The sequence below is a fragment of the Photobacterium panuliri genome (assembly GCF_059920555.1).
Map to the genome: position 1 here is coordinate 1,609,023 of NZ_CP197192.1, position 115,343 is coordinate 1,724,365.

A 115,343-nucleotide genomic window follows, 5' to 3' on the forward strand; every position below is an offset into this window, starting at 1 on the left:
CCGCCCAGTGCGTTATTTCGACGGTGTGCCTAGCCCGTTGAAACATCCTGAGCTTACCGACATGGTTATCTACCGTGAAAACTCGGAAGACATCTATGCCGGGGTTGAATTCAAAGCCGGTACCGCAGAGGCGGACAAGGTGATCAAGTTCCTTTGCGAAGAAATGGGTGCTACCAAGATCCGATTCCCGCAGCAGTGCGGTATTGGCATTAAACCGGTATCCGAAGAAGGTACCAAGCGCTTGATCCGTGCGGCACTGCAATACACGATTGACAATGACCGTGATTCTTTGACCCTTGTCCACAAGGGCAACATCATGAAGTTCACCGAAGGGGCCTTCAAAGATTGGGGCTATGAAGTGGCTGCTGAATTCGGTGCCGAGTTGCTTGACGGTGGTCCGTGGATGACCCTGAAGAACCCGAATACCGGCAAGGAAATTGTCATCAAAGACAGCATTGCAGATGCATTCTTGCAGCAAATCCTGTTGCGTCCGGCCGAGTATGATGTGATTGCCACGATGAACCTTAACGGTGACTACATTTCCGATGCGTTGGCGGCACAGGTAGGCGGCATTGGTATCGCTCCCGGGGCCAATATCGGCGATGGCGTTGCTCTGTTCGAAGCGACCCACGGTACTGCGCCTAAGTACGCAGGGCAGGATAAAGTGAATCCTGGCTCATTGATTCTGTCTGCTGAAATGATGCTACGCCATCTCGGTTGGGTAGAAGCGGCTGATCTGATTATCAGCGCGATGGAAGCGGCTATTAGTAACAAGACGGTGACTTACGATTTCGAGCGTCAGATGGAAGGTGCGACACTGCGCAAATGTTCTGAGTTTGCCGATGATATGATTGAGCAAATGCAGTAAGTACAACGGGTAGCCTCGATGCAATAGCATTCAAAGCCTGGCGATTACGCCGGGCTTTTTCGTATCAGGAGGCTACGGGTGCATAGTCGGTGCAAAGAGGGGATGTAGTTGGTGCCAAGTATAGGGACTGTGCTCGTGTTGATAATGGCAATGCGATAGAGGAATGTAGCCGTCAGCAAGGTTCGAGAAAGAGCTATAAATCACACAGAGCTGTGAATATATTGTTAACTCTGTCGTTAGTGGTTGCGATATTTACCATATTCATAATTTATTCAAAGTGTGAATATGGTTACACAGATGGGGAGGTCGATGAGGGGCAAAGCGAGCAAGTGGCCCGCTTTGAGAGTTGCTGAGAATGGCGAGATAATCGCGTCACTCTCGTCAAGGTATGGAGAGGTTATTTAGCCATATCCCCTTCAAGAGGGACTATTTCCTTGGCATGGTAACCTTTAGGGCCTGATTCCACGGTATAGTTGACCTGCTGGCCAGCCTTCAGTGTTCGGTAACCATCCATCTGGATCGTCGAGTAGTGAGCAAAAATATCACCCTCTCCTGTTTCTGGGCAGATAAAACCGAATCCTTTGGCGTTATTGAACCATTTAACTGTACCTGTTGCCATGCTTACATCCTTCTTTGCATTCAAGTTCCATTTTGCATTTTCTTGCTATCTCTTTTTAACATGAGTTGCATACTAATGCTAATTTGATGCAGTGATTACCTACTACAGGTTACACTTTAGTAAAATTGCATAGACAGTCAAGTGCATATGTTAACATTTATATAGCATGATGAGCGGTTTGAACAAATATTGCGAAAAGCGAATATCTCGGTGTTTGGCTCTGCGTAGAATCATACGGTTGCTACCGAGGTGTTATCTTGGGTGACGTGTCATGGTTTGCATAATATCGCACCGGATCACGCCGTGGAGGCTGTTAATGTCGGCTTTGTCATAGTCATCTTTGATTTGCTGGAATACAATGTCTGCATTAGTCTGAATATAGAGATAAGGGAAGTGCGGGCCATTTTAGCTGGGACAAAATCAAAGTCTTAAGTTATTGAATTTGTTCTGGCTATCCTTATCGCACAGGTAGTTTAAGGTTATGAGTAAGCTATACGAATGGATCATTCCTGACTCAGATGTACTTGAGGAAGAGGCGACCCAGGTTAAACCACCATCGATGTACAAAGTAATTTTAAATAATGATGATTACACACCGATGGATTTTGTGATAGAAGTGTTACAGAAGTTCTTCTCCATGGATTTGGAGAAATCAACACAGTTGATGCTCACTGTGCATTACGAAGGGAAAGCGGTTTGCGGTACCTTCACTGCCGAGGTTGCAGAAACCAAGGTGGCTCAAGTGATGATGTACGCAAGAGAGCATGAACATCCGCTACTGTGTACGATGGAAAAGGCCTAGGCTTTTTTTCGGCACGCCATTTTGAGTGGTATTTAGGGGAGGTGCCTTATGCTAAACAAAGAACTTGAAGCTAGCTTGAACGCGGCGTTTGCGCGGGCAAGAGAAAAGCGCCATGAATTTATGACAGTGGAACACCTGTTGTTGGCGTTACTGGAGAATGCAGCAGCCCAAGAAGCACTGCTAGCATGTCGAGCTGATCTAGATAAGCTCCGCAAAGAACTTGATTCATTTATTGAACAGACAACTCCTTTGATCCCCGCTGATGACGAAAGCCGGGAAACACAACCCACACTCAGCTTTCAGCGTGTTCTGCAGCGTGCCGTGTTTCATGTTCAGTCGTCAGGCCGCAGCGAGGTCACTGGGGCCAACGTGCTGGTGGCGATTTTCAGCGAGCAAGAATCCCATGCGGCGTATTTGCTCAAGAAGAGCGATATCAGCCGCCTTGATGTGGTGAACTTCATTTCTCACGGAACGGTCAAAGATAGCGACAACGATGATCTTCATGGGCAGGATGTCGGCGGTGACGAGCCCCGTGCTGAGCATAACAATGAAGACAAGCTGGAGAACTTCGCGACCAACTTGAACCAATTAGCCCGTGCTGGCGGTGTTGACCCGTTGATTGGACGTGATAGTGAACTAGAACGTACGGTGCAGGTGTTGTGCCGCCGCCGTAAGAATAATCCGCTGCTGGTGGGTGAGGCTGGCGTCGGCAAAACAGCCATCGCCGAAGGGTTGGCATGGCGTATTGTTGAAGGACAGGTGCCGGACGTTATCAAAGATTGCGTGATCTACTCGCTGGATATCGGTTCGTTGCTTGCGGGCACTAAGTACCGTGGTGATTTTGAGAAGCGTTTCAAGGCTATTCTCAAGCAGCTGGAAAAAGAAGAGCATGCCATCCTGTTTATCGATGAGATCCACACCATCATCGGTGCGGGTGCCGCATCGGGCGGGCAGGTAGACGCTGCTAACTTGATTAAGCCGCTGTTGAGCAACGGTAAGCTGCGCTGCATGGGTTCGACGACCTATCAGGAATACAGCAACATTTTTGAGAAAGAGCGTGCCCTGTCTCGCCGTTTCCAGAAGATTGATATTGTTGAACCATCGCTTGATGACACAACAAAGATTTTGATGGGGCTGAAGCCGAAGTACGAAGCCCACCACGAAGTCCGTTTTACCAATAAAGCAATCCGTGCTGCGGTTGAGCTATCGGCAAAATACATTAATGAGCGCCACCTGCCGGATAAGGCTATTGATGTGATCGATGAAGCCGGTGCCCGCTGTCGCTTGGCGCCTGCTAGCCGACGTAAGAAAACGGTTAACGTTAGCGATATCGAGGCAATGATTGCCAAGATGGCACGTATTCCTGAGAAATCCGTTTCATCGAGTGATCGTGATGTATTGCAGAGCCTCGATGACAAACTCAAGATGCTGGTGTTTGGTCAGGATCCTGCCATTGATGTACTCACCGAAGCGATCAAGCTCAGCCGTGCTGGCCTGGGTGATGAGCATAAGCCTGTGGGTTCATTCCTGTTTGCGGGCCCTACAGGGGTTGGTAAGACAGAAGTTACTGTACAGCTGGCCCGTACTCTGGGTATCGAGCTGCTGCGCTTTGATATGTCCGAATACATGGAGCGACATACAGTTAGCCGTCTGATCGGCGCGCCTCCGGGCTATGTTGGTTACGATCAGGGTGGTTTGCTGACTGATGCCGTGATCAAGCATCCGCATTCCGTGGTACTGCTTGATGAGATCGAAAAAGCGCACCCAGATGTCTTCAACTTGCTGTTGCAGGTAATGGATAACGGTACGCTGACTGACAACAATGGTCGCAAGGCGGACTTCCGCAATGTGATTTTGGTGATGACCACCAACGCCGGTGTGGCTGAGACAGTACGTAAATCTATCGGTTTGATCCAGCAGGATCACAGCCATGATGCGATGTCTGAAATCAAGCGCGTGTTTACGCCGGAGTTTCGTAATCGTCTGGACAGTATTATTTGGTTCAACCACTTGGAGAAAGATGTTATTTCTTTGGTTGTCGACAAATTTATTGTCGAGCTTCAGGCTCAGCTTGATGCCCGCGGTGTGTCGATGGAAGTCTCGTCGGTTGCCCGTGAATGGTTGTCAAACAAAGGCTATGACAAAGCGATGGGCGCTCGCCCTATGGCTCGAGTCATCCAAGACAACCTGAAGAAACCATTGGCTAACGAACTGTTGTTCGGGGCATTGGTGAATGGTGGAGCGGTGCGTGTCGACCTAGTTGATGACAAGCTGGAGTTTCAGTTCAGTAGCGAACCAGAGCCAGCTCATTGATTTGAAAAACGATTGATGGGCATTTGCCAGCCGTAAGAAAAATAACCGCCGTATGGCGGTTATTTTTTTATCTGGGTAATACCAGAATGCACGGTGATTTTAGCTTTATCGCTGGCTAGCCAATAGGTGCAGCATGTCGGTGGCAATGGTGGCTGCGGCTAGAGCAGTAATATCGGCATGGTCATAGGCCGGTGCCACTTCGACAACATCCATACCGACAAGGTTGATACCTTGCAGGCCGCGGATGATTTTCAGTGCTTTGTCTGAAGTCAGTCCGCCGCATACCGGAGTGCCAGTACCGGGGGCAAATGCCGGGTCCAAGCAGTCGATATCAAAAGTGAGGTAGACCGGCATATCGCCGACACGCTGTTTGATTGCATCGACAATTTGCTCGGCAGACCAGTCGTTGGCCGTCGCCGCATCAACCACTTGGTAGCCCAGTGTGTCGCTGTGCTCGGTACGAATACCAATCTGGATAGAATGGTGCGGGTCGATCAGACCTTCGTTGGGGGCATGGTAGAACATGGTGCCGTGGTCGAATTGGCTGCCCATGTCGTAGGTATCGGTGTGGGCATCGAAATGGATCAGGGCCATTTTGCCGAATGTCTTGGCATGGGCGCGTAGCAGCGGCAGGGTGACGAAGTGGTCACCGCCGAACGTGAGCAGGGTTTTACCTTGCTCTAGCAGGGCTGAGGCATGTTGCTCCAGCCGTTCGCACATCTGTGCGGCATCGCCGCAGTCGAACACCAGATCACCGCAGTCGGCAATCTTGATTTTGTCCGCCAGCGCGAATGTCCACGGCCAGCGTTTGCCTTCCCATGCGAGGTTAGTCGAAACCTGACGGATAGCTCCCGGTCCCATGCGGCTGCCAGAACGTCCCGTCGTGGCCATATCGAAAGGTACGCCGGTAATGATGACGTCGGCATCGGACTCTAGCGGAGCAAAGTTCAGCGGCTGGCGTAGAAAACCAAATGCGTTGGCATACAGTGAATAGTCAGGGTAATTGGCAAGTGTTGCCATTGTGTACTCCAAAAATCATCAGTGCCGCCTGCCATTTCTCGGGCAGGCGGTGCTTAAAATTAGCGGTTGCCGTTAATATCTTCGAGATAAGTGTAGCCACTTAATCCTTCGGATAATTCGGCAAGGATGGCGTCGTGCTGCTCGGTAGGTAGGTGCTTGGCAACCATTTCCTGGTATTGTTTGAGGAAGGTGGCCGCATCCAGATGAACATAGCGCAGTACATCGCCAACGCTGTCTCCGCGTTTGATATGCTCGATATCGAAGCCGCCCTCAGGGTTGCTGCGAACTACCGCACTGTCGGTATCACCGAATAGGTTGTGCATATTGCCGAGGATTTCCTGATAAGCCCCGACGAGGAAAAAGCCCATACGGTAGGGTTCTTCATCGTTCCATGCCGGAACGGCCAATGTTTCTTCAATGCCTTGACCTTCAACATACTGTTCGATCGCACCGTCAGAATCACAGGTAATATCAAGGATAATAGCCCGGCTCTCCGGTGCCTTGTCGAGGTTGTTCAGTGGCAGAACAGGGAAAATCTGTTCGATTCCCCAAGCATCAGGCAATGACTGGAATAGCGAGAAGTTCACGAAGAACTTGTCGGCAAAACGGGCCTGTAGTTCATCGAGCAATGGTCGGTGAGCTCGGTTCTTGGCTGACAGCCGCTGTTTTAGTTCGTAGCACAGACGCAGACTGAGCTGTTCGGCCCAAGCTCGCTCAGCGAAGGTCAGCAGGCCCATCGAGAACTGGGCATGTACCTCAGCCAGATCACTTTGGGTGTCGTGGTAAATTTCAATCAGGGCTCGCTGCTCGCGCAGGGTGCTCAGTTCGAGCCATGAGCGCCACATGTTGTGAAGTAGCTGCGGTGCGGATTCTGGCGGCGCGACAGCGGGTTCCGGCTGGTAATGCTCAACGCCGATCACATCAGTGATTAACACTGCATGGTGGGCCGTGAGATTTCGGCCCGATTCAGAGATAATCCGCGGCATGGCCATACCGTATTCTTTACAGATATCACCGATGGTATAAACCACGTTATTAGCGTATTCTCGCAGGCTGTAGTTCATTGAGCAGCTGCTTTGGCTGCGGGTTCCTTCGTAATCCACGGCTAGGCCGCCACCCACATCCACCGTGGTGATCCCCGCACCCAATCGGCGCAGTTCGGCATAGACCCGGCCAGCTTCGCTGACGCCGTTGCGGACGTCTCGGATATTGGCAATCTGTGATCCTAGGTGGAAATGCAGCAATTGCAGGCAGTCCAACATCTTGTTGTCGCGCAGTTTATTGATCACAGTCAGCACTTGTGATGCTGACAGGCCGAATTTCGACTTTTCACCGCCACTGGCCTGCCATTTCCCCTTGCCTTGTGAGGCGAGGCGGGCACGGATCCCCAAACGCGGGCGCACGCCTAGCTCGGCAGCCTGCTCGATGATGGTGTCGAGCTCGGAAAGCTTCTCTAGGACGATATAGACTTCATGGCCGAGCTTTTCGCCGATCAGCGCCAGGCGGATGTATTCGCGGTCTTTGTAGCCGTTGCATACGATAACCGAGCTGGCCTGTTGTGCCATAGCCAATACGGCCATGAGTTCAGGTTTGCTGCCGGCTTCAAGGCCGAGCTGACGTTGCTGTTTGGCGTATTGGCTGGCGAGGATTTCACTGACGACGGCTTCCTGCTGGTTGACCTTGATCGGGAAAACAGCAAGGTATTCGCCGTCATAACCGTAATCGGCAATCGCATCGTTGAAGGTCGAGCATAGGCTGTCGACCCTGTGGTGCAGAATATCAGGGAAACGCACAAGGACAGGCAGCGAAGCTCCCTTTGCAATCAACTCGTCGGCGAGAGCAGACAGGGCAATATGATTAGCTGGTTGTTGCTTGTCTGGGCTGACTGTGACATCACCATGGTTGTCGATGTCGAAATAGCCCTGTCCCCAGTAAGGGGTGTTGTAGACATCGCGTGCATTGTCGATAGACCAATCACTCATTATTTCATCCTCTTAGTGAGTGGGTACTTGTTACAGAAAGCTGCGTAAGGCAATGCCTCAGCCTGAGCGGCTGTAAGTACCAGAGAAAATACAATGCGAGCTGGATAGGTGTTATCCAGCGTTGGCTGTGGTTAGGCGCTCGTTGCCGTCATTGGCATTTTTGTGGGCCGCCTTAACGACATCTTCCTTTTACGGCGTCCCTTATTAAGGGCCGGTACAAGGGTTTTGTCTTTGAGGGAGAGGGGAGCTGCGATGTCGCAAAGTGTTACCAGGCTAAGTTCTGCCTGGAGTTCATGGCTTGCGAGAGGTTTCATTGTCATTCCTAAACGGCCGTGCTGCAGTCAGATTTCACGGTATGACAGAGATAGGGGAGCGGTTTCCCCGTATACACCTCGGTTACCTACTTACTGGGTTTTTGGGTGCAGTGCGATTAGACAACCGAATAGGGGTTGAGGCAAATAAAATGATTTTTACGCCGCTAACAAAGAATCTTATCGTTAAGGGTAAATGATAGGCAAAATAAAACCCGGCCAAGAGCCGGGTTTTATTTGTATTCTGTAATCTTTTACAAGATTAGCGTGCGCGGAAGACGATGCGGCCTTTGGTTAGGTCATATGGAGTCAGTTCCACAGTTACCTTGTCACCAGTTAGAATACGGATGTAGTTTTTACGCATTTTGCCAGAGATGTGAGCAGTCACAACGTGACCGTTCTCTAGTTCAACGCGGAACATTGTGTTAGGTAGTGTATCAAGTACAGTACCTTGCATTTCAATTACGTCTTCTTTTGCCATTGAATCCTCTTAGGCTACCAGCCATTCATCTGATCGGGCTGGATAATGCCTCGAATCTGTGTAGTGTTAAGTTTAGGCCGCAATTTTACCCTCGCAATGGGGCTTTGTCAGCTATTGTGATGCATTAAATGTAATTTATCTCAATTCGTTGGGCGGACGGTGATAAATCACGCTGCCTAACTTGTGAATGTTATCCCCAGCGCTGGTCAATCAGCTTTTGGTGGGGGCTGAAGCGTACCTTATAACTCATGGCCGGGCATTGATCGATCTGGTAGCCCGGGTAGAGCCATTGACGTCCCGTTTGTTGGCCGTAGCTGATTTGGTAAAGCACACACAATGTGCCGAGTGACAGGCGGGACTCGGGCTCGAAAAAGGTGTAGACCGCACTTAGCGCATGCTCGAATACATCGGTTACGGCAATGGCGACCAGCGTGTCGTCTTGGTAGACATGGAGAAACAGGGTCGTCATCCAAGGGGCGGTGCAAAATTCGAAAAACTGCTGCTTGTTGGCTGGCGACATGCTGCCGTCGGCATGACGGTGGCGGATATAGCGGTCGTACAGAGAAAACCACTCAGGATCCAGTTCGGCCTTGAACTCCCACCTCAAACGGCGGACTTGGCTTAGCTGACGCTTCTGGCTTCGGCTCGGCACGAAATTCTGGCAGTCAATGCGCAATGGGGTACAGGCGTTGCATGATGGGCACATCGGCTTGTATACCGCATTGCCGCTGCGGCGATAGCCAGACGCAATGAGTACCGCATACCCTTCAGGGGTTAGCCACTGGTGATCGATAACGACCCCGAGCTGTTCAGTTTCGTTATCAAGGTAGTTACAGCTTGATTCTGGGGTCATCCCAACCCGCAGGGACATAGATAAATAGTTACTCATTCTATAGGTTCAACCAGTTGCTGAGGACCAAAGCACCCTTGCTTGAGTATGGCATCTCTGTGACCAGTTAGAAAATCGCGGAAAACCGGGCGCTCAATTTCGGCTGCCCCCAGCGAGGCAAGGTGGTCGTTCATTACTTGGCAGTCGATAAGCTGGCCGCCGTGGCAGTGGAAGTGGCGACAGAAAAACCATAGGGCAATTTTAGAGGCATTGTCGGCAATCGAGAACATGGACTCGCCGCAGAAGATATGTCCCATGCCAATGCCATAGAGCCCACCGACCAGTTTCTCGTTCTGCCATACCTCGACGGAGTGGCAATAGCCTAGGTCATGGAGTTGCTGGTAGGCTTGGATCATATCATTGGTGATCCAGGTTTGGTCTGGGCCACGGGTGCTGGCGCATAAGCTGATGACCTGATGGCAGGCGTGGTTTATGGTGACTCGGTAACCGGATTTTCGGAAAAATTTCTTCAGGCTCTTGCTGGGGCGAAATAAGCTCGGGATAAAGACTGCACGCGGTGCCGGGCTCCACCAAAGCAGGGGCTCACCATCGGTAAACCAAGGGAAGATCCCTTGCCGGTAGGCCGAGATCAATCGTTCAGGGCTGAGATCACCGCCAAAGGCCAGCAAGCCGTTGGGATCGGCCAATGCTGTATCTGGGGACGGAAAATCAGTGCTCAAGGGGTCGAGTTCGGGCAGGTAAATAGCCATAATATGTCGATTGTAGTTGATTTGAGAGAGGTCGCGATGGGGCTGATTATATACCGAAGCGGGCTCAATATGCAGGACTCGTTGAGACGAGTATCCTGACGTCACAGGGGGATAAGCAGGGTTACTATGTGGAAAAAATGGTTGTTGTTAATTTTACTCTTTCCGGTGCTGGCAACGGCTGGACCGTATAACCGCAACGAGGCCAGAACGGTGGATCGTGTGGTTTTCGGTGTGGTGGATAGTGTCCGTTATATGACTCACCAAGATGTGATCACTTCGCAACGAAATGGTTGGGAAACTTTGCTAGGCGCAGTGGTTGGCGGGCTGGTGGGCAATCAGTTTGGCGGTGGCTCGGGGCGAGAAGTGGCTACAGCGGTCGGTGCGGTTGCCGGTGCCGGTATTGCTCATGCGCGACAGCCGACCGAACAGGTGGTTAACTATCGTTTGGTCGAGTTGCTGATCAGGGCTGATGACGGCACATTGATTGATGTGATTCAGGATGTGGATTCGTCCATGGTGTTTCAGCGTGATGACAATGTCCGGATACTCTATTTCGCTGATGGGGTTAGGGTGGATAAAACCTACTAGCCACAAAAACAAAAAGGCGGCCTGTTAGCCGCCTTTTGCGTTTTTGTTATCCGTCGCGTGGATTATTCCACGGTCAGAATACGCATATTGTTGGTTGAACCAACGGTATCCATGATGTCGCCTTGGGTGATGATAACCAAATCACCAGTTTCCAAATAGCCAGCTTCTTTCAGAACAGCTACGGCATGCTTGGCCGCTTCTAGGCCTGCGTCGCTCTCGTGATCGAAGAATACCGGTGTCACGCCACGGAAAAGCGCCGCGCGGTTCAGGGTACGTTCGTTGCGAGACATGGCGAAGATAGGCAAGCCAGACGAGATGCGTGACATCATCTGCGGTGTGCGGCCTGATTCGGTCAATGCGATCATCGCCTTCACGCCTTCCATGTGGTTTGCTGCGTACATGGTTGACATCGCAATGGTTTCTTCCGCTGACTCGAAAGTGCGAGACAGGCGGTGGTTGGAAACATTGATGCTAGGCTCTTTTTCTGCGCCCATACATACGCTTGCCATTGCAGTGACGGTTTCAACCGGGTAGCTACCAGCTGCCGTTTCGGCAGATAGCATTACGGCATCAGTACCATCAAGTACGGCGTTGGCTACGTCCATAACCTCGGCGCGAGTCGGCATTGGGCTGGTGATCATCGACTCCATCATCTGGGTCGCGGTGATCACGGTGCGGTTCAAGCTACGGGCGCGGCGGATCAGTTTCTTCTGTACGCCGATTAGCTCTGGGTCACCAATTTCAACACCTAGGTCACCACGGGCAACCATAACGGCATCGGATGCCATGATGATGTCGTCCATCGCTTCGGTTGTTGCAACTGATTCTGCACGCTCAACCTTCGCGACCAGCTTCGCTTCAAGGCCAGCTTCAGTGGCTAGGCGACGCGCATACTTCATGTCTTCGCCGTTGCGAGGGAAAGATACCGCAAGGTAGTCAACGCCCATTTTCGCAGCGGTTAGGATATCTGCCTTGTCTTTGTCTGTCAGTGCAGCCGCTGATAGGCCGCCACCTTTTTTGTTGATCCCTTTGTTGTTAGACAGAGGGCCACCAACGGTAACTTCAGTGTGAACTTTGTTGCCTTCAACCGATACGACTTTAAGTTGTACGCGGCCATCATCTAGCAGCAGGATGTCGTCAGGAACAACATCTTTTGGCAGTTCTTTGTAATCAAGGCCAACAGCTTGCTGATTACCTTCGCCTTTTGGCAGATCACTGTCTAGGGTGAATTTGTCACCGATAGCCAGCTGAATTTTCGAGTCTTTGAAAGTGGATACACGGATCTTTGGGCCTTGCAGGTCACCAAGGATTGCAACGTGCTTTCCTAGTTTTGCGGCAATTTCACGTACGGTTTTGGTGCGCTGAATGTGATCTTCAGGGCTACCGTGGGAGAAGTTCATACGTACAACGTTGGCACCGGCGGCGATAATTTTCTCAAGGTTATTATCACGGTCAGTAGCTGGACCCAGTGTTGTTACGATTTTAGTACGTCTTAGCCTTTCAGACATTGGAAACTCCATTTGTATCTTTGAGAACCAACGAAACGTTTGCTTGCTAGCATCGGGTTTCATTGTTGTAAATGAAAGATTACTACATTCTATGGCAGCATGGCTGCTTTCGCATCAACAAAGTAGGGCTAGGTCACACCTCAGCATTCTAAGTGATGAAAAAAAACTCATTTTTTGTGGGACGATATGCGAGGCTTTTTGGGGAATTCGGTGACGAGAAAAAGCATGTGCCGGGACGATAAAAATTGCTTGTAGCCGGAAGGGGAATTACGGGTATACGGATAGTAAAAAGCACGGTTTAGAACCGTGCTTTGGACATAACAGTAAAGAGGGGCTTTTAGAACATCTCTTCTTTGCTAAAGCGCGAATCCTTTAGCGAATCTTTCACTCGCTTGAGGTTTTCGCGGAAACCAGCACCGCGGCGAAGGGTGAAACCAGTCGCCAGTACGTCGATGACGGTCATCTGCACGACGCGGCTCGCCATCGGCATGTAGATGTCGGTATCTTCTGGTACGTCAAGGCAGATTGATAGTGAACATTCACGATCAAGTGGTGATTCTTTGGCGGTGATCCCAATGACCGTCGCGCCGTTCTCTCGTGCCATGCGGGCAATATCGACTAGGCTCTTGGTTCGGCCGGTGTGGGAAATCACCACAACCACATCACCATCGGTACAGTTGATCACGCTCATGCGCTGCATCACGATATCGTCGAAGCAGACAATAGGGATATTGAAGCGGAAAAACTTGTTTTGGGCATCGTGTGCGACAGAGGCTGACGCCCCGAGTCCAAAGAATGAAATCTTCTTAGCTTGGGTAAGCAGATCGACCGCACGGTTGACCTGCATCGGGTCCAGGCTGTTCTTGGCAACGTCGAGACATGCCATAGTGGATTCGAAAATCTTCGAAGTATAGGCATCCGGCCCGTCGTCTTCCTCGACATTGCGGTTTACATATGGAGTGCCATTAGCCAGGCTCTGGGCAAGGTGCAATTTGAAATCAGGAAAGCCCTTGGTGTCCAGTCGACGACAGAAACGGTTTACGGTTGGCTCACTGACATCAGCCATTTTTGCCAGTGTTGCAATACTGGAATGGATAGCCGTTTGTGGTGAGGCAAGGATAACTTCAGCGACCTTGCGTTCGGACTTACTGAAGTTATCGAGATTCTTTTGAATTTTTTCTAGGGTATTCATGGCGGTTACCGCTCGTTACAGAATTTTGTTACTGGCTTACCATACAAACCAAGCCATGTGCTGAAACTATACTACTTTTCATGGAAGCACTCCTAGTAAATCCATGAATCTGGTACTGTCTTTTTATTATAGTTTGACAGGGATCGAACTTTGTCTTTCAGAACTGAAATTAATTTATATAAAAATTACCGAACTTGGGCGTTTTTTGAGCTTAATTTGTAGCTAAATTTCATCATGCTGGGAATTAATTTACAGAATGAAATAAATAGGAGCCACAAGAGTGAATAATGATACCGCTAAAACCAAAGTCAGCATTTGCGGCTGTGGGTGGTTAGGTTTGCCGTTGGCAGCGCATTTGGTCTCGCTGGGTTACGAAGTGTGGGGCAGTCGCCGTTCTCTTAACGACGCACAACCTCTTGAGGATAAAGGTATTCGTGCAATTGAGCTGACATTACCTGCAGGGCTGAGAGACAACGAGCAACTTGAGGCTTTTTTGGCAACGGATGTAATGGTGGTCAATATCCCACCCGGCAGGCACAGTGGTGCTGCAGCTCAGTTCCGATCAAATGTCGAAGAATTACTGAAGTCAGCCAAATTGGCGGGGTGTAAACGGGTAGTATTTGTCAGTACCACTGCGGTGTATGGAGCAGTTCAAGGACAGGTCACCGAGGCAGTTCTGCCGGAGCCTGAGACCGAGTCGGCGCAGGCTCATGCGTGGCTTGAGCAGTATCTGCAAGACAATTGGCAGGATGACGCTGTCGTTCTGCGCTTAGGTGGGCTGATTGGTCCAGGCCGTCATCCTGTTAGGTATCTGGCAGGCAGGAAGGGGATTGAAAGTGGTCATGCCAAGGTGAATTTGATCCATCTTGACGATTGCATCCAAGCCATTCGCCAAATCATAGGGCATTGGCCCGCTGAACATGTGTTGCATCTTGCTGCACCGTCACATCCCACACGGGTAGAGTATTACACCAAAATGGCTGAACTGGCTGCTCTTCCTTTTCCGGAATTTGTCACAGGAGAGGACAAGGTCGATGATTCAAAGTGGATTGATGCATCTGCAACCTGTCGTTTGCTAGGGCTGGATCTTCGCTATCCGGATTTGATGGCTGTGGAACCCGAGTTGGCAAACAGGGATGGAGAGTAAGTTGGTAAAAAAAATCCCGCTGAATGGTCAGCGGGACAACACATAAAACACAATTAGGAGTTTAGCAGCAGTGGCATTTTTAAATTAAAGAAGCATTCTTCCGATAAAGGCTTCTTTAATATCAATGTCACTATTTATGACCGGTGTAATCTTCAATGGTTCAAGAAATTTGAAGTTTTTTTTTGATTTACATCTGAGGTTCTTTTTTTTCAATTCGTTAGGTTTGTTTTTTGCTTAGCTGCTTGTTGCGGCGATAAAACTGTGGTGACAAAAAAAGCCCACTGAAAAGTCAGTGGGCAAAGCTCTATTTACACAATTAGGAGTTTAGCAGCAGTGGCATTCAAAGAATAAAGAGGTAATAAGGTATGTTTGGCGGCCAGCTAACAAAAAAGCATCTTTATTCTCAATGTCACTAGTTATGACTGCTTAGGATAGAAATGGTTCCGCTCGAGTAAAAATTTTTATGAATTTTTTTTCGCAGAGCCTAAATCCTCAAACAGGGAGGGATCACGCTTGCAGCTCATCCGTTCCCGGCTGGTTTGGACATGGCATAAAAAAACCCGCCTCCATATGGGACGGGCTTCGAAGAATATCTTCTAAGAAAAAGCAGTGGCATTACTTATGACCCGTAATTAATCCGTTTGTTCCCACTTTTTTAAAAAATTCTCAAAATATTTTTTTCTCGTGATACTGGATGAGGTGTCGTGCGACAGGAAGAGGATAGGGCATGTCGACATGCTCGAGGGGGATGCTGTAAATGCGTAAATCACAAAAGCTGTTTATTTTTCTTCTAATCAGGGGCTTATAGAGACTTTTGTATTTAACTCTTGTTAAAAATGTTATTGAGTTGTAATGTTTAAACAAGTGTTTAATACGGGTGAATGAATATGGCAGGGAAGGTCGAAACCAAAGTGCGCATTCTGGATGCGGCAGAGGTATTGTTTGCCGAGCATGGCTTCAAGGATACCTCTTTGCGAACCATTACCTCGAAGGCCAATGTGAACCTCGCGTCGGTCAACTACCACTATGGTGATAAGAAAGCGTTGGTGCGTGCTGTGCTCAGTCGTTACCTCGATGCATTTATGCCAAAGATGCAAGCGGAGCTCGATGCTCTGCTTACTCGCGATGAAATTACATTGGAGGAGGTCTTTGGTTGTATTAAGCAGCCGCTGCTTTCTTTGAACAACTACCGTCCTCAAGGGGCGACTATCTTCATGTCATTGATCGGACGCGGCTACACCGATGTACAAGGTCATCTCCGCTGGTTCATCATGACTCGTTACGAGGCGGTGTTGCACCGTTTTACTTCAGCGATTTGTCGCGCCAACCCCTCTTTGGATCCTGAAACTTTATTTTGGCGTCTACATTTCACCTTGGGTGCGGCCGTTTTCACTATGGCTTCGTCAACGGCATTGTGTGAAATAGCCGAGAATGACTTTGCCCGTCGAATTTGTACGCAAGATCTTATCGACCGCTTGATCCCGTATCTTGCGGCAGGCGTTTCTGCGCCCATTGATCATCCGTGGCTGAGGGTTCAAGCCATGGCCGGAGGCGGTAAATAACCGTTCCGTAGTCCGAAATCTGATTAGCAATACCCTGCAACAAAACAACAATAACGCATGAGACAAAAGGACATTAACCATGAGTACGTTAGCCAATATGAGAAAACGCTATCTCAGTGATCCCGCTTTCAAGATGTTCAAGAAAGTTCTGCCGCCGCTCTCTGAGACAGAGCGTGAGGCAATGGAAGCGGGGAGTGTGTGGTGGGATGGCGAGTTGTTTGGGGGAAACCCAAGCTGGAATACGTTGCTGACTTATCCCCAGCCGAAACTTAGCCGTGATGAGCAGGCATTTATCGACAATCAGTTGGCGACGTTGCTCGATATGCTTGATGATTACCAAATCGTTCAGGAAGACCGCGATTTACCGCCAGAAGTTTGGGAGTACTTGCGCAAAGAGCGTTTTTTCTCGCTGATTATTGGCAAGGAATACGGTGGATTGGATTTTTCAGCCCATGCTAATTCGACAATCGTCACGCGGATTGCGACTAAGAGTCTGAGTGCGGCGGTTTCGGTGATGGTGCCGAACTCTTTGGGTCCTGGTGAGTTGCTAAGCCATTATGGTACTCAGGAGCAAAAAGACTATTGGCTGCCGCGTTTGTCTCAGGGCAAGGATATTCCTTGTTTTGCCCTGACCGGCCCGGAGGCGGGATCGGATGCCGGTAGTATCCCTGATAAGGGGGTCGTCTGTTACGGTGAATTCGAAGGCAAGGAAGTGTTGGGGATCAGCCTGACGTGGAACAAGCGTTACATTACCTTAGCGCCTGTTGCGACAGTATTGGGCTTGGCCTTCAAGCTCCATGATCCGGACAGCTTGATCGGTGACAAAGAGGCACTCGGTATCACCTGTGCGTTAATTCCTGCTGATTATCCGGGGGTTGAAATTGGTGAGCGTCATGACCCGCTCAATCTTGCTTTTATGAACGGCCCGACTCGCGGTAAGAATGTGTTCATCCCGATGGAGTGGGTGATCGGCGGCCAGGATTATGTTGGCCGGGGTTGGCGGATGCTGGTTGAATGTTTATCGGCTGGTCGCGGGATTTCGTTGCCAGCACTGGGTACGGCAGTCGGCCATTTGACCGCAAGGACAACGGGGGCCTATGCCTACGTGCGTAAGCAATTTGGGATGCCGATTGGCAACTTTGAAGGCGTCGCCGAGTCGATGGGGCGGATCGGCGGGGTGACTTACATGCTGGAGGCCGCCCGTACCTTGACGACGACGTCGCTGGATCTTGAGGAAAAGCCGGGTATTGTGACGGCGATAGCCAAGTACCACATGACGGAGCTGGCCAGAACGATTTTGAATGATGCGATGGATGTTCATGCCGGTCGGGCTATTCAGCTCGGGCCAATGAATTATATCGGCCATCATTATTTCGGTATGCCTGTGGCTATTACTGTCGAGGGGGCCAACATCCTGACCCGTAACCTGATGATCTTTGGTCAGGGGGCGACTCGCTGTCATCCGTACGTATTGGCGGAGATGGAGGCGGCGGCCAATCCTGATGGCGAGGAAGGGGCGAAGCAGTTCGATGGCCTGTTATCTAAGCATATTGGGTTTGCGGTGGGTAACGTTGCCAAGTCCTTGCTCAATGCGTTTACCCGTTCTGCCTTCAATCGCAGCCCGGTAAGCGGCGAGACGGCGGTGTACTATAAGCAATTGTCCCGAATGAGCCGGGCATTGGCGGTTTCGTCTGATTTTGCCATGCTTAGTCTCGGTGGCGAGCTGAAGCGTCGTGAAATGGTGTCTGCGCGGTTAGGGGATGTGCTTAGCCATCTGTACCTCGCATCTGCAGTGCTCAAACGTTATGAGGACGAAGGCCGTCAGCAACAGGACTTGCCGTTTGTGCACTATGGTGTCCAGTATTGCCTGCACCGGTGCGGTATCGCATTTGACGAAGTGATGTCTAACTTCCCACGCCGAGGGATTGGTCCATTACTGCGCGGGTTATTATTTCCGTTGGGAATTCATTATCCGGCACCGAGTGACGATAATAAGATGGCGATCGCCAAATTGCTGATGACACCGGGTGCACATCGCGAGCGGTTGACCCATCTGTGCTATGTCGGGGAGAGGGCTGATGATCCCGTCGGTATCATGGAGCGAGCATTTGTTGCCCTGTACCAAGTTAAAGATATTGAACGGAAGATCACGAAGGCCGTCAAAGCCGGTGAGATCCCGCGCAAGTTTTCGTTAACAGAAAAATTACAAGCGGCCGTGAGTGCGGGGATCATCACAGAAGCTGACAGTAACAAGGTGCATAATGCTGAGCAATTAAGGCAGCAGGCGATTCAGGTTGATCACTTTGCTGCTTCGCATTTCAAAAAAGGTGGCCTGCAACCGGGGAAAGCTGCCTAGGGTCATTCCCGAAAAATAATCCTGGTGTCTCCCATGTGCCACGTGAAAACGTGGCACTTTTTTTATACAAAAAAACACCCAAACGTCGCCTAACACCTCCAACCACTGCCAATTTTAGCGTTTCCGGACATAAATTTAATGCGAACAAGCCATTTACCTTTTATCCTACTGTCAACTGTGTAAGGGAAGTTGAAAATGATCATCAAACCTAAAATTCGTGGATTTATCTGTACGACAACACACCCAGTGGGTTGTGAAGAGAATGTTCGTGAGCAAATTGCTTACACCAAGGCTCAAGGTCCAATTGCTAATGCACCAAAGCGTGTGTTGGTCGTTGGCTCATCAAGCGGCTACGGCTTGTCTTCGCGTATCGCGGCGGCATTCGGTGGTGGTGCGGCAACCATTGGTGTGTTCTTTGAAAAGCCAGGTACAGAGAGAAAGCCAGGTACTGCAGGTTGGTACAACTCTGCTGCCTTTGACAAGTTTGCAAAAGAAGAAGGCCTGTACGCGAAAAACTTCAATGGCGATGCGTTCTCGCATGAAGCCAAAGAGAAGGTCATTGAGCTGATTAAGCAAGACCTTGGTCAGATCGACATGGTGGTGTATTCATTGGCATCGCCTGTGCGTAAGCTGCCGGATACGGGTGAGGTGATCCGCTCTACCCTGAAGCCGATGGGTGAGACCTATACGGCAACAGCGGTTGATACCAACAAAGATGTCCTGATTGAAGCAAGCATCGAGCCGGCTACCGAGCAGGAAGTGCAAGATACTGTGACAGTGATGGGCGGTCAGGACTGGGAACTGTGGATCAATGCGCTGGCTGATGCAGGCGTTCTGGCTGACGGTTGCAAAACAGTTGCCTATAGCTACATCGGTACTGAAATCACATGGCCTATTTACTGGAATGGTGCACTTGGTAAGGCCAAGATGGATCTCGATCGTGCAGCTAAGGCGCTAGATGAGCGATTGGCCGCGACAGGTGGTAGTGCCAATGTTGCTGTACTCAAGAGCGTCGTTACCCAAGCAAGCTCTGCGATCCCGGTTATGCCGCTGTACATTGCGATGGTCTTCAAGAAAATGCGTGAAGAAGGCGTCCATGAAGGCTGTATGGAGCAGATTTACCGTATGTTTACCCAGCGCCTGTACAAGGCCGATGGTAGCGCTGCGGAAGTCGACAGCGAGAACCGCCTGCGTTTGGATGACTGGGAGTTGCGTGAAGATATCCAGAAGCACTGTCGTGAGCTATGGCCGAACGTGACCAACGAGAACCTGTTTGATGTTGCTGATTACCAGCAGTACAAAGACGAGTTCATGAAACTGTTCGGTTTCGGTATCGCTTCTATCGACTACGAAGCAGACGTAAACCCGGTTGCCGAGTTTGACGTTCAAGATATCTAATTAGCTCTAAGGCTAATAAATAAAAACCGCCGATTCCGGCGGTTTTTTTATGTCTGAATGTTGTGGTTAATGCTTCGGCAGGGTGATCACAAAGGCCGCCCCTTCGATACTGGCGTCCTCGACGTGAATGGTGCCGTTGTAGCTCATCACAATTTCATGGCAGACCGACAGGCCGATGCCCTGACCGGGGTTGAGCTGATCAGCGCGCACGCCACGCTGGAAAATAGCCTCCCGCATTGACTCGGGCACACCCGGGCCATCATCTTCGATGCGAATCACATAGTTGTTCCCTTGCTCAGTTGCATGGACGACGACCTGTTCGATACAGAAGCGGTAGGCATTTTCCAGCAGGTTGCCGAACAGTTCCATTAAATCGCTGCGGTTTACCGGAAGGGTTTGCGTGTCGCTAAAATCAAAGCGGAGTTTGACACTCTTTTCGCTGTATACCTTGGTGAGCAGGCGATCAAAGCTCTCCAGCAGGGGCTTGAGCTCGGTTTTGTCTTTCTGCAACCCTTGCTGGCCCATCATGGCCCGCTTGAGTTGGTACTGAACCAATTCGTCCATCTGGCTGATTTGTTCCATGATCCGCTGGTTGAGTTCATAGCGCGGGATCTCTGAATCATCAAGCAGGGCGTTGGTTGCTGCCAGCCGGGTTTTCAGGCTGTGGGCCAGATCATCCATCGCATGGCGGTAGCGGCCTTTTTGGGCATTGCTGATCTCGACCAGGCGGTTGAGTGCCAGCGTGACATCTTGCAATTCCATCGGATAGTTATCGTCGAGTTTGCTACGCCGGGCATCGGTCATTTCATCAAGCTGCGAAGCCAGTTTGCGCAGGGGCTGGAAGCTCCAGTGGAAGGCGGCAATCAAAAAAGCAATCGCAATAAGAACGAATAGGCCAAGGTAGAAGGTCGTACGCTGGTGGAGTTGGTTGAGCGATGAAACGTAAGAATCTCCCGAACGCAGCACAATTAGCTGGAAGGTGTTGCCGTTTTCACGCTCTTCCGACATGTTGTAGGCAATATAGCGTTCGCCGTTACTGGTTTCGACCAGTGTCGGAACAGGAATGCTGTCAGGCAGTTCGACGCAGACATTGCCGATGTTGGCTTCTTGTGCCTCGGCAGAAAGCCAGATTGTCTTGTCCGTTTTGTCACAGACCACCGACATATAGTCCGTATCGGAAGGGTCGATAGAATTAATCCATCGATCCATGTCTTTGATCAGGCCTGCTCGGTTGAGCTGGGCGACGACCATCGGCATCTGGGCGACCAGCTCGGAAGAGTAGGCTGCCATGTAGCTCTGCGAATAGAGTTGGTTGATCACCCCGGCAAGAGCCGAGGTGATCAGGACAATAATGGCTACCGAGGTGACCAATACACGTCGGCGCAGGCGGGGCTGGATAAGTGCTTTCATTACTGGGCTTGTAGCTCGAAGATGTAGCCCTGTCCTCGGATTGTCGAGATGGGGTTGTCTTGGCCGTTACTTGTGAATTTCTTGCGCAAGCGGCTGATCATCACTTCGATGGTGTTGGGATCCCCTTCTTGATCTTCGTATAGAACATCAAGCAGGCGCTGCTTGGAGACCACCTGGCGGCTATGGCGCATCAAGTATTCCAGTAGATCGTATTCAAAGGCCGTGAGTTCGAGTAGGTTTTCGCGGATAAAGACTTGTTTGGCGAGTAAATCGACCCGAATATTACCGGCTGTCATTTCCGGTTTGACGAAACCGGCACTGCGGCGCACCAGTGCACTGAGGCGTGCAACCATCTCTTCTTTCTGGAACGGTTTCACCAAATAGTCATCGGCGCCGGCTTCAAGGCCCGTTACTTTGTCCTGCCAGTTGGAACGAGCCGTGAGAATAAGGATTGGCAGACGTAGGCCTTTGTCTCGGATGTCTTTTATCAGGCTGATTCCGTCACGGTCAGGTAAGCCTATATCTACAATGGCGACATCGTTAGGGTAATCTTGTGCGAAGAACAGCCCTTCCTCGGCGGTGCCAGCGCACTGTACCTGATGGCCCATTTCGCCAAGCTGTGATTTGAGGTGATGGCTAAGAATAGGATCGTCTTCAACAATAAGAATGCGCATAGTTTTGATACCAATGTATTTTTCTTTCTTTCAATATACTGAACAGAAAGAAGACTGGCGAATGATAAAGGGGAAAATGTGCAATGAGTCAGCCTTTGGTTAATGGCATGCCCCAGTAAAATCCCAATACTATCAAGATGCCGTATTTTCGCAGAGACAAGCATCTCGAGGTAACTTGAGTATATGCAATAGGATAAATCAGGCGGTCTGAATATGTGCTGACTGAGCAGGAAAAGGCTTCCCCCGGCTTGCGGCCGGGGGAGGGGGGATCATTGGAGAATAACGTACAGCGTACCTGCAATGGTCAGCAGGACGTTGGCGATGGCATAGGTGCCAGCATAACCAAGGGCTGGGATAGTTGAGCGGGCATGCTCGTTGATCATATCCATAGCCGGGGCACAGGTTCGGGCACCGATAATGGCACCGAATAGCAGGGCGCGGTTCATATTCAGCACGTAGGCTCCGAACAGGTAAGCGAGAACGACAGGGATCACGCTCACCATCAGACTGACGGCAAAGACAGTCGGGCCTATGGTGCTCAGCGAGTTGAACATGTTCGAGCCCGCACTCAAGCCGATACCAACCATAAAGACCATCAGGCCAAGATCCTTGGTCATATTCAATGCACCCTGCGGTACGTAACCGAACGTTGGGTGGTTGGCGCGGAGGAAACCAAGGGTAATCCCCGCGACGAGCAAGCCTGCGGCACTACCTAGGCCGAAGGCTAGGTGACCGAATTTCATGGTGATGCTACCGACTAGCAGGCCGATGATAAAGAAGCAGCAGAATGCCAGCAAATCCGCAATTTGGCTGTGTACCGAGATGAAACCGATGCGCTCGGCAAGGCCATGCACCCGGCTCTTTTCACCGCTGACCTGAAGGATGTCCCCTTTGTTGAGCATAATGCTGTGGTCCATTGGCATTTCGATCTGAGCCCGGACAACACGGTTTAGGAAACAGCCGTATTCAGACAGGTTCAGCTCGGACAGACGTTTGCCAGCGATACTGTCGTTCTTGACCACGATTTCTTCTTCGATAATACGCAAATCAAGTAGATCGCGGTCGAATACCTCTTTACCGTTGCGGAAGCTAGGGTCCAAACGGGCATGGCTATCTGGGTAGCCGACAAGTGCAATCTCATCACCTTCTTGCAAAATGGCATCGCCATCAGGGTTGGCCAAGATACCGTTACGGCGGATTCGCTCAATGTAACAGCCTGTCTGGCGGTAGATGCCCAGTTCGCGTAGGTTACGGCCATCAATCCAGTTGATCAGCTCTGGCCCCACTCGGTAAGCACGGATAATCGGCAGGTATACTTTGCGCTGGGCACTTTCGCCGATACCGCGTTCACGGGCAATTTGCTGTGAGGATTCTGCCAGATTTTGCTTTTGAAGTTTCGGCATCAGCTTGGCCAGCATGATTACACTAACGAGGCCAATCAGGTAAGACATGGCGTAGCCGACACTCAGGCTGTCGATAATCGTGGCGATGGCCTGTGGTTCGGTGACATCTGTCAGGCCGCTTAGAAGGGCATCCTTGGCACCTACCAGTACTGGAGTTGCGGTTAGAGATCCGGCCATCAGTCCGGTTGCCAGCCCCAAGTCGAGGTTGAGGGATTGGCTCATAATCGCAGTAATGACCGTTGCCGAAACAACAACGACTAATGCCAACAGCAAATAGTGTTTGCCGTCGCGGAAAAAAATACCGAAGAAGTTAGGGCCTGCTTCAATGCCGACACAGAAAATAAACAGCATAAAGCCGATATTTAGTGCTTCTGCATCGAAGGTGAAGCCGGCATTGCCGAATAGCAGGGCGGTGATCAGGACTCCGATGGAGTTGCCGAGCTGCATGTTGGCAAAACGAATTTTACCGGCAAACAGGCCAACGGCTAAGACGACAAAAAGCAACAGAATATCATTCTGGTGGAGGAGGGCGGCGACGTCGATATTCACTACAAATTTTCCGCAGGAAAGGGTAAGAACTAGAGCAAGTAAGAATTGGGGCAAATTTTAGCTGATTTTGTGGAGAGAACCTACCGCAAAAAGTGCTTTTTTGAACGAAAAACAGATTAATTTATGCTGGTATTTCAGTTGGCCTATATTAAGAAAGGCTGACAAAGCAGCCTTTCTTGAAAATATGTAACTTATTTAAGAGATTACTGGAATAGACCCAGATTTTCTTTAGCGTAGGCTTCGAAGTCTGTGCAGCCGCCAATGTGCTCTTGATCGATAAAGATCTGAGGTACTGTCTCAACAGGCTTACCAACAGTCTGCTCAAGGTCAGCTTTGCTGATACCTTCAGCGTGGATATCCACATAACGGAAATTGAAATCTTCGCGCTCTTCTTTTAGCTTTTCTGCCAACTCTTTAGCACGGACACAGAATGGGCAACCAGGACGACCGAAAATAACTACAAACATGGATATCTCTCCTTATCTTTAATGCATTTACTATAACGCGCCATTACGCGATGACAAAGCGGGTTTTGCCTGTTGGTCTGATAGATAAAATCGATTGATAGCCTTAAGTAGGCATTTTGGGGCCCTATTTATACAAGGTGCAAGCTATCAGCATACAAGGTGTAAGTTCTCAGCATTCAGAAAAGGATGGCGTACGGGTTGTACTTGACTGCCTAGGTAGAGATGTTATCGCGGTGCTGGCTACTTAAAGAGGGAAGCATTAATGATAGGCGAATATTTGTGACAGTTCGCTAGTTATGAAACCAAGAATGGTATTCATTGGTGAAATCTTGCTCAGAATCAAAAACAGGAACAAGTAACTGGGCACACTCGTTAATAATTAAGGAATTTAGAGTTAGCGTGTAATGGAGTGCCTATGTTTCAGTTTATGACTGCATCGAGGATCATTTTCGGTGAAGGGGCGCTGGTCAATTCTCTTACCTCTCTTAACCAGTTTGGCTACAGTGTATTGCTGGTGACGGGAAGGGATAGCCAGCGCGCAGAGCCACTGATCCACTATTTTAAACAACAGGGAATGCGCTATCAGCAAGTGGCCGTGCATGGTGAACCGCTTATTGCCATGGTGGAGGAATTGGCTGCGATGGGGCGGAAATTTCGTCCCGACATGGTCCTAGCTATCGGCGGTGGTAGCGTGCTCGATACTGGCAAGGCGTTGGCTGCACTGATCCCCAATCAGGGAAGTGTGTATGACTATGTCGAAGTCGTTGGGCGCAATGTCCCACTTCAGGCCAAGCCTATCCCATTTATTGCCGTGCCGACAACCGCAGGGACAGGGGCGGAAGTCAGCAAGAATGCGGTGCTTCGTTCTGCTCAGGAAAATGTCAAAGTCAGCCTGCGCTCGCCGGATATGCTGCCGGACTTAGCCATTGTCGACCCAACGTTAACTTACGGCATGGATCCTGTGATGTCGGGCTGTTGCGGAATGGATGCTTTTACTCACCTGATGGAATCGTATGTCTGCGGTGATCCCAACCCTTTGACGGATATGGTTTGTGAGGAAGGGTTGCGTCGTTTGGCTGGGGCGATATTGCCCGCGTGCGAAGATGATGATCCCAGGGCGCGCGCCGACATGTCTTTCGCGGCGCTGTTGGGGGGAATGGCATTGGCCAACGCTAAGCTGGGGGCGGCCCACGGGCTTGCCTCGTCGCTGGGTGGCCGGCTGGATGCCCCTCATGGCCTGATTACCGCCCAGCTGGCCCCTTATGTTATGCAAGAGAATGTGCTGGCAGCCCGCGAGGCAGGACGGGGTGATGTATTAAATCGTTACCGTCAGTTGGCCTGCATACTCACCGGCCGGATGAATGCCGAGATTATAGACGGTGTGATGTGGACGAAACGGACCTTGAAGCGGTTGAATCTACCGTATGTGTCTGATTACGGCCTGTGCGAGGTATCATTTGATGCAGTTGCCGAAGATGCCCTGCTGTCGAATGCGATTAAAGGAAACCCGCTGCCTCTGAATAAATCCCGCCTGTTGAGTATCTTGCACCATATGTGCGATTGCCATGCAATTTCGACTGATTTGGATGCTTATCATGAGCAGCCCAGCCCGCAATAAATTCAGCAATAAACGAACAGAATAAGATCTTGAGCCCAATTTCGATTGGGCTCTTTTTTTATTAACACCGATGAGCTGTGTTAAAGTGACGCATCGAACTTTTTGAAAAATAATCAGTCAGATAGAATATGTTTTGCGGTTGGGGCCAATTAGGGCGACTGACTGTGGATAATTTGCGAGTTAGCGGCGGTTATCTATGCTGCCGAATTTTGAGAGTACACTATGACGAACACTGGGAAAGTAGTCAGCGTATTGTTGATGGCTGCTTTGCTTGGCGGTTGCAGTACACCTGAGGGAGGGAGCCTGAATACTTCAGGTGTCGATGCTGAAACTGCTGTAGGGCATACACAGGAAACCTACCGTTCTTGGCGCGACAAGGTTGTAAAAGCGGAACCATTGATGATTTACGCGCCCAACAAGTATGCCTCTATGATGGAGAGTTGGCAGCGTGCCGACGTGCTGTATAAGGATATGGTGGCCACGCCGGCCACGGCCCAAAAAAGTTACTCGCTATTTTCATCAGGGACTTATCTGGATCGTTTTTATGCCGAAATTGCGGTGATAGAAGCCAATTACAATGAGCTGGTTGGGTTGAAAGATGTCGCTGATGAGGTGTTGGAACCGGCTATTACGCAAATGGCCTACCTTAATAGCATTGATGCCAATGCCCATTACCGTAGTGAGTTTGTACGACTCAACCGATTCTATGCCAAGTTGTTTAGCCTCATCGAGAGCGGTGAGTTCAGCGAGGCGCGCGAGGATCAGCAAGAGTTTTTGGCTCGGGCCCATAGCTTGGAAGTCAGAGTGATAAAGCGGATTTATATTGCGCCGGAAGAAGAGGCGCTGCGCCAATTGTGGCGGGATGATGTCCGTTATTATGCGCCATTGAGTTTTGCCCGTGTCGAGCAGGAAATCGATACGGCCAAAGCCCTGATTGATAAATCACCAAGAGCATTCGATGCCATTAACCAGTCAGTGTCAGCCATCAAGTTCGAACTGGCGCATGCTGAGAATACTGCCAATGAAGTCAAAGCGTTGCGTGAGCTTAATCGCGATGAGTATGAAGGCTATATATTGGGTATTGAAGACAAGCTGTTGGCGATCTCTTCGGCGGCTAACGGCAGTGATTTACGTGACTTGCCATTGTCGGAACAAGTTCGCCTGATCGAAGCGGGAATTGTGAAGATCCGCCAACGGGAGGGAGAGCATCCGTTACCCAAGCGCGATGAGCTAAATAGCGATCAATTAGTGAAACTTCAGTTGATACTTCAGCAACAAAATACTGAAATTATGCAGCTTAAGCAGCAGCTGAATCGGCTAAATGGCACTATCCCAGAGGAGCAACCCGCGCCGAGCGAGCCTACATTGCAAACGAAAGCGACCGCGAGTCTTGCTCATTAAGGTGATGTGATTTAGTGGTTAGCATGTAGAAACTCTGGATACTTATAAAAAAAGCAGCCAAAAGGCTGCTTTTTTTATAAGTTGTGAAATATTGTGGTGCTTGTAAATTCTTATTGTCAATTAAACTTCTGTTTTTATTGTTTATTTTGTTTTTTTGTACGCGTGATGTTTTTTGTTCCGAAACAGTTTCTAACAACTTGTAAGGCTTTATAGGAATAAACTGCTTTACAAAAAGGCAGGTAAAACAACTTATTTTTGATTTTGGCTAACTTTTGCGCGTCTTTTGGCTTGATTTGCCTCTCGACGTCCTTTAGAATTCGCCGCGCATTCGATGAGTGCACCCATTTTTTAATAATTGTAAACTTTTTTGAATTACTCCTTTGAGGAATCCATGTCAACGAAACTAGCTAACCCAGCGCCACTTGGCCTAATGGGCTTTGGTATGACTACCATCCTTCTAAATATCCACAATGCGGGCTTCTTCCCTATTGATTCGATGATCCTTGCTATGGGTATTTTCTACGGTGGCCTGAGCCAGGTAATCGTGGGCATGATGTGCTTCAAGCGTGGTGACACTTTCGGTACTACAGCATTTACTTCTTACGGTCTGTTCTGGTTGACTCTTGTTGGTCTGATCGTAATGCCATACATGGGTCTGCCAGCAAGCCCTGCTAGCTTCATGGGTTGGTACCTACTACTATGGGGTATCTTCACTGGCTTCATGTTCATCGGTTCACTATGCTACCCACGTGCTAAGCAGTTCGTATTTGGCTCTCTGACTGTTCTATTCTTCTTGCTGGCTGCTCGTGATTTCACTGGTAGCGCGCTAATCGGCACTATCGCTGGTTTTGAAGGCATTATCTGTGGCGCAAGCGCAATCTACTTCGCAATGGCTCAGGTACTGAACAACGAGTACGGTCGTACTATCCTGCCAGTTGGCGAGCTGAAAAAAGACAAAGCACTTAAAGCGGCTGCTTAATCGCCCCCGTTTATAGCGTTTCGAAAACCCGCCCATGTGGCGGGTTTTTTTATGTCTGAAAATCGCGGCTTTATCCTGTGGATGGGGATCCGGAAGATAACTAATCATCTAATGAATCGGATTAGTATAAGCTTAATGCCATGAGTGGTTGTGACTCCAGTTAGAGGGGGGATGGGCTTATGGCACAGCGATATGCGGCATTGATGGGGGCATTGGTTGCTGATGCGGCCAGTATGGGAACACACTGGATATACTCACCAGAGAGAATCGCGGCACTTCAGGAGCGGCCGCATTTTCCTTTTATTGAACCCGACGCCGAAAACTATCAAGGCGTTGAAGGCTACTATGCCCACAGTCAGCTAACCGCCGGTGAGCTAACAATTTATGGGGAATGGCTAGCCCTGTATATCCGGTTGCTCAGTCAGCCCGGGTTGGGTACGCGAGAAATCCAGCAGGCGGTGCTGGATTATTTTGGCCCCGGCGGGGAGTTTATCGGTTATGTCGACAGTCCTACCAAGGCGCTGCTGCTGACCTTGTTTTCTCTGCCTCCCGAAGACTGGCCTGATGATTCGGGCTGCGATGATGACCAAAACCCGGCGTTGTGTGCGATACCAGCGCTGGTATCGCTGAAGATGCCGTCTGAGCAGTTAGAGCGGGAGATCATGCGAATCGTAGGGATCACCCACCAGAATGAGACGGCATTGCAGTGCGCCTCGGCCTTTGCCAGTTCGCTGAACGAGGCATTGCGTTCTAGGCGCATGGAGCCCGTGCTCAACATCTTGAAGATTAAATCTCCGCCTCTGATTCAGGAGCGTATTGAGCAGGTGAGGGTGCTTAGCGGTGATGTTAATGACTTTTCCCATGTGCTGAGTATCGTGAACAGTGCCTGCCACCTTGGTGACAGCATTCCGTTGGCTGCATGGATTTTGCAAAATAGCGACAGCTATACCGAGGCGGTGATCAAGAATATCCTAATCGGCGGTGACAGTTGCGGCCGAGGGATTATCGTCGGCGCATTGGCCGGAGCCTGCTACGGTTTTGGGGATCAAAAGGGGATTCCGATTTCCTGGCTGACGACCTTGCAGTGTGGGGAGGCGATGGCTGAGGATATCGAGCAGTTGCTTCACCATGCCAGCGGGGCATTTTAGCGGTTGTCTCGGGAAGACGCCCATTAAAAAAGCCACCCGAGGGTGGCTTTTATTATTCGAACTTGGCGATTAGCAAAGTACTTTGATTGCCAGGCCGCCCTGAGACGTTTCGCGGTATTTCGCGTTCATGTCTTTACCAGTTTCCAGCATGGTTTCGATAACTTTGTCTAGTGATACGCGTGGCTCAGAAGAGCGACGTAGCGCCATGCGAGAGGCGTTGATTGCTTTAACAGCAGCAATACCGTTACGCTCGATACATGGAACCTGTACCTGACCGGCAACTGGGTCACAAGTAAGGCCTAGGTTGTGCTCCATCGCGATTTCCGCAGCCATACATACCTGCTCAGGGCTACCGCCCATTAGCTCAGCAAGGCCAGCAGCAGCCATAGAACATGCCACACCTACTTCACCCTGACAGCCAACTTCAGCACCAGAGATAGATGCGTTACGCTTGTAAAGGCCACCGATAGCACCAGATGCCGCAAAGTAACGAGTGTACTCTTTAGGGCCAACTGGCTGGATGAACTTGTCGTAGTACGCAAGTACCGCAGGGATGATACCGCAAGCACCGTTGGTAGGCGCAGTAACAACACGGCCACCCGCTGCGTTTTCTTCGTTAACGGCGAAAGCGTACATGTTAACCCAGTCAACCACGGTCATTGGGTCGTTGCTTAGCTTCTCGTTAGTCATCAGCTGCTGGCGCAGTGCTGCTGCACGGCGAGGCACGCGTAGAGGCCCAGGCAGGATACCTTCTTCGCTCATACCACGCTCCATACACTCGCGCATAGTGCGCCAGATGTTAGCGAAGTAAGTGCTGATGTCGTCTTCGGCATTCATCGCACGCTCGTTAGACATAACAAGTGAGCTGATAGACAGGCCGTTTTCTTTACACTGGTTCACTAGCTCTTCGGCTGTCTTGAACATGTAAGGAACTTTAACGGATGATTCTGCTGATTTACCGAAGTTCTCTTCGTCGACGATGAAACCGCCACCGATAGAGTAGTAAGTCTTGGTGTAGGCTTCTTCCTCGCCGATCCAGGCGTGGATAGTCATACCATTCTCGTGAAGAGGAAGGTTTGTTGTATGGAAGTTCATACCGCCTTCACGAGGGAAGTCAACAGTGTGGCAGTGCATGCCCACTGGTAGACGCTCAGTTTCTTCAACGCGTGCGATGAAGCCTGGGATAGCGTCGATGTCTACATGCTCAGGGCTGTTGCCCGCAAGACCCATAATGATAGCGATATCAGTGTGGTGACCCTTACCGGTTAGAGAAAGTGAACCGTAAACATCCACGGTAATTTTAGTCACGTCACGAAGTTTACCCATGCTGCGCAGGTCATCGATAAATTCTTTACCTGCTTTCATTGGGCCAACAGTGTGCGAACTGGAAGGACCCACACCAATTTTATAGATATCAAAAACACTGATCATTGCAAATACCTCAGCCACGGGAAACAATCTTGTTTCCAAACTAGACTGTATAGATTTTTCATTCTCGCCCCTTCCTTGGCGAGATAATCAAAACAAAAGAGCAGGGGCTTTTGCGTCCTGCTCTTTAGTGTGTCTATTGTACGTGATTTGCCTGAGAAGACTATGCGTTCTAGCACATTTTCTTACAGATTTTAGTCATCACGGAGCAATATCATGGCCTAGCTGTTCTTTGGCTTACAGTGCACCGTAAATCACAGATGTGATTGCCGCGATACCACACAGAGCGGTGAAGATCTGAGCTGGTGTCGAAGTCTTGTACTTAGCCATTGCAGGAACTTTCTGCATCGCGAAGATTGGCATTAGGAACAGGATAGCGGCAATCATTGGCGCACCCATTGTTTCAATCATGCCCAGGATGCTTGGGTTGATTACGGTAACGATCCAAGTTGTGATTACGATGAAGACTAGAGAGATTTTCTCAATCTTGCTAACTGGCATTTCAGAGCGAGACTTCATTAGGCCAACTAGACCTTCGTGAGCACCTAGGAAGTGACCGAAGTAGCTTGAAGTGATGGCTGCGAAAGCAACTAGTGGACCAAGCAGAGAAATCATTGGAGATTCGTGAACGTTCGCTAGGTAAGACAGAACACTGATGTTTTCTGCTTGTGCTTGTGCTAGTTGTTCTGGAGACATAGACAGTACAACAGAGAACACGAAGAACATTACGAAGCCCATCAGCATCATTGCTGCGCCGCCAGTGATCATGTCAGTTTTCTTAACTGCGTCGTCACCGAACTGCATGCGCTGCTCTTTAGAGAACTGAGAGATGATTGGGCTGTGGTTGAATGAGAACACGATGATTGGAATTGCCAGCCATACTACTGAAGGCATAGAAGCCCAATCAGGAGATACTGACATCATTGATGTGTTCCAGTCAGGGATTAGGTATACAGAAAGAGCAAGCAGGATGAATACCAGAGGGTAAACCATCGCTGAAGTTGCTTTAAGCATTAGCTCTTTGCCAAGTACAACACCCGCAGTCATGGCTAGGATCAAGCCACCGGATAGCAGCCAGCGAGGAATTGATTCCATGCCTAGCTGGTTAACCATGAACGAGTCAACCGTGTTAGTGATACCAACACCGTAGATTAGAACGATAGGGTAGATGGCGAAGAAGTAGGCAAAAGTAATGATGTTTGCGCCAGTCTTACCAAAGTGCTCTTCAACAGTATCAGTGATATCTGCTTCAGGGTTTTTAGCTGAAAGTACGAAACGAGCAAGGCTCTTGTGAGCGAACCAAGTCATAGGCAGGGCGATAAGCGCCAGAACGACTAGAGGCCAGAAACCGCCAGCACCTGCTTTGATTGGAAGGAATAGAACACCGGCGCCTACCGCTGTACCAAATAGCGACAGTGCCCAAGTAACGTCTTTATACGTCCATCCTGCTTTTACAGCGCTAGTGGCTGTTGTGCTTGTAGATGTTTGCATGATTATCTATCCAAAGTTGTTTACGGAACGGAAATTAAGGAACGGCGCGCATTTTCGTGATTTATTGCGGGAAAACCATGATCAAGATCTCGTTATGTAACACGGATGTATTGCAATACAAACCAGTGTGATCAAGATCACGCATTAATGGCGGGTAATATTAGGGGAAATAACGTGCTAGATTAGTTTTTCTCATGCCAGAGTTGTTTTGATAACACTTTTAACATTTGTGCAGTCGCCCCCCAAATTGCGTATTTGCCGAATGAAACTGAATATATATGGTGTTTTTGACCTTTAATCGAAATAGGAAGGGTTGCCATATTCATCGGGTTAAGCACAAAGCTGGCAGGAGCCTCGAACAGTTCATCAACCTCATTGGGATCAAGGTAGGGCGTGTATTGAGCGGGAATAACGGAGAGATAGGGGGTTACGATGTAGCCACTAATTGTGGCAAGCGAAGGAAGTTGGCCGACAATATTGCTGCGATTGCATAAAATACCTGTTTCCTCATGCGTTTCGCGAATTGCCGTATCGATCAAATCACCGTCTTCTACCTCATAGCGCCCGCCCGGAAAAGAAACTTGCCCAGGGTGATGCTTTAAGTGTTTGGCTCGGCGGGTGAAAATGATGTGTATCCCGTCATCGCGTATAACGAGGGGAATAAGAACCGCCGCCGGTTTCAAGGCTTTGCCGGGAATAAGGTGTTGCTCGATTCTCTGGGTATGACTGGTGTCGTACGTCGCTGGTGAAGACAGAATAAAGCGGCTTATCAAGTGTTGCGATACTGGCATAGTCCATCCATGACTGAGATAACATCAAATAAGTATAGCTGACCCAGTATATTACCTTAGGGTATAAAAATGTCTCGTTTTGATGTTTAACATGCTTGTTTACTGAATTTGTTGGTAGGTGGTTGATTTTCAACCTACCAATTGCCCTCATCGGCTGTGATGAGGGCGTGAATAAAAGGGATTCAGTGAGATAATACGGGCAAGATTCGGCTTAGTTTGTCCAACGTTTCTTGGTATTCACTATCGACTTGACTGTCGGCCACTAGACCACCACCGGCCCACGCGTGAATTTGACCGTTGTGGCAGACCAGTGTGCGAATCGTGATACTGGTATCCATTTTCTGGCAGCGACTGATGTAGCCGATACTACCGCAGTATATGCTGCGTCGGTTTGGTTCCAGCTCCTCGATGATTTCCATCGCCCGGATTTTCGGTGCGCCGGTAATCGACCCGCCGGGGAAGCAAGCTCGCAGGAGATCACAGGCACTGTACTGGTCATCGAGATCACCGGTTACGGTACTGACGAGGTGGTGAACGGCCGGGAAGCTCTCAACATCGAACAGTTTTGGTACCCTGACAGTGCCCGGCTTTGCAACGCGTCCTATATCGTTGCGGAGCAAGTCGACGATCATCAGGTTTTCGGCACGATCCTTTTCTGTATTCCGTAACTCCTCGGCCAACAGGGCATCTTCAGCTTTATCAGTGGCGCGGGGACGGGTGCCTTTGATGGGCTTAGTTTCAATCCGGCGTCCATCAAGCTGAAGAAAGCGCTCAGGTGAAACCGAGACAATGGCGGTATCGTCGGTGCGCATGAATGCCGAAAATGGCGCGCCATTGCCTTTTTCGAGCTGCAAATAGCCTTGCCATTCACAGCCGGTGTAATTGGCACTGAAACGTTGTGCCAAGTTAATTTGGTAGCAGTCGCCAGCCAGAATGTATTCCTGCACCTGCTTGAACTTTTCGCCGTACTGCGTTCTGTCCATATTGGCTTGCCAGTGCGATGTTAGGGCAAAGCTATCAGATTGTTGAAATTGACGTGCTTCAGAGGATTGAGATTCATAGGCCGCACGGCGTTCTGATAACCACTGTTTTCGGTCGCTACCCACAGGGCTGATCAGGTAGAGTTTCTCGGTGTGGTGATCGGCAATCAGGGCCCAGTCATAAATCCCGATAGCCATGTCAGCAATGGGAATGTCGTGATGGGCTAGAGACGGTATTTTTTCTATTCGTCGGCCGAGATCGTAACCGAAGTAACCAAGAGCGCCACCACAAAAAGGCACATTCTCAAGGGGCTCGATCACTGGTAGCAAGGAGGATTGCAGCGACTCGAGTAGGGCGAACGGATCGTCATCGCTGTATTTTTCGTCGCCATTTGAAAAAATAATACGGGTTGTTTCACCATGTGTCTGTAAAGTGGCTAAAGGATCGGCAACCAAAATATCGAAGCGATTATCAGGGTGATCCGAAGCCGCCGAGCGTAATATCATTGCCCACGGCTGGCCCGCAAAAGGTTCAAACCACGCACAAGCTTCATCTTTGTGGTAGTCGAATTGGTCAATATTCAAAGCTGTATGCGTTTTACAAATCATTTTCTATTTTGTGACAGGTGTACGTTTGGCGCATAGCGCGAAATTAATGGCAAGAGTATCATAAACCCAGTTTTTATTACGACGCCCAAGGACGATCCCTCGCTATTCTTTTTAATTTTCGATGAGTTAAATAGCTTGGGAGCACCGCCATGTGGAACGTGGCAGCGTGGCTCATCTCATTCAGACCCTACATTATGGGTGACGATGTGGCACACCCCCCTACATTGGAAGCAATAAATCGGGCGCCAAGGAATGATAATAATCAACGAGGGCATTTATGACCGTCATCCGCAAAGAAGATGTGATTAGTAGTGTGGCCGATGCGCTGCAGTATATCTCTTACTACCACCCGCTGGACTTTGTGAAAGCATTGGAACAGGCATATAACAGAGAACAGAATCAGGCTGCGAAGGATGCAATTGCGCAGATCCTGATTAACTCACGCATGTCAGCCGAAGGTCGCCGTCCTATCTGCCAAGATACCGGTATCGTGACCTGTTTCGTTAAAATCGGGATGAATGTTCAGTGGGATAGTGATCTGACTGTTCAGCAAATGATCGATGAAGGCGTTCGCCGTGCTTACACCAACCCGGATAATCCGCTACGGGCCTCTGTCGTAGCCGATCCTGCCGGGAGTCGCAAGAATACCCGTGATAATGCGCCTGCAGTCGTACATATTGATATGGTGCCGGGCGATAAGGTGGAGTTCCAGATTGCAGCTAAAGGCGGCGGTTCGGAAAATAAGACCAAGATGGTGATGCTTAACCCGTCTGATGATATTGCTGAGTGGGTTGAAAAGACAGTTCCTCTGATGGGGGCTGGCTGGTGCCCACCGGGTATGCTGGGTATCGGTATTGGCGGTACCGCTGAGAAAGCAGCGGTGATGGCGAAAGAAGCCTTGATGGAGTCCATTGATATTCAAGAGCTGCAAGCACGCGGTGCCGAAACTGCCGAGGAAAAATTGCGTCTTGATATCTACAACCGCGTAAACAAGCTGGGCATTGGCGCACAGGGTCTGGGTGGCCTGACAACGGTTCTTGATGTGAAAATTAAGACGGCACCAACCCACGCTGCGTCAAAACCTGTTTGTATGATCCCGAACTGTGCGGCAACCCGCCATGTTCATTTCTCACTGGATGGCAATGGCCCTGCGGAGCTTGCTACGCCGAAGCTGGAAGACTGGCTGGAAGTGACTTGGGAAGTGGGCGAGAATGTTCGCCGTGTGAATGTGGACGAAGTGACTAAAGCTGACGTACAGCAATGGCGCTCTGGTGAGACCTTGTTGCTGTCAGGCAAGATCCTTACGGGTCGTGATGCTGCCCATAAGCGTATTCAGGATATGCTGGCGCGTGGTGAAGACTTCCCAGTTGATTTCAAGAATCGCTTTATTTACTACGTTGGCCCTGTTGATGCGGTAGGTGATGAAGTTGTAGGCCCTGCAGGCCCGACAACCTCAACTCGGATGGATAAGTTCACCGATATGATGCTGGAGCAGGCAGGCCTGACCGGTATGATCGGTAAGGCGGAGCGTGGTCCTGCTGCGATTGAGTCAATCAAGAAGCACAAGGCTGTTTACCTAATGGCTGTTGGCGGTGCTGCATATTTGGTGGCAAAAGCCATCAAACAAGCGAAAGTGGTGGCATTTGAAGATCTGGGCATGGAAGCGATTTATGAATTTGAAGTCGAAGATATGCCAGTGACGGTGGCGGTAGATGCCGAGGGTGTCAATGCCCACCAAACAGGTCCAGACATCTGGAAAGTCAAAATTGCTGAACTTGAAGGCTAAGGGATACCTAAAGCCAATCGAAAAGGAGCCGTAGGGCTCCTTTTTTATTTCCTTGCAACGATAAAATAGCCCCAAACGGTGTGTTTAATTTATTATGCCGAAAATGAGGCGTGATGTTTTTTTCTCTTCTTATCATCCATGGAAGAAATATTTTCTATATGAAGATAAGGATAAGTTGTTTGAATTAAAATAGTCAGTTTTTTAGAATAGCGCTCACATCAAGATAAAAAGAATGAGTTAAATGGAAAAAGTTTATTTGGAATTATCGGAAGATAATGGTTCTTCGCACAAGTTTTATGAAGTGATTGTTGATGGCAATGAGTTGACAGTCCGTTACGGTCGAATTGGTACTGACGGATCGAAAACGTCAAAAGTCTTTCAAACATTAGAAGCGGCTCAAAAAGAAGCAATCAAAAAAGTTAATTCGAAAAAGAAGAAAGGCTATGAAGATGCGATCATGGGCGTACGCCAAAAGCGGACAATAACGCGCCGCTTGACGGTATCAACGACATCGACAGCGAAGAAATCACCGGTACTTTGGAAGTTTAACTCAGGATCGGGTGCATTCGGTATTTTTGTTGACAATCAATATTGCTGGATCGGTAACCAAGACGGCCGAGTGTTTAAATTAACGCATTCAGGTGAAGTGGTCGATCAATTCCAGTTGCCAGATGGTGTCAAATGTATTATCGGTGACCAAGGATGGATCTATGTGGGTTGTGATGACGGCAATGTTTACGATTTGACGGGTAAAGTTCCTCGTTTGGCCTATGCAATCAACGAAAATGTCGATATTTATTGGTTAGATATCAATGACGGCTTGCTGGCGGTATCTGATGCCGATGGTCAAGTCACGAGCATCAACTACGAAGACGAAGAGCAGTGGTCTCGTTCGAGTAAAGGGTCGGCAGGCTGGATGGTACGCGTTGATGAAGACAGCCGTATCTATCATGGTCACTCAGGCGGTGTTGCGTGTTATAACGGGATTGACGGACAGGAAATCTGGCGTCAAAAAACGCAGGGCTCAGTATTATTTGGCTGGCACATGAATGACACTGCACTGGCGGGTACGGGCCAGGGTAATTTGGAGTTGTTTGATCGTGATGGATGCAGACAGTTGCTGATGAAGGCCGACGATAGCATCTATTCTTGCGCGTCATCAGAGAACAACCGTTATTTCTTTGCCGGTGATAGTTCATCATCCATTTATTGTTATGATGATGAAGGAACGCGTTTATGGAAGCTGGCGACAACGTGTGGTTCTGCACTATCCATGCAGTATCATAATGAGAAGTTATATATTGTGACAACATCAGGTTATCTAACCTGTATTGACGCGAGTGAGGTTGCAATTAACCTTGCTAAAGAAGGTACGGTTCCTGATGTAAAATCAATCGCAGCACCTAAAAAAGTGGCTATTGTTGCGAGTGATACCGTAGAAACGGTAGAGAGTATTAGCATTCAAGGAACGAAATTAAAATGCATAAAAGTAGATGGTAAATTACGGGTTAGGGTTATCTCGTCAGGTTACCATTATGATTGGAATGTTCAATTCCCGAAAAATATGCGTATTGAGAATGCTGAATTTTTGGTTGATGAAATACGAGAAGTGTCTGCCGGTGGCTTCTACCGTGTGTTCGGTAACATTTATCGTCTGAATTAATATTTTTATCAGATATTAGCTTCATATATAAAAACGGTTCAGTATTATATTTATCAGTGATAGGTATTGACTGAGCCGTTAAATAAAATCTTTCCTTCTCTTTCTTCTTTCTTCTTTCTTCTTTCTTCTTTCTTCTTTCTTCTTTCTTCTTTCTTTCTTTGTCCTATCTATATCTCGATTTTGCAATAAAAGTGCCATTTTGTTGTTTTTTGTGTTGCGTATTGTAAACATGTTGTTGTCGTTGAACTATATTATATCCAAGCTACGGTGGTTATAAGTCGATGAAAAATCGATGAACGCGACTGATAACAAGAAAACGACGAACAGAGGACATTATGGGACGCATGGTATTAGCCTCGGTTGTGCTGGCGCTGTCAGTACAGGGCTGTGGCGAAAAGGAAGTGGTTGTTCCCGAGCCCGATTCAAGGCCCGTCAAGTTGGTATCGGTATCGGTGGGTAACAATGAGATGATCAGGACATTTCCGGCTGTCGTCGAAGCGGGTGATAAGGCGGTACTGGCGTTTCGTGTTTCTGGATTGCTGGACAGAGTGAATGCCCACCCCGGCGATATGGTCAGGCGGGGGCAGGTTCTTGCCCATCTCAATACTGACGAGCTGAGCCTGCTGGTAGAGCAGGCTCAGGCAAACTACGAGCTAGCCTTTGTCCAGTTTAAGCGCGATAAGGAGCTGCTCAAAACGAATGTGGTTTCCGAACTGGATTTCGACCGCTCGCAGGCTGAGCTGAATCAGGCCAAGGCGGATTTGGACAAGGCTAAGGCTAATCTCAGCTATGCCAGCCTCGTCGCCCCGTATGATGGCACCCTGTCGTTGTCCTTGGTGGAGAACTATGAATATGTCGCGGCCAAGGAGCCGGTCATGCATATTCAAAGCGCAGGGGTGATCAATGTGACCTTCCAACTGCCCGATCAACTGCTTGCCCGTTTCGAACACCAATCCAATTTTGACCCCAACCCGAATGTCACATTCGATACCATTGCCGACCAAGAGTTCTCTGCTGATTTCAAGGAAATCGATACTGAAGCTGACGAAAAAACATCCAGTTACAAGGTGACTCTGTCGATGGCGCGGCCAGAAGGCTACAACTTGCTGCCGGGGATGGCGGGGCACGTGCGTATTGCCTTGCCTCACGGGGCAATGGGGTCGATACCTGATCGCGCTATTGTTCGCGAGGGAAATAAAACCTATCTCTGGAAGGTGGATGAACAGGGCATTGTCAGCAAAGTTGCAGTGATTTTGGATGATCGACGCCGGATTGTTTCCGGGTTGGACGATGGTGACTTGATTGCGACATCGGGGGTAGCGGAATTGACGGACGGCCAAAAAGTGAGGGCATGGGTCAAGGAGAGGGGATTGTAGGATGGATAAATATCGTATTTTACCTTTCTTTGTGCTGGCAGCGGGTGCGGTGCTGTCAGGTTGTGAGAAGGCCGAGGTTGAGCCCAGAACTATCATCGCTCCGGTCGCTGTAGCCGAAGTGAAGCTTGCACAGGCCGCGCCGCAATTGACTTTTCCTGCGGTGGCGGCGGCAGCCAATAAGTCCAGTTTATCGTTTCGGGTGGCCGGCGAGGTGAGTTTTATTGCCGTTCGGCCGGGGGACAGGGTGAAAAAAGGCCAGCTTCTGGCGCGGCTGGACCCGACGGATTACAAACTGGGTGTTGACGATGCCCAAGCCAAGTTCAATGTGTCAGATAGTCAGTACCGGCGTTCTGCCAAGCTGGTTAAGCAGGGGTTTTTACCCCAATCTCAGTTTGACGAACTCAAAGCCCAGCGTCGAATTGCCAAGGCAAGGCTGGATTTGGCCAAGCTTGATCTCACATTTACCCAGTTGCTGGCACCGTTTGACGGTGTTATTTCGCGGGTGCCTGTTGAGCAGTTCGAAAATATTCAGGTGGGTCAGATGGTGATGAACATACACCGTGCCGATAAAGTGGATGTGATTATTCAGGCTCCCGATATGATTTATTCGCAAAGTACAGCTGTGGAAGTGCAAGATTCCAAGCCCGGTGCTCGAATTATCTTGAGTGACGGTATGGAATATAAGGCGTTTCTCAAAGAGTTTACCACCGAGCCTGATCCCGATCTGGGATCCTTCCTTGTCACCCTGACGATGCCGATGCCGACAGATCGTTTCATTCTCGACGGCATGGCGGTCGAGGTACGGGTCGATGCGCAAAAACTGAACGTCTACCGTGAGGGTGAGCCGGTGATCCCGCTTGAGGCGGTCTTCAACGAGGATGGTGATGATCTGGCATTGGACAACAAGTTTGTTTGGGTTGTTAATGGCGACAATACCGTGTCTAAGCGCAAGGTGGTCACCGATAAGGTTGTACCTAACGGGGTTCGCCTATTGAGTGGACTCAGTGCCGGCGAGCGGATTGTCGTCGAGGGGGGTAACCGCCTCCGAGAAGGACAGCAGATCACTATTGTGGGCAAGGAGGCAAGCTGATCATGAAGCAAGATATCGCAGCCTATTTTATCAAGAATAAAGTGATCAGCTGGATGTTGACGCTTATTTTTCTGATTGGCGGAACCATGTCGTTTTTCGGTTTGGGACGGTTGGAAGACCCCGCTTTTACCATCAAAGATGCGATGGTCGTGACGGCTTATCCCGGAGCCACGCCGTTGCAGGTTGAGGAGGAGGTGACCTATCCCATAGAGAAAGCGATTCAGCAACTGACCTATATCGATGAGGTCAATTCCGTTTCCAGCCGTGGCTTGTCGCAAATTACCGTAACCATGAAGAATAATTACGGGCCGGATGATTTGCCGCAGATCTGGGATGAGTTGCGGCGTAAGGTTAACGATCTCAAGCCGTCGCTGCCGCCCGGGGTGCAGGAGCCTCAGGTGATTGATGATTTCGGGGATGTGTTCGGGATCCTGCTGGCGGTGACTGGTGATGGCTACAGTTACAAGGAGCTGAGCGATTATGTGGATTATCTGCGGCGGGAGATCGAGCTGGTTGACGGCGTCGGCAAGGTGTCGGTGACGGGAACCCAGCAGGAGCAGGTCTTTATCGAGATTTCGATGCAGCGTCTGAGTAACCTTGGTATCTCTCCACAGACCATCTACGGCATTTTGGAAACCCAAAACTTGGTCACCAGTGCCGGGGCGGTCAGGATTGGCAATGAATATATCCGGGTTCACCCGACGGGAGAGTTCCAGAATGTGGATGAGCTCGGGGATCTGATCATCACCGAATCCGGTGCGGCAGGGCTGATATATTTGCGTGACGTAGCCGATATCAAACGGAGCTTCAAGGAGGTTCCCGATAACCTTATCACCTATAACGGCAAGCAATCGCTGCAGGTTGGGATCTCGTTTATCGAAGGGATCAACGTGGTCGAGGCGGGGACGCGGGTCGAGCGGCGCTTGCAGGAGCTGCGCGAGCAGCAGCCCATAGGGATTGATATTGGGGTGGTGTACAGCCAGCCGACAGAGGTCGACAAATCCGTCAGTGGTTTTGTCGTCAGTTTGGGTCAGGCCGTGGCGATCGTTATCATCGTGCTGCTGTTTTTTATGGGGCTGCGCTCTGGATTGCTGATCGGTCTGATCTTGTTGCTGACGGTGCTGGGGACATTCGTGTTCATGAAATGGATGGCCATAGATCTTCAGCGTATCTCCCTCGGGGCGCTGGTTATCGCGCTCGGTATGCTGGTAGATAACGCCATCGTGGTGGTCGAAGGGGTCTTGATAGGGATGCAGAAGGGGCGAACGCGGATGCAGGCCTCATCCGATATCGTGACCCAGACCAAGTGGCCGCTGCTGGGGGCGACGGTAATTGCGGTAATGGCGTTTGCACCTATAGGCTTGTCGCAGGACTCGACCGGGGAATACTGCCGGACTCTGTTTACGGTGCTGCTGGTTTCCCTGATGCTCAGCTGGTTCACGGCGATTTCGCTGACCCCATTCTTCTGCGATTTGTTTTTTAGGGGAGTGAAGACCAGCGGTGATTGCGATGATGTGGATCCCTATGCCGGTAAGCTGTTTGTTTGGTACAAGGCGTTTCTTGAATTTTGTATGAAGCGGGCATGGCTGACCGTGATAGTGCTGGTACTGATGCTAGGGGGCAGTCTGTATGGCTTTACCTTGCTCAAGCAGTCATTTTTCCCGGCATCGACCACCCCGATGTTCATGGTGGATGTCTGGTTGCCTGAAGGCACGGATATTCGCGCCACTAACACCACCCTCAAGGAGCTAGAGGAAGTCATCGCCAAGGATGACAAGGTTGTTTATGTCAGCTCCAGTGCCGGTAAGGGCTCACAGCGTTTCATGCTGACCTACTCGCCGGAGAAGAGTTACTCCTCGTATGGTGAGTTGATTATTCGGGTCAACAGCTTTGAGGATGTGGTTCCGGTCATGGCCAAGCTGAGTCAGGTACTGGATACCCGTCACCCCGAGTTGGAATACAAGCTCAAGCAAATCATGCTGGGCCCATCTTCCGGCTCCAAAATCGAGGCGCGCTTGGTCGGCCCCGATCCGACCGTCTTGCGTGGCTTGGCCAAGCAGGTGGTGGATATCATGAATGCCGATCCCGGTGCATTTAACATCCGTCATGACTGGCGTGAGCGAAACAAGGTGCTAGAGCCTATTTTCAATGAGAGTCAGGCGCGCCGTTACGGTATTACCAAAAAAGACGTGGATGATCTGCTGCAGATGTCCTTCACGGGCTTGACGGTCGGGGTATATCGCGATGGAACCAACCTGATGCCGATTATCGCCCGTCTGCCTGATGAGGAGCGGGTGGATGTCAGCACCATTGAGGGGATGAAGATTTGGAGCCCTGCGATTCAGGGTTACATTCCGCTGCAACAGGTGATCTCCGGGGTCAATATTCGTTGGGAAGATCCGCTTATCAACCGCAAGAACCGCAAGCGGATGCTGACGGTAATGGCCGACCCTGATCCGCTGGGCGATGAGACCGCTGCCACGGTACAGGCGCGGATCCAGCCGCAGATTGAAGCGTTGGCCTTCCCGCCGGGGTATGCGTTGGAGTGGGGCGGCGAATATGAGTCATCGGCCGATGCCAAGGCCTCGCTGTTCCAGACCATGCCGATGGGCTATTTGGTGATGTTCCTGATCACCATCTTCTTGTTCAACAAGGTCAAGGAGGCGCTGATTGTGTGGGCAACGGTTCCGTTGGCCGTCATCGGGGTGACAACCGGGCTGCTATTGCTCAATACCCCGTTTGGCTTTATGGCCCTGCTGGGCTTTTTGAGCTTGTCGGGAATGTTGGTCAAAAACGGGATTGTGCTGCTTGATCAAATCGAGATTGAAATTGCCAGTGGCAAGGATAAATACCTTGCTGTAGTCGATGCGGCGGTGAGCCGTGTTCGTCCGGTCTGTATGGCGGCCATTACGACGATTCTGGGTATGCTCCCGCTATTGCCTGATGTTTTCTTCAAGCCAATGGCCGTGACAATCATGTTTGGACTGGGCTTTGCTACCGTTCTGACCCTGATTGTGGTGCCCGTATTGTACCGCTTGTTCCATCATGTGCCGTTGCCCGGCGAGGTAGCAGCCAAACCTGCGCCCGCGCAGTAGAGCTATGGGCTATGAAACAAAAAAGGGGGCGAAAGCCCCCTTTGTGTTATTACGGTCGTTGTGTCACTAAGAACATAGTGTTGCGGCGATTGGATTATTCCGCGACTTTCCAACGCATAGTTTCCCCTGCGCGGATAGGGACGACAACATCATTGCCGAAACTCATTGTCTCGGGAACCGACCACTCTTCTTTTGCTAGGGTAATGGTGTCGGTATTGGCTGGCAGGCCGTAGAAGGCAGGGCCGTTGAGGCTGGCAAAGGCTTCTAGTTGGTCGAGTGCGCCTGACTGCTCGAAGACTTCGGCATACAGTTCGATGGCTGCGTGGGCAGTGTACGAACCGGCACAGCCGCAAGCAGATTCTTTACGGCCTTGGGCGTGTGGTGCTGAATCGGTGCCAAGGAAGAATTTCGGGTTGCCGCTGGTTGCTGCTTCTACCAGCGCATGCTGGTGGATATTGCGCTTTAGGATTGGCAGGCAGTAAAAATGCGGGCGGATACCGCCAACCAGCATGTGGTTGCGGTTGAACATCAGGTGGTGAGCCGTGATGGTTGCCGCCACGTTCGGTCCGGCATGCTTGACGAACTCGACGGCTTCTCGAGTAGTGATGTGCTCAACCACAATTTTGAGGTTTGGCATTTTTTCCACGATTGGGCCGAGTACGGTATCGAGGAAGGTTTTTTCACGGTCGAAGATGTCGACGTCGTGGGTTGTCACCTCGCCGTGGATCAGCAACAGCATTCCGACTTCTTGCATGGTTTCCAAAACAGGGATCAGTTTGTCGATATCGGTGACACCGGAATCGGAATTGGTGGTGGCTCCGGCAGGGTAGAGCTTGGCAGCGTAGACATGGCCGGTGGCTTTGGCCTTGCGGATTTCGTCAGAAGTGGTGTTGTCGGTGAGGTAAAGGGTCATGAGGGGAGAGAAATGGGCTTGTGGCTGTTCGGCAAGAATGCGATCGCGGTAGGCCAGGGCTGCATCGGTTGTGGTCACCGGCGGGACAAGGTTTGGCATGATAATAGCGCGTCCCATATAGCGGCTAATATCGCGAACCGTGTCATTAAGCACGTCGCCATCACGTAGATGGGTGTGCCAATCATCCGGGCGCGTGATCGTCAATGTCGTCATAGTACTTCCCTCCAAAAAAATCGACCGATTCTAAATCCTTCGCGATAGCCTTGTAAAGGTGGATATGCGTGGTTGTGAACTATCTGATTATTAAAATGCCAATCGTTTGCCTTTTGTTGGCCGTAACGCGCTGATCAATGTCATTTTTGTCGGGTAGGGAGTCACTGCCGGACGACTGGCGTCCGGCAGGATGGCGAGATAGGCGGGCTATAGCTTGAATTGCTGCACGAGGTCGTTTTGCTGCTGGGCAAGGGTATCGAGCTTGGTGCTCGCGTCTGATACTTCCTCCATTGCCGCGTAGTTGGTATCGGCGATGTGGCTGATATCTTCCAAGGTCCGGGCTATTTCGGTGGTGGTGCTGCGCTGTTCCTCGGCGGCTTGAGCAATTTGGGTGCTCATTTGGCTGATATCAAGAATGATGGCCTGAATCTCTTCCATCGCGCTGTTGGCATCGGAGGCAAGGGCAACGCTGTTTTCCATTTCGGTGACGCAGGTTTGCATGACCGCCACCGCTTGGCCTGAGCGTGACTGAAGGCTCTGGATCATCTCTTCGATTTCGCTGGTGGAGTCGGTGGTACGCTTGGCGAGGATCCGAACTTCGTCGGCGACAACGGCAAAGCCACGTCCCTGATCGCCCGCCCGTGCAGCCTCGATAGCGGCATTGAGGGCCAGCAGGTTGGTTTGGTCGGCGATATTTCGGATCACATCCAGAATAGAGCCGATGTTACTGCTCATGCTCTGGAGGTTGGAGACCGCCTGCACCGACTCGTCGAGGCGCTCGGCAAGCTGGTGAGTAGTGTTGATATTGCGGCTCATCACCTCGCGCCCGGTATTGGATGCCTTTTCGACGTTCTGTACCCGGGCCATTGTGTGCTGGGCGCTGTTGGATACATCCGTGACCGATTGTTCCATTTCGGTCATTGCCGTTGCCACTGAGGCGGTTTGCTGGCGCTGTTCATTGAGCCGCTGCTTGGCTTGGCTGGTGGTGGTATGGTTCTCCGCAGCCACCGACGTTAGTCCTTGCGAGGCTTCGCTCAGTTTGCCGAGGATCTCCTGAAGCTTGTCGGCGAGGGTGTTGATATCAACGGCAAGGGTATTGAACTCGCTGAATTTGCTGCTCGGGCTACGTTGGGTCATGTCGCCACGGGCAAGAGATTCAAGGGTTTTTAGTACGGCATTGAGGGGGTTGCGCACGCTACGAGACAGGTTCCAGCCAATGGCCAGCGCGAACAAGATGGCGACGGAGCCCATCATAATCGCGTTGTTGAGGCCACGCTGGTAGGTATTGTCCGCGGTGACGATTGCCTGGTTCATAAGCTGGTTGGCCTGATCGTTGAAGCTGTTGAGGTGCTTGGTGGCCTCGTCGATCTCACGGGCAAGGGTGGTGATGTTCTGGTAGAGCTTATTGCGGGCTGATATGTAACGGGCGTGGTTGTCGAGCACGCCGCCGCTTTTGCCGATGTCACGCGAATACTGCTCGATAGTCTCTGCGAAGACGGATTTGAGTTGCGGCATCATCGCGCTCAGGCTGCGGTATGCGTTGTTGAGGTGGTTGACGTAACGTTTGTTGTCGCGCACGGCTTTGTTGATGATCGCCATGTCTTCGGTTGCCAGCGCATCGGAGGTAATGGCTTCGGTCTGCTCGAGTTTGATGAAGTAGTTCTTGGCGATCATTTTGACCGAGATGCTGTCTTGCTCGTTGACGAAGTTCTTCATCTTCCCGTCGAGCTCGCCGTGGAGCTTCTGGAAACGTCGGGTGGCTTTCTGGCGCTCGGCTTGAGCTTCGAGCTGGTTGCGGTAGTTGGTCATCGCCTGTTCGGCCTCGGCGAAATACCGTTGCTCAAGGGCTTTGAGGGCGGCGAGCTGGCTGGTGAGGTTGGCGTTCCCCTCACTGGCGGTGATAAGGCGTTCGAGAGCTTGGTTGAATTCCACTTGGGATTGGGCGAATTGGTTGGTGTAGGCCCGCATCCGTTCAGGGTTTTGGCTGGTCAGATAGTCTTTGAAGACTTTGTCTGCAGCCAATAGCTTGACGCTGGTTTGGTTGGAAAGCGAAACCAACGGCAGCGCTCGGGCAGTGACTTCCTGAAGTTGTTGGTGGATGGTACTCGTCCCGTTTAGCGTGATAGCTAGCGTGGTAACGAAGAGCATTAAGAGTATGGCAAAACCTATGTACATACGGCGTATGACAGAGGGTTTCTTTGTTGTCTTCATATTGTCCCTAAAAAATAATGCCAGTAAGCGACAGCGAACTTACTCAAAAATGTAAAATACGAAGATATTGTAATGTAGTGCCTTCGTATAAATCGTGATACTCAGTCCACGGCAAGTCCTTGGTTTGCCAAAGATTGGGCATAACTGACACAATTTATAAAATAGTCAGTTACAACGATAATAACGGAAATAATCCCCCGCATTCTTTGAGCTCTGCATCAAAAAATGGCGCTGAAATTGAAAATGGGGTGGAAAAATCATTTCAAACAGTGTTCAATATTGTCATGTGGGATTTTGTCGAGCATACTGCTGTTGAATCAAATAATGATAAATGGAGTATGACATGGCCGAAGAAACCATTTTCAGCAAAATTATTCGCAAGGAAATTCCGGCTGACGTGGTGTACCAAGACGACTTGGTGACAGCGTTCCGTGATATTAACCCTCGTGCGCCAAGCCACATTTTGATCATTCCTAACAAGCTTCTGCCTACAGTGAATGATGTGAAAGAAGAAGACGAGCTGATGATGGGCCGCCTGTTTACCGTTGCGCGTAAGTTGGCTGAACAAGAAGGTATTGCCGAAGATGGCTACCGCCTGATTGTTAACTGTAATGCCTACGGTGGTCAGGAAGTGTACCATCTGCATATGCACCTTCTGGGTGGCCGTCCTCTGGGCCCAATGCTTGTAGGCTAATGCTTAGCCGCTGGTATCGGAAAAGCGTATAACGCGGTACCAGTAAGGAACTTCAAGCTGAAGATAAAGTCTGAGTGGCAGGTAATGGCGTGGCGGGATACCCCCTAGACGCTCTATCAGTACTCAGACTTTTTATTAAGGTGAAAACAAAAATGTTGAAGTATGCTGCCATTGCGGTGCTTTCTTTGAGCATGACAGCGTGTGCCAACCTGTCGGCTCAGAATTTGTTCAGTCATTACAGCGCTGCTAATGAGCAGGCGTATCAGGCAATGCAGCAAGGCCATTATCAACAGGCTTTGGCGGCATTACCTGATGCGCCCGCGGGCGATATCCTCGATGGTATGGAGCGGGGCCGGGTAGGCTTTGTTGCTGGAGCTTATCCCCTGAGTTTTTCTTCATTGCAGCACGCCGACAACGCGGTTAAAGCGCAGCAGCAGGCGGCTGAGTATCAGGTGTCTGAAGGGCTCAACCAAGCCGGCTCCTTGCTGACCAACGATAACATGATCACCTACAAGCCCGCCGATTATGAGCTGGGTTTCCTTCATCTTTACCTGGCTCTGAATTATATCCAGCAGCGCGATCTAGAAGGGGCGCTGGTGGAGGTTCGCCGCGCCAATCAGGTTCAAATGGCTGCCCGCAAAGAGCGGCAGGCCGCACTCGAAAAAGCCGAGCAGACGGCACAATCCAACGGCCTTAGCCAGAACCTCGGCGCAGTGCTGGCGCGTTACCCACAGGTGGGTGACATGCTGGGCAATGTTCAGAATGGGTATTTGTTCTATCTATCTGGCTTGCTCTATGAGGCGAACGGTGATTTGAACAACGCGTATATTGACTATACTCGCGCGTTGGCCGTTGCGCCTAACAACCGCTATGTCGCCCAGAGCGTGCTGCGCTTGGCCACCCGATTGGATATGGTCGATGATCTGCCATCGCTGAAAGCTCGTTATGGCCGTTACCAGCCATTGCCTCGGGGCCAAGGCCGAGTGGTCGTGCTTGATGAGCAAGGTGTCGTCATGGCGCTTGATGGCTGGCGATTACCGCTATGGTTGCCGAGCAGCCAAGGCTATGGGGCGATGTACAATCTGGCTTTGCCTTACTACCCTCAGACCGCGCTTCCGGCCTACTCATCATTGCGTCTGGGCAACCAAGTACTTGCTGAGCAGCCATTGGCGAATATCAACGGGATGGCGCAATATAGTTTGCATGAAGCCCTGCCGACACTGGTTGTGAGGCAGATGCTTCGCGCGGTTGCCAAGAACGAAGTACGCAGGGCCTCCGCCCAGCAGGGGGATGATCTCGGCAATGCGCTGGCGAATATTTTTAACACTTTGACAGAACAACCGGATACACGCAGTTGGCAAACACTGCCTGCTGCGGTGGGGCTTGCTCAGCAGGATGTCGCTGCCGGGCAGTATACGCTTGACTGGAACGGCCATCAGGTAGCAGTACCTGTGAAGTCTGGCCGGACAACATTGGTATGGGTATCTCGGCAGGGAAGTGCGCTAACGGGATGGTCAGTATTATTGGGAGATAATTGATGAGATTTTTACTTGTGTTGGCCGTAGTGATGGGGCTGGTTGGCTGTTCAACGACAACGTCCGGCATCAGCATTGAAAGCAGCAACCAAAGTGTGGTGATTGGCAATCCGGATTTGGCGAGGCGCCTTACTATCGAGCAGGCCGCAGTAAGCTCGGTGAATGGTCTGCTCAAGGCTTCGGTGCCGGTATCCAGTTCCACCGACAGTGACTTGAAGCTGCAATACCGTTTCTATTGGTATGACGCCCAAGGGTTGGAAGTGAGTGGCAGTGATAGCCCGTGGCGACAGGTTGTCTTGCATGGCAAGGATCGTATGACTTTGCAAGCCGTAGCCCGCCAGTCCAAGGCGACCCAATACCGTATTTATATCCGCAAGGCCGACTACTAATAAGCGGCACCGGTTTCGAACAACTGAATGTTAGGGGAATGACGAGGTGGCAAGGCTGCCGAGTCGTAAGTGTATAGGTATGAAAATGAAGAAAAGTGTAATTGCCTTGATGGGCGTAGTGGCCCTGCTTGGCGGGTGTGCCCAGAAAGTGAGTTATGGCGATGCCCAAGAAGTCGAAACAACGACCATCGAATTCGGTTCGACCGATCTGCAGAAGATCGCCGAGGAGATGACCGACAGCATGCTCTCTTCCGGCTCGGTTGCCTATATTACCGGTAACAACAAGCGCCCGATCATCATGGTCGACAGCATCAAGAACAAGACCAGCGAGCACATTGACACCGAGTCAATCACCGATTCGGTCAGCACCCGTTTGCTTAATTCGGGCAAGTTCCGCTTTGTGGATATGACCCGCGTCGAGTCTGTGCGCAAGCAGCTTAACTTCCAAAACAACGATGAGCTGGTGAACAAGAGCACAGCTATCCAGTTCGGCAAGATGGTCGGTGCCGAGTACATGCTGTACGGCAACTTGTCGAGCATTGTGAAAAACGCAGGCAGCGACAAAGACGTTTACTACAAGATGACCATGCGCTTGATGGATTTGGAAACGGGCCTTATCGAGTGGGCTGACGAAACGGAAATCCGCAAGCAAGAATCAAAAAGCCTACTTGGCTGGTAATTGGTAGTAGCTGATAGGCAGGCGATTTTCCCATGAAAAAGAACAACTCGGCTGGCTGGGCAGAAAGCCCCGTGGCCCTGATTTCACTGCTGGGGGAGCGCCTGCCATCAGTACATGTCTTGCAGGCAACACCGCTGCATGGCGGCCTGAGTAACCGCTGTTACCGCATTCAGGCCGAACATGCCGGCCAACCACTTCACCTTGTGTGGCGACCCAACTCTCCGGCGAGCGAGGCGTTTGGGGTATCTCGCCAGCACGAGGCTGCAATACTGTCACAGCTTGAGTCTACATCGCCCTTGTTGGCCCCTGCGTTGTTTGCCGCTTTGCCCGAAGGCATTTTGGTGGAGTGGGTAGAAGGGGAGATGGCTGACGATCAGCTCGATACCGCTTCATTGTTATCCTTGCAGGTTGTGGTACACAGCCTGCCGCCGCCATCATGGCGGTTGGACTGCTGCGAACGAGGCGTGCATTACTGGCAAGCCTTAGCTTCAGAGCTCAAGGACGCCACATTGCACCGTATTCACCACCGATTTCAAGCTGCGTCTCCTCTGCAATGGTTCGGGGATACTTGCTGCCATCATGATCTCGGTCGTTACAATATTATCGTCGGCGATCCGCTGCGAGTGATTGATTGGGAGTACGCCAGCGCTGGTGATCCATCGCTGGATTTAACCATGACGATTGCCGCCAACGGGCTAGATCCCCACAACGCCGTGCTCCAGTATTGCCAAGCGGCAGGTATTGTCGCCCCTACGGAGATTGAGCACTGGCACCAAGCCGTTGCTTACTGGCAGCCGTGGTGTGAATACTTGGCCTTGCTCTGGTATCTGCTGGGCTGGCAGCATTGGCAGGACCCCACCTACCTAGAACAAGCCGAAATTCTAAAACAGCGCTTGGCATGATGTGTCAGGTGCCGTGAGTTATACACCTGACGAGTAGGGCTGTTCTCTTTGTAATGTAGGGATGTAGGGGGGGTAAAAAACACTCGCCCTCCAGCTCTCTTACAAATCACCCTGAAATCATCACAAACGTTCAATCGTGTTTATAGCTACACCTGTTTCAGCATCTGATAGGTTTTTTCACCCAAATGGTCATATATGGTATCGGGCTTGTAATACACAGAGCGAAATTACGATAATAAAAAAATAACTATGTGAAAGAGGGTCAGTGAGGATATATTTCAGATATTACTATTTTTGTTTAAGTAAGAAGTTAAGAATGAACCAAGCACATACCCTTACATTGGATGATGTAAAATTTGATGTAAGTACAGGTACGATCGAAAAATATACAAGCGATTATAAAAACATTGTTATACCTGAGCATTTTGATGGTACACCGGTCACTTCAATCGGTTCTAGTGCGTTTATAACAGAATTTTATAACGTGCTGATGGATAACACTTACGGTTTAACCAGTGTGACCATCCCTAACACTGTGACATATATAGGGAATTATGCGTTTCAATTTAATTTATTAACGAGTGTTATTATCCCTGAATCTGTTACTTATATTGGTTCTAACGCGTTTGCTAATAATGCTTTAACAAGCGTGATTATTCCTGACGCTGTTACCTCTATAGAGGATGCTGCGTTTGAATGCAATGAATTAACGACCGTAACTATTCCTGAATCAGTGACTATTATTGGCTGTCGAGCTTTCAAAAGTAATTTGTTAAAGAGTGTGACTATTCCTGATTCTGTTGTTGAAATAAGAGATGGTGCGTTTCAAGGTAACTTATTAACGAGCGTGACGATTCCTGATTCAGTGGTTGAACTCGGAGCGAGTGCATTTGAATTTAATTTGTTAACAAACGTAACCATTCCTGATTCTGTTACTAAAATTGGGGATTATGCGTTTTATCGTAATAAGTTATCAAGTGATTCACCTGTAATCGATAATAGTAGTGAAGAGCAGCCACATATCCTGACACGAGATGACGTAGAGTTTAATCATAGTACAGGTACAATAGTTAGATATATGGCCAATTATAAATACATTGTTATTCCTGATGTATTAGACGGAACGCCTGTGAAGGCTATTGGTGCTGAGGCTTTTGTAAAATATACTTATGATAGTGAGCATGATAAATATTATGATCACACAGGTGAAGAACGTGGTTTTTATGAATGTGATGGCTGCTGCGTCTGTCTTCGTACTTATGATGAATACTGTGAAGAATTACATGAAAATCACACCGAATGTGATGGTTTTGAGGATCGTGAGGGATGGCCTTTTGTTGAGGATGAACAATTACGGAAAGTGACTATCCCTAATTCTGTTACTTCTATTGGGGATTATGCATTTGCAAATAATGCCTTAACGGAAGCAGACGTTATCATTCCCGACACTGTTACTATCGGTGATAGTGTCTTTTGTGAATTTAATGTCTATGGATGAGGGAGTTTGGCTGCAGCATTGGCAAGAGCCAGCCTTGAGCAGTCCGAAATCTTGAAATAGCGTTTGGTATAGTTTGATATAAGGTGTCAGGTGTTGCGAGTATACACCTGACGGATTGGGCTGTTTTCTCTGTAATTTTGGCATTTAACAAAAAATACTCCCCCCTTTTTCAAGGGGGAGTTAGAGAGAGTAGTGCGTGAGAGTCATATCAGGCTAATAGCGGTACAAATCAACCCGATAATAAGCTGACCTTTGAATGCCGCTTTAGACTTGAAAGTGGACAAAACCTTGTCAGTGCATTTTCTAAAGAAAGGCATGGAAAGCCGCTTAACTTGGTGTTTAGTATTAATGGTGTATGCACAGATTATTATCAAGTTATTTAGATGCATCAGAAAGGGATGTCTTCTGGGTCAAATACTACTTCTCTCAGGATTTCAATTGTTTCTTTATAAACTTCTTCAGGACTTCTTTCGTCATCGTAACCTGAGCCAGTGTTCTTTGTTGGCTTCTCTAATGATTCGACAGCTCTATTAATAGCATCCTCTAACTTTTGTCTATCTGAATCAATCTCTAGCCTTGCTGATTCTAAGGATTCATTCATTTTTTGAGCCGAATCAAGTTGAGCCAATACCTTAGTCATACCATTGTGTACTTTCTCAATTTCATCATTTAGTTCCTTTCTTTCCTGCTCCCAGTTCTCTAATTCTTTATCACGTAACTTAATCTGGTGTTCTTGTGTAGATTCAAGTTTATTCCTAGCATCTTTAACATCATGTTTCTTACGTGATTCACCAAGAGTATTAAGAACTAACCAATCTAAACCTAGTTGTAAGGCAGGTATAAGGAGTATGTAACCAAGAGATACAATTGCAGGCAGGAACAGTCCATACCACCAACCAACTTGTAGACTTTTAGCTAGTGCAACCTTATTGGGTAAGGTTTCAAATGTGAATTGAAGTACAATTGAGTGATTGACCACTAACCAAGAGAAGATGAAAGTAGCTATCAAAGGGGTTTTTAGTCGTTCAACAACTGTATCACTAATCGCTTTACCTACTGCTTTGTGCACAATACTTTCCTAATCCAAGCCAACAAGAAAGCATACAATAGCATAGCAAATACCAAAATTTGCACACATAAATGCTTGTAGTGGCATAGTGAATTTGGTCACTTAGAGGTATAACCTGACTTTGCTTCCGTATTTTTGGAATTACTAAATATAGGTAGAATAATACTTTAGTTAACTGAGTTGCTAATCGGCCGTATTTCATAATGGGGCAAAAATAAGTCAGCCACTATCTATCAAACTCAGCCCTGCGAATAAACCAGCCCCGAATTGAATTGCAACATTCATGATCTTGTGAACATATTAGGGTTTGATTTTTTAAATGCTGAATATGATCTAACTACTCTAGTGGCGAGTGGCGTAGGGGAAAAAGGGAAATGAGTATTGAATGGCACATTGGCAAGAGCCTGCATTAAGCAGGCTCAAATGCTAACACAGCGGTTTGTACCGTTTTGTGTTGTCTTGGGTCTTATTCTCGGCGATCGAACTCATTATGAATAAGAACAACACACTGCGAAGCAAATAGCATTTTTGGTCCGAGGCTAATTTTGTGTGTATCAAGACGCTTTAGGCTATTCCAGCTCTTTTTAGGCATTGGGATATGATCCGTCAAGATAAAGCAAGCATTGCCCGTCAACGGTTCATCACGAATATCATTGCCCTTTTTATCGAGTAAATAGAGCGTATATTCTTCTGCCAGTCGCTGAACCAATTTTTCAAAGCTGATAGTTTCGACAGAAAGACCTGCCGAGACGTTTCGGCTCTCTTCTTTTTTCATGCCCGCCGAAAACTCTAGCGCTTTGGCAATCAATGCGATCAACGCTGACTCATGAAAACCGCCAATATTGACGAGTTTGGATGATTCAAAACATAAGGTACGTGAAAAATCAGCAGTGCTTTCAATGACCAAATAGACTATCACGTCATCACGATGAGACTGAGCCGTGAAAATCGCATTCATCAATACATGGGCAAGAATTTCAGAATGAGCGTCGTTACCCACTCCCGCAACGAAAGTCTTAGGATCAGTAGAGGCGGCACGAGCACGGATTACAAAGGCTTTTTTCATAGATAACCATTAGATAGCAAATTTGTTAGTTATATAAACGATGCATGATTTCTTGTCTATTAATAAATTTAATTATCGGAATAGCTCAATTTTTGTCAGCGTTCACGCATCCACGTTGCATTGATTCTAAAAAGTGGTGAGTTTACAAGTCAATAGAGGATGGATGCTCGCTGGTTGCTAACGGGTTAAGATGTTGAATTAATAGGTATATTCATTTCTTGTTGTAATTTTGGCCTGCATATCTTAACGACAATACCTAGGTGTGTGTTGATCTCCCTGCTACATTGAAACAGTAAGAGTTAACAGGCGAAGTCGATTTCGGTGATATCGAGGTGGGGCGATGGGTGCTCGGGTAGGGCGGGGCGTTAAGGTTTTCTTGCTGGTTGTGGCAGCCATACTGGTTGGCTGTACAACGCGGCTGGCCTATAACAATCTTGATTTGTGGCTCTCTTTTCGTATCGATGATTACATCAATATGACATCCGAGCAGGAGGACCGCCTTGATAGCGACCTCTCGGCTGCCCTTGAGCGTCATCGGGCCCAGCAGCTACCGAAAATACATCGGGCGTTGGATCAGCTTCAGGCTGATGTCCAGCTGCCGATGAACTACGGCCACATGGGAAGCTACTACCGCCTGTTTACCGGATTGGGGCAGGACTCTGTGGCGGTACTGGCAATGCCGTTGGCCAACTTGCTGCGTGATCTCGATGAGTCGCAGGTGAACGGCCTCTATAATAAGATGCGTGAGCGGTTTGCCAAGCTCGATGCAGAGAGGGTCGCGAAGAGCCCTTCTCAGCGTTTGACCCAACGGACACAGAGGCTCACCGAGTTTGCCCAGAAGTGGGTCGGTTCGTTGACTCCGCGCCAGCGCCAGCTAATTGCCGAGCTGGCAGGGTATCAGGTGGAAATGACCCCGGTTTTTGTCTCGCTGCGCGATCAGTATTTTAAGGATTTCCAGCAATTGATGTTACAGCGTCGTCAGCCCGGCTTTGAGGCGAAGTTGGCGAGGCTGATGCGGCAGATGGTGTCGCTAGAAGGCCCTAGCTATCAATCCGAGGTGCGCTTCTATTTAAACCGTCGGTTTGAATTGCTGACCCGGTTGAACCACACCTTGTCGGACAGCCAGCGCCAGCGGGCGACGGGGAAGTTGGTCGATCTGCGCAAAGATACTGCGTTATTAATTAACCAGTAGACATGAAAATGCTAGGGGTGTCATGTTTTTCCCTCTTTCATTACTGAGCAAACCTGTTAGATTTGAGGTACGCAAGTAATCACGACAGGGAGAAAGGATGATTATTTATCTGCATGGCTTTGATTCAACAAGCCCGGGTAATCATGAAAAGGTACTGCAGCTTCAGTTTATTGACCCTGACGTACGCTTTGTTAACTACAGTACTCTGCATCCCAAGCACGATATGCAGCACCTGCTCAAAGAGGTGCAAAAACTGGTAGACGAATCGAAAGATGACAAACCGCTGATTTGCGGGGTGGGTCTTGGCGGCTACTGGTCAGAGCGTATTGGTTTTTTATGTGGGATCAAGCAGGTTATCTTCAACCCGAATCTGTATCCAGAGCGCAATATGGAAGGGCGTATTGACCGGCCGGAAGAGTATGCCGACATTTCGACCAAGTGTGTGACGAGTTTCAGGGAAAAGAATGCAGGTAATTGCCTGTGTATTCTTTCCACTCAGGATGAAATACTCGATAACCAGCATACCAGCGATGTGCTGAGTGACCATTACCGGATCATCTGGGACGAAAAGGAATCTCACAAGTTCAAGAAGATTTCCGCACACCTCCAAACTATCAAGACATTCAAAGACGCCCAGTAACCCCGGCATCATGGCAGACGGTGAGAAACAGCCGTCTGCTCCTATCTTTTCGTAGCCACCAGCCCCGAATATCACCATAACGCTCCGATTTTGACGCTCATCGTTATTGCACGTTAGCTATTTACCGATCGCAAAACGTACGTTTTTGATGGCGTCGCAAGGCGGCATCCGTATACATTGTTGCTTGGTATTGTGCCACTTAGCACGAAAATTTGGTTGATTTGAGGCTACTTTGATCTTAATCAATTAATTCTTGCCATGAAATAATATTGGCATATAATGCAGATCTTAACTTTTTTTGATGCATGTCAAAAAAAGTTGAGTAAATAGAACAAAGAGATGCACTAAAGCATCCCAGAGATCGAGAAAGTGACTTGCTGAGGCAAGACGAATTTATTGACTGGATGTGAATCGGGTCAAACAAAAATTATAAATCTTTAAATCTTCAAAGGAGCAATGTGATGACTCGCATTATAGTTGTCGGTGGTGGTGCAGGCGGTTTGGAACTGGCTACCAAGCTTGGTCGAACTCTTGGCCGCAAGGGCCGTGCTAAGGTAACCTTGGTTGACCGCAAGGGAAGCCACCTATGGAAACCGTTGCTGCACGAAGTGGCGACAGGCTCGATGGATGCCGGTGTCGATGCTCTGAGCTACCGCGCCCACGCTAAGAACCATCATTTTGATTTCCAAATGGGCAGCCTGAAAGATATTGACCGTGATCGCAAGGTGATCAAGCTAGCCGAGCTGTATGACAAGCATGACGAGCTATTGATGCCTGAGCGTGAGCTTGAGTACGATATTCTGGTATTGGCTATCGGCTCTACCTCGAATGATTTCAACACCCCAGGTGTTCGCGAGCATTGTATCTTCCTTGATAGCCCAGAGCAGGCGCATCGCTTCCGTACCGAGATGAACAATCAGTTCCTGAAGCTGCACGCCAATAAAGATCAGAAAACCGTTGATATCGCAATTGTCGGTGCCGGTGCAACCGGTGTTGAACTGTCGGCAGAACTGCACAATGCAGTGAAAGAGCTGCGTAACTACGGTTTTGGTGATTTGGACAGCTCTCGCCTTAACGTCAACCTTGTTGAAGCCGGTGAGCGCATTCTGCCCGCTCTGCCTCCGCGTATTTCTGGTGCCGCGCACAGCGAGTTGGTGAAACTGGGTGTGAACGTTCGTACTTCTACCATGGTGACCAAGGCCGACGAGCACGGTTTGACCACCAAAGATGGCGAGCTTATCCCTGCGCGTATCATGGTATGGGCGGCGGGTATCAAGGCCCCTGATTTCATGAAGGATATTGCCGGTCTGGAAACTAACCGCATTAACCAATTGGTAGTTAAGCCGACACTGCAGACAACCCGTGATGAAGATATCTACGTGATTGGCGATCTGGCATCGTGTGCTCAGGAAGACGGTTCGTTCGTACCGCCTCGTGCACAGGCCGCTCACCAGATGGCAAGCCGCTGTTTCTCCAACATCGTGGCTAAGCTAACGGGTCGCGAAGAGAAGCCATATGTCTATAATGACCATGGTTCATTGGTTTCCCTGAGCCGTTTCTCAACGGTTGGTAGCCTGATGGGTAACCTGACCAAGGGCTCGATGATGGTTGAAGGCCGTATTGCCCGCGTGGTGTACATCTCCCTATACCGGATGCACCAAATTGCCCTTCACGGCATATTCAAGACTAGCCTGATGATGCTGGTTGGCCGTATCAACCGCGTATTGCGTCCGAATTTGAAGCTGCACTAATCAGCATTAAATCCTCATGTATTAAAAAGGGACTTGGCCAAGCCAAGTCCCTTTTTGTTTTGTCTGAAAAACCGCTGACAGTGTTAAAGTCGATCAGTTGATTTTGAACAGTTCCACGTCAAAGATCAGTACGGAACCCGGCTTGATCACACCCATTGAGCGGTTGCCGTAGGCCAGTTCAGCCGGAATGAAAAAGCGGGTTTTCTCGCCTTCTACCATCAATTGCAAGCCTTCGGTCCAGCCTTTGATAACCTGATTCAGGCCGAACTGGATGGTTTCGCCGCGATCAACCGAGCTGTCAAATACCGTGCCGTCAATCAGGGTACCGTGATAGTGGACGGTCACTTTGTCTTTGGCGCTAGGATGCTGAGTGCCAGTTCCTTCTTGCAGCACAAGATACTGAAGGCCGCTGGCCGTTGTTTTAACGCCTTCTTTGTTCTTGTTCTCAGCTAGAAATGCCTGACCAGCCTTGATATTTTCGGCGGCAACTTGCTTGTTGTTTTTGGTGTGCTGGATATAGAAGATAACAAGGCCGACTAAGGCGATGGTTAGAAGAATTTTAAGCACAGGTATTCCTTTCTTGTGGTGGTGGTAGGCTTGATACTAACAGAGCCCTACTGAAGCGGAAAGTTTTCTGATAATGAAAGTATTAATACGCCAGAGGAGGCGAAAAGTCTGATGGGATCAACGAAAACAGAAGCCCGTCTTGGGGGGTATTGTTGATCATGATCCGGTTTCTTGCGGTGCATTCGAATTTGGCTCGACAGGCTAGCGCGGTACGTTGGCTGGCAAGATTGCCAAGGTGAGTGACGATTTCGATGCGAGTTAACCCGAGTTCCTCGAAACCGTATTGGGCGACGGCCTGAGCCGCTTCGGTGGCATAGCCTTGGCGTTGGGCATCTTGGCGGATCCAGTATCCCAGCTCGGCGGAATTGGTTTGTTCGGAAATATTGCTGAGCGAAGCACTGCCGACAAATTGATCGTTGGCGAAAATCGCAAATTCGTAACCTAGGCAATAGGTCCAATTTTGCATGCTGTGCTGAATCCACTGCTGGGCATCATGCTGATTGTAGCTGGGGGTACACCAAGGGAGCCAAGGATAGAGACTTTCTGTTGAGCTGAGGATAGCCTCGAGCATGTCTTGCAAGTCAGCCTGTTTATAAGGGCGGAGGGTCAGCCTGGCTGAGGTTAGGGGTGATTGGTTCATCTCTGGATCCATCGATGTCGGAAGACAATAGCATATCGTACGTAGCAAATTGAGAGTACAAAAAAGGCTGCATAATGCAGCCTTTTTGACAATGAACGGGGATTATCCGTTGATTTTGCGAATTTGAATGATCATGCCCATCAATGGGTGGTCAAGGTAGTGCGTCTCGCCGCTACGCATCTTGCGTTGCTGGTTAAACTGATAACCTTTGAGGAACTCTTCCACATCCACTTGCTTTTTCACTTCTTGCAAGTGGCCAACCTGAACATTGCCTTCCGTTGCCAGCGGGTCAAGTGTGCTGTCAATGTCAGCCCCAACGACCACTTCGCGGCGGCTTGGCTCGCGTAGCTCAAGATTGGCTTCGGTGAATAGGTAATGCTGAACATAGACCTTGATCGTACCGTCAAGCTCGTACAGTGGGCCGCCGGTGCTCTGGCTGTCCATGCCAGCGTTCAGATCAGTTGCGGCGCTATTGTCGGTTGTGATAATCAGGCCGTCTGTTGAGGTATCGCTGGCAGGCAAAGCCTCTGAGGCTGCACTTGCTGCGGGTATGCCATCAGCCAGAAACTGTGCTGAAAAATCTTTACCGGCAGTAATATGGATACGCGGTGCGGCGGCCTTGCTGAGATCTCCCTGACGCCAGCCAAAATGGGCGAGTGGGGTGAATCCAGCATGTCCTTTCAGTTTGTTGTATTGGTTATTGAGCCGAAAACGGCTCGGCGACATTGGACGAATGCCACGGGCCTTAAGGCGAGCGGTATCACCAAAGTCAATCGCGCTACTGGTGTCGATAGCCGCTTGTTGGTCTGGCCATGATTCGTTGACCTGCTCAGGGGCAATATTGCGCTTGAACAGAATCACCTCAATATCAAATTGTCTGGCCGCGAAGCTTGGTAGGCTGACTACCAATAGCAGCAAATAAATCAGATTTTTCAACATAATACTCCGCACATTTGTGCTCTCTATTATAGAGTGTTTTCTGCCAGTTTTGTTAAAAGGCCGTCAACATATTTCATTCGTGTCTGTTTGTCACTCATTGGTGCCATCATTTTCAGTTTGGTCGGCCCTTCCATTCGGAAATGCTGAGGCTCGGACTGAAGCAGACCCACCAAGAAGCCAGGATCAATGGAGGCATTGGCATTGAATTCAATATACCCGCCTTTTTCGCCTGCTTCGATTTTGTTGATACCAATCCCTGCCGCCTTGAGCTTGAGCTGGTTGAGCATCAGTAGGTTCTTGGTCGCATCCGGCAATAGGCCGAAGCGGTCAATCAACTCGACTTTCAGCTCGCTGATGGCATTTTCGCTGTCTGTGCTGGCGATACGCTTGTAGAGCGACAGGCGGGTATTGATATCTGGGATGAAGTCATCAGGCAGCAAGGCCGGTACCCTGAGTTCAATTTCCGTCTGCTGGCGCAATAGATCGTCAAGCGATGGTTCTTTGCCTTCTTTCAGAGCCTCGACAGCTTGTTCGAGCATCTCCATGAACAGCGTGAAACCAACAGATTGGATCTGGCCGCTTTGCTCGTCGCCCAGTAGCTCGCCCGCTCCACGAATTTCAAGGTCATGGGTCGCCAAGGTGAAACCGGCCCCCAAATCTTCCAGCGAGGCAATGGCCTCTAGACGCTTGACGGCGTCCTTGGTCATACGTTTCGGATGCGGTGTCAGCAAGTAGGCGTAGGCTTGGTGGTGCGAGCGTCCTACTCGTCCCCGAAGCTGGTGCAGCTGCGCCAAACCCAAGTGATCTGCACGGTTGATGATAATGGTATTGGCGGTAGGCACATCAATACCGGTTTCGATAATTGTGGTACACACCAGCAAATTAAATCGTTGGTGATAGAAATCACTCATGATTTTTTCGAGATCTCGCTCACGCATTTGGCCGTGGGCAACGGTGATCCGTGCTTCGGGGATCAGGGCGGCGAGATCGTCAGCCATCTTGTTGATGGACTCGACATCGTTGTGGAGGAAGTAGATCTGCCCGCCACGCATGATTTCACGAAGTACGGCTTCGCGAATCAGTACGTCGTCGTTTTCGCGAACGAATGTCTTGATTGCCAGTCGGCGTGCCGGTGGCGTTGCGATGATCGACAAGTCGCGCATTCCGCTCATGGCCATATTCAGGGTACGCGGGATCGGGGTTGCGGTCAGGGTCAGGATATCCACGTCTGCACGCAATGCCTTGACCTTCTCTTTCTGGCGGACACCAAAGCGGTGCTCTTCGTCGACGATGAGAAGGCCGAGATCATGGTATTTGACCTGGGCATTAAGCAGCTTGTGGGTGCCGATCAGGATATCGATCTTGCCTTCGCCGACATCGGCCAGAATTTGCTTCTGCTCTTTGGCCGTCTTGAAGCGAGACAGAACTTCTACCCGTACCGGTGTATTGGCAAAGCGATCACGGAAGTTTTCGAAATGCTGCTGGGCAAGCAAGGTGGTTGGTACCAGAACGGTGACTTGCTTGCTGTTATCCACGGCCACGAAAGCAGCGCGCATCGCCACTTCGGTCTTGCCGAAGCCGACATCGCCGCACACCAGGCGGTCCATCGCTTTGGCTTGGCACATATCGGACAGAACGGCATTGATGGCCATTGCTTGGTCATGGGTTTCCTCGAACGGGAAGCCGGTACAGAAGTCGGCATATGCCTCGCGGTCGAGATTGAACTTGAAGCCGGGCTTGAGCTCACGCTTGGCGTAGACATCAAGCAGCTCGGCTGCGACATCCCGGACTTTTTCAGCAGCTTTTCTGCGGGCTTTGGCCCAAGCTTCACCGCCCAGTTTGTGGATCGGCGCGGTTTCTTCTGCGCCGCCTGAGTATCGGCTGATCAAATGTAGCGAGGCGACCGGGACGTATAACTTGGCGCCGCCTTGGTATTCGAGGGTGACGAACTCGGTTTTCATCCCGCCGGCATCGAGGGTTTGCAGACCCTGATAGCGGCCGATACCGTGGTCGACGTGAACAACGGGCTGGCCCACTTGGAGCTCGGCAAGGTTGCGGATGATGGTGTCGCTGTTGACGACCTTCTTGTCATCGCGTCGACGGCGTTGAACGACACGTTCGCCCAGCAGGTCGCTTTCGCAGATCAGGGCGATAGCAGGATCGGCCAAGACAAAACCCTGTTCGGCCGCACCAATAATCAGGCTGGTTTTGCCCGGTGCAGCCATCGCTTCGCTCAATGATGCGCAGACCATAGGGCGCAGCTTGATCCTAGCCAGCAGATCAAGCAAGGCTTCGCGGCGGCCTTCAGACGCCACCGAGAAAATAACTTGGCCCGGGTAGCTTTCGATAAACTTGCGCAGTTCACCCAGCGGCTCTTTGAGCTGGTGGTTGATGGTCAGCGTTGGGATTGGCTGCAATGCCGGGTTGAACCTGCCGCCTTTTTCGGGCTCGGCATCACCGCGCAGGCGTACTTGAGGCATGGCTTTGAACTGGCCGAACATTTCGTCTTTGTTCAGCCAGAGTTCATGGGGCTCAAGCAGCGGGCGTAGTGGGTCAACTCGACGCTGGTCGTAACGATAGGCCGCGTCTTTGAGGAAGAGATCTGCGGCTTCTTCGAGATTGCCGATAGTCAGGAGTAGGCTGCTATCCGGCAGGTAGTCGAACAGGGTTTCGGTTTGTTCGAAAAAGAGTGGCTGCCAGTATTCGATACCGGCGGGCCAGGTCTTCTTGCTGACTTGCTGGTAGATGGATTCTGGCTCGCGGCGGGCCTCGAACCGCTCGCGCCAGCGCATTCTGAAGCTCTCGATAGCCAGATCATCGGTTGGGAACTCGTGGGCCGGCAGCAAGCGAATACTGTCTATTTCACCGGTTGAGCGCTGGGTTTCAGGGTCGAACTGGCGGATCGAGTCGACTTCGTCATCGAAGAAATCGATACGGAACGGATGCTGGCTGCCCATCGGGAACAAATCAAGCAGCGAGCCGCGGCTAGCGTATTCGCCGTGTTCCATAACCTGATCAACGTGGCGGTAGCCCGAGGCGTCGAGTTTCAGGCGCAGTTTTTCCAGCGAAAGCCGGTCGTTGCAGCTCACCAAAAGCGCATGTTGGTGAATGAATGATTGTGGTGTCAGGCGTTGTAGCAGCGTGCTGACGGGTACCAATACGACGCCGCGAGCTTGGTTGGGGAAATTATACAGCCGTGATAAGCGATCGGAGATGATGTCTTGGTGCGGCGAGAAGTTGTCGTAGGGCAGGGTTTCCCAGTCGGGGAACACGCTGACGTCCTGCGTGGTGAATTGGCTGATTTCCGGCTGCAGACGCAGCGCAGTTTGGGTATCAGGGACAACGGTTAGCAATGGTCCTTGATGGTTTTCCGCCAATTCAGCAATCGACAGCGCCAAGGCTGCCCCGGAAACATTGCCGATATAACGGGCATCACCCGGTTTGTTCGGCAAGGGGAGAGAAAGAATAGTCGTATTGGTCATTGGGGTATTAATTCTCTGTGCGCTGTTGCGCCCGCTGGCGCAGGAATTTTTGTTGGAAGTGCAGGGCCGCACGGATAATGATGTCGCGATCGGCTTCCAGCAAATGGGTGTAAGAAAGCGTGATTTCCGCTTGTTTGTGTTCGGCTTCTTGCTGGCACTCGCTCACCTCGGCATAGGCATAGATTGCCGCCGTCGGTTTGTCGAGGAAGATTTTTAGGCGGACAGCTTGGCCTACAGCTAGGGGGGTATCCGATAGATAGGTCAGCTTGCTGGCACCGAAGGTAGTTGTGACGAAGCGGTGTTCAGCGTGATCTTGCTGGGCCATGATAAAACCAAGCATGAGGTTGATCTTATTGTTTTGGGCAACCAGATAATCACTAAGTGACTGAAATTCCTTTTTATTAAGCTGAGTCAGTGAGCGCTCCATATTGTCATCTATAGCACTGCATTCGCTGGCGATGCGAAAGAGCGGTGGGATCTCTTGCAAGAAGGCTTCGTTGCTAGGGACGATGGCCTGAGGTTCCAGTGGTTCTACATTAATGGTCAACCCAGCATGGACTGAAAAATACTCGTCCTGATTCATGTTGCACTCACAATAAATTATCTATTCTTCGATTATCACCTAGCAAACATCCCGGGGCAAGTCGGTGGCTGGTAACTGCCATCTTTAGCGTCTGTTTTTACATTACTTTTGCTAAGCTCAATGGTAATTGGGTGCTGCAGAAGGTATCCTTCACGGCAGTTTTTTCAGGATGGTTTTGTCATATTTATGTTTCATCCCGTTTCGTTTTTTATTGGGTTGCGCTATTTACGGGGGCGATCTGGCGATAGATTCAGTCGTTTTGTCTCCTATATGTCGACAGCCGGGATCACTATTGGCGTTCTGTCGCTAGTGACGGTGTTATCTGTGATGAATGGCTTTGAAGAGCAGCTGAAATCGCGGATCCTCGGTGTGATGCCTCAGGCTGTGATATCGACGGCCGAAGGGCATTTGCACCGTACCGCCGAGCCGCCCGCGGCGTTGGGTCAATTGCCCGATGTCGGCGTCGTTACGCCTATTACTCGGAGTGAGACCATTATGCAAAGTGCCAAGTCGATTGCGGCTGGCATGTTGCTTGGTATCGATCCGACAGTATATGAGCCGGTTGGCTACTATGTTAGCCGAGGGGATATCGACGATCTTCAGCCGGGAAGCTACAAGGTGATTCTTGGTCAGTCGCTGGCGAATAATCTTGGGGTAAAGGTTGGCGATAAAATCCGTCTGATGGTAACCAGTGCCAGCCAGTACACGCCGATTGGCCGCATTCCTAGCCAGCGTAATTTTGAGGTGGCGGGTTTGTACAACACCGGTTCGGATGTTGATAGCCAACTAGTGCTGGTCAATATCGAAGATGCTGGCCGCTTGCTCCGTTTCAAAAAAGGCGAGATCACCGGTTGGCGTTTGTTTGTCGATGATCCTTTCGTGGTTGCTGATCTGGCGGCGCTTCCTTTGCCTGATGGTCTTGTCTGGAGTGACTGGCGCGAACAACGCGGCGAGTTGTTTCAGGCGGTCAAGATGGAAAAGAACATGATGGGCCTGATGTTGGGGCTGATCATCGGTGTGGCTGCGTTTAATATCATCACGGCCTTGATTATGGTGGTGATGGAAAAACAGGCAGAAGTTGCCATCTTGAAAACACAAGGTATGACCAGCCGCCAGTTAATGACGGTATTTATGGTTCAGGGCGCAAGCAGCGGCGTTATCGGTGCATTGATCGGTGGTCTGCTGGGTATCTTGCTGGCCTATAACCTGAACAGCGTAATGTCCCTTCTTGGGGTAAGTTTGATTTCGGCAGGCGGCGAGCTTCCTGTTTTGATTCAGCCTTTGCAGGTTGTTGTTGTGATTGTCGGTGCGATTCTATTGAGTTTGCTGGCAACGGTTTTTCCTTCTTACCGGGCGGCATCGGTACGTCCAGCAGAGGCACTTCGTTATGAGTAATGCACTTTTAGTTTGTCAGGGATTGCGCAAAATTTACCGTGAAGCGCAGTTGGAGACCGAGGTTCTTAAAGGTGTGGGTTTTTCCCTTGAGCACAGTGAGCTGGTGGCGATTGTTGGGGCCTCGGGTTCGGGCAAGAGTACCTTGCTGCATGTGTTGGGTGCGTTGGATGATCCAACTAGCGGTGATGTTTTCTTCAAGGGCCAAAAGCTCAACGCGATGAACGCCAACCGCCAGGCCAAGCTGCGCAATCAGGAAATTGGCTTTGTTTACCAGTTCCATCACCTGCTGGCCGATTTCAGCGCGGTGGAAAACGTGGCAATGCCGCTGCTGATTGGCGGGATGAGTCCGGCACAGGCGAAATCACAGGCTCAGAGCATCTTGGAGCTGGTGGGGCTTAGCCACCGCTTCGACCATCGCCCGTCAGAGTTGAGTGGCGGTGAACGCCAACGGGTCGCTATCGCGCGTGCATTGGTCAATAAGCCGTCGTTGGTATTGGCCGATGAGCCGACCGGCAACCTCGACCATAAGACGGCGTTGGAGATCTACGATTTGATGCGTAAGCTGAACAAAGAATCAGGGACGGCATTTTTGGTCGTCACCCATGATAATGAATTGGCCAGCAAGCTTGATCGCTGTATGCACATGCAAGATGGCGAGTTGGTTCAAGTCGAGGTGGCCTGATGTTCCGTCCATTATCGTTATATATAGGTAAGCGCTTTAGCCGTGCTCGGCAGCGTAGCCGGATGGTGTCCTTTGTGTCGATGTCATCCACTCTGGGAATTGCCGTGGGCGTAGCCGTGATTATTATCGGCTTGTCGGCGATGAATGGATTTGAACGTGAGCTGCAAAATCGGGTGCTGTCGGTGATCCCGCATGGTGAGCTGGAAGCGGTACAGCCGCCTTTTGAGCATTGGCAGCCAGTGCTTGAACAAGTGGAAAAACATCCACGGGTAACCGCGGCCGCCCCGTATGTGCGTTTTACTGCGTTGCTTGAAAAAGGCAATAGCCTCAAGGCGGTTGAGGTGCGCGGGGTAGACCCGCATCAGTCGCATAAGGTCAGCTCTTTGCCTGATTTCGTTAAGGATAACGCTTGGAGCAAACTTCAAGCCGGTAAGCATCAGGTGATTTTGGGACAAGGCGTAGCTCAGAAGCTGGGGATAGGCGTGGGTGACTGGATCACCGCGATGATCCCTAATCCCGATGCCGATTTGAAGCTCAAAGCCCCGCACCGTATCCGACTACAGGTGATTGGCTTGCTGGCGCTGGCCGGCCAGATCGACCACAGCTTCGCCATTGTGCCGTTGGCCGATGCCCAGCAGTACCTCTCGATGGGTGAGGGCGTCACGGGGATCGAAATCAATGTCGATAACGTGCTTGATGCCAATCAGATCGTTCGTGAGGTTGGCTATACCTTGCCGGTGTATGTGTATCTGAAGAGCTGGAACCAGAAATATGGTTATCTGTACCGAGATATCCAGATGGTACGTACCATCATGTACCTGGTGATGGTATTGGTGATCGGTGTTGCCTGTTTCAATATCGTTTCTACCTTGATGATGGCGGTTAAGGAGCGGGCCTCAGACATTGCGATTTTGCGCACAATGGGGGCGACAGACCGTTTAATCCGCTCTATTTTCATTTGGCACGGTATCATGTCCGGTGTGGTGGGGAGTTTGGTTGGTTCGGTGCTTGGCTCGCTGGTGGCCGTCAATCTGACCACGATTATTAGTTGGGTCGAAGGTATCATTGGCTACCATTTCTTGTCCGGCGATATTTATTTTGTCGATTTTCTGCCAAGCCAATTGGCGGTGCACGATGTCGCATTGGTGACCTTGACGGCAGTGATCCTCAGCTTGTTGGCGACATGGTATCCGGCTAAGCGGGCATGTGCATTGCAGCCAGCGTTGGTGTTGAGTGCTAAGTAATGTTGGCAGTGATGAGATAATTGTCAGGTTGCGCTCGTGCTGCAACCTGTCTGGCAAAATGGGCTGCAAGGAATGTAGCCCGTTATTTTGAAATGCCAATGATCTTTCAGAACAGCGATTTTTCGTTGTGCTTTGATAGGTAAGGCCATACAAAAAAACCTCGCTAGTGCGAGGTTTTTTTATTAACGCAGTATCCGCAATTTTCGTTTTTGCCAGCTGCGGACAACTGAGTAGCGCCATAGTCCGCGGATACCCAAATAACCGAATAGGGCTGCGGCCAAACCACACACCATACAGCCGAGCAGAAATGGAGGGCCGATTTGGTTCATCTGGTGCAGCAGAAACTCCCAAGAAAGCTCGAAGTGAAAGGGGATCGGCGGCACGCTCATTATCCATGCCCCGAGTTTGTATGCGCCATAGAACAGAACCGGCATGGTGATTGGATTACTGATCCATACCAGACAGACCGACAGTGGCAAATTGACACTGAACAGGATCGCCAGCCCGGCCGCCATGATCATCTGGCTTGGCAGCGGGACGAAAGCCATAAACAGCCCTACCGCGAAGGCACCCGACGCCGAGCGGCGGTTAAGGCACCACAGGTTCGGGTTGTACAGCACATTACCGAAGATCTTCAGCGCTTTTTGCTGTTTGATCAGGTCGTGGCTGGGCATAAATCGTTTAATTACATGTCTAGGCATTGCGTATCTTTTCTTTCGAGGCTGCCCCTATGGTGAGAGAGGCCGCTGGGATTGCTCTTGGATTGCTATCGCTACATTACTGGCCGACATTGCCGCCTTATAGCGTCGTTATGATAGCCGCTGTGACTGGTAGCCTAGTGTCGGCTTATTTGCGGGAACGGCTTTTGATCTGCATCGTCTTTGGCGTTGTATTGGCTAATTATAGTGCCGTGGCGTATTTGGACGATGTTGAAACCGTAGCTGCCGAGCGGGGAGATATTACCATAATTGGCGAAGTTCGCAGCCTTATTAATCATAATATTCCCAATACTCTGTTCGAAATTGTAACGATCGATGATTCGTCGGCCGGAGGCTCTTTGCCTGCCGGATTGCGGCTGCATTTGCGCTGGGGGGCAGGTACTTTCGTCGGTGATACACAGCAGCCGATGCCCGATATCAAATTGGGCGAGCACTGGCAGTTTACCCTGCGCCTGAAACCGCCTTATGGCCGGGTGAATAGTGCTGGTTATGATCGCGAGCGTGATGCCGTGGGCAAGGGCATTCATGGTATCGGGGTTATCCTTGATGCTGTGCGGTTGGATACGCCTGTAGGTTGGCATGATCACCTCCGCCAGACTATGTATCAGCATGCAATCGCAATGACGCGCGATTTGCCTTTTGGTGCATATTTACTGGCATTGGGGTTTGGTGAAAGGACAGCGCTGACGGATCAAGATTGGCAACTGTTACGAGACAGCGGTCTGGCCCACCTGATGGCGATTTCCGGTTTGCATATTGGTCTGGCCGTGGTGATTGGCTGGCGGCTGGGCGGCATGTTGAGGGGCGGCGCGATAAATCTCTATTACCTGACGTGGTTACCGCTTTGGTGCGGGCTGCTGTTGGGGGGCGGCTATGCATGGTTGGCTGGGTTTACCGTACCAACCATACGGGCGTTGCTCATGAGCGTGGTGATACTGTTGCTGATGCGGCTACGAATTGGCTGGCCGCGCTGGCAGGTGTTGCTGGTGGCGTTTGCGGCATGTTTGATGATCAATCCGTTGGCGAGCTATACCGCGGGCTTTTGGCTCTCTTTTACCGCTGTCGCGATCATTATGTTTGCCGGTGTAGGCGGTGTCGGAAGGCAAGAACAACCTTCGGCGGTTAATCATGGGTGGCAATCGTTGCTGTTTTCAATCTGGGGGGCGGTACGGCAGCTCTTTGTGATGCAGTTGGCCTTGTTGCTCTTGATGCTGCCGGTACAGTGGTTGTGGTTTGGCGGTTTTGCATGGCTGGCCCCGTTGGTGAATTTGCTGGCTGTGCCTTGGGTGAGTTTGTTGACGGTCCCTATGGTGCTGCTGGCTGTTGGCTTATCGTGGTGGCCTGCTCTGTCCGGGCTGGGGTGGTGGGCGGCGGATCTTAGCCTCAAGCCGGTGATGTGGCTGGCGGGCTTGGCGCAAGGGGCATGGCTGCCGCTGACTGGGGATATGGCTGGTGGCTTGCTTGGGCTGGCCGTATTGGCTTGTCTGATCTGGTTGCTGCCTGTTCGTCGATACGCCGCCCTGTTGGTGAGTGGTGCATTGATTGTATTGGCACTGATGCCATTCGATGGGCCGACCTCAGGTTCGGGGGAGCGTGAGGTCGAAGAGGGCCCTGCGCCAGTGTTTATCGATATGCTGGATGTTGGGCATGGTTTGGCGGTACTAATTAGTACAGGTCAAGGGGCCGTGCTTTACGATACCGGCAATGCATGGCCCGGTGGCAGTATCGCCAGGGCCGTGATTGAGCCGGTGCTAAGGCAGCGAGGTTACGAGAGGCTCGATGGCCTTATCCTCAGTCATGGTGACAGCGACCACGCGGGCGGGGCCGAGTATTTGATCCGTCATTTTTCGCCCGGCTGGATGCGTAGCAGTGATCACCGCGATGGTTTCTCGTCCTGTGTCCGTGGTGAAACGTGGTTGTGGCAGGGGCTGGAGTTTCGCGCCTTGTGGCCGCCTAAGCGTGTCAGGCGGGCGGCGAACCCGCATTCGTGTGTGATTGCGCTTGGTTATGCCAATGCCCCGCCGTTTATGTTGCTGACCGGTGATATCGATGCGATTTCCGAACTACTGTTGGCACGCCTTGAACCGGATCTGACTCCTGATATATTGACCGTGCCGCATCACGGTAGCTTGACCTCTTCCTCCCGAACCTGGCTGACAGCAATGCGGCCTGAGGTGGCCTTGGTCTCGGCTGCCCGCTTTAATCCTTGGCGACTGCCTAATCCGGAGGTACGTAGACGATACGTTGCGATGGGCAGCCAATGGCTCTCTACGGCCGATCATGGCCAGATTTCGATCACACGGGTCGGTAATGAGATGGAGATCGTGCGCTATCGGCAAGATATTAGTCCGGGCTGGTTTAGGCCGCGTCCCAGCAGAGTCGGGGAGAATCCTAAAACTGACTGAATCTTGGGCAGTTTGGTAACCGGTTCGGTGAACTTATTTGGTCACTCGGCGGGAACAGAGTAGAATGTGAGAATTCATTTCAAGAAAAAATGGTTTCCATGACACAACCCAAAGATCAAACTACCTGGGAAACGTTCAAGCAACTTTGGCCGTCGATTAGTCTGTATAAGACAGGTCTTGCCGTTGCCTCTGTCGCGCTTATTGTCAATGCTGCCAGCGATGCGCTGATGCTCTCGATGATCAAGCCGCTGATGGATGAAAGTTTTGGTGGGCTGGATGCCCTCGACAGTAACTTCCTGGCGATGATGCCGTTGTACTTGTTGGGATTGATGCTGGTGCGCGGCATCAGTAGTTTCGCCTCTTCCTACTGCCTCGCCTGGGTTTCGGGCAATGTGGTGATGCGTTTGCGTCGTCAGTTGTTCAATCATTTTATGAAGATGCCGGTCAGCTTTTTTGATCAGGAGTCTTCGGGCAAATTGCTGTCACGGATCACCTATGATTCCGAACAGGTTGCCTCGGCAACGAGTGGGGCATTGGTCAGTCTCGTGCGTGAAGGTGCATCCATCATCGCGCTTATGGCTATTATGTTTTACAACAGCTGGCAGCTTTCGGCGATCTTGCTGGTTATCGCCCCGATTGTTGCTCTGTCTATTCGAATTGTCTCCAAGCGTTTTCGCCGTATATCAACCAATATGCAAGACGCGATGGGCTCGGTGACCTCCTCGGCCGAGCAGATGCTTAAAGGCCATAAAGTCGTTCTGAGCTACGGTGGTCAGCAGGTTGAACAGGCTCGTTTCGAAGAAGTTAGCAACCGGATGCGCCAGCAAACGATGAAGCTGGTTTCTGCGCAGGCCATTGCCAACCCGGTGATCCAGCTGATTGCCTCTATGGCTTTGGTTGTGGTGCTTATTCTTGCCAATACTGATTCTCTGCGTGAGTCATTGACGCCGGGTACGTTTGCCCTGATTTTCGGTTCGATGTTCGGCCTGATGCGCCCGCTTAAGGCATTGACCAACGTGACGTCGCAGTTCCAGCGTGGTATGGCGGCTTGCCAAACCCTGTTTGGCCTGATGGAGCTTGAATCAGAAAAAGATCATGGTCAGCACGAAATTGAGCGTGTGAAAGGGGATATCAAGGTCGATAACGTGACCTTTACCTACCCAACCAAAGATACTCCGGCATTGCGTAACGTAAGCTTTGACCTTCCTGCCGGCCAGACGCTGGCATTGGTGGGGCGTTCGGGCTCGGGCAAGAGTACGATTGCCAATCTGCTGACGCGTTTTTACGATATCGATAGCGGTAATATCGTTCTGGATAACCACGGTATCTGTGACTACACCCTGAGCAATCTTCGTGATCAGGTGGCTGTTGTCTCGCAGAACGTACATCTGTTCAATGACACTATTGCCAACAATATTGCTTACGCCAGTGGCGACAAGTATACCCGTGAAGACATCGAAAAGGCCGCCAAGCTGGCCCATGCGATGGACTTCATCAGCGGGATGGACAACGGCTTGGATACGGTGATTGGCGAGAACGGCGTCAGCCTATCGGGCGGCCAGCGTCAGCGTATTGCCATTGCCCGAGCGCTGCTGCGTGATGCGCCGGTGCTGATTCTTGATGAGGCAACCTCTGCGCTTGATACCGAGTCAGAGCGTGCGATTCAGGCAGCATTGGATGAGTTGCAAAAAGACCGTACCGTGCTGGTTATTGCTCACCGTTTGTCGACAATCGAGAATGCAGATCAGATCTTGGTGGTCGATGAAGGCGAGATCATCGAGCGCGGTGTTCACGCTGAGTTGCTGGCAAAAAATGGTGCTTATGCCCAGCTTCACCGTATTCAGTTTGGTGAGTAATGGCGTCGGTTATTGAAAAAATTTGGTTTGGCAGCCATCCTGCGGGATGGTTGCTCAAACCGCTGCTATGGCCGCTGAGCAAACTGTTTGGTGTGATCAGCCGCCGCCGTCGGCAGCAGTATCGCTCCGGAGGCAAGCAAGCATACCGAGCCCAAGTGCCCGTGGTTGTGGTGGGAAATATCACCGCTGGCGGCAATGGCAAAACGCCGGTTGTTGTTTGGCTGGTGGAGCAGTTGCTTGCTGCGGGCATGAAACCGGGCGTGGTGTCGCGTGGCTATGGCGGCAAGGCTCCTCATTATCCCTACCGCTTGGATGACACCAGTACCACGGCGCAGGCGGGTGATGAGCCGGTGCTTATTTACCGTCGAACCGGGGTGCCTGTTGCCGTTTCGCCCAAACGTGCTGAAGCGGTGGCCATGATCGAAAATGACGTCGATGTCATTATTACCGATGATGGTTTGCAGCATTATGCGCTGGAACGCGATATTGAAATTGTGGTGATTGATGGCCAGCGCCGTTTCGGTAATGAGCAGCTGATCCCCCTTGGCCCGTTGCGTGAAGGCTGCGAGCGTCTTGCCGAAGTGGATTTCCTGATTTGCAATGGCGGCCAGCCGCAGGATAACGAAATCCCGATGGTGCTGTCTCCTGCGCCATTGGTGAATTTGGTGACAGGGGAAAAGTGCCAGCCGGAAGCATTAACGGGGGACGTTGTAGCCCTTGCGGGTATCGGTCATCCACCGCGCTTTTTCCACACGCTGGAGCAGCAGGGGATCTATCCTGTTCACTGTCAGCCTTTTAAGGATCATCAGGCCTTTGATGATCAGCAATTACAGCAACTTGCCGCGATGGGTCAGTATCTAGTGATGACTGAAAAAGATGCGGTGAAGTGCTATTCTTTCGCTCAACCAAATTGGTGGTATTTGCCTGTTGATGCAACGCTGCCAGAGGATCAGGCTGAAAACCTGATTAACCGGATTATAAAGGTAAAGGAAAATTATGGATCATCGTCTGCTTGAAATCGTTGCATGCCCAGTTTGCAAGGGCAAACTAAACTTCGATAAAGAAAAAGGTGAGCTGATCTGCAAATTTGATCGCCTGGCCTATCCGATCAAGGACGGTATCCCTGTTCTTTTGGAGCCAGAAGCTCGCACTCTGAGTATGGATGAGGTGAAGTAAATGACGTTTTCGGTAATTATTCCGGCACGTTATCAGTCAACCCGCCTGCCTGGCAAACCTTTGGCCGATATCGGCGGCAAGCCGATGGTTCAGTGGGTATATGAGCAGGCGAGCAAATCGGGTGCCGAACGCGTGATCGTGGCTACCGACGATGAACGCGTCGCAGAGGTTGTACGCAACTTTGGCGGTGACGTTTGCCTGACCCGTGCCGATCATGAATCGGGTACGGAGCGACTGGCGGAAGTGGTCGAGAGATATGGCCTTGCCGATGATCATATTGTGGTTAACGTGCAAGGTGATGAGCCGCTGATCCCTGAAGCCATTATTCGTCAGGTGGCGATGAACCTTTCAGCTAGCAAGGCTCCGATGGCGACGTTGGCGGTGGAGATTGACCATGCCGATGAGGTGTTCAACCCGAATGCCGTCAAGGTTGTCACCGACAAGGATGGCTATGCGCTGTATTTCAGCCGCGCCTCGATTCCTTGGGATCGTGACAATTTTGCCAAGCGTCCGCAGGAGATTCACCGTAACCTGATGCGTCACATTGGTATCTACGCGTACCGTGCTGGTTTTATTAATACCTACATTAACTGGGAACCGAGTACTCTGGAAAAGATCGAGTCACTCGAGCAGCTTCGCGTACTGTGGTACGGCGAGAAAATCCATGTTGATGTTGCGCTAGAAACGCCGCCAGCCGGGGTGGATACGCCTGAAGACCTAGAAAAAGTTCGTCAGCTGGTTAGCTAAGTAACGTAATGTGCTGAATATAAAAAGTGGTGTGAGAACGCCACTTTTTTTATGTCTGTTGCATACCCACCTAAGTAAATAATCAACCATTTTTCTTACGCTATTTATGATCTGATCTATTTTGTCACTGTGATAGGTTTCATACGAAAATGCCCCAAGACGTTAGTCTCGGGGCATTTGTTTTTTCAAGGCTAGCTCGCGATTAAGCCTTGGCGGTGTCGACAGTCTCTTCGCTGTTGAAGATGTCCTGATCAGCCTGACCGAGGAGGCGTGAGGTAATGGTACCTGCTGTCATCGAACCACTCACATTGATAGCCGTACGGCCCATATCAATCAATGGCTCGATTGAAATGAGCAGGCCAGCCAGCGCAACAGGCATATCCATCGCAGAGAGAACAATCAGGGCTGCGAATGTTGCACCGCCGCCGACACCGGCAATGCCGAATGAACTGATGGTGACAATGGCAATCAGGGTTAGCATGAAGCTTGGGTCTAGCGGATTGATACCGATAGTTGGCGCAATCATGACTGCCAGCATGGCAGGGTAAAGACCGGCACAGCCGTTTTGTCCCATCGTCGCACCGAAAGATGCCGAGAAGTTTGCGACGCCTTCTCCGTTGCCCAGTTTTTTAACTTGGGTATCGACGTTTAGCGGGATCGTTCCTGCACTTGAGCGTGAGGTGAATGCAAACGTCAGTACAGGCAGAATTTTCTTGAGGTAACGGACCGGGTTGACGCCGACCACGCTGACCAATAGTAGGTGCATGACCAGAATCAGGCCGAGGCCGACATAGGATGCCGCGACAAAGTTAATCAGGCTTAGAATGTCATCGTAGTTTGAGCCAGCAACCACTTTGGTCATCAGTGCCAGTACACCGTAAGGGGTCAGGCTTAGCACCAAACGGACCAGCGTACGTACGACTTCTTGGGCCACGTTGATGAACTTTTCGAGACTCTCGCCCAATTCCGGGTTGGTGCGGATCACGGTCAGTCCGGCCACACCGACGAATGCCGAGAAGATCACCACGGCGATGGTGGAGGTAGGGCGGCTGCCTGCCAGATCGGCAAACGGGTTACCAGGGAAGAACGAAATGATCATGTCGGCGAACGACAGGGTTTCAACGCTGCTCAGGCGAGTTTGCAGCATTTCGCCACGGGCTATCTCGCGGGCACCCTGAACGATACCGTCAGCGGTTAGGCCAAACAGGTTGCTGACCAGAATACCGATCAGCGCGGATACTGCGGTGGTAGCAAGCAGGATACCGATACTCAAAACGGAAATTTTGCCCAGTGATCCGGAATCTTTTACCTTGATAATTGCGCCGATAATAGACACAAGGATCAATGGCATGATGATCATTTTCAGTAAGCTGACATAGCCTGCGCCAACAATGTTAACGTATTCCAGCGTATTGGAAATGACATCGCTGCCGCCGCCATAGATAAACTGCAGGGCACCGCCGAACAATACCCCGAGGCCGAGGCTGGTGAAGACACGTTTTGACAGTGTCTGTTCGGTTTTTTGCTGTTTCACCAGCAAACCAATGAGCAGCGCGAAGACCGCAAGGTTAATGATGGTATGCATGCTTTACTTCCTAGATGGGCAATTGGCCCAAAAATTGACTGAGCTAATAATGTGGTTTTCGAGGATTTTATGATTTGCATCCCAAAATCGGAATGGTTTTTTATTACTTTTGATATAAGAAAAAGTAACTAAGTAAAACAAAAAAGAATAAGGATGACTTATTGCTCAGAGTGATAACAAAGTTAGCGGTATTTCGCTTGTAGAAGACAGGCTATATATGCCAATGGGGGCTTATTTCGCAAAAAGGCTGGTCTGGCGCAATGCGGATGATGCGGATGATGCGGATAGAGCTGGGCTGTGGCAGGCTGTCTATGGTAGGTTTGAGTGGAGAAAATGACCGGCCTCGCCTGTAGCTTGGCCGGTTGGAGTCTTATTGGGCTGGTGAAGGTTCGCTAGGCCGTTCAGTGAGTAGGTCACGCAGCTGATGCCACCAGTGGCCCATTTTTTCGTGCCAATAACGCTCGGTTTGCTCAAGGTACTTGGCTGACGGGCGGTAACGGTCCCACGGCTCTTTGATTTTGTTGCTAGCCAAGAAGTTGGTCGGTGCCGGAGTTGGGTTTAGCCCGACGGAATTGAATTCTTGGATGGCCCGTTTCATATGGCTGGCTGAGGTAACAACCACCAGTTTGCTTTGCCCTACGACGGACTTCGCTTGAAATGCTTCTTCATTGGTATCCCGGGCGGTTTCCAGCAGCAGGATATCGTTTTTGTGTACGCCAAGCGCCAGTGCGACTTTGGCCATCATCCTCGCTTGGCTTATATCAGAACCGCCCCCGTAGCCGGAGAGGATCAGTTTGGAGCCGGGGAAAAAGCGGTGGATGCGGATCCCTTCGGTCAGGCGAACCATCGCAGTACGCGATAGCTGCGAGGTAATGGGCATCGCATCGTCGATGACATGGCCGCTACCGAGCACCATGACGTATTCAACGATTTTTCCCGAGGGTACGTAGGGCGGGTAGGCTTTTTCCAGCGGGCGCAACAGGCTTGTTGCAACAGGTTGGAATGACACCAAGAAAATACCCAGAAAGGCGAAACTGATAAACAACGAAGCCAAGCCTTTGCGACGGGTAAACCAGAGCAATAGCAGGCCGAATAGCCCTAACATCAGCAATGCCGGGAGTGGCATTAAAAATGCTGAGACAATTTTTTTGAGTTCAAACATGAAATGTCGTCCGAAAAATCAGCAGTTGAGCTTGAAAAAGCACCACAAGCCTTTATTCCTCTATCGCTTGTGAGAAAATGAGCTACTTTTTTTGAACCGCTATCATAACGTAAAGCTGACGTGATCGAAGATCGAAATTTTGACGATATAGCGCAAAAATTTGCAAAAAATATTTACGGTACAGGCAAGGGGCAAATTCGCCAAACTGTCGTATGGGAAGATCTTGAGCAAGTTTTAGCCCTATTGGAAAATAATACACCCCTGACGGTACTTGATGCCGGGGGAGGGGTTGGCCAGCTCTCGCAGAAGGTTGCAGAGAAGGGACATCACGTCACTTTATGTGATCTTTCTGGCGAAATGCTGAAATTAGCCGAGCAGGAAATTGCCAAACAAGGCCTGCTTGAGCAATATCGCTTGGTTCATTGCCCTGTGCAGGAAGTCGGCGAGCATCTTGATGCCCAAGTGGATTTGGTGATGTTCCATGCAGTCATGGAATGGCTGGCCGATCCAAAATCGGCATTGGAAGGTTTGCTTGACCAAGTCAAACCGGGCGGTGTTATTTCTGTCATGTTCTACAACTACCACGGGTTGTTGTTCAAGAACCTGATCTGCGGCAACCTCACCCACATCGAAGAAGGGATGCCGCATCGCAAGCGTTTCAAGTTGCAACCGCAAAAAGGATTGAAGCCAGAAGACGTATATAGCTGGCTGACCGATGCTGGTTTTTCTATTTTGGGTAAAACCGGCGTGCGCACATTCCACGACTACATGCAGACCGTAAGAGTTGGGGATTACACATTCGAACAGGTGTTGGCGATGGAGCAGATGCTTTGTCGTCAGGAACCTTATTTGTCCCTCGGGCGCTATATCCACGTTTATGCGCAAAAGCCGCTCGAAACTAACGGGACAGAGAAACATAACAGCGATAAGGACAACGGATGAGTGAAGTCACCCAGACCGTTCCTGAGTTGGTAAATTGGGTTAAGCAGCATCAATTTGAGCTTAGCCTGCCAACTGAACGGCTGGCGTTTCTGTTGGCGATTGCTGTATTGAGCGGCGATCGTTTTGATGAAGAATTGGGGGAAGGAGAGCTGGTGGATGCATTTCGCATTGTCAGCGATCTGTTTGGTCAGACACCCGAAACCATATCTTTCCGAGCCAACAACGCCATTAATGAGTTGGTTCGCCAACGTTTGATATCCCGCTTTACCAGTGAAATGACAGACGGGGCAAGTATCTACCGCCTCAGTCCACTGGCATTGGGGATCACCGACTATTATGCTCGCCACCGTGAGTATTCCAATCTCAAGCTGTCTATCCAGCTTGCGATGGTAGCCGATGAAATCAACAAGGCTGCTAGCGCTGCCCAGCAGGGTGGTGATGAGAAACATTGGCGCAAAAATGTCCATGCGGTATTGAAATACTCGGTTGCCGAGATTTTCGACCGCATTGACCTTAACCAGCGTTCGATGGACGAACAGCAGCAGCAAGTGAAGCATGACATTGCCGAACTGCTGAATCAGGACTGGCGCGCAGCGATCACCAGTTGTGAAATGTTGCTGAATGAAACCTCCAGTACCCTGCGCGAACTGCAAGATACCTTGCAGGCTGCTGGCGACCAGTTGCAGACACAGTTGCTGATCATTCAGGAAACCGTTCAGGGCAAGCCTGAGCTCGATTTTGTCGATGCGATGGTTTACAACCTGCAGGCCAAACTTGACCGTATTATCAACTGGGGCCAGCAGGCGATTGACTTGTGGATTGGCTATGACCGCCATGTTCATAAATTCATTCGTACCGCGATCGACATGGATAAGAACCGGGCTTTCAGCCAGCGTTTGCGCCAGTCGGTTCAGGATTACTTCGATGCACCTTGGGTACTGACTTATGCCGATGCCGAGCGTCTGCTTGACATGCGCGACGAGTCTTTGGTGCTTCGCGACGACGAAGTAACAGGCCTGGTGCCTGAAGAGATGGAATTCGAGGAGCTTGATCTGGTCAATGACCTGTTGGCGGAGCAAGTTGCTGCCATGCTTCAGGCTCACCGGGACAACGGAACGCCTATCAACCTCAGTACGTTACTGAAAGATTATTTGGCTCAGCATCCGCATGCGCAGCATTTTGATTTAGCGCGCTTAGTGGTGGATCAGGCAGTAAGGCTGGGTTATTCCGAGTCTGACTTCAACGCGATCCAGCCTGACTGGGAAGCCATTAATGAGTATGGAGCCAAGGTACAAGCAAATGTCATTGACAAATATTGAAGAATTTATGCCTGAGAAGCTGGCCAAGGCTATTGCCAACCCGCTTTTCCCGGCACTGGATAACGCACTTCGCACGGGCCGACATATCTCGAGCGAAGATTTGGATAACCATGCTCTGCTGATTGAGTTCGAGCAGGAGCTGGCAATGTTTTACAAGCGCTACAATGCCGAGTTGGTGCGCGCACCGGAAGGTTTCTTCTACCTGCGCCCTCGCTCGACCTCTCTGATTAGCCGTTCGGTGCTGACAGAGCTGGATATGCTGGTTGGCAAGGTATTGTGTTTCCTATACCTGAGCCCGGAGCGTCTGGCCCATGAGGGTATCTTTACCAACCAAGAGCTGTTCGATGAGCTGATGGTTCTGGCCGATGAGCAGAAACTGATGAAGCTGGTGACCAACCGTGCATCAGGTTCGGATCTTGACCGCGAGAAACTCTACGACAAGGTCAAGACCTCACTGCGCCGTTTGCGCCGTCTGGGGATGATTATTCCGATTGGTGACAATGGCAAATTCCGCATCAGCGAGGCGACATTCCGCTTTGGTGCCGATGTTCGCGCCGGAGATGATATCCGCGAGGCACAGATGCGCTTGATCCGCGACGGTGAAGCCGTAGTCGTTCACCAGCAGGCACCGAGCCAATCTAGCCTGCTTGGCTCAGATGAAGAACAGCAAGAACTTGAAATTGCCGGTCAGGAGGGTGAAGCCTAATGGAACGCGGTAAGTACCAATCGTTGACTATGGTCAACTGGAACGGCTTTTTTGCCCGTACCTTTGATATCGATAATCTGGTAACGACCCTATCTGGGGGTAACGGTGCCGGTAAATCGACCACCATGGCGGCATTTATCACCTCGCTGATCCCTGACCAGAGCCTGCTGCACTTCCGTAACACCACGGAAGCGGGTAGCTCGAATGCCTCTCGCGACAAGGGTCTGCATGGTAAGTTGAAGCCGGGTACCTGTTACTCAGCATTGGATGTCGTGAACTCCAAGAAGCAGCGCATCATTTTTGCGGTGAAGCTACAGCAGGTTGCCGGTCGTGATAAGAAAGTGGATATCAAGCCATTTATTATCCAGGGTCTGCCTGCACATGTGAAACCGACCGATGTGTTGGTGGAAACCTTGTCTGAAAATCAGGCGCGCGTTCGTCAGATCAATGAAGTCAAAGACATGCTGGCGGCCGAGTACGAAGGCGTTGTGTTCAAGGCTTTCAACTCGGTAACGGATTACCATGTGCAGATGTTTGAATTTGGCGTACTGCCGAAGAAGCTGCGCAACAGCACCGACCGTTCGAAGTTCTACCGTTTGATCGAGGCATCGCTGTACGGCGGTATCTCAAGTGCGATCACCCGTTCACTGCGTGATTACCTGTTGCCGCACAACAGCGGGGTCAAGAAAGCCTTCCAAGATATGGAAGCGGCCCTGCGCGAAAACCGGATGACACTGGAAGCGATTAAGCTGACCCAGAGTGACCGTGATCTGTTCAAACACCTGATCACCGAAGCGACCAATTATGTGGCTGCCGATTATATGCGCCACGCCAACGAGCGTCGTAACAAGCTTGAGCAGACATTGATCTTGCGCGGTGAGCTGATGGGTTCGCGTAAAACGCTGGACGATCATCAGGTCTCGCTGAAGAACATGACGGAAGAGCTGGATGAGCTGACCGAGCGCGAAGGTGCGCTGGAGCAGGATCATCAGGCTGCATCTGACCACCTGCAATTGGTTCAGACTGCTGTGCGTCAGCAAGAGAAGATCGAGCGCTACCGCGAAGATCTGGAAGAGCTGACTGAACGCCTCGAAGAGCAGGTGATGGTGGTTGAAGAGGCTGCTGAGCAGCTGGCGATGGCTGAAGAGCAGGCCCTGCTGACCGAAGAGGAAGTGGACAGCCTGAAGACCCAGCTAGCCGACTACCAGCAGGCGCTGGATATGCAGCAAACGCGTGCCTTGCAATATCAGCAGGCGTTGCAGGCGCTGGAAAAAGCCCGTGAGCTTTCTGGTGATCATCAGCTGTTGGCCGACAAGGCCGTGCCGTATCTGGCGCAGCTAAAGCAAGAGCAGGATACGCAAACCACCGCTTTGCTAGCATTGAAACACCGTCTTGATATGTCAGCTGCGGCTGCCGAGCAGTTCGACAAGGGCTTGGCGATTGTGACGACCATCGCAGGAAGCGTTGCGCGTTCAGAAGCCGGCAGCAAGGCTCGTGAACTGCTGTCCCATGCACGTCAATTGACGGCGGTGAAAGATCGTGGCGAGCAGCTCAAAGCTCAGTACCGGGATCTTGAGCGTGCGATGCGCAATCAGCGTCAGGCACTGGAACTGGCGGAAGCCTACAGCAAGCGTTTTGCATTCAACATCGATGGCGAACTGGCTCTGGCCGAAGAGCAGGCTCGTCATGAAGCAACGCAGGAAGAGCTTGAACAACAGCAGGAAATGCTGGTAGAGCAGCGCAACGAATTGCGTCGCGGCGAGCAGCAGCAAGCGGCTGAGATTGCCCGCTACGAAGCGGCGGCCCCGGCGTGGATCGCAGCGGCGGATGCACTGGAAAAGCTGGCTGAGCAATCGGAGTCTGAGCTGTATGACAGCCAGGCCGTGATGGACGCGATGCAGCACACGCTTGATAAAGAGCGTGAGGTGTCTGCAAAGCGTGATCAATTGGCTTTGCGCAAAACACAGCTAGAGCAGGAAATTGAACGCTTGGCCCAGCCGGGCGGCAGTGATGACTCGCGTTTGCGTGCGTTGGCCGATACCCTGGGTGGTAGCCTGTTGTCTGAAATTTATGATGACATTACGCTTGCCGATGCCCCGTATTTCAGTGCCATGTACGGCCCTGCGCGCCATGCCATCGTGGTGCCGGATCTGAAAGGGATCAAAGACAAGCTGGTTGCCCTTGATGACTGCCCTGATGATTTATACATCCTTGAAGGTGATGCCGATTCGTTTGATGACAGCGGTTTTGATGTTGATGAGCTGGAAGGTGCGGTATGCGTTCACCTCAATGATCGTCAGCTGCGTTACTCTCGTTTCCCGAAAGTTCCGCTATTTGGCCGTGCTGCCCGTGAGTTGCGCCTTGAGCAACTGCGCGAAGAGCGTGAGCAGCTGATTGAAGATCACGCCAAAGCATCGTTTGATTCGCAGAAACTGCAGCGTTTGTACCAGAGCTTCAACAGCTTTGTTGCGACCCATATGGCCGTGGCATTCCAGCCAGATCCGGAAGCAGCATTGAAAGTCGCGCGAGACAAACGTAGCCAGTTTGCCCGTCAGCTTGCTGATTCAGAAGCGCAGGAGCAGCAGCAGCGTAGCCAGTTGAGTGCTGCACGTGAAGGCTTGGTCTTGCTGGGCAAAATCAGTCCGTTGGTGAACCTGCTGGAAGACGATACCCTGACTGCGCGCTTTGAAGAAGTCGATCAGCAGTTGTCCCAGCTTGGCGAGGCACAGAGCTACCTTGACCGTCATGGTAAGGCACTGGCGGAACTGGAAGGTTTGCTGTCAGCACTGGATGCTGACCCTGAGCAATTCGATGCCCTTAAAACCAGCTACGAAGATGCCGATGCCAAGTTGCAGAAGCTGAAGGCCAATATTTTTGCCGTGGCTGATCTGGTTGAGCGACGCCATCACTTCGGTTATGCCGACTCGGTTGATATGCTCAACAAGAGCTCGGAGCTTAACGAACAGCTGAAGGCCAAGCTTGCCGCGGCAGAGCGTGAGCGTAACCGTTGCCGTGATGCGTTGAAGCAGACACGTGCCCAAGCCAACCAGTACAACCAGCTGATGGCCTCGCTGAAGAGTTCGCACCAAGCCAAGCTTGAAACCGTGCAGGAATTTGAACGTGAGCTTCAGGATCTGGGTGTACGTGCCGATGTGGAAGCCGAAGAGCGTGCCCGTCAGCGCCGTGACGAGCTTAATGAGCGCCTGCATAGTTCCCGTACCCGTCGTAGCCAGCTTGAGAAGTCGATGACATCCATTGAGCTGGAAATGAAGTCGCTGATTAAGCGTCTGCGTAAGGTAGGCAAGGATTATCAGGAAATCCGCAAGCTGGTGGTAATGGCTAAGGCCGGTTGGTGTGCGGTACTGCGTCTGGCTCGCGAAAGCGATGTCGAGCGTCGTCTGCACCGCCGTGAAATGGCTTACATGAGCGCCGATGAACTGCGTTCGCTGTCGGATAAATCATTGGGTGCCCTGCGTCTGGCTGTTGCCGATAACGAGAACCTCCGTGATGCCCTGCGTGCATCGGAAGATGTCTCTCGCCCAGAGCGCAAGGTTCTGTTCTACATTGCCGTATACCAGCACCTGCGCGAGCGTATCCGCCACGACATTATCCGTACCGACGATCCGGTTGAAGCGATCGAGGAAATGGAAGTGGAGTTGGCACGCTTGACAGAAGAACTGACGGCCCGTGAACAGCGTCTGGCAATCAGCTCTGATTCGGTGGCCAATATTATCCGTAAGACGATCCAGCGCGAGCAGAACCGTATTCGAATGCTGAACCAAGGCCTCCAGAATATTGGTTTTGGTCAGGTCAATGGTGTGCGCCTGAACGTCAAGGTACGTGATACGCACGAGCAATTGCTGGCCGGCCTTGCCGAGCAGCAGGAGCAGCATCAGGATCTGTTCGGCAACAACCGCCTGTCGTTCTCTGAGGCTATTGCCAAGTTGTTCCAGCGTCTGAACCCGCATATCGATATGGGCCAGCGTTCGCCGCAGATTTTGGGTGAGGAACTGCTGGACTACCGTAACTACCTTGAGCTGAGCATTGAGGTTAACCGTGGTACTGACGGTTGGCTGCAGGCTGAGTCTGGTGCGCTGTCGACGGGTGAGGCGATTGGTACCGGTCAGGCTATCTTGCTGATGGTCGTCCAGAGCTGGGAAGAAGAATCCCGCCGTCTGCGCGGCAAGGACATTATTCCGTGTCGCTTGCTGTTCCTCGATGAGGCCGCACGTCTGGATGGTAAGTCGATTGCGACTCTGTTCGAGCTGTGTGAGCGTTTGGATATGCAGCTGCTTATCGCCGCTCCGGAAAATATCAGTCCAGAGAAAGGTACCACCTATAAGTTGGTACGTAAGATCTTCAAGGATCGTGAGCATGTGCACGTCGTTGGTCTGCGCGGTTTCGGTCAAGAACCGAAAACGCCAGCCAATTTCCAGACGATGCTGGATCTCGATCCCGCCTAATACTCCGTGATTCAACACGCTAAGCAAAGCCGGTCGAAAGACCGGCTTTTTTCGTCTTGAGAGTAAGATCTTTTTCTCAATACTTAATTATCTCTAGGATAAATTTTTTGCGCTTCGGTAAGTGCCTACACTTTTTACTGTCAGATTCGGCCAACTGAAATAGCATTCAGCTTAACAACAAATAACCAAACAATCGGCGGCCAGCAGGCGGTTTGGTACAAGGCCATCAGAAGGATTGTCGTAGGGGTGATGACATGAAAAAAGTACTAATACCAATGCTCGCCACGCTGTTTGTGGTTGGGTGTAGTGATTCAGACGAAGTGTCCAATTTGCTTGAGGGTGAAACCGCACCGCAGGCAGAGGAGCAGGAAGCGCCGGTATCGGTTGATGTTGAGCTTCCTGATAAAGAAGTTCCAGATGGAGCTGATGATCTGCAGGCCTGTTTGGCGATTGACGCGGTAAGCCTGACGGATTTGTCGGGTAAGATCATTGAATTGACGACTAAGAGTATGTCAGATCCTTACGGGGTCAATTCAACCCAGTGTATTCCTGCCGATTCTGAAATTCCGGTGGATAACGATGGTTTCCCTAAATTTATCGTTATCGATTTGTACGATATTTCAGGCGTTGATTTGGTCAATTTGATTTCCGACCAGCTTTTGCCTGTAGGGGAATACACCAGTATGGCGCTGTCGGTATTGCAAGGCAGCTACGGTGATTTCCTTGATACGCCATATTCGTATGTAGGTAACCCGGTTGATAAACTCAAGATGGATATTGTCGATGATCTCAAATTTGACGGTCTCAATATCAATATTGATGTTCCAACGACCTTCACCATGTCTTTTGATATTAGAAGCATGATCCAGTTGGTCAATGATGCCTATGTGCTTAAGAGTGAAGGCTTCCGTGTGGTCGATAATCTATTGGCCGGTAAGTTGTTTGGCGATATCGATGTATCATCGTGTGTTGAGTCTGCAAAAGGGGCTTATGTGTATCTCTATCCGTCAGGCAGTGAACAATACGGTGATTTGGGATCGGATTACGCACCGTCTTATACGGCCAAAGTGCAGAAGGACAATACCTATAGTGTCGATTATGTCCAGCAAGGTGAATATGACTTGGTCTTGGTGTGTGATGCTTTGATGGATTTGCCAAATGAGATTGATCTTGATATCGACCTTGATGGTGAAGCGGTCAAATACCAGAACCAGTATGTTGAAGCTGGTGGCGAAGCATATCGCAACCTTTAGCTGAGAGCATTTTTGCCAGAAAAAAACGGCCATCAAATTGTATGGCCGTTTTTTGTGGCGGCAGCTCTGAAAAACTGAAAGGCAGTTCAGTCCGAATTCAGATGGGTTCTGTTATGGTATCCTTTCATATGATCAAACTCACATTTCCTCCTTTTTTTGCGCAAGATATCGCGTCTCTAACCACCTGACGGTGAAATAAATCTGCGTAAATGTCGTTAAATCACGTCGTTATTGCCTAGTAAAATATGGTTGTTTTTTAACCTTCTCTTCATTACATTGCCTGCCAATCCCGAACGCCACACGACGAGATCCAGATATGACCGCAGTAATCAACCTGAAGAAAGTAGTATTCGGAACCCTGTTTAGCTTGGCTGCATTGGGGGCGATGTCTGTACAGGCATCGGTAACAACGTCGCCTAAGCATCATTTGGCAACCACCCTCAATTATGTTGAGCTTGAAGCAGAGCAGGGCGATAAAAATATGCAGCTCTTTCTGGGGCGGGCTTATCTGGAAGGTACCAACGGTTTGAAGGCCGATCCGCTTAAGGGTATGTATTGGCTTGAGAAAGCGGCAGTGGATATGCCGGAGGTGAAAACCTTGATTGGCGATTTGTTCAAGGCCGGTGAAGTACTGCCGCGTGATTATACGCAGGCGATTAACTGGTATACCCAAGCTGCTAACGAAGGTGATGTGCCGGCGATGGTTGAGCTGGGGATGTATTATGCATCTGGGGCCTCTGGCAATGAGGACTGTGGCAACGCGATTAAGTGGTTTAACGAGGCGGCCAACGGTGGATCGCTAGAATCTAAGCGCAATTTGGTTTGGTTGTATGCGACTTGTCGTGATGCAAAAATGCGAGATGGCCACCGTGCGTTGAAATTAGCCAAGCAGGTTTTGAGCCGAAGCGGTACGGGTGATGCGGGTGATTACGATAATTTGGCGGCGGCTTATGCGGCTTGCGGCGAGTTCCGCCGCGCTATCGAGGCGCAGAAAACGGCCTTGGGCAAGCTTGATGACAATAGCAGCCAACGCTATGCCAAGTTTACCCAGCGTCTGAAGCTATACCAGCAAAACCAGACGATTTACAGTGCGTCACTGTAAAGTACAATATAAGTGAATATAAAGGGTGCCAATGGGCACCCTTTTTTTATATTTAAATCATGCAATTACTTACCATCAGTTTGTGCATGGGCCATTTCTTAGCAATTCTCAGTCCACTCCGCATCCTTAACTATACTTACCCTAATGTTGTTCGCATGGTCCAGCAGCAGTGTCGTGCATATGACGTTAACCATAACAATAGGATGTCAACAATGAGTACACCTGAGCAAGTCGATGAAAAAGAAAGAGCTAAATATGAGTGGCGCTCGTTCTTGTTTATCACCATTTTTCTTTTTCCCATTCTCGCGGTCGCCATAGTCGGTGGCTATGGCTTTATTGTGTGGGCGATGCAGGTCTTTTTCCTTGGGCCTCCGGGTCATGGTTAGATCATGGAATGCTTTCCCTGCCAGATCTCATAGGGGCGGAGCTGAATGGTAAGGGACTGAGGATTAGGCAGAGCCTTTGATTAGCTAAAGATGGAATAGGTTAGCACTATGATGAGCTTTCTTAAGAAGCTGTGGGCGACATTCTGGCGTCCCGCAGTGCATATTAGTTTGGGCGTGTTGACCCTTGGCGGGTTTATCGCCGGTATTATTTTTTGGGGCGGATTTAATACAGCCCTCGAGATGACCAATACAGAGAAGTTTTGTATCGGCTGTCATGAGATGCGTGACAATGTATACGAGGAACTTCAGCAAACGGTTCACTGGTCGAATCATTCAGGGGTTAGGGCGACGTGCCCAGATTGCCATGTCCCGCATAATTGGACCGATAAAATCGCTCGTAAGATGCAGGCAAGTAAGGAAGTGTTCGGGGCGATATTCGGTACCATTGATACCCGTGAGAAATTTCTTGCCAAACGAGCAGAGCTCGCCAATCACGAATGGGAGCGTTTTGCCGCTAACGGTTCGCTGGAGTGTAAGAGTTGCCATAACTACGACAGTATGAAGTGGGATGAAATGTCGGATTTGGCTCGTACCCAGATGAAACAGGCCGCCGCGCGTGACCAGAGCTGTTTGGATTGCCATAAGGGGATAGCCCACCAGTTGCCGGAAAATATGCAGCTATCGGGTGGTATGGTTCAGCAACTGGTTCAGCAGTCTAAGCAAACCAAATTTGAAGCGGGCAATGACTACTACAGCGTTCGTTACCTGCCAATGTTCGAGGACGAGGCCCTCACCATCGATGGTGGTCAGCTCAATCCCGCATCGGAAGTCAAAGTGATTAAGGTGGCTGATAATGCCATTCAGGTTGAGCTGTCGGGTTGGCGTAAAACCAAAGGGTTTGGTCGGGTGATCAATGAGGATTTTGGCCTGAATATCCCAACTGCGGCATTGAGCAAGGATGCCGCTTTGAGCGAAACCTTGGTCGAGAAATTTGAAGAGAAGGAAGATCCTTTGACAGGTTTGGGCTGGCAGAAGGTGACGGTGAAATTGTGGATGCCTAAGGATTCGCTGCTCGATAACATCGATGCAATTTGGGCTGAAGCCAAACCGGCTTATACCAATAACTGTTCGGTGTGCCATACCCAACCGGCTGAAAACCATTTTGATGCAAATACTTGGCCGGGGATGTTCAAAGGGATGCTGGCATTCGTTAATTTGGATCATGACAGCGAAGCGCTGGTTTTGAAATATCTTCAGAAGCATTCATCTGATTTTTCTGATGCTGGCCACTAATAGATAGAAGCGAAGTGAGGTAACAGTATGTCTCTGAGTCGACGTCGATTTTTACAAGGGCTGGCAACAACCAGTGCAGTGGCTGCCATTGGCCCCAGTTTATTGACTGCCGCGGCCCATGCAGCCGAAGAGGCAACATCGCCCTATTCGGCGGATGGGGTGTGGAAAGTCACGGGTTCGCATTGGGGGGCGTTCAGAGCCCGGATCTATAACGGTAAAGTGCAGGAGATCAAGCCGCTGGATCGTGACAAGTACCCGACAGATATGCTCAATGGTATCAAGGGGATCATCTATAACCCGTCACGGGTCCGTTACCCAATGGTGCGGCTGGATTGGCTGAAAAAGCACAAATATAGCGGAGATACCCGTGGTAGCAACCGTTTCATCCGGGTAACTTGGGATGAAGCGCTGGATTTGTTCTACAACGAGCTGGAGCGGGTGCAGAAAGAGTATGGCCCTTCGGCGCTGTATGCTGGCATGACCGGCTGGCGGATGACTGGTCAGTTTCAGAGTTGTACCAGCCATATGCAGCGTGCGGTTGGGATGCACGGTAATTTTATCACCAAAATCGGTGACTACTCGACCGGAGCGGGGCAAACCATTTTGCCCTATGTGCTGGGGTCGACCGAAGTTTATGCCCAGGGGACGTCTTGGCCGTTGATCTTGGAGCATACTGATACCGTGGTGTTCTGGGCCAATGACCCACTCAAGAATACTCAGGTTGGCTGGCAGTGCGAAACCCATGACTCTTATGAATATTATGAGCAGTTGAAGGAGAAGGTGGCCAAGAAAGGGATCAAGGTGATCTGCGTTGATCCGGTAAAATCCAAAACTCAGAATTACCTGCAATGTGATCATCGCTACGTTAACCCGCAAACCGATGTGCCGTTCATGTTGGCTATCGCTCATACCTTGTATAACGAAAAACTCTACGACAAAGAATTTATTGATACCTATGCATTGGGTTTTGATGAATTCATTCCGTATGTATTGGGTAAGGCGGAAGACAAAACCGAGAAGTCTCCGGAATGGGCAGAGCCTATTTGCGGGGTGAAAGCTGATGAGATTAGGGAGTTTGCCCGCCTGTTGGCCAAGGGGCGTACTCAGCTGATTTTTGGTTGGGCGGTACAGCGGCAGCAGCACGGTGAGCAACCTTATTGGATGGGGGCCGTTTTGGCGACAATGCTGGGCAAAATCGGTCTGCCGGGGGGTGGTATTTCATATTCCCACCATTACAGCGGGGTGGGGATACCGCCGACGGGGGCGTCTGGGCCGGGCGGGTTCCCGCGTAATGTTGATGAAGGGCAAAAACCGAAGTGGGACAGCACGGATTTCAAGGGCTATAGCAAAACTATACCCGTGGCGCGCTGGATAGATGCCATCCATGAACCGGGTAAGGAAATCAATTACAACGGTAATAAGGTTAAGCTTCCGGATATCAAGATGCTGGTGGTTAGCGGATGCAACCCTTGGCACCATCATCAGGACCGCAACCGGATGAAAAAGGCGTTCCAGAAATTGCAGACAGTCGTCACCATTGATTTTGCCTGGACGGCGACTTGCCGTTTTTCTGATATCGTCCTTCCCGCATGTACTCAGTTTGAGCGAAACGATATTGACTTGTACGGTGCCTATTCGGGTAGTGGTTTGTTGGCGATGCACAAGTTGGTCGATCCGCTTTATCAGTCGCGGACTGATTTCGACATTTTCACGGATTTTTGCCGTCGCTTTGATCGCCAGAAAGAGTATACCCGGGGTATGGGCGAGATGGAGTGGATCAAGACCCTGTATGAAGATTGCCGTGAAGCGAATAAAGATAGCTTTAAGATGCCGCCGTTTGAGGAGTTTTGGGCTCAGGATCAGGCGGGCTGGGTGAATTTCGGTGAAGGCAAGGACTATGTGGCTCATGCGAAATTCCGTGAAGACCCTGAAATCAACCCATTAGGGACACCATCAGGGTTTATCGAGGTATTTAGTCGTAAGATTGCCGGTTACAAGTATGATCACTGCCAGGGGCATCCGATGTGGTTTGAAAAAGCCGAGCGTTCCCATGGAGGGCCGGGGTCGGATAAGTTCCCACTCTGGCTGCAGTCCTGCCACCCTGATCAGCGTTTGCATTCGCAGATGTGTGAATCGGATGAATACCGAGCCACGTATACTGTTCAGGATCGCGAACCGGTGTATATCAGTCCGGAGGATGCTAAGTCGCGCGGGATCAAAGACGGTGATTTGGTGCGGGTTTTCAACGATCGCGGGCAGTTGCTGGCCGGTGCGGTGGTGTCTGACAATTATCCGCTAGGCGTGATCCGAATCTATGAGGGGGCGTGGTACGGACCGCTTAATGAGAAAGTTGGCTCTATCGATACCTATGGCGATCCCAATACGGTGACGATGGATATAGGTACATCTGAGCTGGCGCAGGCGACAAGTGCCAATACGGTTGTGGTGCAAATGGAGAAATATACTGGCGAAGTGCCGCCGGTTACATCCTTTGGTGGGCCGATAGAGATAGACAGTTAGTGGTAATTTGATTCATCAAAGTGTGTTGTGTAACAGAGGGCGAATGAGCCCTCTGTCACTAACATTGAGAGGACCATTTTGTGAGTACCAACTAAATTCGTTAGTGCTCTTTAATTTGAGTTCATAGTGCTTGCGATTTTCTACTGTGGCAACGGATTATGAATTCCAATTAAGTCATTGTCATTACCTGTATTTAAAAGATGTTCTGGGGGTGTTAAGAACCATCAAATGGTAAGCGCCCATTTCTTCCCACATTCAGATAACCATCAATATGATATAGCTCCATAATTAACAGAGCTACATCATGACTCGCGAAGATAAAATACAGTTATGGCAAGAACGCTTGCAACACCAGAAGGACAGCGATCTGACCATTGCCGCTTGGGGTGAGCAGCACCAAATTGCCTAGTCGCAGTTTTATTATTGGCAGAAAAAACTAACGGCTCATCGTGCGAGCCTAACAGTATCATCGTAGCAATTTCAATGCCGTCATCGTTTATTACTTTGGTGATTGAAACGCTTGGAGGCTACCGGATCTCCATCAATGACATTTCGGCAATGGTGCGGTTACCGTAAGTCATGAAGTGTCTGCCATTATCACCACACCGACCGGAAACGTGAATTTGGCCACCGGGGTTACCGACATGCATAAATACCTTGGGGCAGCTGGTTGAGGATGTGCTTGAATTTAACCTGGTTGGCCTGCACTGGTTCGTGTTCTGTAATCACCGTCGTGACAAGTTGAAAATATTACAGTGGGATACTAATGGCTTCTGGCTTCATTACCGTCGGTTGGAAACGGCAAGTTTAAGTGGCCTATGCATCCGAAAGATACGGTCGCCATGGAAATCACGGCCAGACAATTGCGGTAGTTGTTTGATGGCTTAAATTTATACACTAAGCAGCGAGCATCAGTAGGTAAACCTGAGTCTTTCATCGTGGGTAAATTGACTTCGTAATCGGTGGATTTAGAGGTTTTAGAGGGGAGGGTTGTTGAGGAAAGTGGTAGGGTTAAAGATATCAAGGTAATTACGCAAAACTTCCGCAAAATCAAAGTAAAATATTAATATATAAACCAATAAAGAAGTTTTATTTACGTGAAATTTACGTAGAATTACATTTAAGATCAAAAAATCTCCTCTTATGTAAAAAATATCCCAAAAGTAACGAATGGCAAGGTATCCTTTCTGCCAAAACACCTCAAAAGTACCTGATATTTCTTCATTAATTTCTTGATAAATAATAATTATGCTTTTATTTCAATTGATTGCGTAAAATGATTTCCGTAAATTTTCCTTTTATTTTATTCTTGCATGCATTTATAGTCATCTCAAAATTAACCCAGACAGAGGTGTCTATGTCAGAATCAATAACTCATCATCAAAAGCTTGATAAGGACTGCGCTAAAAGCATTGTCGAGCAACTAGTATCTTTGGGTATCTCTAGGTCAGAAATAGCCCGTAGATGTGGGGTCAATCAGTCCAGAATTAATGGATGGGAAAATGGAGAAAAAGCGGGTAGTGAAAATCTTCAAAAGTTAAGAGCATTGTTAAACCTCCGCTTACCAAACCATAAAGCGGAAACCTTCCAGGTTTCCAAATGCGTGCGTTTAGCTTTGGCTAAAGAAGATCTAGACCTATTTTTAGTGAAGCAAATGAAAGCCTTTATAGGAGAGTTTCCTTCACTTCCCTTTGAGTTGCGTGAGAAATTCGACAGTGCAGAGTCATTAGAATCATTAAACGAGGTTATCGAGACTCAGTATCATTTGTATGTTTGTAGAGAGGTTGATTTAGATCTTGATTTTGGAAAACGACAAGAGCATTGGTTTACTCAAAAGTCACAATATGTAAAACCATTTGAGGTATTACCCTCAAATTATCAAACCACTATGCTATCAGTACTTGAACAGCTTAAAAAAGCGATTCAAGAAGCAGAGGAACAAATAGAAAGCAAAACGCACCGTGAGTTGGAGAATAAAGAAGTTTTTAAAAGTACAATTGAGTATTCAGTTTCAAATTGCTTTCAAAGAAACTTTCCGTTTCATGTTGAGCAAAATGAAAATCTTACAAAAATCAAACAAGAAATTCTAGATAGTTTAGAAAGAGCCATACAAGATTTTAACTACACAGGCACGTACTTCATCCCCCCGCTAGCAGAACTCGTGAGCATTATGGAGAGAGTTGCTCAATTTCTCGATGACAGTCAATTTGGTCCTAAGCACGGTATGCTAAGACTAGAAAGTCGTGATACCTATTTTTCTGAGTCTATTACGAAGCCGGACGGTTTTATCGAATTTGAAGATATTGAGTTCGCAATTCATTCAGCTAAAGCGCTTCAAGGTAATTTTGAAATGTTCATCGCAGAACAACAAAAACGTTACTCCGATCTTTTCAAACTCAAAGAGAAAGAACTAGGACTCTGTTCCAAATTAGATAGTGACAAAGTATTTCATCAAAAGGCTTGTGAGGCTCTAACATCTGGTAAAGAACTTGGTGTACAAGACTCTCGCCTAGGCGACCTAGCGGTAATTGCAGACAGTATTTTGAAATCAGACAAACTACTAATAGCTTTGAATGGGAAAAAACATGAATTAGAGCTATTACACGGACTCAAAGAAATGCTCAATGATTTAACGCCAGAGCCAATCATTCATCTCGTTCAAATAGGTGGTCAATTAGTATACTCTAAAGAAAGAGAAACCAAAGGAAAGACTTTGATATATTCGTTAAATAATAATGATCTGGTTCTTCTGCAAGAAGCTAACATCTGCAATCAACAAATCTTAACAATACAACCCAAACTAGCAGCAGAAGAATTACTCACTCATATTGATGCCGATATCAAAGAGTCAGCTAAGCAAGCACTGCTAGAACATGGCTACATGTTCAGCGACGTCGAGGTTCTAGGGTAGAGGCGAAAACTATAAGCACGCAACTCCATGCGTGCTTATAGCTCTGAGAGCACACTTATAGAGTTGGATATCTGCGTTAAAATACATACAGTTTAAGACTTTCTAGGGTGTTTATAATTCTGTGTCAGTGTAGTCACAGATCTACATACTCATCGATTTTGTCAGGAAAGTGGATACTTAACTGAGATAATGTCAGGTTCTAGTTCTGCATCGGATGTGTCCATTTTTCTGAAGTCTTTAAATTCTAGCATAAAGCAGCTTTAGCAAGTCGGTTTCATTAGTAAAGTCACCTTTGTTTTTGGTCAGTTTTCGAAACTGGCGATGTACAGCCCCGACCGCATTTGTCAATACAGATTGTCTTCATAATCTTTAGATATGCGCTAGTAACTCATACAATGAATCATTGACTTTAGTTGTGTTATTTATCGATATCCTTTTATTAGATGGGATGTCTACTCTTGATAATTCAGAGAATAAGATATTTATATCGGAAATTTTTGAGCAAGCCACTAATATACGTTTATAGTTTTCCTCAATTGTTTTGCCGAATGTCATTATGAAGCCTTACCGCGCCAACGAACATACTATTGAACCCCGAACTGCTCCGAATTTTAATGAGGGTGATACCGCATTTATTGTCGCGGGTGGTGAATCGGGGGTACGGCAGTTGGTTGAGTCCTTTTATGCCATGATGGATGCCTTGCCCGAAGCGGCTGAATTAAGGGCGATGCATGCCGATGACCTTAGCGAGTCGATAGAAAAACTCACCACCTTCTTGATTGGCTGGTTGGGTGGGCCGTCGCGTTACAGCGAAAAGTATGGGGCGATGAATTTGCCCGGGGCTCATCGTCACGTATCGATTGGAATGGCAGAAAAGAACGCGTGGTTGCTTTGTATGGAAAAAGCGCTGGCAGAGCAAGGTTATGATGACTTGTTCCAGCGCCATGTGATGGTGCAATTGGCGTTTCCTGCTGAAATGTGCCGCAATCGCCAGTGACAAGGTTAGCGATAGGATCTGTGTCTAGCGATAGGACTGAACAAAAAAGAGGAGGCTTCATTACGGAGCCTCCTCTTTTTTTGCTTGGCAGTTTTGGGTTGGAAGCTGGCTAGAAACGTTCTTTGATGGCCAGATACCGTTCCCGGATATGCTCAATAAGGGCCTGGGTACGTCTTGGCGGCTGTTTGGTGTAGGGGTAGACCGCATAAATTCCGACGACTTTGCCAGCATGTTCTGGTAGCACTTCGACCAGTTTTCCAGCTTGGAGCTCGTCGTAGACAAGGCAGGTTGGCAAATAGGCAATACCGTTGCCCGCCAGAGTGGCTTTTTTTAGCGCGATGGCGTTGTCGGCCGAAAAGTTACCGGAGACTTTGAGGGTATAGGTCTCGTTGGTATGGCGTAGGAATAACCAGTCGAAAGGCCCTGTGCTTTGCTGGGTATAGCCGAGACAATTGTGGCGCAGAAGGGCACGGGGAGTTTGGGGGCAGCCATGCTTTTCTAGGTAATCCGGTGTTGCGCAGATCACCCAGCGCGAATTGAAGATGTGGCGGGCGATGAGGCTGGAGTCTTCTAAAAATCCGGTTCGAATGACTAAGTCGTAGTGATCGGCAACCAGATCGACAAAGTGGTTATCCATCGACATTTCGATATTCAACCCCGGGTGTTTCTGGCAGAAGTCGGACAGTGCGTCAGCCAGAAGCAACTCTCCTGAGATGGTAGGCACGGAGACGCGCATAGTGCCAGAGAGCACTTCGTTATAGCTGCTGACGGCATCGAAGGCAGATTGGGCGGCCTGCTGGATGTCTCGCGCGCGGTGGTAGAGCATGGTGCCGGGCTCGGTCAGGGTCAGCTTGCGGGTGGTCCGGTAGATAAGCTGTACCCCGAGTTGTTGCTCGAGCTTGCTGATGCGCTTGCTGACGACAGATTTGGTGATTTTGTTGATCTCGGCCACTTTGCTAAATGAGCCGTGGTCAATGATTTGGGTAAACAGAACAAGATCGTCAATATGCGGCGTCATAACTTCAAAATGGGTTGGTGAGTATAGGGATATTATACCCGACTAATCTCAATATGCAGGATCTGCATGAGACCTGTATCTTAAGGTTGCTGGGAGATATCGAGTATAGCGTCTAAGAGAAAGCCACCCTGAGAGGGGTGGCTTTGGATTATTTAAGTCCGGCTTAAACCTGACGGAGTACCTTGTGGTCGTTTACAGATCGTCGATGATCACGTACGTGGCATAGATAGGGCCGTGTACACCAACAACCTTAATCAGCTCGATATCGGCCGTAGAGCTCGGGCCTGAGATAAAGTTGACGCAAGACGGCACGCGCTGGCCTTGCTTAGCCATCTCATGAAGCTTGGCTGTCGCTTGGGTGAGGCGGGCAACCAGTGCGCTTTTCGGCACGACAAAAACAGATGCTTCAGGCAGCAAGCTGATGGCTCGTCCTTGGGCCACTTGGCTATAGAGCACCATAGTGCCGGATTCGGCCAGCGCCTGTTCGGCATAGACAATACCGACTTTGGCGCGTTCAGCGATCTCAATGTTCGGGCCGACGCCAAGATCCGTATTCCAAACGTGGACAACGTGTTCTGGTGTATCGAGTGCCTCGGGATCAAACAGGGCAAGCAGGCGCGGATCGGCTGAGACCAATGTTTCTGCCGGAGCTTTGATGCTGCTGTTCTCTTCGGCATCGCTGTGGCAGTAGCTGTCACAGATTTCGCGCAGTGTCAGGCTAAGGCTGTCTTTGGTGGTGACAACCGCTTGTGCGCCCAGTGCGGTATTGGCGTAATCAACCAAGACGGTTTTGAGTTGGTCTTGATCGAAGTCGGCCATTACCTCAAGGTGGCGTTGGGTTGACAGGGCTGGACGCTCGACGGCTGTGGTGTTGCGCTCACGGCCTAGCTTGGCCGCGATATTGTCAAGGAAGCTATCACGGTTGATGATCTGGCTCATGATTACGACTCCTGCTTCTTGTTTCTTTGTTTGAACCAGCTGCGGAATGACTGGCCGTCCGGTTGTGGTAGATCCCGGGCTTCGGTCCATTCGCTGATAGCCCCTGCGGAAATTGGCATTTTGCCGTTCTTGATCAGTTTGCCTGCGACACTTGCACCGATTTTCACACCTGCGTCCCATAGCATAGGGTGGGCATTGAGGACGGTGAATGCTTTCACTGATGCGCGCTCGGCTAGCGGGGTCAGGCCCTGCTCGGCGATTTTCTGACGGTGTTTGAGGAGTAGGTCAGACAGCGGGATCTTAACCGGGCATACATCATGGCAGGCGCGGCAAAGGCTGCAGGCATACGGCAGATCTTTGAAATCATCATAGCCGCCAAGCAGCGGGGATAATACGGCACCAATCGGGCCGGAATAGATGGAGCCGTAAGAGTGGCCACCGATATGGCGGTAGGCTGGGCAGGTATTGATACAAGCCGCGCAACGAACGCAGCGCAGGATGTCTCGGAACTCCGAACCGAGGATATCAGAGCGGCCATTGTCGACGATAACAAGGTGGAACTCTTCAGGCCCGTCTAAGTGCCCGGCTTCGCGTGGGCCGGTCAGTGCGGTTACGTAACCGGTTAGTGGTAAGCCAACCGCGCTGCGGCACAGCAGGCTGACAACGATATCTAGCTCTTCGAACGTCGGGACGATCCGTTCCATGCCCATCACGGCAATATGGGTCTTCGGCAGGCTGGTGGCCAAGCGGGCGTTGCCTTCGTTGGTAACCAGTGTCACCGTTCCGGATTCGGCCACGGCAAAATTACAGCCGGAGATGCCGATATCGGCTTCGAGGAAATCGTGGCGGATATAGTTGCGGACGAAGCGGGTAATGGCCTCTGGCTCCTCATCGCCCTCGTAGCCCAGCTTGTCGCGGAAAATATCGCGGATCTGGTAGCGGTTTTTGTGCAGGGCCGGTACGACGATATGTGAGGGGGCATCGTAGTCGTCGGTTTGGAGGATATATTCGCCGAGGTCTGTTTCGACCACTTCGCACCCGTTACGCTCGATCATTGCGTTGAGGCTGATCTCCTCGGTCACCATCGACTTGGATTTGACGATCTTGCGGGCGTTCTTCTGCTTGATGATGTTTTCGATGTACTGGGTGGCTTCTTCGGCGGTTTGGGCAAAGAAGACCGTGCCGCCATTCTCGGCAACTTTGTCGCTGAGTTGGTGGAGGTAGTAATCCAGGTTCTCGAGAACATGGTTGCGGATTTCCATCCCCATTTGGCGCCAGTCGTCCCAGTGGCCGAGTTTTTCGGCAGCAATTTGGCGGTTGGTGAACATGCGGGTCTGGGCATTGGCAACAGATTCGCGCATGAAGCTGTCTTGCATGTTGACCTTGATACGGTCTTTGAACTTGTCCTGGCTGGTTTTCATCGACATGTGATATCTCCTCAGCGGCTCATCAGCACATCGACAATGTGCATTACTTTGATTGGCTTGCCTTCACGGTTGATTCGGCCACCGATATTGATTAGGCAGCTGATATCGGCACCGATGAGGTAGTCCGGCTCTGCTTCGCTGATGTGGGCGACTTTCTCTTTGACCATTTCACCGGAGATTTCGGCCATTTTGACCGAGAAGGTCCCGCCGAAACCGCAGCAAGTCTCTTGGTTCTGGATAGGCAGTAGCTCAAGGCCTTCGACATGGGCGAGCAGGGCCAGCGGCTCTTCGCGGACATTGAGTTTGCGGATCAGGCTGCATGATGGGTGGTAGACAGCTTTGCCTGTCAGTTTGGCACCCAGATCCACAGTTCCCAATTGGTTGACAATAAATTGGGTCAATTCGAACAGGCGGTCGGCAACCTCTTGGGCACGGGCAGCCCATAGGGGCTCATCAGCAAGGTATTCAGGATAACGCTTGACCGCTGCGGCACATGAGCCGGCTGGGCAGACAATCGGATAGTCATTGGCTTCAAATGCGGCAATGGTTTTTTTCATTGCAGCCTTGCTCTCATCGATATAGCCGCTGTTGAGCGAAGGCTGGCCGCAGCATCCCTGCTTCTCGGGGAAGATGACCTCACAGCCGAGCTGCTCAAGTAATAAGACCGTTTTTTTGGCCACTTCTGCCTTGACGGTGTCGCATAGGCAGGTAGCAAAAAAGTTTACCTTCATAGTTGCTCCAGTGGGTGGGGTTACCACCTTTTCGTCGTATTTTTCGTTATGGTCTAGTCTGTGTCTGCAAGGCAGGCGCTATGGCTAGGCCCGGCATCATGCCGGGCTAAGAGCGGGCGGTGTTCCTGTTGTCCGCATGTCATTCCGGGGGGCTAGAGTAGGGTGCTGCCCACCGCGGCGATGATTCCGTAAAGCATCATAGGCACCACGGTGCGCTTGATGATGTAGCCTTCTCGGTTGCTAATACCTAGGATAGTCGAGACGGCAATGATGTTATTGATACAAACCATATTGCCCATGGCGCCGCCGACAGACTGCAAAGCAAGGATTGTGGTCTGTGGCAGATCGACGGTATGGGCGATACTCTGCTGAATCGCACCGAATGTCAGGTTGGACACGGTTGCCGATCCTGAGAAAAAGGCTCCCAGTGCGCCAAGATAGGCGGCGAAGTACTGCCAGCTGGTACCTGTTAGATCGGCAAATGCTTTGCCCGTCGTCATGATCGGGGAGTGTTCACCGCCCATCATCATCAGCTTCACCATGATTAGTGCCCCAACCAAGGCAATAAATGGCATTTTCAGGCGGCTACTGGTCTCGACAAAGGCTTGTTTGACGACGGTGCGACTCATACCCAGCAGTGGGATTGAGATAAGTACGACCAGCAAGAATGGGATCAGGGCTGGGACATACAGGGTCTTGTAAGCCCAACTGGTGTCGGTGGCAAAGATGCCGCCGAGCTTGATGATCAGCGCTTTGCTGATGCTCAATTGGCCTAGGATACCGAGGTCGAGGTGCAGCAGTGGGCTGGCATCGTTGAGCATAGCCTTGATACCCAACTGCTGGATACGGGTGATAATCAAGATACCAATCAGCAGAAGTGTCGGCGCAATAGCCTTGAATACCGTACCGGCAGGCAGGCGTTTGCATTGTTCTTCGCGAGCAGTATCGGGTGCGCTGTCAAGGCCGATGCGAGAGCGAGCCAGTAAGATGGAGACACCCATACCAATCGCACCACCGATCAGCGCCGGGAATTCATAGTTCCATTGTGCCAGTAGGTAATAGGGAATAGTACAGCTCAGTACGCTTAGCTGGACGAATAGCAGATTGCGGCGAATTTGCTGCCAGGTGACTACGAAGCGAAGAGCCAGTACCGGTATGATGAAGGCAGCCAACGCATGGAGTAAGGCTGAGTGTTGTCCGGTTACCAAGAGTTCTGCTTCGCTAAGACCAAGGTTGCCAAAGCCAAACCATGTTGGGGTGCCAACGGCACCAAAAGAGACCGGTACCGAGTTCATGACCAGCGCAAGCATGGCAACTTGTAGTGGCGGAAAGCCGAGGCCAACCAGAATTGGAGCGGCAATCGCCGCAGGGGTGCCAAAGCCAGAAGCGCCTTCAATCATGAAAGCAAATGCCCAGCCAATGATCATCAATTGGGCAACAGGGTTACGGCTGATGGTTTCCAGCCATTGGCGAATAACGGTTTCTGCCCCTGATAGGGCGATGGTGCGATTGAGTAAGATAGCGCCGGCAATGATAGAAATAGGGGTGAGTGCCGATAGAGCACCTGCGAAAATATTGGCTGCCAGGGTTTGGCCATCGCTGCCGAAATAGAAGAGTTGTAGCAGGCCTACCAGCAGTGCAGTGATCGGTAGGGCGATATGCGATGGTAGTGCGTTGCGTTTGGTCATCATCCAAATCAGCAGCAAAATAGGTATTACGGAAATTATAAGGTTTAACATGGGGTGTTCCACTCCATCGTTTGTCTTCCTGTGAAGGACGCGTTGGTTCATAGCCAGCGCGATGATGTTTGTAATTTTGTTAAGTTTGTGTGTAGCTCGACGTTGTGGGAGGGATATTTTAGATAAGCGAAGGGGGAGGGCTACGGTTTTTTTTGCATGATTTGATCAGACAAATGAATAATTTGTGAGTTGAATTTCGCTTAATGACTAATGACTCAATAATAAATAATTAAAAATCAATGATTTATGTTTGTTGCTTTTATATTGCACATTTGTATTGGAATGTTTTTGGAAACAATCATTTTGCATGACTGACATAATGACGGAAATAGGCTTGTATTAATAAGCTGCAATAATCATCAGTTTTGAACATGGGGGCTGAGCGAGAAATAGCGCAGTGTTGTAATAAAACAACAAAATGACATAGTTCAGCTTATTGCTGTAATTTTATGACGCTATGATATAGGTGAAAATTGAGCTGATCCCTTTCTAGCTCGATGGTTTTGATGCCCAATAGAGCGCCGCTTTATTATCCGACTGATTCCAAGTTGGAAAGGATTGGTATCCTTTTTTTCGTTTTTCTTTTTCTTCATCGCCCCTTAATCTAGCGAAATTCTTTGTGCTTATGTTTTGTCTCGGCAGATAGACGTAATTTCAGTCTTAGTACGAGCGGGCATGGATTGTTGATTTTTGGGAATGGTATGGAATTAAGCTGGGAAATTATTGGAGCCCTCTTTCTAGTAGCAAGCATGGCAGGGTTTATCGATGCCATTGCCGGAGGAGGGGGGATGTTGACAGTGCCTGCACTGTTAGCGGCCGGCCTGCCACCTGCACAGGCGCTGGCCACGAACAAACTGCAAAGCTCATTTGGTAGCTTTTCTGCCTCGCTCTACTTTGTCCGCAATGGTTTGGTGAAGTTGAAAGATATGCGCCTAGCTATTGCCTGTACTTTTGCAGGATCGGCAGTGGGGGCTCTTTCGGTACAGGTGATTGATGCCGGTATCCTGACCAATTTGATCCCTGTGCTGCTGGTGGGGATCTCGCTGTATTTCCTGTTTGCACCAGATGCAGGAAAAGGGGGCGGTACGCCTAAGCTGTCTGAAGCCGCTTTTGCCTTTTCAGTCGGCACTGGCATTGGCTTTTACGATGGATTTTTCGGTCCGGGTACGGGCTCTTTGTTTACGGTGTGTTTTGTCGTGATTGCCCAGTTAGGGATTGTTGAGGCGACAGCTCGTACTAAGGTGCTTAACTTCACGTCGAATATTGCCGCCCTGATACTGTTCGTGATTGCCGGTTTACCGGTATGGAAAGTGGGTTTGGCTATGGCCGTGGGTGGTTTTATTGGTGCTCGCCTCGGTGCCAAGGTTGTCGTGACTAAGGGGCGTAATTTGATTCGTCCGATGGTGGTAACGGTATCTATGGTTATGGCGGTGAAATTGCTGGTGGAGCAAAACCCGCAGTGGTTCAGCTGATCGTTACGAATCGGCCTTGAGTTTTGTGATTTGAACGCAACACCTATTACAGGTGATCTTCAATAAGAGTCAATGCTTGTGTGAGCTTGGCTCTTTTTTTGTGAGCAGAACGGCTGAAATGGCCTTGAGCAAGGTGACGACGCGTTGATTTTGCAGGCTTTTGGAACGATAGCAAAGGTGTACCGGTCGGGTGAGGGTATCTAAAAAATCAAAATGGAAGCAGTGCTTCGACGAGATGTTAAGGGTTTGGATAATGGACAAGGGAACCAACGCGGGCGCAACCCCGTTGAGCGCCAACTGTGCGGCGGCTGTATAAGAGTCCATCTGCATTAGCGGTGCGATACCGGCTTTTTGTAAGATTCCCGCCTGATAGGCATTAGCCGGGTTGCTGAGCACATTGGTGAGCAAGCTCGTTGGTGGGGATGTGAGCGGTGTGTGGCTGACAATATTAAAAGGCTCATCAAACAGGTGAACGACGTCGAGCCCGTGCTGGGGAGGAAGGTGCCCTGCACAGAATCCAATGGTTGCCTCTCCGGCTTGGACTTTTTCGACAATAATTGGCGTGTGATGCGTTGTTAGTGTGATGTGCCTGTCTTGAGAGAAATAGTTGGCCAAAATAGGGGCGAGATAGCCGGCGACCAGAGTTTCAGAGCAGGCAAGACTGATTGTAGTATGGTCTTCTAGCGATATCTGATCAGAAATCAGCCCTTTTAGCTCGGAAATGCTGGGTCCTACGGAGGCAATCAGCTGCTTGGCTTGTGGGGTTAGTTGAATTCGTCTGCCATCAGGAATGATCAGTTTTTTGCCAAGCCTGATTTCAAGCTTGGCAATGCGTTTACTCACGGCACTTTGGCTAAGGTATAGGCGGTTGCCGGCTTTGCTCATGGTGCCTTCTTCAGCAAGCACCAATAGGGTTTCAATCCCCTCGAGCAGCATTGGGGGTTAGTTCTCTGGATCTTGTGGGTTGATGTGGCCCACATGGAGCATGGCCGCGACGTCAAGGTGCTCGGCATTCATCATGGTCGAAATGCGCTGTACAGATGAAAGAAGCAATGACTGCTCCCAGTCTTCCAGGTTTTGGAATTGGGCAACAAAGTCTTCTTGTAACGGTAGTGGGGCCTTAGCCAGAACCGCTTCACCTTCAGGGGTTAGGTGAGCATGCACTTTGCGTTTATCCAGTTGACTGCGCTGGCGAATAACTAGATTACGACTTTCAAGGCGATCTAGAATCGTTGTGGCTGTTGCCTGGCTCATGTTGGTGATATTGGACAGTTGGCGAATGGTTACCTCTCCCGAATCACGAATAGCGCGCATCAGAACGAGCTGGGGCCCGGTCAATCCAGCAACTTTATTGAGTTTCCGTGAGTGTAGGTCGATAGCGCGAATAATCTGTCGCAGCGCTATCAATACTTCTTCATGCTTGTCCATTTCATTCTCCAATTCATACTCATAGCGAGCTTATAACTCACCTGAGTGCAGTGCAACGCGAAAGTACCTTAATTCTCCCATAGTGAAAAGGATTTGTTGAAGAATATGCCAAAAATACACGCAAGTTAGCATTATATGCAGAATCAATCGCCACATGACGAGAAGTATGGAGGACGAATTGGGGGTAAGTATGATGCTTTCTTTGGTGAGGGATATTAAGGCTGGAAAATAGCAGGTTGGCTCAGGAGCGGGTAATGTTGTGACTGTGGGTGAGCATGGTGATATGTCGGCAAGCCAAACTGGGGGGATTTGGGATAATCACTGGAACGTTTTTGTGTAGTATTTTGACCCTTTCCAGCATAGTTTTGTGCTTCTTTTGGGCACTATCGGTTGGTTAATAGCGATTTCAATAATTGAAACAAGACAAGCTGACTCCGGCGGCTAAAGTTACTCCGTCATGTATGGGATTTGCCATACTCTAGTTAAAGGCGTGAGGAGTCGGCGGGCAATGACAAAACTCTGTATTTTGGGCCTTGGTGCGCTGCTTGTTTGTTTACAGTCTGCGATGGCAGATGACTATACCCCGCAGCAACCTCTTTCCGTGAAGACGACAGCATCGCAGTTACAGCCGGACGATTTGGTGACCGGTGATCTTTTGCAACAGAATCAGGCCCGCGAGTGGATTGATCAGGTTGCATCTGAAATTCGGACCATACGTTATGTCGATCAATTAGCTGATTTGTATTACGGCATGGGATTTGTACCGCTATGGCAGGATACGTTTGCGGCCAATGAGTTTGAGCAGCAGCTGAAGATATTGGCCATGTCCAATGTGAGTACTGATTTTAGCCAGCGTTACCGCCAGTTACGCCAGTTCAAAAAGAGTAATGACTGGCGCCAGTATGATTTGCTGGCCACCGATACCTTACTTGCCTATATGAGTTATATAGAGGGGCTACCCGCGTACGGTCGTGGGTGGTTGTTCGGTAATGGGGTAGATAGCCGGTTGCCGCTGCCTTCTGAAGAGGCGTTATCGCGGCTTTATAGTGAGATAGAGTTAGGCCGACTTCATAGTTTTGTCAGTAGTTTTCAACCAACAGATGAAAACTATGCTCAGTTGTTGCTGGCAATAAAATCACTGGAAGAGTCAGCGACCAAGCGTTGGCCGGCGTTCTATCAACCCGGGATTATCCGGCTTGGCGTCCGGCTCCGAGATCCCGATGGGTTGATTACGATACTGGAGTCATTGGGTGATCTTCGAGACTTCGAGGCACAGCAACTGCGGGCTGCGGGTGTACGTACCTACAATATCGATTTAGCGAATGCGGTGAAAAAATTTCAGCAACGACACGGTTTAAAGGTAGATGGTGCGATTGGGCCTCAGACCCGTCAGTGGTTGGCAATTTCACCGCAGGTACGAATGCGGATGCTGGCTCTCAATGCCCAGCGGGCAAGGTTGTGGCAGCAAAAAAGCACCTCTATTTTGGTGGTCAATATTCCCAACTACAGCATGAATTTATGGTTGAATAACCAGCATGTGCTTGAAAGCAAAGTAATAGTTGGCCGACCGAGCCGACGAACACCCGTGATGACAACGAAAGTCGCTTCCGTGGTTTTTAATCCATATTGGAATGTGCCGATGTCGATCATGCGCAAGGATATTCTGCCTAAGGCCCGCCGCGATAGGGGATATTTGCACCGAAATAATTTTGCGGTAATTCGTAGCTGGAACAGTTCAGAGCAAATCCCGATCCATACCATTGATTGGCGCTTGATGAATGCTAAATCCTTCCCTTACCGGCTACGGCAAAAACCGGGCAAACGTAATGCGTTAGGTCGCTTTAAGTTTAATATGCCCAATGATCAGGCCATTTATCTTCATGATACTCCGGCAAAGGCTCTGTTTGCCAAAGAGACAAGAGCATTTAGTTCGGGTTGTGTACGGGTTGAGCAAGCTGCCGATCTTGCTCGGATTCTTCTGACTCATTCGGGCGTGTCCGAACAGCGGGTAAACCAACTCAAAGCACGTACGAAAACCAAGACAGTGGGGTTGCAGCATAAAGTGGTTGTTCATCTTATATACCAAACGGCTTGGGTAGATCGTGAGGGAGCCGTTAACTACCGCAATGACGTTTACAGCTATGATGATTTTGTTGCTACGTCTCAAAAACAGGAATTATTTACATCTATTTACACAGAATAAATTTCTTTGCAGTCAATAATTAGGCGTTTTCTGCATAATATTTCGTCGATTTATTGGCTTTTGGGGGTTTGACTGAATAATATCTGAACGTTATCTTGCTGGAAATTCTTGGTGTATCGTTTTTTACAAAAGAATAATACCAAGCAAAAGTTAGCGATTGGTTATTGTTGAGTTATGTCTGAGATTGATTACAAACGTCGCCAGTTATTGTTGGCTGGAGGGGCGTTTTTGGGTGCCAGTTTGGTGCCGGGAATGGTAAGTGCGAGTCCATATAAATCGGTAAATGTACGGCAGAACCCTCGTCAGATTTCACTGTGCAATATTCATACAAGGGAAGAGCTTGACAGTGAGTACTTTGACGGTGAGTTTTATCTCAAAGAAGAGCTGAGAAAAATCAATCATATTTGTCGCGATTTTCGTCGTAACGAAGTGGCGAAGATGGACCGTCGGTTGTTTGATGCCATCACAGAAATTCAGTCAGAACTGGGACACAAAGGCCAAGTCAGGATTATTTCGGGATACCGATCACCTGCTACGAATAAGGCGTTGCAAAAGACCGGTGGGGTTGCTAAAAAGAGCTTCCATATGAAGGGGCAGGCGATCGACTTCAATTTAGAAGGCGTGTCGCTTTCACGGATTCGCAATGCTGCGCTTGAGCTTCGTCTAGGCGGGGTGGGATATTACCCACGAAGTGGCTTTGTGCATATTGATACCGGGCCTGTTCGCCGCTGGAATGGGTGATATGTGTCAAATGGCTCTGTGCTATGCTAGTTATTAAGAACATTTGCCACATAGCAATACATATAATATCGATCTATTAATCACAAAGCCGACTCAACCTCCCTCTCTTGGTTGTTGTCGGCTTTGCTATTTTTGCTGTATTCGCCATCGGTTGGTTTTTGTTGGTGGGGCTGTTATTCTGCTGCCAGAGCCTATTATCTAGCGTTGGTTAGGAAGAATTTAATGAGTCTACAATTTGAGATTGTCCCGGTGACCCCGTTTCAGCAGAACTGCTCGATCGTTTGGTGCGATGAAACCAAGCAGGCAGCGCTGATCGATCCCGGTGGTGATATTCACCTCCTGAAAGAAAAGGCCGCCGAGCTAGGCGTGACAATCACTAAGCTGATTTTGACCCACGGACACCTTGATCACGTAGGGGGGACTGAGCCTCTTGCTAAAGAGCTGGGCGTTCCCGTTGTTGGCCCGCATAAAGAGGATGCTTTCTGGTTGCAGGGGCTTCCGCGTCAGAGCGAAATGTTTGGTTTCCCAATGACCGATGCGTTTGATCCTGATCAGTGGTTGGATGATGGCGATACGGTTGAAATCGGCAATCAGGTTCTGAATGTTTACCATACGCCGGGTCACACACCGGGTCATGTGGTGCTGTTCAATGAAATGGCAAAAGTGGCATTTGTCGGTGACGTGCTGTTCAAGGGCGGGATCGGACGAACCGATTTCCCGCGTGGCGACTACCAGACATTGATTAGCTCAATCAAAAACAAGCTATGGCCACTGGGTAATGAGACTACCTTTGTGCCCGGGCATGGGCCAATGTCGACGTTTGGCAATGAGCGGGCATCCAACCCGTTTGTGGCAGACGAAATGCCGCTGTATTAAGTATTTTGGAAAGCCTCTGCCATTTGCAGGGGCTTTTTGTTATCTCTATTGATGATGTCGATGTACCAACGTTATTTTGTGATAGCTTTCACGCTTTCCTTACTGTCTGACCGAACTTAGGACTTTTTCCTAGTTTGTTTAGGTCGCCTTCTCAAGCCAGCCTGTTACTCCCTCCCTAGAATTCATCACCAATGGTCATCATCATCCCTTTTCTCCCCGATATTGGCAGTTCGTTAGTTGGTTCTGTCGGTCGCCGAGGATAGCACATTACTCTATTTACCCAGGATGACGGCCAGCTACGTGGCACTTTGCTGCCGACGGTGTTGAGAATTATTGAGGGTTTCACATGTTAAAGCTTCTTGAGCAGGTCAGAAAACCGACGCTGGATTTGCCTGTCGAAGTACGTCGCAAGATGTGGTTCAAGCCATTTATGCAATCATATTTGGTGGTGTTTATTGGCTATATGGCCATGTACTTGATCCGCAAAAACTTCAACGTGGCTCAGAACGACATGATCTCCACTTACGGCCTGTCTATGACAGAGCTGGGTATGATCGGTCTGGGTTTCTCTATTACTTACGGTATCGGTAAAACCGTAGTCTCTTACTATGCCGACGGAAAGAACACCAAACAGTTTCTTCCTTTCATGTTGATTCTTTCCGGCCTTGCGATGTTGGGCTTCAGCTTCAGTATGGGTGGCGGCAGCGTTAGCCTGTTCTTGATGATTGCCTTCTATGGCCTGAGTGGTTTTTTCCAGAGTACCGGTGGTCCGTCTAGTTACTCGACGATTACCAAGTGGACGCCGCGCAACAAGCGTGGTACCTACCTTGGCCTGTGGAATATGTCTCACAACGTAGGTGGTGCTGGTGCGGCAGGCGTGGCGCTATTTGGTGCTAATTACCTGTTTGACGGCCACGTTATCGGTATGTTCATCTTCCCGTCTATTGTTGCATTGGTTGTTGGTTTCATCGGCCTGCGTTTTGGTAGCGATTCACCGGAAGCCTACGGTCTGGGCAAGGCTGAAGAGCTGTTCGGCGAGGAAGTGAGCGAAGAAGATGTCAACGCTGAAGAAAATGCGATGAGCAAGCGTGAAATCTTCATGGAATACGTTCTGAAGAACAAGATCATCTGGTTGTTATGTTTTGCCAACATCTTCTTGTACATCGTGCGTATCGGTATCGATCAGTGGTCTACTGTTTATGCTTACCAGGAGCTAGGCCTGTCAAAAGAAGCGGCTATCTCAGGTTTTACACTGTTCGAAGTGGGTGCGCTGGTTGGTACGTTGATGTGGGGTTACTTGTCTGACCTTGCAAACGGTCGCCGTGCTTTGGTTGCTTGTGTGTCTCTGGTTCTGATTATTTTCGCTCTTGAGTTCTACCAGCATGCAACTAACGAGTACATGTACCTTGGTTCATTGTTTGTTCTTGGTTTCTTGGTGTTTGGTCCACAGTTGTTGATCGGTGTTGCTGCAGTTGGTTTTGTACCGAAGAAAGCGATCAGTGTGGCGGACGGTATCAAGGGTACATTTGCTTACCTTATCGGTGACAGCTTCGCGAAACTGGGCCTAGGTATGATTGCCGACGGTACGCCAATCTTCGGCCTAACAGGTTGGAAAGGTACGTTTGCTGCGCTTGATACATCAGCTGCGGTTTGTATTGTACTGCTTATCTTTGTTGCGATTGCCGAAGAGAAGAAGATCCGCCGTGAAAAGCGTATCCAGAAAGAGCAGGAACAAATGCAGCTTGAATCTGCATAAGCATTTCGGATCCGAAATGATATAGATAGGGAATCATCCCTTTGGAAAAACTGCCTCCGGGCAGTTTTTTTGTTTGTTGTGATATGAATCATTAATGACTAATTACATTTTGGTCTTGTTTCACGGTTGGCTAACAGGTAGTTTAAGTCTCTTTTTTTCCGCTGGGGTTCAAGATGATTAAGGTAGCACTGGTAGATGATCATGTGATTGTCCGCTCTGGTTTCGCCCAATTGCTGGCACTGGAAGAAGATATCGATGTCGTGGCGGAGTTTGGTTCGGCCAAGGAAGCACGGCTTGGGTTGCCGGGCAGCGGGGCGACGGTGTGCATTCTTGATATTTCAATGCCTGATGAAAGCGGCCTGTCTTTGCTTGCGGACCTCCCGGCGGGATTGGCTTGTATTATGCTGAGCGTTCATGATTCGGCGTCGGTTGTTGAAAAAGCGCTAGAAGTGGGGGCTCGGGGCTATCTGAGCAAGCGTTGCAGCCCGGATGAACTTATCCAGGCGGTACGTACGGCTGCCGGTGGCGGCTGTTATTTAACGCCTGAGGTGGCAATGAAACTGGCAACGACGGCGAAAACGCCTTCTGGTGTGTCGCAACTTACCCGGCGTGAGCGCCAAGTGGCGGAAATGCTCGCACAGGGGATGGATGTTAAGGCCGTTGCCAATGAGCTGGGGTTGAGCCATAAGACTGTCCATGTTCATCGTGCCCATGCGATGGATAAGCTCGATGCCAAAAATAATGTCGAACTCTCAAAGCACTTTGACCAAGAGACGCTTTGATGCGCCAATATGCTGTCATGTCCTTGTGTGGCTGGTTGCTCCTTTCCTGTGGCTGGTTCTGCCTTTGGGTGATCGCCTCCTACTTCACCCTTGATGCGGAACTGGCTGTCTTTCTGTTCCCGTTTGCCCTGCGCACCGGAATTCTGCTTCATTGCCCGAAAAAATATTGGCCCGTTGTTTATGCGTCGGAATGGAGTCTGATGTTGGCATTGGCTCCACTGGTCCATAACCCGTTGTGGTTGTCTGCCTTGGTAGCGAGCTTGCTGAGCGTGGCGTTGCTATGGTTTGCCCAGCGTTTTTATTTCGGTACCCAGTTGCGCCGCTTGGGGGTAATGGGGGCGGTGATCCTCTTATCGGCCCTGATCAACTTTGTTGTTTCTGGTGGCTTTGATACTCATGGCTGGATGGTTGTGCTGGTTACGATAACAGGTGGTGTCATGCTGGTGCCGAGTTGTTATTTGGTATGGAGCTACCTGTTCCAGCAGGCCTGGGTTCCGTTGACCGTCGGGTTGGTTTCCCGCCCGGTCTCGTTGCGGATCCGTCATATCCTGTTTTATGCCGTGCTTTTTGTTGTCAGTATTATCCTCCAGTTGGGGTTGCCTGAAGAGATGCGGCGCTTTGCTCCGTTTTGTCTGGCGATTCCGATTATTCTATTGGCCTTCCGTTACGGATGGCAGGGAGCTTTGCTGGGAACCTTGCTCAATAGCGTGGTGCTGATTGCGGCAAGGGGAAGCAGTAGCGATTTGGCCATTACCGATTTGATGCTGTCGCTGACCGCTCAGAGCCTGACCGGGATTTTGCTGGGAATGGGTATTCAGCGTCAGCGGGAGCTCAACCAGAAGTTACGGCAGCAACTGACCCGAAACCACAGTCTGTCTCAGCAGTTGGTTCGGGCGGAGGAGTCCGTGCGGCGCGATATCGCCCGGGAACTGCATGATGAAATAGGCCAAAATATTACCGCTATCCGCACCCAAGCCTCGATAATCAAACGGGTTGATTCTGCCCCCGTAGCCAACAACTGCGCGGCAATGATCGAGACATTGTCACTGAATATTTATGATACCACCAAGGGGCTGCTGACCCAGCTGCGGCCAAAGTCATTGGATGATATGGGCCTGAAGGCGGCAATTGAGCAATTGTTGCGGGATTTCGAATGTGAGGCTCAGGGAATAGAGGTGGATCTTCACTGGGAAGGAGAGATGGAACCCGAAGCGCTCGAGGATACCCTGAGCGTGACCTTGTACCGCTTGTGTCAGGAGACCATTAACAATGCGATTAAGTATGCCCAGGCTAGTCGGCTCAATGTGCTGTTTGTCATTGACAAAGAATGGGTCTCATTAGAGATCAGTGATAATGGCCGTGGTTTTTCAACCGATTTGGTGATGCAGAAAAATAGCAAGGGGTTTGGTTTGACCGGTATGCGCGAGCGGGTTGAGGCACTCGGTGGTGTATTCGGTATTCGTAGTTATACCCAAGGGGAGCGGCGGGGTACTCACCTGACGATCCGTCTGCCGATTATCTAACGGGACTATTCGATGTTGGGAATTCTTAAATCACCTCAGCCACTGCCGCCGATCACCGACACCGAGTCGGTTGATGAACGCTACCGCTATTGGCGTTTTCATATCATGTTCACCATGTACCTTGGGTATGCGGTGTTCTATTTTACCCGCAAGAACTTTAACTACGCGATGCCCGCGATGCTGGTGGATCTTGGCTTGGACAAAGCGGATATCGGCATGATGGGGACCTTGTTTTATATTACCTACGGGGCCTCGAAGTTTTTCTCAGGGATCATCTCTGATCGTTCTAATCCCCGTTATTTTATGGGCTTGGGACTCATGGCGACAGGTGTGGTGAATATCTTGTTCGGTTTCTCCGATTCGCTCTGGGTCTTGATGATGCTATGGATGTTCAATGCCTGGTTTCAGGGCTGGGGATGGCCGCCGTGCTCTAAGCTGATGACGACATGGTACTCACGTTCCGAACGGGGGTTCTGGTGGTCTTTCTGGAATACCGCCCATAATGTCGGCGGCGCACTGATCCCCTTGTTGGTGGGGTACCTGACTCTTCACTATAGCTGGCGGCTCGGGTTTATTATTCCCGGCATGATTGCCGTGGCCGTTGGCTTGGTATTGTGTTGGCGTTTACGTGATAAGCCAACCACTTTGGGATTGCCGACGGTAGGCCAGTGGCGTCATGACCGCTTGGAATTGGCTCAGGAGCAAGAGGGACAGGGGCTCAGTACTGCGGCTATTTTGCGCAAGTATGTACTGAGTAACAAGTATATCTGGCTGTTGGCGTTTAGTTATGTGTTGGTGTATATCGTGCGTACCGCAGTCAATGACTGGGGCAACCTTTATCTCACTGAGGAGAAAGGTTACGACCTGATTGAAGCGAACATGGTTCTGTCGCTATTCGAAGTGGGGGGCTTTGTCGGATCGCTGGTCGCTGGTTGGGGGTCTGACCGCTTGTTTGGCGGTAACCGCGGGCCGATGAACCTTATCTTTGCTATTGGAATATTTCTTGCGGTTGCGGCGCTTTGGTTGATGCCGGTGGGCAATTATATTTTATTGTCCGGCTGTTTTTTTGCCATTGGATTTTTCGTATTCGGGCCGCAGATGCTGATAGGGATGGCGGCGGCTGAGTGTTCTCATAAGGACTCGGCGGGTGCAGCAACGGGGTTTGTTGGCCTGTTTGCCTACATGGGGGCGGCGATGGCGGGTTATCCGTTGGCGCTGGTGGTTGAGCAATTTCATTGGACCGGCTTCTTTACCGTTATTTCGGCTGCTGCCGGGATCGTTGGGCTGCTGCTGCTGCCGTTCTTGCTGGCACAGTCAACGGTTCATCATCATGAGGCAGCCAGATAGCGTCTGGCCAATCCTGCAAACTCAGCGGCGGAGCAGTCGAGAAAGTCTTCCGAGATAAAGAAATCATAGCCGAGAAGATCGCGGTTATATCGCATGCGGTTGGCCAGCATCGCCATAAGCCCTTTGATGGTTTGCCCGTCGGCAGTGATGTAGGGAGTGTCGTCGAACAGGATATCCTCGAGCTCGAAAGGGGGATCGCTGAGCCTTTTATGTGCCATGACGAGCAGGATGCGTTGATCGAGAAGCAGTTTAGTCGCGACTCTGGGACATATGGCGGTCAGGAAGGGATCATAGTTTTTCAAGCTGACGCCAACCCATGGGATGGGCTCATACCAACCGTCAGTCTGAACACTGGCTTGACCAATCCGCTCGATGTTATGCCATTTAGCCAGCCATCCGCCATAATGGCTATGAAACTGGAGGTGCATGAAGGTGAGCGTGAGGGAGAGTTCGCGTCCTTGACGGATTTTATAGCCAAGCAGCAACATGATAGCCGAGACGAGCAGGATGATGGCACTGGCCGGTGGGGCACGGAAGGGTTCCCACCAAAGTAGCCCGATACCTACCGTGATCCCGACTCCCGCTGCAACATAAAGGTTGGTGCCAAAGGGCTTGAGCGGCGGTCGAATAAAGCGTGTTTTTAGTTGTTCGTCCATAGCAAGATTCTCGGCTTGGTACTCTCTTTATTATGGATTACGCTCGCCCAGTTGGAGAGGGATCAGTACAGGGCTGCTATTTGTTTGTTTTCAGAGAGCATTATTTTTCTCTAAAGTGTAAAAATGAGAGTTTATCGTTGATTTTTGAGATAAATCATCTTTTGTTGCCGCTTAAATAAGCGTTTGCTGGCATTTCTCTGACATCCTTGGTATAACACGCGCTTACTTTTTCCCGCTGGATGTATTGGATTGCCGTATGGTATTCCGATGGATGGTGGTGACTGAAAGTAGTGCAACGGAGTAGGAAATTTAATGAGAATCTCTCACAAACGTAAAGTCCAACTGAAGCTGCAAAAACGCCTGAAAGGTGTTGCAGTAACAGCGAAACCAGCAGTTGCAAAAGCTGTGGTAAAGAAAGCACCAACTGCAGAAACAGTAAAAGCTGCTCCAGCGGCAAAACCTGTTGTTGAAGCAAAGCAGCCTGAAGTGGCAGCGGTAGCGGCAACTGTGTCTCTGACACCGAAGCAGCAACAAGTGCTGGATATCGTGGTAAAGAATGCTGAAGGTATCAACCCTAAAGGGATTGGTCTGGAAGCAGGTCAGGAAGATGCGAAAGCCGCTTCTTGGGCAACTGGTGCGTTGAAGAAACTGACCGAAGAAGGTTTGGTTGAGCGCATCCAACTGGCAGGTAACAAGGTGCTGTACAAAGCCCTGTAATCCCCCTTCCTGAAGGGTAGCCACACTTCGGTGTGAGTGAATGCCAGACCCGTTCCTGTTATACAGGGGCGGGTATTACTTCCTTTCCCCTCTCGATTTACCCTCTTTCCCCATTGTTTGTTTCCTGCAAAGTGTCTCAAAAACGAATCACCTAGTCGCTAAGGTTTGGCAAGCTGTCTTTAACCTGTCGATATGTCTCATCTCTGCTATAACTTATTAATATACCCAAGTAACATCAAGATAATCGATGCCCTGTGGGTTCCAATATAACCGTATTTTTATGGTGGAATTTGCGAATAGGTATGACATGAACCGTTAGGGTGCTAATGAACTGGCTGACGGCATGGAATGGGTTTGACAGAGGCTGCTTAGGTATTATCGAAATTTGTAAGCGTCAAATTTTGCCATGGACGGGAACATGCGGAGGCGAAGGTATGACAATGATAAGTGCTAGAGAG

At 50.1% G+C, this 115,343-nt stretch carries 94 protein-coding genes and 1 pseudogene (2 of these 95 cut by a window edge); 57 read left to right on the forward strand and 38 right to left on the reverse strand.

Going from position 1 to position 115,343, the window contains the following annotated elements; all coding sequences use genetic code 11:
* Window positions 1-868: the 3' portion of an NADP-dependent isocitrate dehydrogenase gene (gene icd, locus ACSF8X_RS07590; protein WP_500851060.1), read on the forward strand. It extends 386 nt beyond the left edge of the window; the window shows 868 of its 1,254 coding nt (coding positions 387-1,254); the start codon falls outside the window, past its left edge; it ends in the stop codon at window positions 866-868.
* A 397-nt stretch (window positions 869-1,265) separates the two neighbouring features.
* Here icd and cspD read toward each other — a convergent pair whose 3' ends face one another.
* On the reverse strand, window positions 1,266-1,487 hold the full coding sequence (cspD, locus tag ACSF8X_RS07595; protein WP_047879404.1) for a cold shock domain-containing protein CspD: 222 nt from the start codon (window positions 1,485-1,487) through the stop codon (window positions 1,266-1,268).
* 481 nt (window positions 1,488-1,968) lie between these two features.
* On the opposite strand from cspD, the gene clpS reads away from it, so the two are divergent.
* Together clpS and clpA are read left to right on the forward strand one after the other, a co-directional pair.
* Entirely contained in the window at window positions 1,969-2,289 is a 321-nt protein-coding gene (gene clpS, locus ACSF8X_RS07600; RefSeq protein WP_047879405.1) for an ATP-dependent Clp protease adapter ClpS, read from the forward strand.
* A gap of 48 nt (window positions 2,290-2,337) precedes the next feature.
* The gene (gene clpA / locus ACSF8X_RS07605; RefSeq protein WP_047879406.1) at window positions 2,338-4,602 is read left to right on the forward strand and encodes an ATP-dependent Clp protease ATP-binding subunit ClpA; all 2,265 of its coding nucleotides are present in this window, start codon (window positions 2,338-2,340) and stop codon (window positions 4,600-4,602) included.
* 105 nt (window positions 4,603-4,707) lie between these two features.
* On the opposite strand, the gene speB is transcribed toward clpA, so the two are convergent.
* The 5 genes from speB to aat all read right to left on the reverse strand — a co-directional run bounded on the left by speB (window position 4,708) and on the right by aat (window position 9,995).
* Complete coding sequence (gene speB, locus ACSF8X_RS07610) at window positions 4,708-5,622, reverse strand: agmatinase (RefSeq protein WP_500851061.1); 915 nt, start codon at window positions 5,620-5,622, stop codon at window positions 4,708-4,710.
* A gap of 59 nt (window positions 5,623-5,681) precedes the next feature.
* Entirely contained in the window at window positions 5,682-7,604 is a 1,923-nt protein-coding gene (gene speA, locus ACSF8X_RS07615; protein WP_047879408.1) for a biosynthetic arginine decarboxylase, read from the reverse strand.
* A gap of 573 nt (window positions 7,605-8,177) precedes the next feature.
* Window positions 8,178-8,396 carry a translation initiation factor IF-1 gene (gene infA / locus ACSF8X_RS07620; RefSeq protein WP_005298441.1) on the reverse strand — a complete coding sequence of 73 codons (219 nt, stop codon included), beginning with the start codon at window positions 8,394-8,396 and terminating at the stop codon, window positions 8,178-8,180.
* Window positions 8,397-8,586: 190 nt separating this feature from the next.
* Window positions 8,587-9,285, reverse strand: a complete 699-nt coding sequence (locus ACSF8X_RS07625; RefSeq protein WP_500851062.1) for an arginyltransferase — start codon at window positions 9,283-9,285, stop codon at window positions 8,587-8,589.
* Window positions 9,282-9,995 carry a leucyl/phenylalanyl-tRNA--protein transferase gene (gene aat / locus ACSF8X_RS07630; protein ID WP_500851063.1) on the reverse strand — a complete coding sequence of 238 codons (714 nt, stop codon included), beginning with the start codon at window positions 9,993-9,995 and terminating at the stop codon, window positions 9,282-9,284. The genes ACSF8X_RS07625 and aat overlap by 4 nt, the downstream gene beginning before the upstream one ends.
* Window positions 9,996-10,121: 126 nt before the next feature.
* On the opposite strand from aat, the gene ACSF8X_RS07635 reads away from it, so the two are divergent.
* A complete protein-coding gene (locus ACSF8X_RS07635; protein ID WP_500851065.1) occupies window positions 10,122-10,583 on the forward strand; it encodes an outer membrane lipoprotein in 462 nt (153 codons plus the stop codon).
* A 62-nt stretch (window positions 10,584-10,645) separates the two neighbouring features.
* Here ACSF8X_RS07635 and pyk read toward each other — a convergent pair whose 3' ends face one another.
* Window positions 10,646-12,091, reverse strand: coding sequence for a pyruvate kinase (gene pyk, locus ACSF8X_RS07640; RefSeq protein WP_500851066.1), 1,446 nt, complete (start codon window positions 12,089-12,091; stop codon window positions 10,646-10,648).
* Between the two features lie 337 nt (window positions 12,092-12,428).
* The gene (locus ACSF8X_RS07645; protein ID WP_047879414.1) at window positions 12,429-13,283 is read right to left on the reverse strand and encodes a MurR/RpiR family transcriptional regulator; all 855 of its coding nucleotides are present in this window, start codon (window positions 13,281-13,283) and stop codon (window positions 12,429-12,431) included.
* Window positions 13,284-13,563: 280 nt separating this feature from the next.
* On the opposite strand from ACSF8X_RS07645, the gene ACSF8X_RS07650 reads away from it, so the two are divergent.
* The 4 genes from ACSF8X_RS07650 to fabV all read left to right on the forward strand — a co-directional run bounded on the left by ACSF8X_RS07650 (window position 13,564) and on the right by fabV (window position 19,746).
* On the forward strand, window positions 13,564-14,430 hold the full coding sequence (locus tag ACSF8X_RS07650) for an NAD-dependent epimerase/dehydratase family protein (RefSeq protein WP_500851067.1): 867 nt from the start codon (window positions 13,564-13,566) through the stop codon (window positions 14,428-14,430).
* An 887-nt stretch (window positions 14,431-15,317) separates the two neighbouring features.
* A complete protein-coding gene (psrA, locus tag ACSF8X_RS07655; RefSeq protein WP_047879521.1) occupies window positions 15,318-15,992 on the forward strand; it encodes a TetR family transcriptional repressor PsrA in 675 nt (224 codons plus the stop codon).
* Window positions 15,993-16,071: 79 nt separating this feature from the next.
* Window positions 16,072-18,348: an acyl-CoA dehydrogenase gene (locus ACSF8X_RS07660; protein ID WP_047879415.1), complete on the forward strand. Its 2,277-nt coding sequence runs from the start codon at window positions 16,072-16,074 to the stop codon at window positions 18,346-18,348.
* A 195-nt stretch (window positions 18,349-18,543) separates the two neighbouring features.
* Window positions 18,544-19,746, forward strand: a complete 1,203-nt coding sequence (fabV, locus tag ACSF8X_RS07665; protein WP_500851068.1) for an enoyl-ACP reductase FabV — start codon at window positions 18,544-18,546, stop codon at window positions 19,744-19,746.
* A gap of 66 nt (window positions 19,747-19,812) precedes the next feature.
* On the opposite strand, the gene ACSF8X_RS07670 is transcribed toward fabV, so the two are convergent.
* The 4 genes from ACSF8X_RS07670 to ACSF8X_RS07685 form a co-directional block, all read right to left on the reverse strand.
* Complete coding sequence (locus ACSF8X_RS07670; protein WP_047879417.1) at window positions 19,813-21,156, reverse strand: ATP-binding protein; 1,344 nt, start codon at window positions 21,154-21,156, stop codon at window positions 19,813-19,815.
* Window positions 21,156-21,830 carry a response regulator gene (locus ACSF8X_RS07675; protein WP_047879418.1) on the reverse strand — a complete coding sequence of 225 codons (675 nt, stop codon included), beginning with the start codon at window positions 21,828-21,830 and terminating at the stop codon, window positions 21,156-21,158. The genes ACSF8X_RS07670 and ACSF8X_RS07675 overlap by 1 nt, the downstream gene beginning before the upstream one ends.
* Window positions 21,831-22,099: 269 nt before the next feature.
* Window positions 22,100-23,782, reverse strand: coding sequence for an aspartate:alanine antiporter (locus ACSF8X_RS07680; protein ID WP_047879419.1), 1,683 nt, complete (start codon window positions 23,780-23,782; stop codon window positions 22,100-22,102).
* A gap of 203 nt (window positions 23,783-23,985) precedes the next feature.
* Window positions 23,986-24,249 carry a GrxA family glutaredoxin gene (locus ACSF8X_RS07685; protein WP_047879420.1) on the reverse strand — a complete coding sequence of 88 codons (264 nt, stop codon included), beginning with the start codon at window positions 24,247-24,249 and terminating at the stop codon, window positions 23,986-23,988.
* A gap of 415 nt (window positions 24,250-24,664) precedes the next feature.
* Between ACSF8X_RS07685 and ACSF8X_RS07690 the strand changes: the two genes are divergently transcribed.
* The 4 genes from ACSF8X_RS07690 to ACSF8X_RS07705 all read left to right on the forward strand — a co-directional run bounded on the left by ACSF8X_RS07690 (window position 24,665) and on the right by ACSF8X_RS07705 (window position 29,395).
* Window positions 24,665-25,867: an iron-containing alcohol dehydrogenase gene (locus ACSF8X_RS07690; RefSeq protein WP_047879421.1), complete on the forward strand. Its 1,203-nt coding sequence runs from the start codon at window positions 24,665-24,667 to the stop codon at window positions 25,865-25,867.
* Window positions 25,868-26,089: 222 nt separating this feature from the next.
* Window positions 26,090-27,268: a hypothetical protein gene (locus ACSF8X_RS07695; RefSeq protein WP_500851069.1), complete on the forward strand. Its 1,179-nt coding sequence runs from the start codon at window positions 26,090-26,092 to the stop codon at window positions 27,266-27,268.
* A gap of 391 nt (window positions 27,269-27,659) precedes the next feature.
* On the forward strand, window positions 27,660-28,247 hold the full coding sequence (locus tag ACSF8X_RS07700; RefSeq protein WP_047879424.1) for an acetate uptake transporter: 588 nt from the start codon (window positions 27,660-27,662) through the stop codon (window positions 28,245-28,247).
* A gap of 179 nt (window positions 28,248-28,426) precedes the next feature.
* Window positions 28,427-29,395: an ADP-ribosylglycohydrolase family protein gene (locus ACSF8X_RS07705; RefSeq protein ID WP_500851070.1), complete on the forward strand. Its 969-nt coding sequence runs from the start codon at window positions 28,427-28,429 to the stop codon at window positions 29,393-29,395.
* A gap of 69 nt (window positions 29,396-29,464) precedes the next feature.
* Here ACSF8X_RS07705 and ACSF8X_RS07710 read toward each other — a convergent pair whose 3' ends face one another.
* From ACSF8X_RS07710 to pabB, 4 genes are all read right to left on the reverse strand, one after another.
* Window positions 29,465-30,826 (reverse strand): L-serine ammonia-lyase, encoded by a 1,362-nt coding sequence (locus tag ACSF8X_RS07710; protein WP_047879522.1) that lies wholly within the window; start codon window positions 30,824-30,826, stop codon window positions 29,465-29,467.
* Window positions 30,827-31,060: 234 nt separating this feature from the next.
* Complete coding sequence (locus ACSF8X_RS07715) at window positions 31,061-32,314, reverse strand: aromatic amino acid transport family protein (protein WP_500851071.1); 1,254 nt, start codon at window positions 32,312-32,314, stop codon at window positions 31,061-31,063.
* 182 nt (window positions 32,315-32,496) lie between these two features.
* The gene (locus ACSF8X_RS07720) at window positions 32,497-33,105 is read right to left on the reverse strand and encodes a CoA pyrophosphatase (RefSeq protein ID WP_500851073.1); all 609 of its coding nucleotides are present in this window, start codon (window positions 33,103-33,105) and stop codon (window positions 32,497-32,499) included.
* A gap of 182 nt (window positions 33,106-33,287) precedes the next feature.
* Complete coding sequence (gene pabB, locus ACSF8X_RS07725; RefSeq protein WP_500851074.1) at window positions 33,288-34,694, reverse strand: aminodeoxychorismate synthase component I; 1,407 nt, start codon at window positions 34,692-34,694, stop codon at window positions 33,288-33,290.
* A 277-nt stretch (window positions 34,695-34,971) separates the two neighbouring features.
* Here pabB and ACSF8X_RS07730 point away from each other — a divergent pair, with 277 nt between their 5' ends.
* Together ACSF8X_RS07730 and ACSF8X_RS07735 are read left to right on the forward strand one after the other, a co-directional pair.
* Window positions 34,972-36,480, forward strand: a complete 1,509-nt coding sequence (locus ACSF8X_RS07730) for a fumarate hydratase (RefSeq protein ID WP_500851075.1) — start codon at window positions 34,972-34,974, stop codon at window positions 36,478-36,480.
* A gap of 241 nt (window positions 36,481-36,721) precedes the next feature.
* A complete protein-coding gene (locus ACSF8X_RS07735) occupies window positions 36,722-38,143 on the forward strand; it encodes a WGR domain-containing protein (protein ID WP_500851076.1) in 1,422 nt (473 codons plus the stop codon).
* 78 nt (window positions 38,144-38,221) lie between these two features.
* Here the strand turns inward: ACSF8X_RS07735 and ACSF8X_RS07740 are convergent, their stop codons facing one another.
* A complete protein-coding gene (locus ACSF8X_RS07740; protein WP_500851077.1) occupies window positions 38,222-38,374 on the reverse strand; it encodes a hypothetical protein in 153 nt (50 codons plus the stop codon).
* A gap of 113 nt (window positions 38,375-38,487) precedes the next feature.
* Between ACSF8X_RS07740 and ACSF8X_RS07745 the strand changes: the two genes are divergently transcribed.
* Genes ACSF8X_RS07745 through ACSF8X_RS07755 form a run of 3 tightly spaced genes read left to right on the forward strand, consistent with a single transcriptional unit; the run spans window position 38,488 to window position 43,704 of the window.
* Complete coding sequence (locus tag ACSF8X_RS07745) at window positions 38,488-39,519, forward strand: efflux RND transporter periplasmic adaptor subunit (RefSeq protein WP_500851156.1); 1,032 nt, start codon at window positions 38,488-38,490, stop codon at window positions 39,517-39,519.
* Between the two features lies 1 nt (window position 39,520).
* Window positions 39,521-40,609 carry an efflux RND transporter periplasmic adaptor subunit gene (locus ACSF8X_RS07750; protein WP_500851078.1) on the forward strand — a complete coding sequence of 363 codons (1,089 nt, stop codon included), beginning with the start codon at window positions 39,521-39,523 and terminating at the stop codon, window positions 40,607-40,609.
* Window positions 40,610-40,611: 2 nt separating this feature from the next.
* Entirely contained in the window at window positions 40,612-43,704 is a 3,093-nt protein-coding gene (locus ACSF8X_RS07755; protein WP_500851079.1) for an efflux RND transporter permease subunit, read from the forward strand.
* 94 nt (window positions 43,705-43,798) lie between these two features.
* On the opposite strand, the gene pyrC is transcribed toward ACSF8X_RS07755, so the two are convergent.
* Window positions 43,799-44,830, reverse strand: coding sequence for a dihydroorotase (gene pyrC, locus ACSF8X_RS07760; protein ID WP_500851080.1), 1,032 nt, complete (start codon window positions 44,828-44,830; stop codon window positions 43,799-43,801).
* 207 nt (window positions 44,831-45,037) lie between these two features.
* Window positions 45,038-47,041, reverse strand: a complete 2,004-nt coding sequence (locus ACSF8X_RS07765; protein WP_500851082.1) for a methyl-accepting chemotaxis protein — start codon at window positions 47,039-47,041, stop codon at window positions 45,038-45,040.
* Between the two features lie 343 nt (window positions 47,042-47,384).
* Here ACSF8X_RS07765 and hinT point away from each other — a divergent pair, with 343 nt between their 5' ends.
* From hinT to ACSF8X_RS07795, 6 genes are all read left to right on the forward strand, one after another.
* Window positions 47,385-47,735, forward strand: a complete 351-nt coding sequence (hinT, locus tag ACSF8X_RS07770) for a purine nucleoside phosphoramidase (RefSeq protein WP_047879436.1) — start codon at window positions 47,385-47,387, stop codon at window positions 47,733-47,735.
* Between the two features lie 152 nt (window positions 47,736-47,887).
* A complete protein-coding gene (locus ACSF8X_RS07775; protein ID WP_500851083.1) occupies window positions 47,888-49,273 on the forward strand; it encodes a COG3014 family protein in 1,386 nt (461 codons plus the stop codon).
* Window positions 49,273-49,659 (forward strand): YcfL family putative periplasmic lipoprotein, encoded by a 387-nt coding sequence (locus ACSF8X_RS07780; protein ID WP_500851084.1) that lies wholly within the window; start codon window positions 49,273-49,275, stop codon window positions 49,657-49,659. Before ACSF8X_RS07775 ends, ACSF8X_RS07780 begins: the two co-directional genes overlap by 1 nt.
* Window positions 49,660-49,744: 85 nt before the next feature.
* Window positions 49,745-50,338, forward strand: coding sequence for a penicillin-binding protein activator LpoB (gene lpoB / locus ACSF8X_RS07785; RefSeq protein WP_047879438.1), 594 nt, complete (start codon window positions 49,745-49,747; stop codon window positions 50,336-50,338).
* Between the two features lie 32 nt (window positions 50,339-50,370).
* Window positions 50,371-51,240: a phosphotransferase gene (locus tag ACSF8X_RS07790; protein WP_500851085.1), complete on the forward strand. Its 870-nt coding sequence runs from the start codon at window positions 50,371-50,373 to the stop codon at window positions 51,238-51,240.
* Between the two features lie 316 nt (window positions 51,241-51,556).
* Window positions 51,557-52,738 carry a leucine-rich repeat domain-containing protein gene (locus ACSF8X_RS07795; protein WP_500851086.1) on the forward strand — a complete coding sequence of 394 codons (1,182 nt, stop codon included), beginning with the start codon at window positions 51,557-51,559 and terminating at the stop codon, window positions 52,736-52,738.
* Between the two features lie 388 nt (window positions 52,739-53,126).
* On the opposite strand, the gene ACSF8X_RS07800 is transcribed toward ACSF8X_RS07795, so the two are convergent.
* Window positions 53,127-53,807, reverse strand: a complete 681-nt coding sequence (locus tag ACSF8X_RS07800) for a hypothetical protein (protein ID WP_500851087.1) — start codon at window positions 53,805-53,807, stop codon at window positions 53,127-53,129.
* A 466-nt stretch (window positions 53,808-54,273) separates the two neighbouring features.
* Entirely contained in the window at window positions 54,274-54,873 is a 600-nt protein-coding gene (gene trmY, locus ACSF8X_RS07805; protein WP_047879443.1) for a tRNA (pseudouridine(54)-N(1))-methyltransferase TrmY, read from the reverse strand.
* Between the two features lie 340 nt (window positions 54,874-55,213).
* Between trmY and ACSF8X_RS07810 the strand changes: the two genes are divergently transcribed.
* The 3 genes from ACSF8X_RS07810 (at window position 55,214) to ACSF8X_RS07820 (ending at window position 58,456) form a co-directional block, all read left to right on the forward strand.
* A complete protein-coding gene (locus tag ACSF8X_RS07810) occupies window positions 55,214-56,065 on the forward strand; it encodes a DUF6279 family lipoprotein (protein WP_500851088.1) in 852 nt (283 codons plus the stop codon).
* A gap of 97 nt (window positions 56,066-56,162) precedes the next feature.
* Window positions 56,163-56,705 carry an alpha/beta hydrolase YcfP gene (gene ycfP / locus ACSF8X_RS07815; RefSeq protein WP_047879445.1) on the forward strand — a complete coding sequence of 181 codons (543 nt, stop codon included), beginning with the start codon at window positions 56,163-56,165 and terminating at the stop codon, window positions 56,703-56,705.
* Window positions 56,706-57,166: 461 nt separating this feature from the next.
* Window positions 57,167-58,456 carry an NAD(P)/FAD-dependent oxidoreductase gene (locus ACSF8X_RS07820; protein WP_047879446.1) on the forward strand — a complete coding sequence of 430 codons (1,290 nt, stop codon included), beginning with the start codon at window positions 57,167-57,169 and terminating at the stop codon, window positions 58,454-58,456.
* Window positions 58,457-58,549: 93 nt separating this feature from the next.
* On the opposite strand, the gene bamJ is transcribed toward ACSF8X_RS07820, so the two are convergent.
* From bamJ to ACSF8X_RS07845, 5 genes are all read right to left on the reverse strand, one after another.
* Window positions 58,550-59,023 (reverse strand): BamJ family beta-barrel-assembly machinery protein, encoded by a 474-nt coding sequence (bamJ, locus tag ACSF8X_RS07825; protein WP_047879447.1) that lies wholly within the window; start codon window positions 59,021-59,023, stop codon window positions 58,550-58,552.
* An 82-nt stretch (window positions 59,024-59,105) separates the two neighbouring features.
* Window positions 59,106-59,663 carry a GNAT family N-acetyltransferase gene (locus ACSF8X_RS07830; RefSeq protein ID WP_047879448.1) on the reverse strand — a complete coding sequence of 186 codons (558 nt, stop codon included), beginning with the start codon at window positions 59,661-59,663 and terminating at the stop codon, window positions 59,106-59,108.
* Window positions 59,664-59,765: 102 nt separating this feature from the next.
* A complete protein-coding gene (locus ACSF8X_RS07835) occupies window positions 59,766-60,599 on the reverse strand; it encodes a peptidoglycan binding protein CsiV (protein ID WP_500851157.1) in 834 nt (277 codons plus the stop codon).
* Between the two features lie 29 nt (window positions 60,600-60,628).
* Window positions 60,629-64,084, reverse strand: coding sequence for a transcription-repair coupling factor (gene mfd / locus ACSF8X_RS07840; RefSeq protein WP_500851089.1), 3,456 nt, complete (start codon window positions 64,082-64,084; stop codon window positions 60,629-60,631).
* 7 nt (window positions 64,085-64,091) lie between these two features.
* Window positions 64,092-64,667, reverse strand: a complete 576-nt coding sequence (locus ACSF8X_RS07845; RefSeq protein ID WP_047879450.1) for a PilZ domain-containing protein — start codon at window positions 64,665-64,667, stop codon at window positions 64,092-64,094.
* Between the two features lie 186 nt (window positions 64,668-64,853).
* On the opposite strand from ACSF8X_RS07845, the gene lolC reads away from it, so the two are divergent.
* The 3 genes from lolC to lolE are packed head-to-tail and all read left to right on the forward strand — an operon-like array spanning window position 64,854 to window position 67,988.
* The gene (lolC, locus tag ACSF8X_RS07850) at window positions 64,854-66,062 is read left to right on the forward strand and encodes a lipoprotein-releasing ABC transporter permease subunit LolC (RefSeq protein WP_047879451.1); all 1,209 of its coding nucleotides are present in this window, start codon (window positions 64,854-64,856) and stop codon (window positions 66,060-66,062) included.
* A complete protein-coding gene (gene lolD / locus ACSF8X_RS07855; protein ID WP_047879452.1) occupies window positions 66,055-66,744 on the forward strand; it encodes a lipoprotein-releasing ABC transporter ATP-binding protein LolD in 690 nt (229 codons plus the stop codon). Before lolC ends, lolD begins: the two co-directional genes overlap by 8 nt.
* Entirely contained in the window at window positions 66,744-67,988 is a 1,245-nt protein-coding gene (lolE, locus tag ACSF8X_RS07860; protein ID WP_047879453.1) for a lipoprotein-releasing ABC transporter permease subunit LolE, read from the forward strand. Before lolD ends, lolE begins: the two co-directional genes overlap by 1 nt.
* A gap of 182 nt (window positions 67,989-68,170) precedes the next feature.
* On the opposite strand, the gene ACSF8X_RS07865 is transcribed toward lolE, so the two are convergent.
* Complete coding sequence (locus ACSF8X_RS07865; protein ID WP_047879454.1) at window positions 68,171-68,689, reverse strand: DUF2062 domain-containing protein; 519 nt, start codon at window positions 68,687-68,689, stop codon at window positions 68,171-68,173.
* 29 nt (window positions 68,690-68,718) lie between these two features.
* On the opposite strand from ACSF8X_RS07865, the gene ACSF8X_RS07870 reads away from it, so the two are divergent.
* The 5 genes from ACSF8X_RS07870 to kdsB all read left to right on the forward strand — a co-directional run bounded on the left by ACSF8X_RS07870 (window position 68,719) and on the right by kdsB (window position 74,891).
* Complete coding sequence (locus ACSF8X_RS07870; RefSeq protein WP_500851090.1) at window positions 68,719-71,112, forward strand: DNA internalization-related competence protein ComEC/Rec2; 2,394 nt, start codon at window positions 68,719-68,721, stop codon at window positions 71,110-71,112.
* Window positions 71,113-71,210: 98 nt separating this feature from the next.
* Entirely contained in the window at window positions 71,211-72,968 is a 1,758-nt protein-coding gene (gene msbA, locus ACSF8X_RS07875) for a lipid A ABC transporter ATP-binding protein/permease MsbA (RefSeq protein WP_047879456.1), read from the forward strand.
* Window positions 72,968-73,984 carry a tetraacyldisaccharide 4'-kinase gene (lpxK, locus tag ACSF8X_RS07880; protein ID WP_500851091.1) on the forward strand — a complete coding sequence of 339 codons (1,017 nt, stop codon included), beginning with the start codon at window positions 72,968-72,970 and terminating at the stop codon, window positions 73,982-73,984. Before msbA ends, lpxK begins: the two co-directional genes overlap by 1 nt.
* Window positions 73,965-74,144 carry a Trm112 family protein gene (locus tag ACSF8X_RS07885; protein WP_047879458.1) on the forward strand — a complete coding sequence of 60 codons (180 nt, stop codon included), beginning with the start codon at window positions 73,965-73,967 and terminating at the stop codon, window positions 74,142-74,144. The genes lpxK and ACSF8X_RS07885 overlap by 20 nt, the downstream gene beginning before the upstream one ends.
* Window positions 74,145-74,891 (forward strand): 3-deoxy-manno-octulosonate cytidylyltransferase, encoded by a 747-nt coding sequence (gene kdsB / locus ACSF8X_RS07890; protein WP_500851092.1) that lies wholly within the window; start codon window positions 74,145-74,147, stop codon window positions 74,889-74,891.
* Between the two features lie 202 nt (window positions 74,892-75,093).
* Here the strand turns inward: kdsB and ACSF8X_RS07895 are convergent, their stop codons facing one another.
* Both ACSF8X_RS07895 and elyC read right to left on the reverse strand, forming a co-directional pair.
* Window positions 75,094-76,476 carry an L-cystine transporter gene (locus ACSF8X_RS07895; RefSeq protein WP_047879460.1) on the reverse strand — a complete coding sequence of 461 codons (1,383 nt, stop codon included), beginning with the start codon at window positions 76,474-76,476 and terminating at the stop codon, window positions 75,094-75,096.
* Between the two features lie 370 nt (window positions 76,477-76,846).
* Window positions 76,847-77,638, reverse strand: a complete 792-nt coding sequence (gene elyC, locus ACSF8X_RS07900; protein WP_047879461.1) for an envelope biogenesis factor ElyC — start codon at window positions 77,636-77,638, stop codon at window positions 76,847-76,849.
* A 120-nt stretch (window positions 77,639-77,758) separates the two neighbouring features.
* Here elyC and cmoM point away from each other — a divergent pair, with 120 nt between their 5' ends.
* From cmoM to ACSF8X_RS07960, 12 genes are all read left to right on the forward strand, one after another.
* The gene (gene cmoM / locus ACSF8X_RS07905; protein ID WP_047879462.1) at window positions 77,759-78,580 is read left to right on the forward strand and encodes a tRNA uridine 5-oxyacetic acid(34) methyltransferase CmoM; all 822 of its coding nucleotides are present in this window, start codon (window positions 77,759-77,761) and stop codon (window positions 78,578-78,580) included.
* Window positions 78,577-79,899 carry a chromosome partition protein MukF gene (gene mukF / locus ACSF8X_RS07910; RefSeq protein WP_047879463.1) on the forward strand — a complete coding sequence of 441 codons (1,323 nt, stop codon included), beginning with the start codon at window positions 78,577-78,579 and terminating at the stop codon, window positions 79,897-79,899. Before cmoM ends, mukF begins: the two co-directional genes overlap by 4 nt.
* Window positions 79,880-80,605, forward strand: a complete 726-nt coding sequence (gene mukE, locus ACSF8X_RS07915) for a chromosome partition protein MukE (protein ID WP_047879464.1) — start codon at window positions 79,880-79,882, stop codon at window positions 80,603-80,605. Before mukF ends, mukE begins: the two co-directional genes overlap by 20 nt.
* Window positions 80,605-85,068, forward strand: a complete 4,464-nt coding sequence (gene mukB, locus ACSF8X_RS07920; protein WP_500851093.1) for a chromosome partition protein MukB — start codon at window positions 80,605-80,607, stop codon at window positions 85,066-85,068. Before mukE ends, mukB begins: the two co-directional genes overlap by 1 nt.
* A gap of 254 nt (window positions 85,069-85,322) precedes the next feature.
* Window positions 85,323-86,321, forward strand: a complete 999-nt coding sequence (locus tag ACSF8X_RS07925; protein WP_500851094.1) for a hypothetical protein — start codon at window positions 85,323-85,325, stop codon at window positions 86,319-86,321.
* A gap of 316 nt (window positions 86,322-86,637) precedes the next feature.
* Window positions 86,638-87,423: a tetratricopeptide repeat protein gene (locus ACSF8X_RS07930; RefSeq protein ID WP_500851095.1), complete on the forward strand. Its 786-nt coding sequence runs from the start codon at window positions 86,638-86,640 to the stop codon at window positions 87,421-87,423.
* Between the two features lie 212 nt (window positions 87,424-87,635).
* Window positions 87,636-87,809, forward strand: coding sequence for a trimethylamine N-oxide reductase system protein TorE (gene torE / locus ACSF8X_RS07935; protein ID WP_047879468.1), 174 nt, complete (start codon window positions 87,636-87,638; stop codon window positions 87,807-87,809).
* Window positions 87,810-87,917: 108 nt separating this feature from the next.
* The gene (gene torC, locus ACSF8X_RS07940; protein WP_500851096.1) at window positions 87,918-89,102 is read left to right on the forward strand and encodes a pentaheme c-type cytochrome TorC; all 1,185 of its coding nucleotides are present in this window, start codon (window positions 87,918-87,920) and stop codon (window positions 89,100-89,102) included.
* 27 nt (window positions 89,103-89,129) lie between these two features.
* Window positions 89,130-91,622 (forward strand): trimethylamine-N-oxide reductase TorA, encoded by a 2,493-nt coding sequence (gene torA / locus ACSF8X_RS07945; RefSeq protein WP_500851097.1) that lies wholly within the window; start codon window positions 89,130-89,132, stop codon window positions 91,620-91,622.
* A 423-nt stretch (window positions 91,623-92,045) separates the two neighbouring features.
* Window positions 92,046-92,198, forward strand: a complete 153-nt coding sequence (locus ACSF8X_RS07950) for a hypothetical protein (protein ID WP_500851098.1) — start codon at window positions 92,046-92,048, stop codon at window positions 92,196-92,198.
* Window positions 92,199-92,279: 81 nt separating this feature from the next.
* Window positions 92,280-92,510, forward strand: a complete 231-nt coding sequence (gene tnpB / locus ACSF8X_RS07955) for an IS66 family insertion sequence element accessory protein TnpB (RefSeq protein WP_500851099.1) — start codon at window positions 92,280-92,282, stop codon at window positions 92,508-92,510.
* Window positions 92,511-92,979: 469 nt separating this feature from the next.
* Window positions 92,980-94,533, forward strand: a complete 1,554-nt coding sequence (locus tag ACSF8X_RS07960) for a helix-turn-helix domain-containing protein (protein WP_500851100.1) — start codon at window positions 92,980-92,982, stop codon at window positions 94,531-94,533.
* Between the two features lie 133 nt (window positions 94,534-94,666).
* On the opposite strand, the pseudogene ACSF8X_RS07965 reads toward ACSF8X_RS07960, so the two are convergent.
* A pseudogene (locus tag ACSF8X_RS07965) lies at window positions 94,667-94,878 on the reverse strand (IS256 family transposase); the annotation flags it as partial.
* A gap of 211 nt (window positions 94,879-95,089) precedes the next feature.
* On the opposite strand from ACSF8X_RS07965, the gene ACSF8X_RS07970 reads away from it, so the two are divergent.
* Window positions 95,090-95,530 carry a group II truncated hemoglobin gene (locus ACSF8X_RS07970; RefSeq protein ID WP_500851101.1) on the forward strand — a complete coding sequence of 147 codons (441 nt, stop codon included), beginning with the start codon at window positions 95,090-95,092 and terminating at the stop codon, window positions 95,528-95,530.
* Window positions 95,531-95,639: 109 nt separating this feature from the next.
* Here the strand turns inward: ACSF8X_RS07970 and ACSF8X_RS07975 are convergent, their stop codons facing one another.
* The 5 genes from ACSF8X_RS07975 to ACSF8X_RS07995 form a co-directional block, all read right to left on the reverse strand.
* A complete protein-coding gene (locus tag ACSF8X_RS07975) occupies window positions 95,640-96,548 on the reverse strand; it encodes a LysR family transcriptional regulator (protein WP_047879473.1) in 909 nt (302 codons plus the stop codon).
* Window positions 96,549-96,740: 192 nt separating this feature from the next.
* Window positions 96,741-97,487 carry a LutC/YkgG family protein gene (locus ACSF8X_RS07980; protein WP_500851102.1) on the reverse strand — a complete coding sequence of 249 codons (747 nt, stop codon included), beginning with the start codon at window positions 97,485-97,487 and terminating at the stop codon, window positions 96,741-96,743.
* Between the two features lie 2 nt (window positions 97,488-97,489).
* Window positions 97,490-98,914 (reverse strand): LutB/LldF family L-lactate oxidation iron-sulfur protein, encoded by a 1,425-nt coding sequence (locus ACSF8X_RS07985; RefSeq protein ID WP_047879475.1) that lies wholly within the window; start codon window positions 98,912-98,914, stop codon window positions 97,490-97,492.
* A gap of 11 nt (window positions 98,915-98,925) precedes the next feature.
* Window positions 98,926-99,645 carry a (Fe-S)-binding protein gene (locus ACSF8X_RS07990; RefSeq protein WP_500851103.1) on the reverse strand — a complete coding sequence of 240 codons (720 nt, stop codon included), beginning with the start codon at window positions 99,643-99,645 and terminating at the stop codon, window positions 98,926-98,928.
* A gap of 152 nt (window positions 99,646-99,797) precedes the next feature.
* Complete coding sequence (locus ACSF8X_RS07995; protein ID WP_500851104.1) at window positions 99,798-101,384, reverse strand: L-lactate permease; 1,587 nt, start codon at window positions 101,382-101,384, stop codon at window positions 99,798-99,800.
* Between the two features lie 701 nt (window positions 101,385-102,085).
* Between ACSF8X_RS07995 and ACSF8X_RS08000 the strand changes: the two genes are divergently transcribed.
* Window positions 102,086-102,856: a TSUP family transporter gene (locus tag ACSF8X_RS08000; RefSeq protein ID WP_047879478.1), complete on the forward strand. Its 771-nt coding sequence runs from the start codon at window positions 102,086-102,088 to the stop codon at window positions 102,854-102,856.
* A 69-nt stretch (window positions 102,857-102,925) separates the two neighbouring features.
* Here ACSF8X_RS08000 and ACSF8X_RS08005 read toward each other — a convergent pair whose 3' ends face one another.
* Together ACSF8X_RS08005 and ACSF8X_RS08010 are read right to left on the reverse strand one after the other, a co-directional pair.
* The gene (locus ACSF8X_RS08005) at window positions 102,926-103,792 is read right to left on the reverse strand and encodes a LysR family transcriptional regulator (RefSeq protein WP_500851105.1); all 867 of its coding nucleotides are present in this window, start codon (window positions 103,790-103,792) and stop codon (window positions 102,926-102,928) included.
* A gap of 6 nt (window positions 103,793-103,798) precedes the next feature.
* Window positions 103,799-104,284 (reverse strand): MarR family winged helix-turn-helix transcriptional regulator, encoded by a 486-nt coding sequence (locus ACSF8X_RS08010; protein WP_047879480.1) that lies wholly within the window; start codon window positions 104,282-104,284, stop codon window positions 103,799-103,801.
* 508 nt (window positions 104,285-104,792) lie between these two features.
* On the opposite strand from ACSF8X_RS08010, the gene ACSF8X_RS08015 reads away from it, so the two are divergent.
* The 7 genes from ACSF8X_RS08015 (at window position 104,793) to ACSF8X_RS08045 (ending at window position 113,512) form a co-directional block, all read left to right on the forward strand.
* Window positions 104,793-106,487 carry a L,D-transpeptidase family protein gene (locus tag ACSF8X_RS08015; protein WP_084722287.1) on the forward strand — a complete coding sequence of 565 codons (1,695 nt, stop codon included), beginning with the start codon at window positions 104,793-104,795 and terminating at the stop codon, window positions 106,485-106,487.
* A gap of 174 nt (window positions 106,488-106,661) precedes the next feature.
* Window positions 106,662-107,228, forward strand: a complete 567-nt coding sequence (gene mepK, locus ACSF8X_RS08020) for a peptidoglycan L,D-endopeptidase MepK (protein ID WP_047879482.1) — start codon at window positions 106,662-106,664, stop codon at window positions 107,226-107,228.
* A gap of 222 nt (window positions 107,229-107,450) precedes the next feature.
* Window positions 107,451-108,104: an MBL fold metallo-hydrolase gene (locus ACSF8X_RS08025; protein WP_047879483.1), complete on the forward strand. Its 654-nt coding sequence runs from the start codon at window positions 107,451-107,453 to the stop codon at window positions 108,102-108,104.
* Between the two features lie 346 nt (window positions 108,105-108,450).
* On the forward strand, window positions 108,451-109,860 hold the full coding sequence (gene uhpT / locus ACSF8X_RS08030; RefSeq protein ID WP_500851106.1) for a hexose-6-phosphate:phosphate antiporter UhpT: 1,410 nt from the start codon (window positions 108,451-108,453) through the stop codon (window positions 109,858-109,860).
* 173 nt (window positions 109,861-110,033) lie between these two features.
* Window positions 110,034-110,642 carry a response regulator transcription factor UhpA gene (gene uhpA / locus ACSF8X_RS08035; protein WP_500851107.1) on the forward strand — a complete coding sequence of 203 codons (609 nt, stop codon included), beginning with the start codon at window positions 110,034-110,036 and terminating at the stop codon, window positions 110,640-110,642.
* Window positions 110,642-112,165, forward strand: a complete 1,524-nt coding sequence (gene uhpB / locus ACSF8X_RS08040; protein WP_047879486.1) for a signal transduction histidine-protein kinase/phosphatase UhpB — start codon at window positions 110,642-110,644, stop codon at window positions 112,163-112,165. The genes uhpA and uhpB overlap by 1 nt, the downstream gene beginning before the upstream one ends.
* 12 nt (window positions 112,166-112,177) lie before the next feature.
* The gene (locus tag ACSF8X_RS08045) at window positions 112,178-113,512 is read left to right on the forward strand and encodes an MFS transporter (protein WP_047879487.1); all 1,335 of its coding nucleotides are present in this window, start codon (window positions 112,178-112,180) and stop codon (window positions 113,510-113,512) included.
* On the opposite strand, the gene ACSF8X_RS08050 is transcribed toward ACSF8X_RS08045, so the two are convergent.
* Entirely contained in the window at window positions 113,494-114,168 is a 675-nt protein-coding gene (locus ACSF8X_RS08050; RefSeq protein ID WP_500851108.1) for a DUF2982 domain-containing protein, read from the reverse strand. The two genes, ACSF8X_RS08045 and ACSF8X_RS08050, sit on opposite strands and share 19 nt — an antisense overlap.
* A gap of 312 nt (window positions 114,169-114,480) precedes the next feature.
* Here ACSF8X_RS08050 and ACSF8X_RS08055 point away from each other — a divergent pair, with 312 nt between their 5' ends.
* Complete coding sequence (locus tag ACSF8X_RS08055) at window positions 114,481-114,885, forward strand: hypothetical protein (RefSeq protein WP_047879488.1); 405 nt, start codon at window positions 114,481-114,483, stop codon at window positions 114,883-114,885.
* A 434-nt stretch (window positions 114,886-115,319) separates the two neighbouring features.
* Window positions 115,320-115,343, forward strand: partial view of a hypothetical protein gene (locus ACSF8X_RS08060; protein WP_047879529.1) — the beginning only. The gene runs 282 nt beyond the window's last position; the window shows 24 of its 306 coding nt (coding positions 1-24); the start codon lies at window positions 115,320-115,322; its stop codon lies off the right edge, out of view.

Bases quoted from the DNA above. Each gene is read 5' to 3' on its own strand.
- ACSF8X_RS07865 (WP_047879454.1), bottom strand. From the start codon at position 68,689: ATGCCTAGACATGTAATTAAACGATTTATGCCCAGCCACGACCTGATC.
- ACSF8X_RS08000 (WP_047879478.1), top strand. From the start codon at position 102,086: ATGGAATTAAGCTGGGAAATTATTGGAGCCCTCTTTCTAGTAGCAAGC.
- msbA (WP_047879456.1), top strand. From the start codon at position 71,211: ATGACACAACCCAAAGATCAAACTACCTGGGAAACGTTCAAGCAACTT.
- mepK (WP_047879482.1), top strand. From the start codon at position 106,662: ATGTCTGAGATTGATTACAAACGTCGCCAGTTATTGTTGGCTGGAGGG.
- ACSF8X_RS07985 (WP_047879475.1), bottom strand. From the start codon at position 98,914: ATGTCGATGAAAACCAGCCAGGACAAGTTCAAAGACCGTATCAAGGTC.
- ACSF8X_RS07990 (WP_500851103.1), bottom strand. From the start codon at position 99,645: ATGAAGGTAAACTTTTTTGCTACCTGCCTATGCGACACCGTCAAGGCA.
- torA (WP_500851097.1), top strand. From the start codon at position 89,130: ATGTCTCTGAGTCGACGTCGATTTTTACAAGGGCTGGCAACAACCAGT.
- lpoB (WP_047879438.1), top strand. From the start codon at position 49,745: ATGAAGAAAAGTGTAATTGCCTTGATGGGCGTAGTGGCCCTGCTTGGC.
- ycfP (WP_047879445.1), top strand. From the start codon at position 56,163: ATGATTATTTATCTGCATGGCTTTGATTCAACAAGCCCGGGTAATCAT.
- uhpB (WP_047879486.1), top strand. From the start codon at position 110,642: ATGCGCCAATATGCTGTCATGTCCTTGTGTGGCTGGTTGCTCCTTTCC.
- ACSF8X_RS07975 (WP_047879473.1), bottom strand. From the start codon at position 96,548: ATGACGCCGCATATTGACGATCTTGTTCTGTTTACCCAAATCATTGAC.
- ACSF8X_RS07995 (WP_500851104.1), bottom strand. From the start codon at position 101,384: ATGTTAAACCTTATAATTTCCGTAATACCTATTTTGCTGCTGATTTGG.
- psrA (WP_047879521.1), top strand. From the start codon at position 15,318: ATGGCAGGGAAGGTCGAAACCAAAGTGCGCATTCTGGATGCGGCAGAG.
- fabV (WP_500851068.1), top strand. From the start codon at position 18,544: ATGATCATCAAACCTAAAATTCGTGGATTTATCTGTACGACAACACAC.
- ACSF8X_RS07885 (WP_047879458.1), top strand. From the start codon at position 73,965: ATGGATCATCGTCTGCTTGAAATCGTTGCATGCCCAGTTTGCAAGGGC.
- speA (WP_047879408.1), bottom strand. From the start codon at position 7,604: ATGAGTGATTGGTCTATCGACAATGCACGCGATGTCTACAACACCCCT.
- kdsB (WP_500851092.1), top strand. From the start codon at position 74,145: ATGACGTTTTCGGTAATTATTCCGGCACGTTATCAGTCAACCCGCCTG.
- mfd (WP_500851089.1), bottom strand. From the start codon at position 64,084: ATGACCAATACGACTATTCTTTCTCTCCCCTTGCCGAACAAACCGGGT.
- ACSF8X_RS07810 (WP_500851088.1), top strand. From the start codon at position 55,214: ATGGGTGCTCGGGTAGGGCGGGGCGTTAAGGTTTTCTTGCTGGTTGTG.
- ACSF8X_RS07660 (WP_047879415.1), top strand. From the start codon at position 16,072: ATGAGTACGTTAGCCAATATGAGAAAACGCTATCTCAGTGATCCCGCT.
- ACSF8X_RS07925 (WP_500851094.1), top strand. From the start codon at position 85,323: ATGAAAAAAGTACTAATACCAATGCTCGCCACGCTGTTTGTGGTTGGG.
- ACSF8X_RS08005 (WP_500851105.1), bottom strand. From the start codon at position 103,792: ATGCTGCTCGAGGGGATTGAAACCCTATTGGTGCTTGCTGAAGAAGGC.
- lolC (WP_047879451.1), top strand. From the start codon at position 64,854: ATGTTTCATCCCGTTTCGTTTTTTATTGGGTTGCGCTATTTACGGGGG.
- ACSF8X_RS07790 (WP_500851085.1), top strand. From the start codon at position 50,371: ATGAAAAAGAACAACTCGGCTGGCTGGGCAGAAAGCCCCGTGGCCCTG.
- ACSF8X_RS07645 (WP_047879414.1), bottom strand. From the start codon at position 13,283: ATGAATACCCTAGAAAAAATTCAAAAGAATCTCGATAACTTCAGTAAG.
- ACSF8X_RS07710 (WP_047879522.1), bottom strand. From the start codon at position 30,826: ATGATCAGTGTTTTTGATATCTATAAAATTGGTGTGGGTCCTTCCAGT.
- clpS (WP_047879405.1), top strand. From the start codon at position 1,969: ATGAGTAAGCTATACGAATGGATCATTCCTGACTCAGATGTACTTGAG.
- ACSF8X_RS07695 (WP_500851069.1), top strand. From the start codon at position 26,090: ATGACGAACACTGGGAAAGTAGTCAGCGTATTGTTGATGGCTGCTTTG.
- ACSF8X_RS07750 (WP_500851078.1), top strand. From the start codon at position 39,521: ATGGATAAATATCGTATTTTACCTTTCTTTGTGCTGGCAGCGGGTGCG.
- ACSF8X_RS08045 (WP_047879487.1), top strand. From the start codon at position 112,178: ATGTTGGGAATTCTTAAATCACCTCAGCCACTGCCGCCGATCACCGAC.
- ACSF8X_RS07670 (WP_047879417.1), bottom strand. From the start codon at position 21,156: ATGAAAGCACTTATCCAGCCCCGCCTGCGCCGACGTGTATTGGTCACC.
- ACSF8X_RS07720 (WP_500851073.1), bottom strand. From the start codon at position 33,105: ATGCCAGTATCGCAACACTTGATAAGCCGCTTTATTCTGTCTTCACCA.
- ACSF8X_RS07830 (WP_047879448.1), bottom strand. From the start codon at position 59,663: ATGAACCAATCACCCCTAACCTCAGCCAGGCTGACCCTCCGCCCTTAT.
- mukE (WP_047879464.1), top strand. From the start codon at position 79,880: ATGTCATTGACAAATATTGAAGAATTTATGCCTGAGAAGCTGGCCAAG.
- ACSF8X_RS08015 (WP_084722287.1), top strand. From the start codon at position 104,793: ATGACAAAACTCTGTATTTTGGGCCTTGGTGCGCTGCTTGTTTGTTTA.
- pabB (WP_500851074.1), bottom strand. From the start codon at position 34,694: ATGATTTGTAAAACGCATACAGCTTTGAATATTGACCAATTCGACTAC.
- trmY (WP_047879443.1), bottom strand. From the start codon at position 54,873: ATGAAAAAAGCCTTTGTAATCCGTGCTCGTGCCGCCTCTACTGATCCT.
- ACSF8X_RS07775 (WP_500851083.1), top strand. From the start codon at position 47,888: ATGTTGAAGTATGCTGCCATTGCGGTGCTTTCTTTGAGCATGACAGCG.
- ACSF8X_RS08055 (WP_047879488.1), top strand. From the start codon at position 114,481: ATGAGAATCTCTCACAAACGTAAAGTCCAACTGAAGCTGCAAAAACGC.
- ACSF8X_RS07715 (WP_500851071.1), bottom strand. From the start codon at position 32,314: ATGCAAACATCTACAAGCACAACAGCCACTAGCGCTGTAAAAGCAGGA.
- speB (WP_500851061.1), bottom strand. From the start codon at position 5,622: ATGGCAACACTTGCCAATTACCCTGACTATTCACTGTATGCCAACGCA.
- uhpA (WP_500851107.1), top strand. From the start codon at position 110,034: ATGATTAAGGTAGCACTGGTAGATGATCATGTGATTGTCCGCTCTGGT.
- torC (WP_500851096.1), top strand. From the start codon at position 87,918: ATGATGAGCTTTCTTAAGAAGCTGTGGGCGACATTCTGGCGTCCCGCA.
- ACSF8X_RS08050 (WP_500851108.1), bottom strand. From the start codon at position 114,168: ATGGACGAACAACTAAAAACACGCTTTATTCGACCGCCGCTCAAGCCC.
- aat (WP_500851063.1), bottom strand. From the start codon at position 9,995: ATGGCTATTTACCTGCCCGAACTCGACCCCTTGAGCACTGATTTTCCG.
- ACSF8X_RS07980 (WP_500851102.1), bottom strand. From the start codon at position 97,487: ATGAGCCAGATCATCAACCGTGATAGCTTCCTTGACAATATCGCGGCC.
- mukB (WP_500851093.1), top strand. From the start codon at position 80,605: ATGGAACGCGGTAAGTACCAATCGTTGACTATGGTCAACTGGAACGGC.
- torE (WP_047879468.1), top strand. From the start codon at position 87,636: ATGAGTACACCTGAGCAAGTCGATGAAAAAGAAAGAGCTAAATATGAG.
- mukF (WP_047879463.1), top strand. From the start codon at position 78,577: ATGAGTGAAGTCACCCAGACCGTTCCTGAGTTGGTAAATTGGGTTAAG.
- ACSF8X_RS07765 (WP_500851082.1), bottom strand. From the start codon at position 47,041: ATGAAGACAACAAAGAAACCCTCTGTCATACGCCGTATGTACATAGGT.
- lolE (WP_047879453.1), top strand. From the start codon at position 66,744: ATGTTCCGTCCATTATCGTTATATATAGGTAAGCGCTTTAGCCGTGCT.
- ACSF8X_RS07960 (WP_500851100.1), top strand. From the start codon at position 92,980: ATGTCAGAATCAATAACTCATCATCAAAAGCTTGATAAGGACTGCGCT.
- ACSF8X_RS07690 (WP_047879421.1), top strand. From the start codon at position 24,665: ATGTTTCAGTTTATGACTGCATCGAGGATCATTTTCGGTGAAGGGGCG.
- ACSF8X_RS07675 (WP_047879418.1), bottom strand. From the start codon at position 21,830: ATGCGCATTCTTATTGTTGAAGACGATCCTATTCTTAGCCATCACCTC.
- ACSF8X_RS08025 (WP_047879483.1), top strand. From the start codon at position 107,451: ATGAGTCTACAATTTGAGATTGTCCCGGTGACCCCGTTTCAGCAGAAC.
- ACSF8X_RS07780 (WP_500851084.1), top strand. From the start codon at position 49,273: ATGAGATTTTTACTTGTGTTGGCCGTAGTGATGGGGCTGGTTGGCTGT.
- ACSF8X_RS07705 (WP_500851070.1), top strand. From the start codon at position 28,427: ATGGCACAGCGATATGCGGCATTGATGGGGGCATTGGTTGCTGATGCG.
- ACSF8X_RS07870 (WP_500851090.1), top strand. From the start codon at position 68,719: ATGGTGAGAGAGGCCGCTGGGATTGCTCTTGGATTGCTATCGCTACAT.
- ACSF8X_RS07740 (WP_500851077.1), bottom strand. From the start codon at position 38,374: ATGTTTACAATACGCAACACAAAAAACAACAAAATGGCACTTTTATTG.
- uhpT (WP_500851106.1), top strand. From the start codon at position 108,451: ATGTTAAAGCTTCTTGAGCAGGTCAGAAAACCGACGCTGGATTTGCCT.
- ACSF8X_RS07635 (WP_500851065.1), top strand. From the start codon at position 10,122: ATGTGGAAAAAATGGTTGTTGTTAATTTTACTCTTTCCGGTGCTGGCA.
- elyC (WP_047879461.1), bottom strand. From the start codon at position 77,638: ATGTTTGAACTCAAAAAAATTGTCTCAGCATTTTTAATGCCACTCCCG.
- pyk (WP_500851066.1), bottom strand. From the start codon at position 12,091: ATGTCTGAAAGGCTAAGACGTACTAAAATCGTAACAACACTGGGTCCA.
- ACSF8X_RS07745 (WP_500851156.1), top strand. From the start codon at position 38,488: ATGGTATTAGCCTCGGTTGTGCTGGCGCTGTCAGTACAGGGCTGTGGC.
- lolD (WP_047879452.1), top strand. From the start codon at position 66,055: ATGAGTAATGCACTTTTAGTTTGTCAGGGATTGCGCAAAATTTACCGT.
- hinT (WP_047879436.1), top strand. From the start codon at position 47,385: ATGGCCGAAGAAACCATTTTCAGCAAAATTATTCGCAAGGAAATTCCG.
- ACSF8X_RS07970 (WP_500851101.1), top strand. From the start codon at position 95,090: ATGAAGCCTTACCGCGCCAACGAACATACTATTGAACCCCGAACTGCT.
- ACSF8X_RS07820 (WP_047879446.1), top strand. From the start codon at position 57,167: ATGACTCGCATTATAGTTGTCGGTGGTGGTGCAGGCGGTTTGGAACTG.
- ACSF8X_RS07845 (WP_047879450.1), bottom strand. From the start codon at position 64,667: ATGAATCAGGACGAGTATTTTTCAGTCCATGCTGGGTTGACCATTAAT.
- ACSF8X_RS07700 (WP_047879424.1), top strand. From the start codon at position 27,660: ATGTCAACGAAACTAGCTAACCCAGCGCCACTTGGCCTAATGGGCTTT.
- ACSF8X_RS08010 (WP_047879480.1), bottom strand. From the start codon at position 104,284: ATGGACAAGCATGAAGAAGTATTGATAGCGCTGCGACAGATTATTCGC.
- ACSF8X_RS07795 (WP_500851086.1), top strand. From the start codon at position 51,557: ATGAACCAAGCACATACCCTTACATTGGATGATGTAAAATTTGATGTA.
- ACSF8X_RS07930 (WP_500851095.1), top strand. From the start codon at position 86,638: ATGACCGCAGTAATCAACCTGAAGAAAGTAGTATTCGGAACCCTGTTT.
- ACSF8X_RS07735 (WP_500851076.1), top strand. From the start codon at position 36,722: ATGGAAAAAGTTTATTTGGAATTATCGGAAGATAATGGTTCTTCGCAC.
- ACSF8X_RS07685 (WP_047879420.1), bottom strand. From the start codon at position 24,249: ATGTTTGTAGTTATTTTCGGTCGTCCTGGTTGCCCATTCTGTGTCCGT.
- cspD (WP_047879404.1), bottom strand. From the start codon at position 1,487: ATGGCAACAGGTACAGTTAAATGGTTCAATAACGCCAAAGGATTCGGT.
- clpA (WP_047879406.1), top strand. From the start codon at position 2,338: ATGCTAAACAAAGAACTTGAAGCTAGCTTGAACGCGGCGTTTGCGCGG.
- ACSF8X_RS07625 (WP_500851062.1), bottom strand. From the start codon at position 9,285: ATGAGTAACTATTTATCTATGTCCCTGCGGGTTGGGATGACCCCAGAA.
- ACSF8X_RS07895 (WP_047879460.1), bottom strand. From the start codon at position 76,476: ATGCATACCATCATTAACCTTGCGGTCTTCGCGCTGCTCATTGGTTTG.
- ACSF8X_RS07755 (WP_500851079.1), top strand. From the start codon at position 40,612: ATGAAGCAAGATATCGCAGCCTATTTTATCAAGAATAAAGTGATCAGC.
- infA (WP_005298441.1), bottom strand. From the start codon at position 8,396: ATGGCAAAAGAAGACGTAATTGAAATGCAAGGTACTGTACTTGATACA.
- lpxK (WP_500851091.1), top strand. From the start codon at position 72,968: ATGGCGTCGGTTATTGAAAAAATTTGGTTTGGCAGCCATCCTGCGGGA.
- ACSF8X_RS07730 (WP_500851075.1), top strand. From the start codon at position 34,972: ATGACCGTCATCCGCAAAGAAGATGTGATTAGTAGTGTGGCCGATGCG.
- pyrC (WP_500851080.1), bottom strand. From the start codon at position 44,830: ATGACGACATTGACGATCACGCGCCCGGATGATTGGCACACCCATCTA.